At 65.3% G+C, this 112,786-nt stretch carries 108 protein-coding genes; 43 read left to right on the top strand and 65 right to left on the bottom strand.

Annotated elements, in window-relative coordinates; genetic code table 11:
* Window positions 1-347: 347 nt before the first annotated feature.
* From FHY19_RS21795 to FHY19_RS21780, 4 genes are all read right to left on the bottom strand, one after another.
* Window positions 348-2,441 (bottom strand): S9 family peptidase, encoded by a 2,094-nt coding sequence (locus FHY19_RS21795; protein ID WP_259168544.1) that lies wholly within the window; start codon window positions 2,439-2,441, stop codon window positions 348-350.
* 102 nt (window positions 2,442-2,543) lie between these two features.
* Entirely contained in the window at window positions 2,544-4,571 is a 2,028-nt protein-coding gene (locus tag FHY19_RS21790) for an acetyl/propionyl/methylcrotonyl-CoA carboxylase subunit alpha (RefSeq protein ID WP_259168543.1), read from the bottom strand.
* 203 nt (window positions 4,572-4,774) lie between these two features.
* Entirely contained in the window at window positions 4,775-6,385 is a 1,611-nt protein-coding gene (locus FHY19_RS21785; protein ID WP_259168542.1) for a carboxyl transferase domain-containing protein, read from the bottom strand.
* 10 nt (window positions 6,386-6,395) lie between these two features.
* On the bottom strand, window positions 6,396-7,559 hold the full coding sequence (locus FHY19_RS21780; protein WP_259168541.1) for an isovaleryl-CoA dehydrogenase: 1,164 nt from the start codon (window positions 7,557-7,559) through the stop codon (window positions 6,396-6,398).
* 129 nt (window positions 7,560-7,688) lie between these two features.
* On the opposite strand from FHY19_RS21780, the gene FHY19_RS21775 reads away from it, so the two are divergent.
* The 3 genes from FHY19_RS21775 to FHY19_RS21765 all read left to right on the top strand — a co-directional run bounded on the left by FHY19_RS21775 (window position 7,689) and on the right by FHY19_RS21765 (window position 9,292).
* Window positions 7,689-8,306 (top strand): TetR/AcrR family transcriptional regulator, encoded by a 618-nt coding sequence (locus FHY19_RS21775; RefSeq protein WP_259168540.1) that lies wholly within the window; start codon window positions 7,689-7,691, stop codon window positions 8,304-8,306.
* Window positions 8,307-8,393: 87 nt separating this feature from the next.
* On the top strand, window positions 8,394-8,768 hold the full coding sequence (locus FHY19_RS21770; protein WP_104611827.1) for a DNA-binding protein: 375 nt from the start codon (window positions 8,394-8,396) through the stop codon (window positions 8,766-8,768).
* Entirely contained in the window at window positions 8,765-9,292 is a 528-nt protein-coding gene (locus FHY19_RS21765) for an RES family NAD+ phosphorylase (RefSeq protein ID WP_259168539.1), read from the top strand. Before FHY19_RS21770 ends, FHY19_RS21765 begins: the two co-directional genes overlap by 4 nt.
* A gap of 199 nt (window positions 9,293-9,491) precedes the next feature.
* Here the strand turns inward: FHY19_RS21765 and FHY19_RS21760 are convergent, their stop codons facing one another.
* Genes FHY19_RS21760 through FHY19_RS21745 form a run of 4 tightly spaced genes read right to left on the bottom strand, consistent with a single transcriptional unit; the run spans window position 9,492 to window position 12,426 of the window.
* On the bottom strand, window positions 9,492-9,827 hold the full coding sequence (locus tag FHY19_RS21760; RefSeq protein WP_259168538.1) for a DUF3325 domain-containing protein: 336 nt from the start codon (window positions 9,825-9,827) through the stop codon (window positions 9,492-9,494).
* A complete protein-coding gene (locus tag FHY19_RS21755) occupies window positions 9,824-11,443 on the bottom strand; it encodes a PepSY-associated TM helix domain-containing protein (protein ID WP_259168537.1) in 1,620 nt (539 codons plus the stop codon). Before FHY19_RS21755 ends, FHY19_RS21760 begins: the two co-directional genes overlap by 4 nt.
* A complete protein-coding gene (locus FHY19_RS21750) occupies window positions 11,440-11,751 on the bottom strand; it encodes a DUF3649 domain-containing protein (protein ID WP_259168536.1) in 312 nt (103 codons plus the stop codon). The genes FHY19_RS21755 and FHY19_RS21750 overlap by 4 nt, the downstream gene beginning before the upstream one ends.
* Before the next feature lie 30 nt (window positions 11,752-11,781).
* On the bottom strand, window positions 11,782-12,426 hold the full coding sequence (locus FHY19_RS21745; protein ID WP_259168535.1) for a DUF4198 domain-containing protein: 645 nt from the start codon (window positions 12,424-12,426) through the stop codon (window positions 11,782-11,784).
* A gap of 281 nt (window positions 12,427-12,707) precedes the next feature.
* Here FHY19_RS21745 and FHY19_RS21740 point away from each other — a divergent pair, with 281 nt between their 5' ends.
* The 3 genes from FHY19_RS21740 (at window position 12,708) to FHY19_RS21730 (ending at window position 15,899) form a co-directional block, all read left to right on the top strand.
* Complete coding sequence (locus FHY19_RS21740; protein ID WP_039412147.1) at window positions 12,708-13,226, top strand: c-type cytochrome; 519 nt, start codon at window positions 12,708-12,710, stop codon at window positions 13,224-13,226.
* A gap of 281 nt (window positions 13,227-13,507) precedes the next feature.
* Window positions 13,508-15,226, top strand: a complete 1,719-nt coding sequence (locus FHY19_RS21735; protein WP_259168534.1) for an ExeM/NucH family extracellular endonuclease — start codon at window positions 13,508-13,510, stop codon at window positions 15,224-15,226.
* Between the two features lie 142 nt (window positions 15,227-15,368).
* Entirely contained in the window at window positions 15,369-15,899 is a 531-nt protein-coding gene (locus FHY19_RS21730; protein ID WP_259168533.1) for a hypothetical protein, read from the top strand.
* A gap of 54 nt (window positions 15,900-15,953) precedes the next feature.
* Here the strand turns inward: FHY19_RS21730 and FHY19_RS21725 are convergent, their stop codons facing one another.
* Window positions 15,954-16,340: a MerC family mercury resistance protein gene (locus tag FHY19_RS21725; RefSeq protein ID WP_259168532.1), complete on the bottom strand. Its 387-nt coding sequence runs from the start codon at window positions 16,338-16,340 to the stop codon at window positions 15,954-15,956.
* A gap of 60 nt (window positions 16,341-16,400) precedes the next feature.
* Between FHY19_RS21725 and FHY19_RS21720 the strand changes: the two genes are divergently transcribed.
* Window positions 16,401-17,726, top strand: coding sequence for a GTP-binding protein (locus tag FHY19_RS21720; RefSeq protein WP_259168531.1), 1,326 nt, complete (start codon window positions 16,401-16,403; stop codon window positions 17,724-17,726).
* Window positions 17,727-17,797: 71 nt separating this feature from the next.
* Here the strand turns inward: FHY19_RS21720 and FHY19_RS21715 are convergent, their stop codons facing one another.
* The gene (locus tag FHY19_RS21715) at window positions 17,798-18,679 is read right to left on the bottom strand and encodes an EamA/RhaT family transporter (RefSeq protein ID WP_259168530.1); all 882 of its coding nucleotides are present in this window, start codon (window positions 18,677-18,679) and stop codon (window positions 17,798-17,800) included.
* A 66-nt stretch (window positions 18,680-18,745) separates the two neighbouring features.
* Between FHY19_RS21715 and FHY19_RS21710 the strand changes: the two genes are divergently transcribed.
* The 8 genes from FHY19_RS21710 (at window position 18,746) to FHY19_RS21675 (ending at window position 25,829) form a co-directional block, all read left to right on the top strand.
* The gene (locus FHY19_RS21710) at window positions 18,746-19,408 is read left to right on the top strand and encodes an alpha/beta hydrolase (RefSeq protein ID WP_259168529.1); all 663 of its coding nucleotides are present in this window, start codon (window positions 18,746-18,748) and stop codon (window positions 19,406-19,408) included.
* A 78-nt stretch (window positions 19,409-19,486) separates the two neighbouring features.
* The gene (gene zapE, locus FHY19_RS21705) at window positions 19,487-20,581 is read left to right on the top strand and encodes a cell division protein ZapE (protein WP_259159447.1); all 1,095 of its coding nucleotides are present in this window, start codon (window positions 19,487-19,489) and stop codon (window positions 20,579-20,581) included.
* Complete coding sequence (locus FHY19_RS21700; RefSeq protein ID WP_259168528.1) at window positions 20,578-21,258, top strand: hypothetical protein; 681 nt, start codon at window positions 20,578-20,580, stop codon at window positions 21,256-21,258. Before zapE ends, FHY19_RS21700 begins: the two co-directional genes overlap by 4 nt.
* A gap of 379 nt (window positions 21,259-21,637) precedes the next feature.
* Window positions 21,638-22,099, top strand: coding sequence for a MarR family transcriptional regulator (locus tag FHY19_RS21695; RefSeq protein ID WP_259168527.1), 462 nt, complete (start codon window positions 21,638-21,640; stop codon window positions 22,097-22,099).
* A 99-nt stretch (window positions 22,100-22,198) separates the two neighbouring features.
* Window positions 22,199-22,627, top strand: a complete 429-nt coding sequence (locus tag FHY19_RS21690; protein WP_005989061.1) for an organic hydroperoxide resistance protein — start codon at window positions 22,199-22,201, stop codon at window positions 22,625-22,627.
* Window positions 22,628-22,644: 17 nt separating this feature from the next.
* Window positions 22,645-23,676 carry an alpha/beta hydrolase gene (locus tag FHY19_RS21685; protein WP_259168526.1) on the top strand — a complete coding sequence of 344 codons (1,032 nt, stop codon included), beginning with the start codon at window positions 22,645-22,647 and terminating at the stop codon, window positions 23,674-23,676.
* A gap of 525 nt (window positions 23,677-24,201) precedes the next feature.
* A complete protein-coding gene (locus FHY19_RS21680; protein ID WP_259168525.1) occupies window positions 24,202-24,903 on the top strand; it encodes an alpha/beta hydrolase in 702 nt (233 codons plus the stop codon).
* A 509-nt stretch (window positions 24,904-25,412) separates the two neighbouring features.
* The gene (locus FHY19_RS21675) at window positions 25,413-25,829 is read left to right on the top strand and encodes a hypothetical protein (protein ID WP_259168524.1); all 417 of its coding nucleotides are present in this window, start codon (window positions 25,413-25,415) and stop codon (window positions 25,827-25,829) included.
* Between the two features lie 379 nt (window positions 25,830-26,208).
* Here the strand turns inward: FHY19_RS21675 and FHY19_RS21670 are convergent, their stop codons facing one another.
* The 4 genes from FHY19_RS21670 to FHY19_RS21655 all read right to left on the bottom strand — a co-directional run bounded on the left by FHY19_RS21670 (window position 26,209) and on the right by FHY19_RS21655 (window position 29,757).
* Window positions 26,209-26,511: a hypothetical protein gene (locus FHY19_RS21670; RefSeq protein WP_259168523.1), complete on the bottom strand. Its 303-nt coding sequence runs from the start codon at window positions 26,509-26,511 to the stop codon at window positions 26,209-26,211.
* Between the two features lie 279 nt (window positions 26,512-26,790).
* A complete protein-coding gene (gene dkgB / locus FHY19_RS21665) occupies window positions 26,791-27,594 on the bottom strand; it encodes a 2,5-didehydrogluconate reductase DkgB (protein WP_259168522.1) in 804 nt (267 codons plus the stop codon).
* A 69-nt stretch (window positions 27,595-27,663) separates the two neighbouring features.
* A complete protein-coding gene (locus FHY19_RS21660) occupies window positions 27,664-28,692 on the bottom strand; it encodes an NADP-dependent oxidoreductase (RefSeq protein WP_259168521.1) in 1,029 nt (342 codons plus the stop codon).
* A gap of 96 nt (window positions 28,693-28,788) precedes the next feature.
* Window positions 28,789-29,757: an aldo/keto reductase gene (locus tag FHY19_RS21655; RefSeq protein WP_259168563.1), complete on the bottom strand. Its 969-nt coding sequence runs from the start codon at window positions 29,755-29,757 to the stop codon at window positions 28,789-28,791.
* 233 nt (window positions 29,758-29,990) lie between these two features.
* On the opposite strand from FHY19_RS21655, the gene FHY19_RS21650 reads away from it, so the two are divergent.
* Together FHY19_RS21650 and FHY19_RS21645 are read left to right on the top strand one after the other, a co-directional pair.
* Window positions 29,991-30,845, top strand: coding sequence for a methyltransferase (locus FHY19_RS21650; protein WP_259159692.1), 855 nt, complete (start codon window positions 29,991-29,993; stop codon window positions 30,843-30,845).
* 319 nt (window positions 30,846-31,164) lie between these two features.
* The gene (locus tag FHY19_RS21645; RefSeq protein ID WP_259168520.1) at window positions 31,165-31,740 is read left to right on the top strand and encodes a pseudouridine synthase; all 576 of its coding nucleotides are present in this window, start codon (window positions 31,165-31,167) and stop codon (window positions 31,738-31,740) included.
* 385 nt (window positions 31,741-32,125) lie between these two features.
* On the opposite strand, the gene FHY19_RS21640 is transcribed toward FHY19_RS21645, so the two are convergent.
* Together FHY19_RS21640 and hrpB are read right to left on the bottom strand one after the other, a co-directional pair.
* A complete protein-coding gene (locus tag FHY19_RS21640; protein ID WP_259159431.1) occupies window positions 32,126-32,557 on the bottom strand; it encodes a hypothetical protein in 432 nt (143 codons plus the stop codon).
* 537 nt (window positions 32,558-33,094) lie between these two features.
* Entirely contained in the window at window positions 33,095-35,596 is a 2,502-nt protein-coding gene (gene hrpB / locus FHY19_RS21635) for an ATP-dependent helicase HrpB (RefSeq protein ID WP_259168519.1), read from the bottom strand.
* Between the two features lie 306 nt (window positions 35,597-35,902).
* On the opposite strand from hrpB, the gene FHY19_RS21630 reads away from it, so the two are divergent.
* Window positions 35,903-38,020 (top strand): methyl-accepting chemotaxis protein, encoded by a 2,118-nt coding sequence (locus FHY19_RS21630; protein WP_276580931.1) that lies wholly within the window; start codon window positions 35,903-35,905, stop codon window positions 38,018-38,020.
* Window positions 38,021-38,678: 658 nt separating this feature from the next.
* Here the strand turns inward: FHY19_RS21630 and FHY19_RS21625 are convergent.
* The 8 genes from FHY19_RS21625 to FHY19_RS21590 form a co-directional block, all read right to left on the bottom strand.
* Window positions 38,679-39,152 carry a DUF1456 family protein gene (locus tag FHY19_RS21625; protein WP_259159427.1) on the bottom strand — a complete coding sequence of 158 codons (474 nt, stop codon included), beginning with the start codon at window positions 39,150-39,152 and terminating at the stop codon, window positions 38,679-38,681.
* 227 nt (window positions 39,153-39,379) lie between these two features.
* Complete coding sequence (gene uraH, locus FHY19_RS21620; RefSeq protein ID WP_259159426.1) at window positions 39,380-39,712, bottom strand: hydroxyisourate hydrolase; 333 nt, start codon at window positions 39,710-39,712, stop codon at window positions 39,380-39,382.
* Window positions 39,709-41,130, bottom strand: a complete 1,422-nt coding sequence (gene hpyO / locus FHY19_RS21615; protein WP_259168518.1) for an FAD-dependent urate hydroxylase HpyO — start codon at window positions 41,128-41,130, stop codon at window positions 39,709-39,711. The genes uraH and hpyO overlap by 4 nt, the downstream gene beginning before the upstream one ends.
* On the bottom strand, window positions 41,127-41,618 hold the full coding sequence (uraD, locus tag FHY19_RS21610; RefSeq protein WP_259168516.1) for a 2-oxo-4-hydroxy-4-carboxy-5-ureidoimidazoline decarboxylase: 492 nt from the start codon (window positions 41,616-41,618) through the stop codon (window positions 41,127-41,129). Before uraD ends, hpyO begins: the two co-directional genes overlap by 4 nt.
* Window positions 41,615-42,010 (bottom strand): oxalurate catabolism protein HpxZ, encoded by a 396-nt coding sequence (gene hpxZ, locus FHY19_RS21605; RefSeq protein ID WP_259168515.1) that lies wholly within the window; start codon window positions 42,008-42,010, stop codon window positions 41,615-41,617. Before hpxZ ends, uraD begins: the two co-directional genes overlap by 4 nt.
* Window positions 42,007-42,897: an allantoinase PuuE gene (gene puuE, locus FHY19_RS21600; RefSeq protein WP_259168514.1), complete on the bottom strand. Its 891-nt coding sequence runs from the start codon at window positions 42,895-42,897 to the stop codon at window positions 42,007-42,009. The genes hpxZ and puuE overlap by 4 nt, the downstream gene beginning before the upstream one ends.
* The gene (locus FHY19_RS21595) at window positions 42,894-44,150 is read right to left on the bottom strand and encodes an alanine--glyoxylate aminotransferase family protein (RefSeq protein ID WP_259168513.1); all 1,257 of its coding nucleotides are present in this window, start codon (window positions 44,148-44,150) and stop codon (window positions 42,894-42,896) included. Before FHY19_RS21595 ends, puuE begins: the two co-directional genes overlap by 4 nt.
* Complete coding sequence (locus tag FHY19_RS21590; RefSeq protein ID WP_276580930.1) at window positions 44,140-45,411, bottom strand: allantoate amidohydrolase; 1,272 nt, start codon at window positions 45,409-45,411, stop codon at window positions 44,140-44,142. Before FHY19_RS21590 ends, FHY19_RS21595 begins: the two co-directional genes overlap by 11 nt.
* Window positions 45,412-45,982: 571 nt before the next feature.
* Here FHY19_RS21590 and FHY19_RS21585 point away from each other — a divergent pair.
* Together FHY19_RS21585 and FHY19_RS21580 are read left to right on the top strand one after the other, a co-directional pair.
* On the top strand, window positions 45,983-46,876 hold the full coding sequence (locus FHY19_RS21585) for a LysR family transcriptional regulator (RefSeq protein ID WP_259168511.1): 894 nt from the start codon (window positions 45,983-45,985) through the stop codon (window positions 46,874-46,876).
* Between the two features lie 525 nt (window positions 46,877-47,401).
* Window positions 47,402-48,601, top strand: coding sequence for an MFS transporter (locus tag FHY19_RS21580; RefSeq protein ID WP_259168510.1), 1,200 nt, complete (start codon window positions 47,402-47,404; stop codon window positions 48,599-48,601).
* 150 nt (window positions 48,602-48,751) lie between these two features.
* On the opposite strand, the gene FHY19_RS21575 is transcribed toward FHY19_RS21580, so the two are convergent.
* Complete coding sequence (locus tag FHY19_RS21575; protein ID WP_259168509.1) at window positions 48,752-49,264, bottom strand: nuclear transport factor 2 family protein; 513 nt, start codon at window positions 49,262-49,264, stop codon at window positions 48,752-48,754.
* Window positions 49,265-49,338: 74 nt separating this feature from the next.
* A complete protein-coding gene (locus FHY19_RS21570; protein ID WP_259168508.1) occupies window positions 49,339-50,229 on the bottom strand; it encodes a LysR family transcriptional regulator in 891 nt (296 codons plus the stop codon).
* A 365-nt stretch (window positions 50,230-50,594) separates the two neighbouring features.
* On the opposite strand from FHY19_RS21570, the gene FHY19_RS21565 reads away from it, so the two are divergent.
* Window positions 50,595-51,482, top strand: a complete 888-nt coding sequence (locus FHY19_RS21565) for an alpha/beta hydrolase (protein ID WP_326521166.1) — start codon at window positions 50,595-50,597, stop codon at window positions 51,480-51,482.
* Window positions 51,483-51,595: 113 nt separating this feature from the next.
* On the top strand, window positions 51,596-54,100 hold the full coding sequence (locus FHY19_RS21560; RefSeq protein WP_259168506.1) for a prolyl oligopeptidase family serine peptidase: 2,505 nt from the start codon (window positions 51,596-51,598) through the stop codon (window positions 54,098-54,100).
* A 149-nt stretch (window positions 54,101-54,249) separates the two neighbouring features.
* Here FHY19_RS21560 and FHY19_RS21555 read toward each other — a convergent pair whose 3' ends face one another.
* The 10 genes from FHY19_RS21555 to FHY19_RS21510 form a co-directional block, all read right to left on the bottom strand.
* Window positions 54,250-54,453, bottom strand: coding sequence for a hypothetical protein (locus FHY19_RS21555; protein WP_259168505.1), 204 nt, complete (start codon window positions 54,451-54,453; stop codon window positions 54,250-54,252).
* A gap of 9 nt (window positions 54,454-54,462) precedes the next feature.
* Window positions 54,463-55,842, bottom strand: coding sequence for a hypothetical protein (locus FHY19_RS21550; RefSeq protein ID WP_259168504.1), 1,380 nt, complete (start codon window positions 55,840-55,842; stop codon window positions 54,463-54,465).
* Between the two features lie 400 nt (window positions 55,843-56,242).
* Window positions 56,243-56,701 (bottom strand): gas vesicle accessory protein GvpU, encoded by a 459-nt coding sequence (gene gvpU, locus FHY19_RS21545; protein WP_259159405.1) that lies wholly within the window; start codon window positions 56,699-56,701, stop codon window positions 56,243-56,245.
* Between the two features lie 342 nt (window positions 56,702-57,043).
* Window positions 57,044-57,337 carry a hypothetical protein gene (locus tag FHY19_RS21540; protein ID WP_259168502.1) on the bottom strand — a complete coding sequence of 98 codons (294 nt, stop codon included), beginning with the start codon at window positions 57,335-57,337 and terminating at the stop codon, window positions 57,044-57,046.
* 95 nt (window positions 57,338-57,432) lie between these two features.
* Window positions 57,433-59,013 carry a gamma-glutamyltransferase gene (locus tag FHY19_RS21535; RefSeq protein ID WP_259168500.1) on the bottom strand — a complete coding sequence of 527 codons (1,581 nt, stop codon included), beginning with the start codon at window positions 59,011-59,013 and terminating at the stop codon, window positions 57,433-57,435.
* On the bottom strand, window positions 59,013-60,473 hold the full coding sequence (locus tag FHY19_RS21530; RefSeq protein WP_259168498.1) for an AtzE family amidohydrolase: 1,461 nt from the start codon (window positions 60,471-60,473) through the stop codon (window positions 59,013-59,015). Before FHY19_RS21530 ends, FHY19_RS21535 begins: the two co-directional genes overlap by 1 nt.
* A gap of 348 nt (window positions 60,474-60,821) precedes the next feature.
* On the bottom strand, window positions 60,822-62,366 hold the full coding sequence (locus FHY19_RS21525; RefSeq protein WP_259168496.1) for an adenosine deaminase: 1,545 nt from the start codon (window positions 62,364-62,366) through the stop codon (window positions 60,822-60,824).
* A 117-nt stretch (window positions 62,367-62,483) separates the two neighbouring features.
* Window positions 62,484-63,800, bottom strand: coding sequence for an NCS2 family permease (locus FHY19_RS21520; protein WP_259168494.1), 1,317 nt, complete (start codon window positions 63,798-63,800; stop codon window positions 62,484-62,486).
* Window positions 63,801-64,197: 397 nt separating this feature from the next.
* Window positions 64,198-65,157: a PDR/VanB family oxidoreductase gene (locus tag FHY19_RS21515; RefSeq protein ID WP_259168493.1), complete on the bottom strand. Its 960-nt coding sequence runs from the start codon at window positions 65,155-65,157 to the stop codon at window positions 64,198-64,200.
* A gap of 17 nt (window positions 65,158-65,174) precedes the next feature.
* Window positions 65,175-66,227, bottom strand: a complete 1,053-nt coding sequence (locus tag FHY19_RS21510) for an aromatic ring-hydroxylating dioxygenase subunit alpha (RefSeq protein WP_259168491.1) — start codon at window positions 66,225-66,227, stop codon at window positions 65,175-65,177.
* Between the two features lie 126 nt (window positions 66,228-66,353).
* On the opposite strand from FHY19_RS21510, the gene FHY19_RS21505 reads away from it, so the two are divergent.
* On the top strand, window positions 66,354-67,271 hold the full coding sequence (locus tag FHY19_RS21505) for a LysR family transcriptional regulator (protein WP_046962928.1): 918 nt from the start codon (window positions 66,354-66,356) through the stop codon (window positions 67,269-67,271).
* Between the two features lie 272 nt (window positions 67,272-67,543).
* A complete protein-coding gene (locus FHY19_RS21500; protein WP_259168489.1) occupies window positions 67,544-68,350 on the top strand; it encodes a TatD family hydrolase in 807 nt (268 codons plus the stop codon).
* 260 nt (window positions 68,351-68,610) lie between these two features.
* Here the strand turns inward: FHY19_RS21500 and FHY19_RS21495 are convergent, their stop codons facing one another.
* Window positions 68,611-69,279 carry a hypothetical protein gene (locus FHY19_RS21495; RefSeq protein ID WP_259168486.1) on the bottom strand — a complete coding sequence of 223 codons (669 nt, stop codon included), beginning with the start codon at window positions 69,277-69,279 and terminating at the stop codon, window positions 68,611-68,613.
* 604 nt (window positions 69,280-69,883) lie between these two features.
* The gene (locus FHY19_RS21490; protein WP_259168485.1) at window positions 69,884-70,792 is read right to left on the bottom strand and encodes a LysR family transcriptional regulator; all 909 of its coding nucleotides are present in this window, start codon (window positions 70,790-70,792) and stop codon (window positions 69,884-69,886) included.
* 97 nt (window positions 70,793-70,889) lie between these two features.
* Between FHY19_RS21490 and FHY19_RS21485 the strand changes: the two genes are divergently transcribed.
* Both FHY19_RS21485 and FHY19_RS21480 read left to right on the top strand, forming a co-directional pair.
* Window positions 70,890-72,164 carry an MFS transporter gene (locus FHY19_RS21485; RefSeq protein ID WP_259168483.1) on the top strand — a complete coding sequence of 425 codons (1,275 nt, stop codon included), beginning with the start codon at window positions 70,890-70,892 and terminating at the stop codon, window positions 72,162-72,164.
* 1 nt (window position 72,165) lies between these two features.
* The gene (locus FHY19_RS21480) at window positions 72,166-72,546 is read left to right on the top strand and encodes a VOC family protein (protein WP_259159685.1); all 381 of its coding nucleotides are present in this window, start codon (window positions 72,166-72,168) and stop codon (window positions 72,544-72,546) included.
* A 64-nt stretch (window positions 72,547-72,610) separates the two neighbouring features.
* On the opposite strand, the gene FHY19_RS21475 is transcribed toward FHY19_RS21480, so the two are convergent.
* On the bottom strand, window positions 72,611-73,039 hold the full coding sequence (locus FHY19_RS21475) for a MerR family transcriptional regulator (RefSeq protein ID WP_259168481.1): 429 nt from the start codon (window positions 73,037-73,039) through the stop codon (window positions 72,611-72,613).
* Between the two features lie 89 nt (window positions 73,040-73,128).
* On the opposite strand from FHY19_RS21475, the gene FHY19_RS21470 reads away from it, so the two are divergent.
* From FHY19_RS21470 to purU, 6 genes are all read left to right on the top strand, one after another.
* Window positions 73,129-74,055: an alpha/beta hydrolase gene (locus FHY19_RS21470; protein ID WP_259168478.1), complete on the top strand. Its 927-nt coding sequence runs from the start codon at window positions 73,129-73,131 to the stop codon at window positions 74,053-74,055.
* Window positions 74,056-74,326: 271 nt separating this feature from the next.
* Entirely contained in the window at window positions 74,327-75,208 is an 882-nt protein-coding gene (locus FHY19_RS21465) for an NAD-dependent protein deacetylase (RefSeq protein WP_259168476.1), read from the top strand.
* A gap of 48 nt (window positions 75,209-75,256) precedes the next feature.
* Window positions 75,257-76,387, top strand: coding sequence for an NADH:flavin oxidoreductase/NADH oxidase (locus FHY19_RS21460; protein WP_259168475.1), 1,131 nt, complete (start codon window positions 75,257-75,259; stop codon window positions 76,385-76,387).
* 39 nt (window positions 76,388-76,426) lie between these two features.
* Window positions 76,427-77,302: an NAD(P)-dependent oxidoreductase gene (locus FHY19_RS21455; protein ID WP_259159381.1), complete on the top strand. Its 876-nt coding sequence runs from the start codon at window positions 76,427-76,429 to the stop codon at window positions 77,300-77,302.
* A 206-nt stretch (window positions 77,303-77,508) separates the two neighbouring features.
* A complete protein-coding gene (locus FHY19_RS21450) occupies window positions 77,509-77,901 on the top strand; it encodes an XVIPCD domain-containing protein (protein WP_259168473.1) in 393 nt (130 codons plus the stop codon).
* A 217-nt stretch (window positions 77,902-78,118) separates the two neighbouring features.
* Window positions 78,119-78,970: a formyltetrahydrofolate deformylase gene (gene purU, locus FHY19_RS21445; RefSeq protein ID WP_259159377.1), complete on the top strand. Its 852-nt coding sequence runs from the start codon at window positions 78,119-78,121 to the stop codon at window positions 78,968-78,970.
* A 308-nt stretch (window positions 78,971-79,278) separates the two neighbouring features.
* Here the strand turns inward: purU and FHY19_RS21440 are convergent, their stop codons facing one another.
* On the bottom strand, window positions 79,279-80,178 hold the full coding sequence (locus FHY19_RS21440; RefSeq protein WP_259168471.1) for an AraC family transcriptional regulator: 900 nt from the start codon (window positions 80,176-80,178) through the stop codon (window positions 79,279-79,281).
* Between the two features lie 95 nt (window positions 80,179-80,273).
* Here FHY19_RS21440 and FHY19_RS21435 point away from each other — a divergent pair, with 95 nt between their 5' ends.
* Entirely contained in the window at window positions 80,274-81,032 is a 759-nt protein-coding gene (locus tag FHY19_RS21435; RefSeq protein WP_259168560.1) for an SDR family oxidoreductase, read from the top strand.
* A 215-nt stretch (window positions 81,033-81,247) separates the two neighbouring features.
* Here the strand turns inward: FHY19_RS21435 and FHY19_RS21430 are convergent, their stop codons facing one another.
* From FHY19_RS21430 to FHY19_RS21420, 3 genes are all read right to left on the bottom strand, one after another.
* Window positions 81,248-83,200: a choice-of-anchor X domain-containing protein gene (locus FHY19_RS21430; protein WP_259168469.1), complete on the bottom strand. Its 1,953-nt coding sequence runs from the start codon at window positions 83,198-83,200 to the stop codon at window positions 81,248-81,250.
* A 276-nt stretch (window positions 83,201-83,476) separates the two neighbouring features.
* A complete protein-coding gene (locus FHY19_RS21425) occupies window positions 83,477-84,352 on the bottom strand; it encodes a methylenetetrahydrofolate reductase (protein ID WP_259168467.1) in 876 nt (291 codons plus the stop codon).
* Window positions 84,353-84,451: 99 nt separating this feature from the next.
* Window positions 84,452-85,366: a LysR family transcriptional regulator gene (locus FHY19_RS21420; RefSeq protein WP_259159372.1), complete on the bottom strand. Its 915-nt coding sequence runs from the start codon at window positions 85,364-85,366 to the stop codon at window positions 84,452-84,454.
* A gap of 97 nt (window positions 85,367-85,463) precedes the next feature.
* Here FHY19_RS21420 and msuE point away from each other — a divergent pair, with 97 nt between their 5' ends.
* The 3 genes from msuE to FHY19_RS21405 all read left to right on the top strand — a co-directional run bounded on the left by msuE (window position 85,464) and on the right by FHY19_RS21405 (window position 88,267).
* Window positions 85,464-86,060 (top strand): FMN reductase, encoded by a 597-nt coding sequence (gene msuE / locus FHY19_RS21415; RefSeq protein ID WP_259168464.1) that lies wholly within the window; start codon window positions 85,464-85,466, stop codon window positions 86,058-86,060.
* A gap of 163 nt (window positions 86,061-86,223) precedes the next feature.
* Window positions 86,224-87,207, top strand: coding sequence for a DUF1852 domain-containing protein (locus tag FHY19_RS21410; protein WP_259168559.1), 984 nt, complete (start codon window positions 86,224-86,226; stop codon window positions 87,205-87,207).
* Between the two features lie 28 nt (window positions 87,208-87,235).
* A complete protein-coding gene (locus tag FHY19_RS21405; RefSeq protein ID WP_259168463.1) occupies window positions 87,236-88,267 on the top strand; it encodes a methionine synthase in 1,032 nt (343 codons plus the stop codon).
* 232 nt (window positions 88,268-88,499) lie between these two features.
* Here FHY19_RS21405 and FHY19_RS21400 read toward each other — a convergent pair whose 3' ends face one another.
* A complete protein-coding gene (locus tag FHY19_RS21400; RefSeq protein WP_259168461.1) occupies window positions 88,500-88,922 on the bottom strand; it encodes a hypothetical protein in 423 nt (140 codons plus the stop codon).
* A gap of 36 nt (window positions 88,923-88,958) precedes the next feature.
* On the opposite strand from FHY19_RS21400, the gene FHY19_RS21395 reads away from it, so the two are divergent.
* Window positions 88,959-89,696 carry an SDR family oxidoreductase gene (locus FHY19_RS21395; protein ID WP_259168460.1) on the top strand — a complete coding sequence of 246 codons (738 nt, stop codon included), beginning with the start codon at window positions 88,959-88,961 and terminating at the stop codon, window positions 89,694-89,696.
* 105 nt (window positions 89,697-89,801) lie between these two features.
* Here FHY19_RS21395 and FHY19_RS21390 read toward each other — a convergent pair whose 3' ends face one another.
* Entirely contained in the window at window positions 89,802-90,500 is a 699-nt protein-coding gene (locus FHY19_RS21390) for a YafY family protein (RefSeq protein WP_259168458.1), read from the bottom strand.
* A 1-nt stretch (window position 90,501) separates the two neighbouring features.
* Window positions 90,502-91,791: an NAD(P)-dependent alcohol dehydrogenase gene (locus FHY19_RS21385; protein WP_259159360.1), complete on the bottom strand. Its 1,290-nt coding sequence runs from the start codon at window positions 91,789-91,791 to the stop codon at window positions 90,502-90,504.
* A gap of 246 nt (window positions 91,792-92,037) precedes the next feature.
* On the opposite strand from FHY19_RS21385, the gene FHY19_RS21380 reads away from it, so the two are divergent.
* The 3 genes from FHY19_RS21380 to FHY19_RS21370 all read left to right on the top strand — a co-directional run bounded on the left by FHY19_RS21380 (window position 92,038) and on the right by FHY19_RS21370 (window position 94,706).
* On the top strand, window positions 92,038-92,631 hold the full coding sequence (locus FHY19_RS21380) for a TetR/AcrR family transcriptional regulator (protein WP_259159359.1): 594 nt from the start codon (window positions 92,038-92,040) through the stop codon (window positions 92,629-92,631).
* 157 nt (window positions 92,632-92,788) lie between these two features.
* On the top strand, window positions 92,789-93,649 hold the full coding sequence (locus FHY19_RS21375; protein WP_259168456.1) for an oxidoreductase: 861 nt from the start codon (window positions 92,789-92,791) through the stop codon (window positions 93,647-93,649).
* A 58-nt stretch (window positions 93,650-93,707) separates the two neighbouring features.
* Entirely contained in the window at window positions 93,708-94,706 is a 999-nt protein-coding gene (locus FHY19_RS21370) for an NADP-dependent oxidoreductase (protein WP_259168454.1), read from the top strand.
* Window positions 94,707-95,028: 322 nt separating this feature from the next.
* Here FHY19_RS21370 and FHY19_RS21365 read toward each other — a convergent pair whose 3' ends face one another.
* The 5 genes from FHY19_RS21365 to FHY19_RS21345 all read right to left on the bottom strand — a co-directional run bounded on the left by FHY19_RS21365 (window position 95,029) and on the right by FHY19_RS21345 (window position 100,199).
* Complete coding sequence (locus tag FHY19_RS21365; RefSeq protein WP_259168452.1) at window positions 95,029-95,436, bottom strand: DUF4259 domain-containing protein; 408 nt, start codon at window positions 95,434-95,436, stop codon at window positions 95,029-95,031.
* Window positions 95,437-95,510: 74 nt separating this feature from the next.
* Complete coding sequence (locus FHY19_RS21360) at window positions 95,511-96,143, bottom strand: dihydrofolate reductase family protein (RefSeq protein WP_259159350.1); 633 nt, start codon at window positions 96,141-96,143, stop codon at window positions 95,511-95,513.
* Between the two features lie 198 nt (window positions 96,144-96,341).
* Window positions 96,342-96,737 (bottom strand): DUF1801 domain-containing protein, encoded by a 396-nt coding sequence (locus tag FHY19_RS21355; RefSeq protein ID WP_259168450.1) that lies wholly within the window; start codon window positions 96,735-96,737, stop codon window positions 96,342-96,344.
* 605 nt (window positions 96,738-97,342) lie between these two features.
* On the bottom strand, window positions 97,343-98,794 hold the full coding sequence (locus tag FHY19_RS21350) for an OprO/OprP family phosphate-selective porin (RefSeq protein WP_259168448.1): 1,452 nt from the start codon (window positions 98,792-98,794) through the stop codon (window positions 97,343-97,345).
* A gap of 517 nt (window positions 98,795-99,311) precedes the next feature.
* Window positions 99,312-100,199, bottom strand: coding sequence for an SDR family oxidoreductase (locus FHY19_RS21345; protein WP_259168445.1), 888 nt, complete (start codon window positions 100,197-100,199; stop codon window positions 99,312-99,314).
* Between the two features lie 135 nt (window positions 100,200-100,334).
* On the opposite strand from FHY19_RS21345, the gene FHY19_RS21340 reads away from it, so the two are divergent.
* The 3 genes from FHY19_RS21340 to FHY19_RS21330 all read left to right on the top strand — a co-directional run bounded on the left by FHY19_RS21340 (window position 100,335) and on the right by FHY19_RS21330 (window position 103,815).
* A complete protein-coding gene (locus tag FHY19_RS21340; protein ID WP_259159341.1) occupies window positions 100,335-100,772 on the top strand; it encodes a helix-turn-helix domain-containing protein in 438 nt (145 codons plus the stop codon).
* Between the two features lie 449 nt (window positions 100,773-101,221).
* The gene (locus tag FHY19_RS21335) at window positions 101,222-101,719 is read left to right on the top strand and encodes a hypothetical protein (RefSeq protein WP_259159339.1); all 498 of its coding nucleotides are present in this window, start codon (window positions 101,222-101,224) and stop codon (window positions 101,717-101,719) included.
* Complete coding sequence (locus FHY19_RS21330) at window positions 101,716-103,815, top strand: methyl-accepting chemotaxis protein (protein WP_259168444.1); 2,100 nt, start codon at window positions 101,716-101,718, stop codon at window positions 103,813-103,815. The genes FHY19_RS21335 and FHY19_RS21330 overlap by 4 nt, the downstream gene beginning before the upstream one ends.
* Window positions 103,816-104,025: 210 nt before the next feature.
* Here the strand turns inward: FHY19_RS21330 and FHY19_RS21325 are convergent, their stop codons facing one another.
* The 14 genes from FHY19_RS21325 to FHY19_RS21260 all read right to left on the bottom strand — a co-directional run.
* Entirely contained in the window at window positions 104,026-104,403 is a 378-nt protein-coding gene (locus FHY19_RS21325) for a DUF5329 domain-containing protein (RefSeq protein ID WP_259159336.1), read from the bottom strand.
* Between the two features lie 169 nt (window positions 104,404-104,572).
* Entirely contained in the window at window positions 104,573-104,755 is a 183-nt protein-coding gene (locus FHY19_RS21320; RefSeq protein WP_259168442.1) for a hypothetical protein, read from the bottom strand.
* Between the two features lie 298 nt (window positions 104,756-105,053).
* Window positions 105,054-105,863 (bottom strand): hypothetical protein, encoded by an 810-nt coding sequence (locus FHY19_RS21315; RefSeq protein ID WP_259168440.1) that lies wholly within the window; start codon window positions 105,861-105,863, stop codon window positions 105,054-105,056.
* Between the two features lie 124 nt (window positions 105,864-105,987).
* Complete coding sequence (locus FHY19_RS21310; protein WP_259168438.1) at window positions 105,988-106,527, bottom strand: RDD family protein; 540 nt, start codon at window positions 106,525-106,527, stop codon at window positions 105,988-105,990.
* Window positions 106,528-106,534: 7 nt separating this feature from the next.
* Complete coding sequence (locus FHY19_RS21305; protein ID WP_259168435.1) at window positions 106,535-106,900, bottom strand: hypothetical protein; 366 nt, start codon at window positions 106,898-106,900, stop codon at window positions 106,535-106,537.
* A 90-nt stretch (window positions 106,901-106,990) separates the two neighbouring features.
* Window positions 106,991-107,206, bottom strand: a complete 216-nt coding sequence (locus FHY19_RS21300) for a DUF4287 domain-containing protein (protein WP_259168434.1) — start codon at window positions 107,204-107,206, stop codon at window positions 106,991-106,993.
* A 130-nt stretch (window positions 107,207-107,336) separates the two neighbouring features.
* A complete protein-coding gene (locus FHY19_RS21295; protein ID WP_259168433.1) occupies window positions 107,337-107,660 on the bottom strand; it encodes a hypothetical protein in 324 nt (107 codons plus the stop codon).
* A 460-nt stretch (window positions 107,661-108,120) separates the two neighbouring features.
* Window positions 108,121-108,408 carry a hypothetical protein gene (locus tag FHY19_RS21290; protein WP_259168431.1) on the bottom strand — a complete coding sequence of 96 codons (288 nt, stop codon included), beginning with the start codon at window positions 108,406-108,408 and terminating at the stop codon, window positions 108,121-108,123.
* A 253-nt stretch (window positions 108,409-108,661) separates the two neighbouring features.
* Window positions 108,662-109,102: a hypothetical protein gene (locus FHY19_RS21285; RefSeq protein WP_259168429.1), complete on the bottom strand. Its 441-nt coding sequence runs from the start codon at window positions 109,100-109,102 to the stop codon at window positions 108,662-108,664.
* Window positions 109,103-109,171: 69 nt separating this feature from the next.
* On the bottom strand, window positions 109,172-109,501 hold the full coding sequence (locus tag FHY19_RS21280) for a hypothetical protein (protein ID WP_259168426.1): 330 nt from the start codon (window positions 109,499-109,501) through the stop codon (window positions 109,172-109,174).
* Between the two features lie 602 nt (window positions 109,502-110,103).
* Window positions 110,104-110,460, bottom strand: coding sequence for a hypothetical protein (locus tag FHY19_RS21275; RefSeq protein WP_259168423.1), 357 nt, complete (start codon window positions 110,458-110,460; stop codon window positions 110,104-110,106).
* Window positions 110,461-110,867: 407 nt separating this feature from the next.
* Window positions 110,868-111,164 carry a hypothetical protein gene (locus FHY19_RS21270; RefSeq protein WP_259168421.1) on the bottom strand — a complete coding sequence of 99 codons (297 nt, stop codon included), beginning with the start codon at window positions 111,162-111,164 and terminating at the stop codon, window positions 110,868-110,870.
* Window positions 111,165-111,984: 820 nt separating this feature from the next.
* Window positions 111,985-112,524, bottom strand: a complete 540-nt coding sequence (locus FHY19_RS21265; protein WP_259168419.1) for a transglycosylase domain-containing protein — start codon at window positions 112,522-112,524, stop codon at window positions 111,985-111,987.
* 56 nt (window positions 112,525-112,580) lie between these two features.
* Window positions 112,581-112,786, bottom strand: a 206-nt coding sequence (locus FHY19_RS21260) for a hypothetical protein (RefSeq protein WP_259168417.1), incomplete at its 5' end; no start/stop codon positions are given.

The following is a 112,786-nucleotide window of genomic DNA, read 5'->3' as shown; positions in this document are numbered from 1 at the left end:
GGGGGGCGTCCATTTTTGGTCTACCTATGCGCCTGGATCAGGGTCATTCCTTCAAGTGCCATCTAACGCATCGCTTGCCGCGAGAGTTGATCTTCTGATTTGGGCATGCAGCATCAATCATCCATTCTCCCAGGCAAATTTTCAATCGCTGTCTCTCAGCTGGGCGAGGCAGCGGCGAGTACGAACTTCGTACGCTGCTCGGCGTGGTAACTGCTGTGTCGACCGATAAGGCGGGTGCAATCGTGTTGTGCTGGCACTTAGTTGTCACAATAGAAAAGCCGACGAAGTTTTCGCCGGCTTTTCTGATTGGGGTGTGATGAGCAGCTTAGCTCTTATAGTGAAGGAGCCTACTTCCGAATCGCCTGCGTATGCGTCTTCAATGCATCGCTCAGGCCGGTGACCTTGTCCGCGCCTTCCGGGACGGTGATGCTGGAGCCTTCGAAGTCGGCGCCGATCGGTTGCGCGCGGCCGCCCAGGCATTGGCTCAGGAAGCCTTCGGTCACTGCGTTGAAGGCCTTGCTGTTTTCCGGGCGCCTGAAGCCGTGGCCTTCGTCGGGGAACAGCACGTAGGTGACCGGGATGTTCTTGGCTTTCATCGCGTTGACGATCTGGTCGCTTTCGGCCTGTTTGACGCGTGGGTCGTTGGCGCCCTGGCCGATCAGCAGCGGCTTGCTGATCTTGTCGACGTGGGTGAGCGGGGAGCGTTCGGTCAGCCATTGCTTGCCGGCGACGGTGGCCGGGTCGCCCATGCGCTTGGTCAGCTGCTTGTAGAAGCTGGCCCAGTACGGTGGCACGGTGCCGAGCAAGGTGTTGAGATTGGCCGGGCCGACGATGTCCACGCCGCACTTGAAGCTGTCCGGGGTGAAGGTCATGCCTACCAACGTGGCGTAGCCGCCGTAGCTGCCGCCCATGATGGCGACCTGGTCGGGTTTGGTCACGCCCTGCTTGACCGCCCACTGCACCGCATCGAGCAGGTCGTCGTGCATCTTGCCGGCCCACTCGCCGTTACCGGCGTTGGTGAAGGCCTTGCCGAAGCCGGTGGAGCCGCGGAAATTCACCGACAGCACCGCATAGCCACGATTGGCCAGCCATTGCTCGTAAGGGCCATAGCCATAGCTGTCGCGCGCCCACGGGCCGCCATGCACGAACAGCACCAACGGTACCGGCTTGTCTGCCTTGCCGTCGTGGTTGGCATCGGCCTCGGCGGGCAGGGTGAGGTAGCTGACCAGGGTGAGGCCATCGCGCGCGGTCAGCGCCTGCGGCCACATCGGCACCAGCGGCTTGCCCTCGAGTGCAGGGCGGGCGGAAAACAGCTTGCTCAGCTTGCCGCCGTCGGCGCGGTCGTAGCGATAATACGTCGTCGGCGTTTCCGCAGCCGAGTAAGCGACGATCCAGGTGCGGTCATCGAGCGTGCGTGCGGCCACCGCGGCATCGCCGGCACCGAGCGACTTGAGTTTCTGCAGGTCGGCAGCGATCCCGGTATCCAGCGCCTTCCATTCTTCGCGCAGATAATCGGTGGACACTGCCTGTACGGCTCCGGTCTTGCGGTCGCTCAAGGTATCGCCGACGTCGGCCTTCGGGTTTTCGAACAGCAGTGTGCGTGCGTTGCTGGCGGTGTCGATGGCATACAACGCTGAGGTATCGCGGTTGCGCGAATCGCGCATGTACAGCGTCTTGCCGTCGTCGGTCAGTCCCTCGGGCGAGGTGTTGGTGACATCCTCGAACGGAATGCGATCCACGCTCTTCCATGCCTTTCCATCGGGCACCAGCAATTCCCTGCCGGCATCGTCGGTGGCGCGGGTCGCATAGCGCAGCCGGAAGTCGCCATCGAGCAGGTAGCTGTCCAGGCTGTCGGTGTTCTTCTGCACCAGGGTGCGTTTACCCGTGGCCAGGTCGACGCGATACAGATCGTGCCACTTCGCATCGCGGTCGTTCATGCCGACCATGATCGATTCCGGATGGTGCGCGCTGATCGCGGCCACCTCGGCATTGGTCTTCTGGAAGGGGGTGAGATCCTTGCTGCTGCCATCGCTCAGGTTGACCGAGAACAGATGGAAATCCTCGTCGCCGCCATTGTCGCGCAGGTATAACAAGGTGTCGGTGTGATAGGTCCAGAAATAGTTGCGGATGCCGCGCGCGATGTCCTTGGTGATCGCATGCGCCTGGTCCGGTGCATCCACCGGCGCGACCCAGACGTTGAGCACGCCATCCAGCGGGGCCACCCAGCTGAGGTACTTGCCATCCGGGCTGATGCTGACGTTGGCGCGCTCCGGATTGCCGAACAGCGCATCGCGGGTGATCAGCTCAGGCGCGGTGACCGGTGCGGGCGCGGCCGTGGGCATCTGCGCGGCGGTTGCCGCAGTGCTGGCGGGTGGAGCGGTCTTGTCGCTGCAGGCGGACAACGCCAGCAGCATGCTGGAAACGAGAAGCAGGCGTTGCATGAAAGCCTCCGGTGGGAATCGCGGCCAATCCAGCCGATCCGGCCACGCTACGTGCAGTACCGAGGGGTGCGGACGTGCCGTTGGTCACCCTGCCGGGTGGGGCTACGCTTTCGCGGACACGAATTCCACCAACAAGGCGCCATCGGCGACCAGATCGCCTTCGGCCACCAGATAGGCCTGCACCGTGCCGTCGCTGGGGGCGTGCAAGGTGTGCTCCATCTTCATCGCTTCCATGACCACCAGCGCCTGCCCGCGCGTCACCGACTCGCCGACCGGCGCGGTCAGCGCCACGATGCGGCCGGGCATCGGGGCAGTCAGGCTGCCGCCGGCATGCGCCGGTTGATCGGCCTCCACCAGGGCATCGTGATGACGGAAGAGCGCACTGTGCCTGCCATCGCGCAAGGTCACCGCAGCGCCGTCGTGCAGCGCCTGTACGCGCCATTGCCGGCCGTCCAGCTCCACGCGCAACCCGTCGTCCTGCACGTGATACCGCAGCAGGTGGGTGGCATCGGCGTACCTCACCTCCCAGCCATCGGCGAGCGGACGCAACGCAAGCGCGCGGCGTTCACCGGCGGACTCCAGCGTCACGCTGCGCGCTGCATGCAGGCCGATGCGCCATCCGTCGCGGTTCTGCCACGGCGAGTACGGATCGGCCGGATCGTTGCGGGCAAGTGGCGCCTGTTCGGCAAGCAGCACCGCGGCCAGGCACCACCATGCAGGTTGCGGTACGGTTGCCTGCGGAAACAGCGCCGCCTGCTCGCGTTCGATCAGCGCGGTATCCAGATCGGCAGTCGCAAACGCATGAGTGCCGACCAGCCGCGCAAGGAAGGCGCTATTGGTGGTCACGCCCACTGCATGCACCTGCGCAAGCGCCTCGCGCATGCGTGCCAGTGCCGCCGGGCGGTCGATGTCCCAGACGATGAGCTTGGCGATCATCGGGTCGTAGTAAGGGCTGATGGTGTCGCCTTGCTCCACACCTGCGTCGATCCGCACATGCGCGCTGGTGGCCGGCAGCTGCAGCTGGCGCAGGGTGCCGGTAGAAGGCAGAAAACCGCGGTCGGCATCTTCGGCATACAGGCGTGCTTCCAGCGCATGGCCGTGGATGCGCAGCGCCTCCTGGCGTTGCGGCAACGGCCCGCCTGCGGCCACGCGCAGTTGCCATTCGACCAGATCGGTGCCGGTGATCAACTCGGTGACCGGGTGCTCCACCTGCAGCCGGGTGTTCATTTCCATGAAATAAAAATCGCCATCCGGCCCGGCGATGAACTCCACCGTGCCGGCGCCGACGTACCCCACCGCGCGCGCTGCATCCACGGCCGCCTTGCCCATCGCCGCACGACGTTGTTCGGTCATGCCCGGTGCGGGCGCTTCTTCCAGCACCTTCTGGTGCCGGCGCTGTACCGAGCAGTCGCGTTCGAACAGATACACCGCCTCGCCATGCGTATCGCCAAATACCTGGATCTCGATATGTCGCGGACGCTCGACGTATTTCTCCACCAGCACATGCGCATTGCCGAACGCCGATTGCGCCTCGCGCTGGCAACTGGCCAGTGCCTCCTCGAACGCGGCGCCGGCATCGACCCGGCGCATGCCCTTGCCGCCGCCACCGGCGCTGGCCTTGATCAGGACCGGGTAGCCGATGGCATCGGCTTGCGCACGCAGAAACGCGGGCGCCTGTTCGGGCCCGTGATAACCCGGCGTCAACGGCACGCCCGCACGTTCCATCACCGCCTTGGCCGCGCTCTTGTCGCCCATCGCGCGAATCGCGCTTGCCGGCGGGCCGATAAACACAACGCCGGCCTGCGCGCAGGCCTCGGCAAACGCGGCATTTTCAGACAGGAATCCGTAACCCGGATGAATCGCCTCGGCGCCACTGACGCGTGCCGCATCGAGAATCGCATCGCCGCGCAGGTAGCTCTGCTGCGCCGGTGCCGGGCCGAGATGGATCGCTTCGTCGGCCAGGCGCACATGCCGCGCATCGCGGTCTGCGTCCGAATACACCGCCACCGTGGCGATGCCGAGCCTGCGGCAGGTTGCAATGATGCGGCACGCGATCTCGCCGCGATTGGCGATCAGGATCTTGGCGAAGGGCCGCTGCGGTGATGTGGCGATCGAGTCGTGCTGTGTCATCGGGTCGGTCTCTGCACATCGCCGGCGTGGCCGGCACTCGTGCGATTAAGGTCGTGCGATTGAATGCGCGGATGTGGTGCGGACTACAAGCGGCAAGAGCGACGCAGACGCTGGAGACCGGCCGGATGCCGTCATCGGGTCCCACACGCTGCACGCGCGGTGATGGAGCGACCGCTGCACACAGCGCCAGGGCGCGTTGCCTCTCACATGCGAAACACGCCAAAACGCGTTGGCTCGATCGGCGCATTCAACGCCGCCGACAAGCCCAGGCCCAGCACGCGACGGGTATCGGCCGGGTCGATGATGCCATCGTCCCATAGCCGTGCGCTGGCGTAGTAAGGATGGCCTTGCTGTTCGAACTGCGCGCGGATCGGCGTCTTGAAGGCGTCTTCGTCGTCGCCGGACCATGTGCCGCCCTTGGCTTCGATGCCGTCGCGGCGCACCGTGGCCAACACGCTGGCCGCCTGCTCGCCGCCCATCACGCCGATGCGCGCGTTGGGCCACATCCACAGGAAATTGGGCGAATACGCGCGGCCGCACATGCCGTAGTTACCGGCACCGAACGAGCCGCCGATCACTACCGTGAACTTGGGCACCTTGGCGCAGGCCACCGCCATCACCAGCTTGGCGCCATCCTTGGCGATGCCGCCATGTTCGTACTTGCGCCCCACCATGAAGCCGGTGATGTTCTGCAGGAATACCAGCGGAATCCCGCGCTGCGTGCACAGCTCGATGAAGTGCGCGCCCTTGAGCGCCGACTCGGAGAACAGGATGCCGTTGTTGGCGATGATGCCCACCGGGTAGCCGTGCAGGTGCGCAAAGCCGGTGACCAGGGTGCTGCCATAGCGCGGCTTGAATTCGTCGAACTGCGAGTCGTCGACGATGCGCGCGATGACTTCGCGCACATCGAACGGCTTGCGCGTATCGGCGGGGATCACGCCATACAACTCGTCGGCGGCATGGCGCGGCGGCAACGGTGCCTGCATCGCCAGCGATGCAGGCGGCTTGCGCCAGTTGAGCTGCGCGATGATGGCGCGCACGCGGGCCAGCGCCTGCAGGTCATTGTCGGCGAAGTGATCGGCCACCCCGGAGATGCGCGTATGCACATCGGCACCGCCGAGTTCTTCGGCACTGACCTCTTCGCCGGTGGCCGCCTTGACCAGTGGTGGGCCACCGAGAAAGATCGTGCCTTGCTCGCGCACGATCACCGTTTCATCGCTCATCGCCGGCACGTAGGCACCGCCGGCGGTGCAAGAGCCCATCACGCAGGCGATCTGCGGGATGCCGTTGGCCGAGAGGTTGGCCTGGTTGTAGAAGATGCGCCCGAAGTGATCGCGATCAGGAAACACTTCATCTTGCAGCGGCAGGAATGCGCCGCCGGAATCGACCAGATAGATGCACGGCAAGCGGTTCTGCTGGGCGATTTCCTGCGCGCGCAGATGCTTCTTCACCGTCATCGGGTAATAGGTGCCGCCCTTGACGGTGGCATCGTTGGCCACGATCACGCATTCCACGCCAGACACGCGGCCGATGCCGGCCACCACGCCCGCGCACGGCACCTGATCGTCATACAGGCCGTGCGCCGCCAATGGCGCGATTTCCAGCAGCGCACTGCCCGCGTCCAGTAGCGCATCGATACGTGCGCGCACCAGTAGCTTGCCGCGTGCGACATGCTTTTGCCGTGCGGCCTCGCTGCCGCCGAGCGCGGTTTGCGCCAGGGTGCGACGCAAGTCATCGACCACCGCGCGCATCGCTGCGGCATTGGCCTGAAAGCTGTCGCTGCTGACCTGCAGCTGGCTGGTGATCACGCTCATGATGGCTCCGTCAGGCAGTGCGTTCGAACAGCTCGCGGCCGATCAACATACGGCGGATCTCCGAGGTGCCCGCACCGATCTCGTACAGCTTCGCATCGCGCCACAAGCGCCCGGTGGGATAGTCGTTGATGTAGCCGTTGCCGCCCAGCACCTGGATCGCCTGGCCGGTGAGCCAGGTCGCCTTTTCGGCCGCGTACAAGATCGCCCCGGCTGCATCCTGGCGCGTGGTGCGCCCCGCATCGCAGGCGCGCGCCACCGCATACACATACGCGCGGCAGGCATTGAGCCCCACGTACATGTCGGCCAGCTTGGCCTGCATCAACTGGAAGGTGCCGATCGGCTCGCCGAACTGCTTGCGCTCATGCACATACGGCAGCACCACATCCATCGCGGCGGCCATCAGCCCAAGCGGCCCACCGGCCAGCACCACGCGTTCGAAATCCAGCCCGGACATCAGCACGCGCACACCGCCGTTGAGCGTGCCCAGCACGTTTTCGGCCGGCACTTCGCAATCGGTGAACACCAGCTCGCAGGTGTTGGAGCCGCGCATGCCCAGCTTGTCGAGCTTCTGCGCGGTCGAAAACCCGGGCATGCCCTTTTCGACGATGAACGCGGTGATGCCGCGTGCGCCCGCATCCGGGTCGGTCTTGGCGTACACCACCAGCACGTCGGCATCGGGGCCATTGGTGATCCACATCTTGCTGCCGTTGAGCACGAAGCGGTCTCCGCGCGCGTCGGCGCGCAGCTTCATCGACACCACGTCCGAGCCGGAACCGGCTTCGCTCATCGCCAATGCGCCGACATGCTCGCCGCTGCAGAGTTTGGGCAGGTAGCGTTGCTTCTGTTCTTGACTGGCGTTCTTGCGCAGCTGGTTGAGGCACAGGTTGGAATGCGCCCCGTAGGACAGCCCGATGGCGCCGCCGGCGCGCGAGATTTCTTCCATCGCCACCACATGCGCCAGGTAGCCCATGCCGCTGCCGCCGTAGTCTTCTTCCACGGTCAGCCCGAGCAGGCCCTGTTCGCCGAACAGGCGCCACAGTTGCGACGGGAACACATTATCGTGATCGGCCGCAGCGGCGAGCGGGGCGATATGGTGACCGGCGAACGCGGCGACGCTCTCGCGCAGCAGATCGATCTCTTCACCAAGCTCGAAGTTCAAGGACGGCACATGCATGCAGCAACTCCACAAGGATCGGGACGTGCCGGGTGGGAGCGGGCGGGCCGCGCGGCGTATGTGGGGCAGCCTAGCGGTCTGCGACAAAAAAGTGAACTAAAATTCAACTATTGAACCAAGAATCACACCATGGCTTATCGACGCTCCGCCCTGATGGAAGAACGCCTGGCCTGCAACCGCGAACGCATCCTGCACGCGGCCCGTGCCCTGATCGCCGAAGGCGGCTATCGCAACGCCCCGATCACCGCGGTCGCGGCCGCCGCCGGCGTCTCGACCGGGCAGATTTATAGGCATTTCCCCTCCAAAGCCGAACTTTTCGTCGAAGTTCTCGACGCGGCGGTGCAGCGCGAGATGACCATCCTGCGCGCCATCACCACCACCGAGGCCAGCGCGGCCGAGCGCCTGCGCAGCGCGATTGCCACCTTCGTGCGGCGGGCGCTGGCCGGCCCGGCGCTGGCCTACGCCTTCATCGCCGAGCCGGTGGAAAGCGAGGTGGATGCCGAACGTATCCGCGGCCGTCGCCTGTTTGGCGAAGTGTTCCGGCAGCTGCTGGCCGAAGGCGTGGCAGCCGGGGAGTTCCCCGAGCAGCCGCTGGACGCGGCCGCGGCCTGCATCGTCGGCGCCTTTACCGAAGCCCTGGTCGGGCCGATTGCGCCAAGCCGGGGCGACCCGCAGCAGGGCGAGCACCTGGTGGAGGCGATCTGCGGCTTCTGCCTGCGCGCCGTCGGCGCACCTGCCCCGGCCTGACACTGCACTGACCACGTGTCTGGCTGTGCTGGATCAAGGTGAATTACTGTGCATATACTGTGCGCACTCCTTGTCAAGGCACATGTCATGGTCGCCGTCCTCAATCCCCTGTCCCTGACCGAGCGGCTGCGCGCGCCCGATCGCACCATCCTCTCGCCGTCGGCGATGGCAGGTCTGCTGGAGTTGTCGCAGCAGGAGCTGGCCGAGCTGGCCGGCGTGCATCGCAACAGCCTGCGCGTGCATCCGGAGAGTCCGCGCGTGCAGGATCTGCTGCGCAACCTGTCGCGCCTGTTGGTGGCGATGGCGCAGATTCAACCGGACGAGCAACAGCTGGTGTTCCATCTCAAAAACACGCCGATCCCCGCGTTCGAATTCGCCACGCTGCTGGAAGTGGTCAAACAAGGCCGCACCGACGACGCGCTGACGTATCTGCGGACCGTCGCCGCCGGGGCCGCGGGTTGAGGCTGAGCGCCCCGGCGCATTGCACGTTGTATCGCGCCTTCACGCCGCGCTGGGCCGCCGAACCGCTGAGCGGCGCAGGTGCCGCGCGATCCGGCGGGCGCTTCAATCGCTTCGGTCGGCCGGCGCTGTATCTGGCCATGGAACTGGACACGGCCGCCGCCGAATATGCGCAGGCGGCGCCGTTCCTGCCGCCGTTTACGCTGGTCAGCTATGCCGCCGAGTTGCCGGCACTGGCCGACCTGCGCCTGCTCGACTCGGATTGGGACGCGCTATGGGCCGACTGGACCGACGACTGGCGCAAGGCCCTGGTCAACAAGGTCGAACCGGTCAGCTGGGTGCTCGGCGATATGCTGCGCGAGGCGCTGATTCCCGGGGTGATCTTCCCGAGCATCGCGGCGCCCAAGGGCGTCAACGTGGTGCTGTTCCTGGACATGCTGCAGCCCGACCAGGTGCTACGCGTGCTTGACGATGGCCGTCTGCCGCGCGATGGCCGCAGCTGGGGCGACCCGTCGACAGTGGTGTAGTGGCAACGTGCGGCGGACAACTGCAGATCCTGCACCGGATGCACCGGACATCGTTGCCGCTGCGCTGCGAACACGCCGCTTGCCAATGTCCTGACGACTGCCTGGCCCGCAGGCATGTCCCATCATGCTGCTGACGCCAATGGCATCGTCAAGCGCTGCACACCAGCGCACTGCCGCCGCGACCACATCGCAAGCTGATTCAACCGGCCAGCAGCTGCGCCATGCCGGCCGCCACCGGTGCGAGGAGCGCCGCCGGCAGGATCGCCGCGCGTCGATACGGCAGCAGCCATAGCGATAGCGGTGCCGCCGCAGCGGTCAATGTCCCCAGCCACAGCACCGGCCCGATGCCCCAGCCCTGCGTCCATACCGCCAGGCCAAACGTGCACAGCAACAGCACCCAGCCGATACTGCGCAGCTGTCGCGTACGGGCAGCGCCCAGGCTGCGGCCGCGCACCTCGTGCTGGTGTTTTTCCATCGCCAGGCATAGCGCGGCAAACCCGGAAAAATTCAGCGCCAGCAACAGCAACACGCTCATGCGCCTTCCTGCACGGCAACGTTGGTTTGCGCCGCTGTCGCAGGCATGGTGGCGCGTGCACGGCGCGCTGCCGCCGATTGCGGCGCCTTCCACCGCTGCAGGCGCCAGCCGGCGATGCCAAGACACACGCCCAGACCCAGGCAGACCAGATCGATGCCGGCCAACGCCCATTGCCCGGCCGGCAGCGTCACGCCCAGATGCACGTCGGTGGTCGCTGTGTTCAGTAGCGGCACCAGTGCGAACAATGCCGCGCCCAGATACAGCTGCCAGCTCCACATCGCGCGACGCGGCCAGACGAACGCGGCCAGCAACGCAGCGCCCCAGGCGGCGAAGAACAGGTTTGCTTCCATCGCCGCACGCGATTCCAGCGCCACCGGCAACAGCCGGTTGGCCCAGAAGAAACTGGCAAAGGCGATCGGCAAGCCGGCCACCGTGCCGATGTTGAGCGCATCGACCAGGCGCAATCCAAACCCGATGCGGCCGGCCTTCAGATGCTTGGGCCGTTCTTTCACCGCCCACATCACCACGCCACTGGCCACCATCAGGCAGCCCAGCAACCCGGAACCGAAAAACAGCGCGCGTAACCAGGGGCCGGCGAAGTGCGCGATATGCAGGCCGACCATCACGCCGCGCGTTTCGCTCGCACCGCCGGGCGCGCTGCTGCGTTGCAGACGCGCACCGCTGACCGCGTCGTACAGGATGGACGGCGCGCTGGTGGACAGGTTGGCCGCCAGCTGGCTCACCCCGACCGCGGCATGCGCATCGTTGGGCAGCGACACCGCCACATTGCCGATGTCGGCCCCGCGCAGGTCGCGGCGCGCACGCTCCACAAACTGCTCCAGCGGCAGCATGCGCGCCGGCGTACCGGCTGCCTGCCGCGTGTCGGCCACGCGGTTGGCCGACTCGTCGTAGAAGCGCATCTCCTCGTCGGCATAACGCGCCTTGATGCCCCATGGCAGGTACATGAACATCAAGGTCACGATGCCGGTGTAGGTGATCATCGCGTGGTACGGCAACGCGGTCACCGCGCTGACATTATGGAAATCCAGCCACGAGCGCAGGCCCTTGCCCGGGCGGAACGTAAAGAAGTCCTTGAAGATCTTCTTGTGCGTGATCACGCCGCTGATGATCGCCACCAGCATGAACATCGCGCAGAAACCCACGATATAGCGCGCCCACAGCACCGGCACATAATGCAGATCGAAATGCAGCCGGTAGAAGAACTCGCCGCCCAGCGTGTCGCGCGCAGCGATCTCCTTGCCGGTGGCCGGGTCGATGATGGCATTGCCGTACATCTGGCGGCGACTGGCCGGTTTGCCATCGGCTGGCGCAGGGTTCTGCCAGTACATGCTCACCACCGGATTGCGCGTGTCCGGCAAGGTGATGTTCCAGCTCAGCGCGTCGGCCGCATGCGTCTGCAGATAGCGTTCGGCACTGCGCAGTGCTGTTTCCTTGCTTACCGTGGTGGTCGGTAGCTCTGGGCGCATCCAACGGCTGATTTCGTCGCGGTAATAACTGGCCGTGCCGCCCATGAAGATCAGCAGCAACACCCAGCCGACCAGCAGCCCGGTCCAGGTATGCAACCAGGCCATCGATTGGCGAAATCCCTGCTTCATGCCATACCCCGTTGCAGCAAGGCGGCCAACGCAAACATCAGCGCCGCCGGCACGGCGATGCCTGCCCAGGCACGCCAGACGCTGGCGGTGGCAAATGCCCACAGCGGCGCGCATGCGCACACCACGATGCCGATCAGCATGCTGGTCAACACCGCTTCGCTACGCGGCAACGGCAATGCCATTGCGAGCAAGAGATTGGTCGCGCTGGCCAGCGCATAGCCGCCGAAGATCGCCGCCAGCGTGCGCGCAAGCACGCCCAGCCACGGGCGCCGGAACCAGGGAAGCGACAGGGGTGGTGCGCTGGACATCAGGCGGGCGTGGATGCGCGAGAGCGATGCTTATTCGGCGACGAAGGTCAGCGTGCTGATGTGATGCACCATCGACACCTGCTTGCCGGCAATCTCACGCTTCACCGGCTCCTTGTTGTTGACCACCAGGATGTGGCGACCGGCGCGCAGTGCCGGCAGGGTCACCTGGCCCTTGGCGTCGGAGGTCAGCGTCTTCTGCCACTTCTGCGGGTCGATCACGGTGACCTCGGCCTTGGGCAGCGGCTTGTTGCGGTAGAGCACGGTCAGCGTGCTGCCATTGGCGCTGGTGGGTACCAGTTCCAGATCGAGCTTGGCTGCCGGCGTGCTGCGTCCGGCACGGGCGTAGTAGCTCACCGTCTCGAACCCGCCGGCTTCGCCCTTCCACGGCTCGAACACGCTGTCATCGCTCAGCCACGCATCGCCGGTACCGGACAGCGGCGCGGTGAGGAAGTCGTTGCCGCGCGTCAGGGCGCCAGCCTTGCCGGCGGCGCCGAACACGGTCGGCTTGACCACGCGCTTGATCTCGTCCTGGCCATGGTCGAGCGTTTCCTGCGCGGGCTCGCCGAAGAAGATGCGCACCGGCCCGCTGCCATCGCGTTCGATCCAGATTTCGTGGGCTTGGGCGGACAGACTGATGCTGGCCAAGGCCAGGCAGGACAGCAGGAAGGACTTCATCGCGGCGACTCCTCGTAGACGGGACCGGGCGAGGCGGGGTGCGCGTCACCGTGGATTGATGGGAATGATACGCAATTCCCTTCGGCGAGACCAACGTGCCATGCGGCATTGCGGCAATTCGTCGGCGGGCGCGAGCGTGGCTGCATACAGGAGCGACTGCCCGTCAGGGCGCAGCGCACATCGCGGCAAAAACTGTCATGCACGCTGGTCAGACTGGCATGAACTGTGCTCTATACTCCGGCGCTAGCAGAGGTCTTCGACCAACAGCCAGGGGTGAGCGCGTGCGGAATTACGACCTCGAGTTCCTGAAAAAATTCTCGATGGTGATCGGTTTACTGGTGGTGATCACCCTGGGCTTGATTGCCCTGGCAGCCTATTTGCAACGTGCCATTCCCGATGAGGTCTCGCCGACTGCCGCCAAGCGCGTGCAGCAACGCATCGCACCGGCCGGGGCGGTCTATGCCGGTACCACCGGTGCCGCCGCACAGGCGGCGGCCCAGGCAGCAGCGCTGGCCAAGGCGTCCTCGCAGTCCGCCTACGGTGGTACCACCGACGGCAAGACCATCTTCGACAATCTGTGCACCGCCTGCCACACCACCGGCGTGGGCAAGGCGCCGACGCTGGACCATTCGCACTGGGATGCACGCATCGCCCAGGGCAAGGACACCTTGTACAAGCACGCGATCGAGGGCTACACCGGCCCGGACGGCGGCATCATGCCGCCCAAGGGCGGCAATCCGGCGCTGACCGAAGAACAGGTGCGTGCCACCGTCGACTGGATGCTGGGCAATCTGAAATAAGCCGCTGCGGTGTCGGGCCTGGCGAAGGATCGGCCCGTGCCCGCTGCGATGCGGGCCTCCGTCGAGGTTGCCTGTGGTGTCGGTTCGGCCTCGCTGCACGGGCTGCCCGCGAAGCGCCGCGCGACAACCGCGCTCACCGGCGGCGATTGGCTGGCACCGATCTGTCGACGGATGATCTGGCGGCGCATCGCTGCGTTTTGTTAGCCTGCTTCTGCGCCCCTGCCATCACGCGCCGCCTTCCGGGCGGCGTTTGCGTTTGATCCATCTTCTGGAGTGTTTCGATGTCGCGTTGCCCGCTGCTTGTGCTCGGTGTGATCGGTTTGCTGGCGCCGCTGCTGTGTGGCGCTGCCGATAGCGCGCCGCAGCGTCTGTCGATTGCCGATGTACAGGGCGAGGACAGCCGCAGCCCCTACGACGGTCGCGTGGTCGAGCTCGAAGGCATCGTCACTGCCGATACGCGAACCGGGCTGGCCGGCCTGTTCGTGCAGCAGCCCGGCTTCGAGCCGCGGCGCTCGCATGGGCTGTTCGTCACCGGCGCCGGCAACGCCGAGCTGGCGGTGGGCGATCGCGTCCGCATCGTCGGCACGGTGCGCGAGGTGTCGGCAGGCGGCGAAGCGAGCATGACCACGCTGGATGCCAGCAGCATCGAGCGGCTCGCCGGCGGCCAGCCGGTACCGGTGCGCATGCTCAGCGGGCCGCCAGCCAACTGGGAAGCGCTGGAAGGCGAGCACGTGCGCATCGCTGCGCTGACGCTCAACGGCAGCGACCGCCTGGACACCTATGGCGAGCTGGTCGCCGCCTTCGGCGGGCGGCTGTGGCAGCCGAGCGAAGTGGCCGCCGCCGGCACGCCGGCCTTTGCCCAGGTCGAAGCGGAAAATGCACGCCGCCGCGTGCTGCTGGACGATGCGCGCAACGGACGCAGCCCCAAGACGGTGTCGTATCTGCAGCCCGATGCGGCGCTGCGCAGCGGCAGCCTGCTCAAGTCGGTGGATGGCATCGTCGACCAACGCTATGACGGCCAATACCGCATCCAGGTGCTGAACCCGTTGACGCTGCCGGCCATGCCGACTGCGGTGGCGCCGCAGGTGGGCGGCGATCTGCGCATCGCCTCGTTCAATCTGGAGAACTTCTTCAACGGCAATGGGCGTGGCGGCGGTTTCCCGACCAAGCGCGGTGCGCGAACGCATGAGCAATTTCAGGCGCAGCTGGCCAAGCTGGTTGCCACCATCATGCCGTTGCAGGCCGACGTGGCCGCGCTGATGGAACTGGAAAACGACGGCAACGGTGCCGATGCAGCCGTCGCGCAGCTGGTTGCCGCGCTCAACGCCGCAGGCAAGGACAAGGACTGGCAGTTCGTCGATACCGGCAGCGGCCCGGGCGAGGACGCGATCCGGGTCGGCATGATCTATCGCAGCACGCAGGTCACCCCGGTGGGCAAGCCGGCCACGCTGACCGGCGGGCCGTTCGACAACCACAGCCGCGTGCCGTTGGCGCAAGCCTTCCGCAGTAGCCGCGGCGCGACCTTCGTGGTGGTCGCCAACCACTTCAAGTCCAAAGGTTGCGGTACCGCCAGCGGCGCCGATGCCGACCAGCGCGACGGTCAGGCCTGCTGGAATGCCACGCGCACCGAATCGGCCAAGCGCCTGCACCAATGGCTGCAGACCGACCCGACCGGCGCGCAGACCAAGCTGGCCGTGTTGCTGGGCGACTTCAACGCCTACGCCATGGAAACGCCGATGCGCAGCCTGCGTGCCAGCGGCTGGCAGGACGCCTTCGCAGTGGCCGGCGTGAAGCAGCCTTACAGCTACGTCTACGACGGCATGAGCGGGCGCCTGGACCATGCCTTGCTCAGCCCGGCGATGGCCAAGCAACTGCGTGGCGCCGTGGAATGGCACGTCAATGCCGATGCGATGGACGACGCCGGCTATGCCAAGCGCAACCTCCCCGGCCCGTGGCGCAGTTCCGACCACGACCCGGTCCTGCTGGGCTTTTCGTTGTAGCGCGGATTTGCCACCAGATGCCAAGAGCTGTGCCCGGGCGCAGTCCGCTGCCTCAATGGCGATTGAGGGGAGGCGTGCCTTTGACGTTCAATGCATTTCATCTGACACGCATGACACGCGTCACGGCAAAGGGAAATCGTCCATGCGGGGACCACCAAAACATTACACGTTAATACTGCTCGGCTCACTGGCGACAGGGTGCGGTCAGTCGAACCACGGTCATGACGACGCGCAGCGATCCCCGGCCAGCGGCGGGACGCCCCTAGCATCGGAGCAGACGCGGACAAACGCGGACTACGCCACGGAGGTCAACTGCCCGCCACAGCGATATGCCGACGTCAGCACATTGGGCGAGAAGCAACTCGATCCTCTGTATGCGATTGCGACATTTGCTCTGGATGGAAAGCTGACCAGAGAAGAGTTCGACTCCAACCCTCGCTACGCAGAGATTGCTCTTTCTGGCGCGGAGTTCCTTGCCACAACGGATGTCGCCATCAGAGGAATTGTGGATGTCACGGGCACACCACCACTTTCCATGGCTAACGCGGCCAAGCTCGCTTCGAAACTTGCCAGCATAAAAGTGAAAGGCCGGTATGCGAGAACGGGCGCAATGGGAACCCTGCAGGCCAAGATCAAGACATGCTTGCTGATGATCAAAAATGACTTGCCTTAGGCCTCACAGGTCACTTAAGCCGCCCCAACTCTGCAGGCTGGCGTAATTCAGGCGCTAGCTCGGGCAATGCCTGGCTTTGCGACGCAGTCGCAGATTGAGCAGGTGCGCGCTGGCCAGTAGCAGGCTGCCGGTGACCGTGATGGGGGTTTCCAGGGTGCCGCCTGCAATGCCGCTTGCGCCCAGTGCCAGGCCGGCCAGTCCCACGCCCGCCAGGGTCCACACCGACGCCGGCAGCGCGTGGCGCCGATGCGTGCTCCACAGCGCGTAGCTGCTCAGCGGGACTGCCGCGGCGGCGAACACCACGTGCACCCACTCGGCACGCGTCCATGCGCCCAGCAGCGGAAGCGCGGCGGCCAGCAGGGGCAGTGCCAGGCAATGCAGCAGGCACAGGCCGGACAAGGCGATGGCCGAGGTATCGAAGAAAGAAGCGGTTGCACGCATGGCCCAGTCCCGTCGAATAAGTGTTATATAGTAACACTTCATCCCCTCGAGGCTGCCTGGATGTCCCTGTCCCCCGTCCGCGATCCGCGTCTTCCCGTCACCGTGCTGTCCGGTTTCCTGGGTGCCGGCAAGACCACCTTGCTCAACCGCATCCTGCACAACCGCGAGGGCCTGCGCGTGGCGGTGATCGTCAACGACATGAGCGAGATCAATATCGATGCGCAGCTGGTACGCGACGGCGGTGCGGCATTGCGGCGGACCGAAGAAACGCTGGTGGAGTTCAGCAACGGCTGCATCTGCTGCACGCTGCGCGACGACCTGCTGCAGGAAGTACGGCGGCTGGCCGAACAGAAGCGCTACGACTATCTGCTGATCGAATCGACCGGCATCGCCGAACCGATGCCGGTCGCTGCGACCTTTGCGGTGCGCGATGCGGACGGCTTCAGCCTGTCCGATATCGCCCGCCTGGACACCATGGTGACGGTGGTGGACGGCAGCCGCTTTCTGGAGGATTTCGGCTCGGCTGCCACGCTGGCCGAGCTGGGGCAACAAGCTGGTCCGGACGACACGCGCGGCGTGGTGCAACTGCTGGGCGAGCAGGTGGAGTTCGCCGATGTGCTGGTGATCAGCAAGTGCGACCGTATCGATGCATCGCAGTTGCAGCGTCTGCGCGCGGTGTTGCGTGCACTCAATCGCGACGCGGCGATCGTGGATGCGGCGCACGGCGATGTGCCGTTGCATCAGCTGCTCGATACCCGGCGCTTCGATTTCACCCGCGCGCAGCTGGCGCCGGGCTGGATGCAGGAGCTGCGCGGGCAGCACACACCGGAGACCGAGGAATACGGCATCAGCAGTTTCGTGTATCGCGCACGTCGGCCGTTCCACCCGCAGCGATTCGCGCGCATGGTGCACAGCGGGTTGCCGCAGGTGATCCGCAGCAAGGGCTTCTTCTGGCTGGCCAGCCGCATGGATTGGGTGGGCGAATTGTCCAGCGTCGGCGGCGCAACCCAGACCAATGCCGCCGGCTTCTGGTTCGCCGCGCGCCACCGTGTGGATGCGCAGGTGATCGGACAGCCGGCGCACACCGGCATGACCCCGTTGCCCTACACCGATATCGGCTGGCAGCGGCAGCAGATGCAGTGCTGGACCGCGCCGCTGCCGCAACTGCATGAAGTGGGCGATCCCGCCGAATACGCGGCCATGCAGCGGCTCTGGCACCCGCTCTGGGGCGACCGCCGTCAGGAACTGGCGGTGATCGGTGTGGAGATGGATGCACCGCGCACGCGCGCGGCGCTGGATGCCTGCCTGCTCAGCGATCAGGAACTGCGTCAGGGCCCGGCGCACTGGCAGCTGCTGGACGACCCGTTCCCGCAGTGGGAGCGTTGAGGTCTGCGCGCGCTGTCATGCCGATGTCGGTGGCGCAGGCATGACGGCCGCAAAACGAGGCAACTGGGCCCTCAGCGCGAGCCCTGGGCAATCAGCGCAATCGCCAGCACCGCCAATCCCAGACCCACGCGCGTCCAGCGCGTGGTGCGCTCGCCAAACAATGCGATGCCGGCCAGCGCGCCCAATGCCACCACACCGATGTTCATCGTCGCAAAGACCGTGGCGGGGCTGTGCGGCAGATGTTGGTGGGCGCGCACGTAAAACAGGATGTTGCCGAAATTGAGCACGCCCAGCAGCAGCCCGGCAGCCATGCTGCGCGGATGCAGCCGATGGCCGCGCCGCATCCGCACCAGCTGCACGCACAGCAGTAGCCCGAACGCGATTGCAAAGCACAGCGTCAGCGCAGTGAGCGAGGTGGTGCCCGAAAGCGCAATCGTCTTGAGCAGGATGTCGATCAGCGCAAAGCCCACCCACACGCCCAACAGCCAGGGCCAAGCACGGGTCTGCGTGCCGATGGTAGATGCAGGCTCGACCGTCGACGGCGCATGCGCGCGCTGCACGATGCCGACCATCGCCAGCAATCCCACGCCCAGCCCTGCCAGCTTCCAGGGGCCGGCGTCTTCGCCGAAGACGGTAAACGCTGCCGCCAGCGACAACAGCAGCGACAGCCGTTGCGCCACGTCGGTGCGCACGATGCCGGCCACGCGCACCGAGCGCGCCAGCACCAGGAAAATGCTCGGCAACGCAATCGCCAGGCCCACCAGTGCCAGCCACGGCGTGGTCGCTGCGCCCAGGGTGGAAAGCGCAGGGTTCAGCAGTGCCACGGACAGCACGCAGGCGGCGGCGTAATTCCAGGTAATGGCCTGAAACACGTCGATATCCCGGCGCGGTGCCAGCTTCAACAACACCGACACCAGAACACTGCAGACAACGGCAAACAGCAGAAAATGCATGGGCAACGCAACGAAGTGTGCAGGCAGGGCGATGAACGCGGCCGGCGGGGCGGCTATTATGAGGGCATGTCCAATCCCCCATTCCCTACCGAATCGGCAACGTTGACGCTGGACGGGCCGGTCGGTCCGCTCGATGTCGCGGTCGATCTGCCCGAGCCGGACGTTGTCGCGCAACCGGTCACCGCCATTTTCTGCCACCCGCTCTCCACCGAGGGCGGCAGCATGCACAACAAGGTCGTCACCATGGCTGCGCGCGCGCTGCGCGAGCTGGGCATCACCGTGGTGCGCTTCAATTTCCGCAGCGTGGGTACCTCTGCCGGCAGCTTCGATCACGGCGATGGCGAGCAGGACGATCTGCGCGCGGTTGCCGACTGGGTGCGTGCACAACGGCCCGGCGACACGCTCTGGCTGGGCGGTTTCAGTTTCGGCGCGTACGTATCATTGCGTGCTGCCGGCGCGCTCGCCCCACAGGTGCTGATCTCGATCGCACCGCCGGCCGGGCGCTGGGATTTCAGCGACGTGCAACCGCCGGCGCAGTGGCTGGTGATCCAGGGCGATGCCGACGAAATCGTCGACCCGCAAGCGGTCTACGACTGGCTGGAGACCCTGGAGCAGCAGCCCGAGCTGGTGCGCATGCCCGATACCAGCCATTTCTTCCACCGCAAACTGATCGACCTGCGCGGTGCGATCCAGCATGGTGTCCGGCGCTGGTTGCCGGCCGCTGTCTGACTGCGGCATGGGCCACGCGTATCGCCTGGCGATACGCCGTTGAGCGGGCAAGGCAGCAGCCGGCCCGCGGAGAACACGATGAGTGAGATGACCCCGTCGCAGCGCTACGCCGCCGGCGTACAACGCGGCGACTGGCGCGCCGACCCCGCCCAAAAGGCGGCCCTGGCGGAACTGGACCGTATCCACGAGGCCTTGGTGGACAGCGCGCAGGACGGCTGGCTGGACCGGCTGTCGGCGTTCTGGAAAAAGCCCGAGCCGGTGCGCGGCCTGTACTTCTGGGGTGGGGTGGGGCGCGGCAAGACCTTCCTGGTCGACCTGTTCTACGACGGTCTGCCGATCAAGCAGAAATACCGCACGCACTTCCACCGTTTCATGCGCGGGGTGCACGAGCAATTGCGCGAGCATGCCGGGCAAAGCGATCCGCTGGCCAAGATCGCGCAGCAGTGGCGCGAGAATCTGCGCGTGCTGGTGCTGGACGAATTCTTCGTCACCGACATCGGCGATGCGATGCTGCTGGCGCGCCTGCTGGAGCGCCTGTTCGCCGAAGGCGTGACCCTGGTGACCACCTCCAATACCGCGCCGGAAAACCTCTACGCCAACGGTCTGCAGCGCGACAGCTTCATGCCGGCGATCGGCCTGCTGCAGAAGTTCTGCGTGGAACTCTATGCCGAAGGCACCGAGGACTACCGCATGCGCGCACTCACGCGCTCGCCGGTGTATCGCGCGCCGCTGGATGCGCAAGCCGATGACTGGCTGCTGCAGCGCTGGAGCGAATTGAGCGGCAATGCCGAGGCACGCGGCGGCAATATCGAAATCGAGGCGCGCAAGATCGCGGTGCGCGCACGTGGCAAGAGCATTGCCTGGTTCGATTTCGCCGCGCTGTGCGAAGGCCCGCGCGGCCCGGCGGACTACATCGAGATCGCACGCGAGTTCACCACCGTGCTGCTGGGTGGCATTCCGCATTTCGATCGCATGAACGAAGATGCCGCGCGGCGCTTCGTCAACCTGATCGACGAGCTCTACGACCGCCATGTCAACCTGGTCTGCACCGCGCAGGACGCACCGCCGGCGCTGTACAGCGGGCAGCGCCTGGCCGGTGCTTTCGAGCGCACCGCTTCGCGTTTGATCGAAATGCAAAGCGCCGAGTATCTTGCGACGGCGCATCGGGCGTGAGCGCACGCGCGCGCCCTGCGCCGGGGCGCTACAAGATCAACGTCACCGACCAAGATGGCGGTTTTGGCCAGTTTGGCGGTGGCGCATGGTTGAACGATAGGGCGTTGTGGCCCTGCGACCCGTCGACCGACCAACCGATGCTGCCGATCGTCATGCTGACCGACCTGTTCCTGCCCAGCCCCTGGCTGCCCGAGGGCATGGCGGTCACGGTGTTCGCGGCGATCGAATGGCAAGGCGACCGCTACAGCCGGGCCGCGTTGCGCAAGTTCACCATCCATCAGCAGGGCGAACTGGACACCATCGCGTCGGTCCATAGCAAGGTGCTGTTGCACCGTCGTGCCGCGCAGGAACTGGCCTGTGACGCGGGGATGCTGCCGCGGTACTACGTGGGGCTGCAGTCGTTCGATGATCACGATCACGCCGAAGAGCTGGGCGACGCCGACAATGGGGCGGGGATGAGCAAGCAGCTGGGTCGGCCGTGCTGGCTGCAGGACGCGATTGCCGAGCACCCGCGTCACTATTTCCTTGCCCAGTTCGTCGAGTCGCAGTTGCGGCGTACCGATGCAGCCTATGACGGCCTCTTTGCCGACGGCATGGGCTACCTGTTCGCAGAGCATCGCGCCAACGTCCTGCGCGAGGGCGATACCGCAGGCTATTTCTTTATCCAGTTCACCTGAGTCCAGGCGCGGATCGCCGGTCCGAGCCATGGGTGCTCGGCCGCCGCGGCGACGCGCGTCATGCGCAGGGCTCGCCCGAGAGGCCATGGCAGCAGATGCGCAGCGGACACCGGCTACCTGGTGCTGCCAACAAGCCACACTGCACCGCCGCGGCGCGGACCGATGCCTGAGATCGGCACGTCATGGCCCCCCATCTTCGGTGCGCAATCCACTCCCACCTGCCGACTGCCGCGCGTCGGCAGCGGATGGGTCAGTGGGGTATTGCAGATGCGGTGGCCCCGTGTCGGTTGTCGTGCTGCGACAGGGGCCTGACGGTCAACCGCATCTGTTTTTGAAAAATCGCTTGCAATTAAATAGCGTGCTATATAAAGTGCAGCCCATGGACACCGCCACCACCACAGCCGACCGCACCACCGCCTTGCTGCAGCTGGACAACCAGCTGTGCTTTGCGCTGTATTCGGCCAATCTGGCGATGCACAAGCTCTACCGCGGGCTGCTGAAGGATCTGGACCTGACCTATCCGCAGTACCTGGTGATGCTGGTGCTGTGGGAAACCGACAGCCGCAGCGTGTCGGAGATCGGCGAGCGGCTGTATCTGGATTCGGCCACGCTGACGCCGCTGCTCAAGCGGTTGCAGAGCGCTGGACTGGTCACCCGCACGCGGGCCGTCAGCGACGAGCGCCAGGTCATCATTGCGCTGACCGATGCCGGGCGCGCGCTGCGCAACAAGGCCGGTCGCGTGCCGGAGCAGGTGTTTTGCGCCTCGGCCTGCTCGTTGGACGAACTGCGTCAACTCAAGCAGGAGCTGGAGAAGCTACGCTCCAGTTTGGGTGCGGGATAAAGCCTGTTCCTGCATCCAATCGCTTCGACATCAAATAGCGCGCGATTTAATCGACAACAATTTATTCACTGCGCACTGCGCTCACTCAGGAGAACCACCATGGCCTCACCCGAAAAGATCCTCTATACCGCCCACGCCACTGCCACCGGCGGCCGCGAAGGCCGTGCCGTGTCCTCGGACAACGCACTGGACGCCAAGCTGTCCACCCCGCGCGAGCTTGGCGGCGCTGGCGGCGACGGCACCAACCCGGAGCAGTTGTTCGCTGCCGGTTATGCGGCCTGCTTCATCGGTGCGATGAAGGCCGTGGCTGCGCAGGACAAGCTCAAGCTGCCGGGCGAAGTCAGCATCGACAGCAGCGTCGGCATCGGCCAGATTCCGGGCGGCTTCGGCATCGCGGTCGAACTGCGCGTCGCCGTGCCGGGCATGGACAAGGCCGACCTGCAGGCGCTGGTCGACAAGGCCCACCAGGTCTGCCCGTACTCCAATGCCACCCGCGGCAACATCGACGTCACCCTGACGTTGGCCTGATCCCAGCCGGACGCCCCATGAAACCCTACGCATCGTTGCTGCTGGTTGGCACGTTGGCGTCGGCAATCGGCGGCGCGCTTGCCGCGCCGACCGATTTCAGCGCACCGGCCGCCTCGCCCAAGGTCCAGGCCTTCCTGGACGCGCTCAACTCCGCTGGCGGCACGCCGATGGAGCAGCTCACCCCGCAACAGGCCCGCAAGATCCTGGTGGACGCGCAGGCCGGCGCCACGCTGCCGGCCGCCGAGCTCACCCGCAAGACCATCACCGTCGACGGCAAGCCGCTCGGTCTGGTGGTGGTCAAGCCGCCGGGTAGCGCCGGCAAGACCTTGCCGGTGTTCATGTTCTTCCACGGCGGCGGCTGGGTATTGGGAGATTTTCCCACCCATGAGCGGCTGATCCGCGATCTGGCGCGGGCCTCTGGCGCGGCGGCGGTGTACGTGGACTACAGCCCATCGCCGGAAGCGCGTTATCCGGTGGCCATCCACCAGGCCTATGCGGCCACCAAGTGGGTCGCCGAGCACGGTGCCGAACTTGGCGTGGACGGCACGCGTCTGGCGGTGGCCGGCAACAGCGTGGGTGGCAACATGGCGACCTCGGTGGCCTTGCAGGCCAAGGCGGCCGGCACGCCGGCGATCCGCTACCAGGTGCTGCTGTGGCCGGTGACCGATGCCGCGTTCGATAACAGCTCTTACCAGCAGTACCAGCAGGGCTATTTCCTCAGCCGCAACATGATGCGTTGGTTCTGGGATAGCTATACCACCGACCCGACGCAGCGCCGCGAGATCTATGCCTCGCCGTTGCAGGCCAGCGTTGAGCAGCTAAAGGGCCTGCCCCCCACCTTGATCCAGACCGCCGAGCTGGATGTGTTGCGCGACGAAGGCGAAGCCTACGGCCGCAAGCTGGACCAGGCCGGTGTGGCTGTCACGGTCACCCGCTACAACGGCTTGATCCACGATTACGGCTTGCTCAATGCGCTCAGCGACGTGCCGGCCGTCCGTACCGCCATCGGCCAGGCGGGCGATGCGTTGCAGCAGCATCTGGCCAGGTAACCGGGGCCGCTGACCGGTTGTTCGTCAGCACCTGTTGACGACGCGCTCGTCAGCGCACAGTCCGAGCGGTGCATCCCCTTCAAGAGAGCTTGCGCAGTCATAGTGCGGTGAACGGGACCGATGTGCGCGCGGACAGACACTCTCTTGCGATGGTTGAGTGCCACAGCACAGACGCCCGGTGCAGCCACATCGGGCGTCCGTGTGCGCGTTCCTTTGTGCTTCCTGCGCGTGTGCTTCCTGCACTCCGCGCAACGCGCTGCATGTCTTGATCGCGCGCGACCTGACGTCTGCATGCTTGTAGGGCGTTTGAAGCTCTCTCGCCGTGGGTTGGGTTGCCTTCAACCGCAACGCGGTCTACCGAACTTCCTGCGCGGACACTCCAGCCGAGGGCACGTGGATCACCCGTCCCTGCACAGACTGCGCATTGCGGTTTGAGCGCGCAGCTGGCGCCCGGCACACTATGGCGATGACGATTTCCACGACCTCCCGCATCGCCGCGTTCGAATCGAGCGGCAAGGGGCATGCATGAGCGCCGATCGCCCGACGCTGTTGCTGCTTCCCGGCCTGCTCAACGATGCCGAGCTCTGGCATGCGCAGCGTGCCGCGCTGGCCGGAATCGCCGAGTGCGTGGTCGGCGATCTCACCCGGGCCGACAGCATGCGCGCGCTGGCACTGCAACTGCTTGACCGGTTGCCGCCGCGATTTGCGTTAGCCGGTTTCTCGCTGGGTGGTTACGTGGCGCAGGAGATCCTGCGCATCGCACCGGAGCGGGTGGAGCGGTTGGCCCTGCTGGATACTTCCGCGCGTGCCGATGCGCCAGAGCGGGTGGCGCAACGACGTGCGCAGGAAGCCAGCGTGCGTGCCGGCAGCACGTTCCACGGGTTCGGCGAACGCCTGATGCGGCACTACGTGCATCCCTCGCGCTGGCAGGATGAGGCCTTGCTGGAGCGTGTGCGCGGCATGACCCAGCGCCTGGGCGTGGAGGTGTTCTTGCGCCAGAACCGGCTGCAACGCCAGGACGGGCGCGCGGTGTTGCGCGCCTACGGCGGGCCGGTGCTGGTGCTGTGCGGCGAGGACGATGCAATCACGCCACCGGCCTTGCATGAAGAAATGGCGGTGCTTGCGCCACACGCGCAGCTGGTGCGTTTGCCGATGTGCGGGCATCTCTCGCCGCTGGAACAGCCGCAGGCAGTGTCCGATGCGTTACGCAACTGGCTGCTGCGCTAGACAGCAACGCGTTAAACGCGGTCGATCATCACGCGATGTCCCGCCAGCGCGTGGCTCGTACGACGAGTACATGGCGCATCAGGCGAGGGTCCTGGACTGACACATCCAGCACGCAGGCGCGGAGCTCAATGCGCCACCGTCGCAACCACGCTGGCAGACACCGGCGCATCGTCCTTGTGCGTGGGCATAGGTGCTGGCCTCGCACTGCCGCGACGAAAAGTGCGGCCTGGCGGTTCCGGCCCGCGCAGCGCAGGTCGCCAAGGCAAGCAGCGGCACGAACGGCAAGGCGCATGGGGGTGACCACTGGCTAGGACTGCAGCATCACGCAGCGGTGCCCGGGTTACAGGGGCAGGAAGTCGGGGTGCCGCCCGTGCTGTCCGACCAGCGGTCGTGGCAAAGCGTGAACCGGGTCGAGCATCGGTGCGATGACGCTATCCAAACGACTGGCTCACTTGATTCTCACGGCGTATGGTGTGAATTATGTTGCATAGCAGCATCGGAGCTCAGCAATGCTCGACACACGTATCGAAAAGGTTGACCTGGCGCTGACCGAGATTGCCCAGGACCCCTCGGAAAAGGTGGCGCTGTGGCAGTGGGCGTGCCGCGAGATGCTGCATGAGACCCTGATCGGCATGCATCAGCTGTCGCACCTGGCCGGCATTGCCCGCCACGTCGCCAACGACTGGCGCGCACCGGTGGACGTGATCGCACCGGCCAAGCCCTACCTGGCCGCCTCCGCCCTGGCAGATCGCCGCCTGCCGCAGGTGCTGGACGGGTTAGGCAGCACGCAGGACGACGACGACCGCGCCAACCTGTGGCGGTTGCGCTATGCGAGCCTGATCGCATCGACGCTGCAAGGCATGCAGGCGCTGGCCGAAAAGCACCGTATCGACCGGCAGGCGATGGCGATGGGTCAGTTGAACTGACTGCTGTCCAGGTTGCCGCGCGATGCTGCGCGGCCGGCCTCTACTGGATTGATGGGCCGCGTCGCAGGGCGCTTGCAATACCGCGTCCGGGTCAGCGCATGCTGCGTGTCGTTGGTGTGGCCAGCAGCCTTAACGCCTCGACATGTCTTGGAAATTTGTAGCGCCAGTACGCCCTTGAAACATCGGCCCTTGGTTAGTGGCGCCCGAGCACCTGTGATGCAGTGAGCGAAGGACATCCGCTGCCATCGAGCAACGCGATGGCGTGCACTTGGTCGTGACCAAACGGCGCTCCGCACGGCACCCAGCAAGCGTTTCCCGATAGGGATACGTCGCCCTCCGGCCTGCATCGTTCTCGCGTTGTCCAGACGCGCAGGTGCCCTCAGTGCCGCATGCCCGCGTCGCGCAAATGCTGCCAGGCGTGTCGCACGATCCAGCGTGCCTGGTCCCATGGCACCGACAGCATCGGTTGGTCCTGGTAGTACGCATCCTGCAACACACGGTACAACTGCGCTTCGGTTGCGCGCGGATACGCAAGATAGATGCCGTAACCCAACATCAGCACGCGGGCGTAATCGGCAAACGCGTAGCCGCCCAGATGCCCTTCGGCATGGGCGTCGCGCCAGTAGGCGAGCTCTGCGTCGACATTGACGCTGCTGCGGGTCAGAACGGCTGCACTAAGCATGGGTAGGACTCCGTGACCGGGCTACCCCCCTGTGCGGGCACCGTAGCAGCGCCGCTGGCCGCTCACCAGCACGCGACGACGAGCGGTCGTCGCGTGCTGGTGGAATGCAGCGCTAGAGGTGGCTAGAACCTGATGGCAGTCGCGGTGCGGGTTTGGATGGCGCATTCGGAAACGAAGCGGACGCATGGTCCCAGCCGCACCGAGTAACGGCTGCGCCCGCCTGACGGCGAGTGCGGTCGTCCGGTTAGCCGCTCCCAGCCTGCATGCGTCGGTGCGCCATCAGTCCCAATCGGGTGCGATGGCGTGCGGGTTGGCCAGCCGCTGCCCGCGGTCGAGCGTGGCGATCTCGCCCATGTCCTGCTCGCTCAGACGCAGCTCCTGCGCCTTCAGATTGCTTTCCAGATTGGCCCGCTTGGTCGATGAGGGAATCACCGAATATCCCTGCTGCAACGCCCAGGCCAGCGTCACCTGCGCCGGGGTGGCGTTGTGGCGTGCGGCAATGGCCACGATCACCGGGTCCTTCAGCACCTCGCCCACGGCCAGTGTCATGTAGGAGGTGACATGGATGCCCTGCTCGCGCAGGAAGCCGATCAGCGGGCGGTTCTGCAGATACGGGTGCACTTCGATCTGGTTGGTGGCAATCGCGTCGGCCCCCAGGATCTCGATGGCCTGCTTGATCAGGGCAATGGTGAAGTTGGACACGCCAATCGCACGCGTCAGGCCCTGCTGCTTGGCCTCCGCCAAGGCTTCCAGGTACTCGCGCATCGGCACCTGATCCTTCGGCGAGGGCCAATGGATCAGGGTGAGGTCGACATGGTCGGTGCCCAGCTTGCGCAGGCTTTCCTGCAGGCTGGGCTGCAGCGTGTCGCGGCTGAACCGGTCGACCCAGATCTTGGTGGTCAGGTACAACTGGTCGCGCGGCACGCCCGAGGCGCTGATCGCGTGGCCAACGTGGGCTTCGTTGTCGTAGATCTGTGCGGTATCGATCGCGCGATATCCCAACGCCAGCGCGTTGCTCACCGAGTCGATGACGACCTGGTCCTTGAGACGGAAAGTGCCGAGGCCGAATGCGGGGACAGTCATTGTGTTCCTTTTGGGAATGGGGAATGGGGAATGGGGAATCGTAAGAGCCGGTGGAGCGCTGCGAATTGGTCAGTCGAGTGCGACCACGGCCTTGCCGAAGTTTTCGCCGCGCAACAGGCTGATCAGCCCCTGCGGTGCGGCATCGAGCCCGTGCAGCACATGCTCGCGATACTGGATGCGGTCCTCGCGCAGCCACTGGCCCATTTCGCGCAGAAACGCCGGCATCAAGCGGATGAAATCGTGCTGGATGAAGCCGCGCACGGTCAGCCGCTTGCGCAATACCTGGCCCATGAAGTCCGGCAGGCGATCGGGCCCGGGCAGTGCCTGGCCACGGCTGTTGTAGGTCGCGATCACGCCGCAGACCGGAATGCGCGCAAAGTCGTTGAGTTGCGGCAGCACCGCATCGAATACCTTGCCGCCGACATTTTCGAAATAGATATCGATGCCGTCGGGTGTGGCGGCGCGCAACTGCGCGGCAAAGTCGTCAGCGCGATGATCCAGTGCCACATCCACCTTCAACGATTCGCGCAGGTAGCGCACCTTTTCTTCGCCACCGGCGATGGCCACCACGCGCAAGCCTTGCAGACGCGCCAACTGCGCCACCGTCGCGCCGACCGGCCCGCTGGCCGCTGCCACCACCAGCGTTTCGCCGGGCTGCGGCTTGCCGATCTCATGCAGGCCGGCATAGGCGGTAAAGCCGGGCATGCCGTAGACCCCGAGCGCAGTGCTCAGCGGCAGGCTGTCGTCCTTGGGCAATTTGCGTAGTGGCGTCGTCGGGGTGATCAGGCTGTAGGTCTGCCAGCCGCCGTGCAGCACCAGCAGGTCGCCGGGCTGATAGTCGGCATGATGCGACTGCACCACTTCGCCGATGGTGCCGCCTTCCATCACCGCATCGATCGCCACGGGCGCCGCATACGACGGGCCGTCGTCCATGCGACCGCGCATGTACGGGTCCAGCGAAAGGAAACGGTTGCGCACCAGAATCTGCTCGTGTCCGGTGGGCGGCAAGGGGGCTTCTTCGATACGGAAGTTGTCCGCGTTGGGTTCGCCATGCGGGCGCGATGCCAGCACGATGCGGCGGTTGGTGATCGATGTCATGCGGAAGATCCTCGCAGGGAGCCGCGCGTGCGCGGCCGAGGGAACACAGCTACCGCAGTGGCTGCGCGAATGAGTGGATGAATCGCTGCTGCGGCGTTACGCTGCGGCCGGCTCCGGCGCGCTCGCACCATCGAGTTGCGCAATCTGCGCGGCGCTCAGCGACAGCTGCGCGGCAGCCAGCACGTCGTGCAGCTGGGTCACGCTGGTGGCGCTGACGATCGGCGCGGTGAGGCTGGGGCGTGCGATCAACCAGGCCAGCGCGATCTGCGCCGGCGTGGCGTTGTGGGTCGCGGCCAGATCGTCCAATGCCTGCAAGATGCGCAGCCCACGCGGGTTGACGTACTGCTTGACCACCGAGGCGCCGCGCGCGCTGCTCTTGCCGGCATCGTCGGCGCTGCGGTACTTGCCGGTCAGAAAGCCGCTGGCCAGCGAGTAGTAACTGATCACGCCCAGGCCGCGTTCGCGTACCAGCGGTTCCAGTTCGGCCTCAAAGCCGGTGCGGTCGTAGAGGTTGTATTCGGGTTGCAGGCTTTCGTAGCGCGGCAGCGCGTACTGCTCGGAAATATCCAGCGCATCGCGCAGGCGTGCAGCGCTGTAATTGGAGGCGCCGATCGCGCGCACCTTGCCTTGTTCGATCAGGCGGCCGAACGCAGCCAGCGTGGCTTCCAGCGGAATGGACTCGTCGTCTTCGTGCGCCTGGTACAGATCGATGACATCGGTCTGCAGACGGGACAGCGAATCTTCCACCGCCGCTGCGATGTTCTCCGGCGACAGGCCGGGATGCTCGCTCCACTTGGCGACCTTGGTGGCGATCAGCACCTTGTCGCGCTTGCCGCTGCGGGCAAGCCAACGTCCGATGATGGTTTCCGACTCGCCGCCGCGATTGCCCGGCACCCAACCCGAATACGCATCGGCGGTGTCGATCAGATTGAAGCCGGCATCGACGAACGCATCCAGCAAGGCGAAGGAGGTCGCCTCGTCGGCGCTCCAGCCGAAGACATTGCCGCCGAAGACGATCGGTTGAACCTGCAGGCCGGAGCGGCCCAGTGCGCGGGGGTGAGTCATCATGGAAGCTCCTGATTCGAACTGCCGACAGGATAGTCATGCGCACCGATCATGCGTGTGACATCGATGTGGATTCAGCGTTCCGTCGATCGTGTCCATCGGCTCACAGGATATGAACATCTGGATGCTGCACGGCGATGCGAACCAGGGCTGAGCGCCGCGATTCGGGCACATGGCAGGCCCCGGGCCGCATGCTAGGCTCGCGCTACTTTTACCCGGAAGAGGGCGCTGCGATGATCCGCAACAAGCTGGCCTGTGCGTGTGTGATGAGTGTCATGGTGGCGATGAGTGCGCCGCTGGCGATGGCGATGAAGCCGGCCGACAGCGCAAGCCTGCCGGCGCCCGATGCGGCGCTGCAGGCGGCCATCAACGGCACCTGGCGCGACCGCGTGTACGTGCAGCGCGACCAGTACCGCCACCCCGGCCAGACGCTGGCGTTCTTCGGCATCAAGCCGACCCAGACCGTCATCGAAATCACGCCCGGCGGCGGCTGGTATTCGGAAATCCTGGCGCCGTATCTGCGCCAGAAGGGCAAGTACGTGGCAGCGGTGGTCGACCCGGTATCGGCACCCGAAGGCCGTAGCCGCGATTACGCCCAGCGTGCGCGCGACGAGCTGGAAAAGAAATTGCAGGCCAAGCCCGAGATTTATGGCAAGCCGTCGTTCGTGTCCTATGTGCCCAAGTCGCCGTCGTTCGGCGTGGACAACTCGGCCGACCTGGTGCTGACCTTCCGTAACGTGCACAACTGGCGCATGGCCGGCAATGCCGAGGCGATGTTTGCCGGCTTCTACAAGGTGCTCAAGCCCGGCGGCGTGCTGGGCGTGGTCGAACACCGCGCCAAGACCGACGTGCCGGCCGACGACAAGAGCGGCTATGTCGGCCAGGCGCAGGTGATCGCGATGGCCGAAGCGGCCGGCTTCAAGCTGGCCGGCAAGAGCGAGCTCAACGCCAACCCGCGCGACACCAAGGACTACCCGGGCGGGGTGTGGACGTTGCCGCCGAGCAACAGCCATGACGCGGCCGACGATGCCAAGTACAAGGCCATCGGCGAGAGCGACCGCATGACGTTGAAGTTCGTCAAGCAGTAAGCGTGTGCTTGCATGCCGGCGCAGCTGCGGCCGGCATGCAGCGGTTGTGCGTGTATGCCTTTCAAGCACCGCGCAGTTGGGATGCATGTCAGGCGGCGCAAGCATGCAACGCAGGGTTTACGCGCGCTTCAACACCAGTGCGCGAAGCGTGGCAGACGTTGCCGCTGAGCATGCTGTGATCTGCATACCCGAGCGGCCCGTTGTTCTCGTGCGATGCCGCAGGCCCGTCATTGCATGGCGGGCTGCAGGCATCCTGGCTACGCTGCACAGCCACGCGCGGCGGTCGCCGCGCAGCGCTCCCCCTGTCACAGGTCCGTCCATGTTGGTGCTGTTGAACAAACCCTATGGCGTGCTGTCGCAATTCAGCGACCGCTCGCAGCCGCCCAAGCGCACGTTGGCCGAGTTCGGCCTGCCGCCGGACGTGTACGCGGCGGGACGCCTGGATCACGACAGCGAAGGGTTGTTGTTGCTCACCGACGATGGTGCATTGGCGCATCGGCTCACCGACCCGCGGCACAAGCAGCCCAAGACGTACTGGGTGCAGGTGGAAGGCGAGCCGCAGGAGACACAGCTGCAGGCGCTGCGCGATGGCGTGCTGCTCAACGATGGCCCGACCCGGCCGGCAACGGTGCGCACGCTCGACCCTGCGCCCGCGCTGTGGCCGCGCAATCCTCCGGTGCGTGTGCGCAAGACCGTGCCCGATGCCTGGCTGGAACTGCAGATCAGCGAAGGCCGCAATCGTCAGGTGCGCCGGATGACGGCGTCGGTCGGTCTGCCGACCTTGCGTCTGGTGCGGGTGGCGATCGGCGACTGGAGCGTGGATGGGCTTGCGCCCGGCCAGTGGCGTGCGGATGACACGCCGCGCCCACGACCGGGACGCGGTATGCGTAGATAGCGCTGCGTTATGGCGATCAGGTCGATGGCGCAATGATGCAAGCGTCGGCGATGCGATCGAACTGCGGCGGTTGCATGCATCTTTGAAAGGGCCGCTGGCAAAACGCAGCGAGCGGATTTCGGCTGGGTATGGATGGCGCACCCGGAGCCGGTTTGTATTGTTGAGCCCTGCGTGCCGAGCATCGGCCGTGCCTGCCTAGTGGTCGGCGCAAGGGTTCTATTGGCTGCGCGACAGCGGCGTAGCGATCTGGCAACGCAGTGTGTTGCCGTGCGGCTCAATGCCATGCAGCAATGTGCGCTGCCTGCCCACAAACAACAACGCCACGGCGGAAGGCCGTGGCGTCGTGGCTTGCACTGCGATCCGCCTGTTTGGCGGAGCCGTGGTCTTATTCGACGCCGTCGCTCGGGGTCACTGCAGCGCGCCGCTGGTAGGCAGCACGACGTGCATTGGCATTGCTGGCGTGTTCGCGATCCAGACGGTGCACATTGCCGCCGAGCACCTGCTGATCGCGCTGGCGCTTGCGGTACACCGCATAGCCGATCAGGCCCAGGCCGGCGACAGCCGCCGCCACGGTGATGGCCGGGTTGCGCTTGACCAGCTTGCTGGCCGCCTTGCCGCCGCTGCGCACGGCACCCAGTGCCACGCCGGTCTTCAGCCACTCGCTGGCGCCCGGACCGAAATGACGCAGGCTGCTGCCGGCGCTACGTGCCTGGTCGCCCGCACTGGACGCGGCATGACGCAGTTGGTCACCGGCAGTGCCGGCCAGTTCCAGGGCACGCTCCAGGGCGCGTTCGGTGATCACAGTCAGCTTGCTCATTGGAGGCGTTTCCTTTCTGAGTACGTGGACCGCAGTGTGTAGGCTGATGCGTATAGACGGTGTTAGCGGTGGCAGGGCTCGTTTGGGTTGCGGTTAAGGAGTGCTGCGCTGCGCTTTATGCGCGGGAGTCCGGGCACGGTAAAACAGATGGGGAGCGGTAAAACAGATTCGATGCGCGTGTAAGTCTCCCTTCTCCCGCCGGGAGAAGGGGCCCGAAGGGCGGATGAGGGTACGAGCGAAGCGCGCCGCAGCAGCCGTTGAATCCCTGTCGTGCTTCACCGCCGCCGCGGGCCGGGAGTCGTCAGGTGCCACGAGGTTTTGCCCGATGGGTTGCCGTCGCAGTCCAGGGGTCGTCGGGCCGCGCCGCAGCAGCCGGTGAATCCCTGTCGTGCTTCACCGCCACCGCGGGCTGGGAGTGGTCAGGTGCCACGAGGTTTTGCCCGATGGGTTGCCATCGCAGTCCAGGGGTCGTCGGGCCGCGCCGCAGCAGCCGTTGAATCCCTGTAATGCTCCACCGCCGCCGCGGGCCGGGAGTCGTCAGGTGCCACGAGGTTTTGCCCGATGGGTTGCCATCGCAGTCCAGGGGTCGTCGGGCCACGGATGCCGTGGATACCGCCCCTTCATCTCTTTTTTGACGTCAGGGTAGGTATTGACCCAGAAACTCTTCAGATCCTGCGTGACCTGCAGCGGGCGGCCGCCGGGCGAGAGCAGGTGCAGGGTCATCGGAATGCGGCCGTCGGCGATACGCGGGGTTTCGGCCAGACCGAACAGTTCCTGCAACTTGACCGCCAGGACCGGCGGCAGCGGTTGCTGGGCGTGGTCGAGTGCGTAGCTGATCTGCCGCTCCATGCCCGACGGCACGTTGATGCGGGTGGGGGCATGGCGGTCGATGGCCTGGCGGCGCTCCCACGGCAGCGCGCCCTTGAGCGCTTCGCCCAGGCTGGATTCGTCCAGCGCGTCGAGCCGGGTCTTGCCGGCGAAGGCCGGACGCAGCCAGGCATCCAAGGAGGCGAGCAGCGCGGCATCGGAGAGATCGGGTAGCTCCAGCTCCGGCATCCACACCCGCAGCGACAGCACACGGGCGCGCCATTGCTGCAAGGTCTCGGTCCAGGGCAGGGCGTCCAGGCCGAGTTGGCGCACTGCCTCGGTCAGTGCGCCGGCCGCCTGCGCGGGGTCGACGCGGCCGGCGGGGCGGCTGTCGAGCACGATGCGGTCGAAGCTGGATTGCCGGCGCGCGACCAGGGCGCGCTTGTCGGCGTCCCACTGCACCACGTCCTGCTGCACGAAGCGCTCTGGCAGGCTGCGGCGCAGATAGGCCTCGTCCACCGGAGCTGCCCGCAACAGCAACGCATCCTTGGCTTCGTAGCGCAGCTCGCTGGCGACCAGCCAGGGTTCGCCGCGCAGGTCGCTGTGGTCGAACAGACGCGCGCTGCGGCCATTGGCGAGCAGGTAGCGCAACGGGTCGGCCGGGTGGCGTGCGGCGATGCGGTCGGGGAAGGCATGCGCGAGCAGGTCACCCAGCGCGTGCGCCTCCACGCTCGTGGGCGGGGCGCAGTCGCAGCGCAGCCGGCGTCGCCATTGTTTGGCGGCGCTATCGATGGCAGCCAGGCCGCCGCGGTTGGCGTCGGGCGCGCTGCGGCCCTGGCGGAATGCGGCCAGGGCACGCCAGCGCGCGGCCAGGCCATCGCCGCCCTGGCGCAGCGGATCGCGCGCCTCCAGCAGTGCGGCCAGATCGCAGGCCAGGGCCAGGCGCGTTGCCTCGCCGGCCTGCGCAAGCATCGCCGCCAGACGCGGATGCGTGCCCAGCGCTAGCATGCGGCGGCCCAGCGCGGTGATGCCGCCGCTGTCGCTGAGCGCGCCCAGCCGTTGCAGTAATTCGCGTGCGGCCGCCAGCGCGCCGGTGGGCGGGTCGTCGACAAAGCGCAGCGCATCGCTGCCCCAGGCCGCCAGCTCCAGCGCCAGGCCAGCCAGTTCCACCTGGGTGATCTCCGCGCGCCGTTGCGGTTCCAGCCGCTGCGATTGCGGCCATAGCCGGTATGCCCAGCCGCTGGCTACGCGGCCGGCGCGGCCAGCACGCTGGTCGGCCGACGCCTGCGCGATGGTGGCCACATCCAACCGCGAAAAGCCGCTGTTGGGATCGTAGTGCGGTTCGCGCGCCTGGCCGCTGTCGATCACCACGCGCACGCCGGGCAAGGTCACCGACGATTCGGCCACGTTGGTGGCCAGCACCACGCGGCGGCGGCCCTGCGCATCCGGCTGCAGCACCTGGCTCTGCGCGTCCACCGACAACTCGCCGTGCAAGGGCAGCACCTGGATGGTCGGGTCCAGGACATCGAGCAAGGCGGCTTGCACCCGCGCGATCTCGCGCTGGCCGGGCAGGAACACCAGCACATCGCCGGGATGGGTGAGCAGGGCATGCTCCACCGCACGCCGCGCCTGCGGTTCCAGCGCTTCGTCGCGGCGCGCGGGGAAATGCGCGATCTCCACCGGAAAACTGCGCCCTGCGCTGCTCAGGCGCGGTGCGTCGAGAAAGCCGGCCAGTCGCTCGCCATCCAGGGTGGCCGACATCGCCACGATGCGCAGGTCATCGCGCACCTGCGCCTGCACGTCCAGCGCCAATGCCAGGCCCAGATCGCCGGCCAGATGGCGTTCGTGAAACTCGTCGAACAGCAGCGCGCCCACGCGTTCCAGCATCGGGTCGTCCTGGATCATGCGGGTCAGGATGCCTTCGGTGACCACTTCGATCCGGGTGCGCGCCGAGGTCTTGTTCTCGAAGCGGATGCGGTAGCCCACCGTCTCGCCGACCGGCTCGCCCAACTGGCGCGCCATGAACAGCGCAGCGCTGCGCGCGGCCACCCGGCGCGGTTCCAGCATCACGATGCTGCGACCGGCCAGCCAGGGCGCATCCAGCAGTGCCAGCGGCACCTGGGTGGTCTTGCCGGCGCCGGGCGGGGCTTCGAGCACCAGCCGCGGATGGGCGGCGAGGCTGTCGCGGATCTGCGGTAACAGTGGGGCGATGGGGAAGACAGGCTCAGTCATGCGCGGCAAGGATACGGGCCCGCTCGCGCTGGTGCGATGGTCGGGGAGGGAGGTGAAGCCTGTCGGGGAATGGCGCCGGGTCCGTTGGCGACGCACCAGCCGGGATTGCCGGCGGTGCTTGCTGGTCGGGACGCGCTGCCAACCGAGAGCTACGCGTGCCCGGGGGTGTGCGTCACCCGGCGGATCCGGTAGCGTCCGCTCGGCCGCCGCGCAGAGGGTCGGACGAGGGCAAATGCAGGAGGCTTGCATGCTTCAGAGTGCATGGCTGGCGTCGATAACCCGGATGAACCCGTCACCGGATTGATCATGTCCACCCCATCCCCGCGTTTTGTCAGTCTGCAAAGCAAGCTGCTGGGCGCCCTTGCGCTTGGTCTGTCGATCATCCTGTTATGTGCACTTGGCGGTCTGGGCTCTGCCTGGCTGAGCCTGTCCGGCAAGGTGCCGGTGGAAGTGGCGCAGGCCTCGGCCAGCGAAGAACTCACCCGCGATTTCCGCCTGCAGGTGCAGGAATGGAAGAACGTGCTGATCCGTGGCCGCGACCCCGCACTGCTCGACAAGCATCTGACCGCCTTCCGCGACAAAGGCAAGAGCGTGCAGGCCAGTGTCAGGACGTTGGCGGGTGCGCTGGCCGATCCGCAGGCGCGTGCGTTGGCGCAGGACTTCGCCAAGGCGCATCTGGAACTGCAGACCAGCTACGAAGCGGCGTTGGGCAAGTTCGCCGCGTCCGGCTACGACACCCAGGTGGGCGACCAGCTGGTCAAGGGCAAGGACCGCGCACCCAGCCACACGCTGGAGGCACTGGTCGCGCGCAGCAAGGCGTTGGCCGATGCCGCCGTCCTTGCAAGTTCGCAATCGGCGCAGCGCATGCTGGTGTATTCGGCACTGGCCACCATTGCTGCCGCGCTCTGTCTGGTGGCGGTGTTGGGGTGGTGGATCCGGCGCTCGATCGTGCGCCCCATCGAAAACGTTGCGCGTGCGGCACGCCTGGTGGCGGCCGGCGATCTGTCCGCGCACGCTGCGGTCAGCAATCGCGACGAGATCGGCCTGCTCGGCCAGGCGATGGGGCAGGTGGTCAATACGCTCACCGATGTCTCCAGCGCGCAGGCGGACATGGCGCAGCGCCACGAAGCCGGGCAGATGAGCTACCGCATGGATGCGCAGACCTTTCCGGGTGCTTACGGCCGCATGGTCGATGACACCAACGGATTGATCGGCGCGCAGGTGGGCCTGATCGGCACGATGTTGCAGGTCATGCAGCATTACGCGGTGGGCGACATGTCGGTGGACATGCCGCGCCTGCCGGGCGAAAAGGCCCAGATCACCGATGCGATGGACACCACCAAGCGCAACCTGGCCGCCATCAACGGCGAGATCCGTGGTTTGGTGGATGCCGCCGCTGCCGGCGACTTCGCCACCCGCGGCAATGCCGATGCCTATAAATTCGAATTCCGCGGCATGGTCGAGGGCCTCAATGGCCTGATGCAGAACGTGGACCAGAATCTGGCCGAGTTGTCGCAGCTGCTCAAGGCCATTGCCGATGGCGATCTGACCGCGCGCATGCACGGCAACCAGCAGGGCGTGTTTGCGCGCATGCGCGACGATGCCAACGCCACCGTGCAGCGCCTGACCGATATCGTTGGCGATATCACCCTGGCCGCGCAGACCATTCGCACCGCCTCGGCAGAAATCGCCGCCGGCAACAGCGATCTGGCGCAACGCACCGAACAACAAGCTGCCAATCTGGAAGAAACCGCCGCCTCGATGGAAGAGCTCACCTCCACCGTGCGGCAGAACGCCGACACCGCGCAGCAGGCCAGCCGTGGTGCACAGGCCGCTGCCGACATCGCCGGGCGTGGTGGCGAGGTGGTCGCCAGCGTGGTCGATACCATGGGCGAGATCGAAGTGTCGTCGAAGAAGATCGCCGAGATCATCAGCGTCATCGACGGCATTGCGTTCCAGACCAATATCCTTGCGTTGAATGCGGCAGTAGAAGCGGCGCGCGCCGGCGAACAGGGCCGCGGCTTTGCGGTGGTGGCCTCCGAGGTGCGCGCGCTGGCGCAGCGCTCGGCCGGGGCGGCCAAGGAGGTCAAGCAGTTGATCGATGCGTCGGTGGAGAGCGTGGCGCGCGGGAGCGCACGCGTGGATCAGGCCGGGCGCACGATGCAGGACATCGTGCAATCGGTGCAGCAGGTCACCACGTTGATCGCCGAGATTTCCGCCGCTTCGCGCGAGCAGTCGTCGGGCATCGAGCAGGTGGCGCGTACCGTCAACGACATGGACGAGACCACCCAGCGCAATGCCGCGCTGGTGGAAGAAGCCTCGGCGGCCGCACGTGCGATGGAAGAGCAGGCGGTGGAACTGAGCGAGGCGGTGTCGGTGTTCCGCCTGGATGCACGCCGGCCGCGGTTGGCGGCTGCGGCGTGAGACAGGACCACGAGTAAAGATGCACGCCATGCGTTTAGATGCAGCCAAAAGCTAGGTCAAACGTCTAGTTGGTCGCTGGTTGGTCGAGGGCGCGGTGCCCTCACCGCTCGCGGGATACGCCGCAAGTACGTCCGTGTAGGCTCGGTGGCGGCATCCATGCCGCCACACGGTCCCGCAATCGGCGAGGGCACCGCGCCAGAGAGTTAGTCGGTCGCCGGGTAAAAAGCTGAGCGTCTCGCAAGTTGCGTGGGCTTGCCGGTGCGGGTCGCAGAACGACACGATAGCTAGCCAACCAGAAGAACGTCCTGCATTGCTTGCACTATGCACACCGACCATCTCGACTGGTCCTTGCCCGCCCACCGTCGCGGGACCTTACGCGACATGGATGCCGCGTAAGAGCCTACAGGGACGTACTTGCGGCGTGTCCCGCGATGGTGGGCGGGCAAGGGCCCTGTAGCCAAACCGCAGATCAGCCGCTCTGCAACTGATCTATCCGTGTTGTCCAACTGGTTGCGATGACAGCGGGATAACAGACAGGAGCAGGGCCGGCTGTTCCGCACTACTCCGCCGTTGTTGAAGGACTTCAAATTGCGCACGCCAGGCGATGCTCGTGACACGCGGCAGACGACCGGATCAGACCAATCTCACCACCCAGACATCAACCCGCTTCGCGCACCCGGGCAGTCAGCCCTTTGAGGAAGGCGCGCAGCAACTGGTCCCCGCAGGGGCGGAAGTTCTTGTGGCCGGGCTGGCGGAACAGCGCCGACAGCTCCGGCTTGGACAGCGGGAAACCGGCGCCAGCGAAGATGGCATGCATGTCCACGTCCTTCAGTTCGAAGGCCACGCGCAGTTTCTTCAGGACCAGGTTGTTACCGACGCGCGCTTCCAGCGGGCGTGCCGGCTGGCTGTCGTCGCGGCCGCGGAAGCGCAGTACCAGGCCGTCGAGAAAGCGCGCCAGCATCGCATCGGTGCAGGGCTCGAAACCGGGCTCGTCTTCCTTCTTCAGCCAGGCCTGTACCTGCGGCTTGTCGAGCGCGAACTCCGGGTCGGCCAGGTGGGTGATCTCCACTACCTTGTCGTCGCTGAGGTCGAGCATGTAGCGGATGCTGCGCAGTACATCGTTGTGGATCATGACAATTCCGGGGCCCCGGCGCGGTGCCGGAAAGCGGCCATTCTACGGGCGCGAGCAGAAGTCGGGCGTGTGCTGACACCGGCCGCGCCTCCGATGGCGACCGTATGTACGACAGCGCTGGCTGCAGCGGCCACGCTGGAGGCTGCGCGGCGGACAGCGCGGGCTGGGCTAGCGCCCCGCTGCAGGATTGTTTGCGGTCGGGCCGCCTGGCCCCGGCATGCCTGGGCTCAGCTGCCGCGGTAGGTGGAATACCCATAGGGCGAGAGCAGCAGCGGCACGTGGTAGTGGCCGTCGTCGGCGATGCCGAAGGCGATGGGTACCTGTTCCAGGAACGGCGGGTCGGCCAGCGCGGTACCGATGGCGCGCCAGTAGCCGGCGACATCGAATTCCAGCCGGTAGCGGCCCGGCGACAGGACCAGGGCCGCCAGCGCCGGGCAGCGCCCGTCGTGGTTGGTGACCGCTTCCAGGCGTAGCGTGTCGCCGGCGAACAGGCGCAGCGGCACGCCGCCCGCCGGGCGGCCCAGCGCGGTGTCCAGCACGTGGGTGGACAGCGTGCTCATGCCACCGCCAGGGTCGGTTGCGGCCACTGGCCAACGAATTCGGGTTGGTCGTAGGCCAGATAGCTATCGACGATGGCCTGGCGGTCGTCCAGAAACAGTTGGTCCGCTACCGCGCGCGCCAGCCGTGGCAACGCCACCTTGAGCCCGGACAGCGCCGCCGCCGAGGGGCCGTGGTTGATCAACGCGGAATAGTTGAAGGCGAACACGCCGTGCAGCAGTGCGGCGTCGTCGGGCGTGCGCGGCAGCAGCTCGAAGCCCGGCCCCAGGTAGGGATGCGCATCCAGCACCGCATTGGCCTGTCCCGGTGGTGGCTGGTAGCGGTCGGCCCAGCAGGCGATGCGCCCGGACAGTGCGGCCAGTTCCGGGCGCAGCTGCGGGTCGGTGACCAGGCCGGTGGCGATGGCAAGGAAATCGAAGCGGTGTTCGCCGTGCGGGGTGCGTACCACCACCGCGCCATCGCGCTCGGCCACCTCCAGCCACGGCGCGCCCAGATGCAGCGCAAAGCCGGCATGGGCGCAGGCGCGCTGGAAGGTGTCGTTGGTGGGCGGTTGGTTGTGTGCGAAGAAGCTGGCCATCATCCGGTACTTGTCTGCATCGGGCAGGGTCAGGAACCGCGGAATGATGCCGGCCTGCTCCATGTGGCGGAACGGGTTGATACGCGGCAACTCGCTGCGACGCACGAACACCTCGGCACTGGCGACACCTTGGTCCAGCGCGAAACAGGCGTTGTCGAACGCTGAAGCGCCGCCGCCCAGGATGCCCACACGCTTGCCGGCCAATGCGGCAAAGTCGATGTGGCTGGAGGTGTGTGCGTAGCGGTGGGTGGGCAGGGCACGGCCGATCCACTCCGGCACCACCCACTGGCCACCGCCCTGGATGCCGGTGGCCAGGATCAGCTTGCGCGTCAGCAGCGGCGCGCCCATCGTCAGATGCAAACGGTGGATGCCGGGCGCGATGTCGGGTTCGACGCGCGCCAGTTGCGTGGCGTTGCGTACCGGCAGCCGCAGCGCCGCGCGGTACCAGCGCAGATAGTCCATCCAGCTGCCGCGCGGAATCTTGTCCAGCGCATCCCAGGCGGCGCTGCCGTGTTGCGCCTCCCACCAGGCGCGGAAGGTCAGCGAGGGCACGCCCAGGTCGATCGAGGTGATCTGCTTGGGCGTGCGCAGCGTCTGCATGCGTGCGTACGTCACCCACGGGCCTTCCTGCCCGGCGGGGTTTTCGTCGATGACCAGGACGTTGTGCACGCGCTCGCGTTGCAGCGCGAATGCCGCGCCCAGGCCGCTCTGGCCGGCGCCGACGATCACCACGTCGTACACGTGCCCTGCCGGATGCACGCGCGGTTGCACCCAGGCCTCGCCGCCATGGGCCAGATGCTGCAGGTCGCGGGCGAGCTCGCGTTCGAGTTGGGCCAGGCTCATGGCAGTGCCTCCAGGCGCAGGTGGACGATCTTGCCGATCTCGGCGAGAGCGGTGGCGATCTCGGCATCGCGCGCGGCATCCAGGCGGCGCTCCAGCGCGGCCAGGATGCCGGCCTTGTCGTGCAGCCGTACGCAGATCACGAACGGAAAACCGAAGCGCTGGCGATAGTCCCGGTTGAGCGCATGGAAACGCTTGAATTCGTCCTCGCTCAACCGGTCCAGACCTGCCGATGCCTGCTCGGCTGCCGATGCGGCGGTGAGCGTGCGGTCGATCGCCGCCTTGCCGGCCAGCTCCGGATGTGCGCGGATCAACGCAAGCTGGTCTTCCTGCGATGCGTCGAACACCACCTGCATCAGCCCGCGGTACACATCGGCGAACGGGCGCCGCCTCGCAGCGCGTTCGACCACCCACGGCGAATGCTCGAACAGCTCGCGGTAGCGCGCCATGAAGGCAGCATCGTCCAGCACGCTGTCGTCGATCACTCTCATGCATGCGTCCCTTGCAGCGAGACATGCGCGGCCACCACTTTCCAGCCGTCGGCAAAACGCACCCAGCTCTGGCTCTGGCGGCCGCGCGCGCTGCTGCCGTCGCGAACGAATTCTGCGTGCGTGGTGGCGAAGTCGTGGCCGAAGCCATGCACTTCCACATGTGCGAGCTGGCGCTGTGGCGAGCCGCCGCGGCCGATGCGAAACGCGCGGATCGCATCGATGCCGTACAGCACCTCGCCCACGCCGTAGCGCACCGTGCTGGGTGCGGGGTGGAACAGCGCATCCATCGCGGCGATGTCGTCGTCCATCAGGGCCTGTTCGTAGGCATGGAAGGCGGCGGTCACTTGCGCGATCACCTCGGGCAGGTCGATGTCGGCGGTGTCGATGCTCATGCCGGATGCACCTGCAGCCAATGCCGCGCAATGTCGATACGGCGCGCAATCCAGGCATCGCCGCTGGCCAGCACGTGATCGACAAAACGCGCCAGGGCTGCGGCGCGCGCCGGCTTGCCGACGATGCGCCCGTGCAGGCCGATCGACAGCATGCGCCCACCTTCGCTGCGCAGCTGCTCGAAGCTGTCGCGCAGATAGCGAAAGAACGGCTCGCCATCGGCAAAGCCGTTATAGGCGACGAATTTCATGTCGTTGGCATCCAGCGTGTAAGGCACGATCAACTGCGTGCGGCCGTGGCGGGCGTCGTAATACGGCACATCGTCGGCATAGCTGTCGGCGTCGTAGACAAAGCCGCCTTCTTCGGCGATCAGCCGTGCGGTGTTGGGGCTGGTGCGGCCCTGGTACCAGCCCAGTGGGCGGCTGCCGGTAACGCGTGTGTGCAAGGCGATGGCCTGCGCGATATGCGCGCGCTCGGTGGCCTCGTCGATGTGTTGATAGTCGATCCAGCGCAGCCCGTGGCTGGCGATTTCCCAGTCGGCGGCCTGCATCGCGGCCACTGCTTCTGGATTGGCGGCAAGCGCGTTCGCAACGCCGAACACGGTCACCGGCACCGCGCGTGCGGCGAACAGCCGATGCAGCCGCCAGAACCCGGCGCGGCTGCCGTACTCGTACAGGCTTTCCATGGCGATGGCGCGTGCGCCGGGCTGCGCTTGCGCGCCGACCATTTCCGACAGAAACGCCTCCGAGCCGGCATCGCCGTTGAGTACGCAGTTTTCCGCGCCTTCTTCGTAATTGATGACGAACTGCACCGCGATGCGCGCACCACCGGGCCACTGCGCAGGCGGCGGTGTGGCGCCGTAGCCGACCAGATCGCGCATCGCGCTCATGCAGCCGGCTCCGCATGCCAGGTGGCCAGGGCGGCTTCCACCGCCAGGCCTGGTGTGCAGGTGTAGCCCTCGGCGCGCAGCACCGCTTCCAGCGCGGCCAGGGTGATCAGTACCTTGTGCTTCATCGCGTTGTAGCCCATCGCGCCGATACGCCAGATCCTGCCTTGCAGCGGGCCGAAAGCGGTGCCGATCTCGATCTCGAAATCCTCGCGCATGCGCCGACGCACGGCGTCGTTGTCGATTCCTGCCGGGATCACCACGCCGGTGACATTGGTCATGCGATGCGCTGCGTCGCCAAACACCTCCAGGCCCATCGCGGTGACGCCGGCGCTCACCGCACGGCCGGCGGCGGCGTGGCGCGCGAAGCGTGCGTGCAGGCCTTCCTGCAGCGCCACGCGTGCGCATTCGCGGGCGCCGTATAGCATGGTGGTGGCCTCGGTGTGGTGGTTGAGGCGCTTGTCCGACCAGTAATCCATGATCATCGCCAGGTCGAAATAATTCGAGGCGATGCGCGGCCCGCGGCCATTGACGATGTCATCGCGCACGATGCCGCGTTCGACATGGCGGCGCGCGAAGATCGCCTCGGCTGCCGCGTTGGAGACGGTGATCGGTGCAGAGCCGGACGGCCCGCCCAGGCATTTCTGCAGGCCGCCGGTCACCACGTCCACGTCCCAGCGATCGCTGGCGATCTCCATGCCGCCGATGGTGGCGGTGGCATCCACGTAACTCAGCGCGCCTGCCCTGCGGCACAGCGCGCCCAGGCCGTCGAGCGGCTGCGCCATGGTGGTGGAGGTGTCGCCGTGCACGGTGGCCACCAGCTTGGGCGCCACCCGTTCGATCGCCTCGGCAATGGCTGCCAGCGGTACCACCTGCCCCCATGGCGCATCCACGCTGTGCACGTCGGCGCCGAGGCGCTGCAGGATTTCGGTGAGCAACAGGCCGAAGCGGCCGAAGTTGATCACCAGCACGCGGTCGCCCGGTTGCACCAGCGACACCAGCGCCGCTTCGATGCCGGCACGCGCAGTGCCGTCGACCAGAAACGTCCAGCGATTCTCGGTGCCGAACAAGGGCCGGTAGAGCGCCATCACCTCGTTCATGTAGGTGGTCATTTCCGGGTCGAACTGTCCCAGCAGATCGGCCGCCATCGCGCGCAGCACGCGCGGATGCGCATTGACCGGGCCAGGCCCCATCAACAGGCGCTGTGGAGGATCGAGTTCGGCGAAGGTGTGCAGGTGACGCAGATCAGGTGACAAGGGGGTCTCCCAGGTGTTCGATGAAGTGGCGCATGACTGCCAGGGCGACCTCGGCATCGCCCGGGTCGACGTGTTCGTCCGGATGATGGCTGATGCCGCCGGCGCAGCGCACGAACAGCATCGCGGTCGGGCAGAGCGCGGCCATGGTCATCGCATCGTGACCGGCGCCGGAGACCAGCCGCCGGGGCGCGATGCCCTGCGCAGCGACAGCGTGTTCGAGCCGGGTCATCAGCGCCGCCGCGCACGGGCTGGCGGCGAGGGCCTGCAGCGGGTCGATGGCGATGGCGATGCCACGTGCCGCACCGATGCGCGCCAGTGCGTGTTCGATGGCACGCACGGCGGCGTCGCGGGTGGCGTCATCGCCGGCACGCACATCCAGCGTGCAGTCCACGCGGCCGGGCACCACGTTGACGGCGCCGGGTGCGAGCTGCAGCTTGCCGACGGTGGCGACCAGATCGTCGCTGCCGTCGCGTGCGATGCGCTCGATCGCCAGCAACGCTTCGGCCGCTGCACTCAGGGCATCGCGACGCAGCGCCATCGTGGTGGTGCCGGCATGTCCGGCGCGGCCGTCGAAGCGCAGCGCAAACCGGCGTTGCGCGGCGATCGCGGTGACGATGCCCACCGGCAGGCCTGCTGCCTCAAGCACCGGGCCTTGTTCGATATGGGTCTCCAGATACGCCAGCACGCTGCCCGGGGCGCGCGCGGCGCGCTGGATCTGCGCGATGTCCAGATCCCAGTCTGCCAGCGCGCTGGCGACGTCGATGCCGGCGGCGTCGCTCACCGCCAACGTGGTCGGGTCGAGCGTGCCGGCCACCGCGCGGCTGCAGAACATGGAGGCGGGAAAGCGCGACCCTTCTTCGTCGCCGAAGGCGATGACTTCGATGGCGAATGGCAAGCGCCGCGCTTGCGCCTGCAGTGCGGCCACGCATTCGATACCGAGCAGGATGCCGAGCGGGCCGTCGTAGCGGCCGGCATCGCGCACGCTGTCCAGATGGCTGCCGATCAGCAGCGCCGGTGCGTCGGCATGGGTGCCGTCGTAGCGGCCGATCAGGTTTGCCGCCGCGTCCAGACGCACCTGCATGCCGGCCTGGCGCATCCACTCGCTGACCTGCGCGATGGCGGCGCGGTGCGCCGGGCTGAGCCAGGCGCGGAACAGTCCGCCCGGGGTGTCGCTATAGGGCGCCACGCCCAATGCATCGCAGCGCGCCACCGCGCGTGCGCCGGCACCGTCGGACGAGGCGCTGCGTTGCATGCTCAGCATAGGGCGCCAAGCGGGTGCGCCGATCCATCGGCACTGTACGGACCGCGATGCGATAGCGACTGATGCATGGAGCCTCCGCAGGCGGTGGAAAAAGGGCGAGGCATCGCCGGGCGATGGAGCGCCCGAACGAGGTCGTGGGTCAGGCGCGGCGAGCGGGCGAGGCCTTCAATCGACTATACGAACCGCCCCCGTCACCCCAAAGCGGTTTTTTTAGGGTCGCGCGTTGCAAAAAACGCGACAGGCAGCGTGTACTGCACGGTGTCCTTCCTCACGCCGGGAGCAGGTGCCTGCGAGGCAGACGCGGATGTGTCGCAGAGAAATGTCAGTGCGTGCAATGACAAACGCGTGGCAACACGCCTTCGGAAGTGACGCACCGCCTGGTTCGCCGAGCCCCTCACCCGACCACCGCTGCGGCCCAGCCCGCCCGTACAGGCGGCGAGGGCGCACCACTGCACGCGCGCCAGCGGCGCGCAGGCCACAGCTTGGCGCCCCGCCGGGGAGGGGCAATCACCGCGCTCCCCGACTACAAGCGCCTGCTACAGTCGGCGCATTCCATGAAAGAGATTCACCAATGGCCCGCGACAATTTCAAGGACCTGCTGGCGCTGATCGCCATCGTTCGCGAAGGCAGCTTTACCCGGGCAGCGGCCAAGCTGGGTGTTTCGCAATCGGCGCTGAGCCATACCATCCGCGGGCTGGAAGCCACCCTCGGCTTGCGCCTGCTGACGCGTACCACCCGTAGCGTGGCACCGACCGAAGCGGGCGAGCGACTGATCCAGACCGTGGCGCCGCGTTTTACGGAAATCGAAGAGGCGTTGTCTGCGCTGAGCGAAATGCGCGATACCCCGGCAGGCACGGTGCGCATCACCGCCACCGACTATGCCGCGCGCGAGATCCTGTGGCCCAAGCTATCCAACCTGTTGCAGCAGTACCCGGACATCCACGTCGAAATGGTCGTCGACAACGGGCTGACCGACATCGTCGCCGACCGCTACGACCTGGGCGTGCGTCTGGGCGATCAGGTCGAAAAGGACATGATCGCCGCGCGCATCGCGCCGGACATGCGCATGGCCATCGTCGCAGCGCCGTCGTATCTGGCACGCCGGCCTTTGCCGAAAACGCCGCAGGATCTCACCGCGCATCGCTGCATCAACCTGCGCATGAAAACGGCCGGTGGGTTGTACGCCTGGGAACTGGAGAAGGACGGCCGCGAAGTCATCGTGCGCGTGCAGGGCCAGCTGACCTTCAACGGTGTCTATGAAGCGGTGGATGCGGCTGTGGACGGTTTCGGTATCGCCTTCGTGCAGGAGGATCTTGTACGCCCGCATCTCAAGGCCGGGCGTCTGCGCTGGATCATGAAGGACTGGTCGCCGACCTGGCCGGGCCTGCATGCCTTCTATCCCAGCCGCCGGCATTCATCGCCAGCCTTCAACCTGGTGCTGGATGCATTGCGCTACAAGGCCTGATGCGCGAGCGTGGTGGCTGGGCATGCGCGGCAGTTGTGCGAAGCGTTGCATGGATCAGCACGGCGTCGCCGGCGTGCGTCCAATGATGGTGTTGCGGGCCAGAGCGTCGCGCCCAGGATGGAGGGCGCGGGCCAATAGCTTCCACAAGGGCATGTCTGCCCGCATGCTGCACGACTACATGCATTCGGTCTTCCGATCCGTACTCGGATGGAGGCACCATCGAACTGCAGCGCCCCGCGCGTCCGGTCACGATCAGCCTCCTGCCACGCTCATGAGTGCGTTTCATAAACCCGTGCGGCGCAGGCGTCTTACTCGCTGCATGCGGACCACGTAACCTGCGCTACCTGCACAGACGCGCCCTTGCGTGCCGCGATCGCGCGCTGTGTCGCGTTGCTCATGCGGCCGAAGCAAGCGCGGGCCGCTGCAGTCCGTCGCCTCCCATGGCGCTCCCGTCCCGAACAGCACTCGTCTCTGCGCGCCCTCGCGATGCGCCGTGCGTGCTGCCTCCCACGTAAGGCTTCATCCATGCCAGCCAATACCTTGATTGCCGACACAGCCCAGCCCGACACCGTTGTCGCCACGCGCCAGACCTGGAGTGCGGTTGGCTCGATGTCGTTATGCGTTGCGTTGCTGATCGCATCGGAATTCATGCCGGTGAGCCTGCTCACGCCGATCGCAGCGGACCTTCACGCAAGCGCCGGCATGGCCGGGCAGGCGATCTCCATCTCCGGTCTGTTTGCGGTCATTGCCAGCCTGCTGATCGCGCCGCTGTCGTCGCGATTGAACCGCCGACATGTCTTGCTGGGCCTGAGCGCGGTGATGTTGCTGTCGTTGTTGCTGATTGCCAGCGCGCACAGCTTTGGCCTGTTGATGGCCGCGCGTGCCCTGCTCGGCATCACCATCGGTGGCTTCTGGGCGCTATCCACCGCCACAGTGATGCGCATCATGCCCGAGCATGCGGTGCCCAAGGCATTGGGCATCGTGTATATCGGCAATGCCGTGGCAACCGCCTTCGCTGCACCGTTGGGCAGTTATCTCGGTGCGGTGATCGGGTGGCGTGGTGTGTTCTGGGGAATGGCGCCGTTGGTGGTGCTGGCCATCGCGTGGCAATGGCGCAGCCTGCCGTCGATGCCGGCGCAAGGCGCCAGCTCGCTGGGCGACATCGCCGGCTTGTTGAAGCGTCGTTACGTTGCTCGCGCAATGCTCGCGGTGATGCTCGGCTTTGCTGGCGCATTCTCCGCGTTCACCTACTTCCGCCCGTTCCTGGAAACCGTTGCGCAGGTCGATGTGTCGCAGTTGTCATTGCTGTTGCTTGGTCTGGGCCTTGCCGGTTTCGCTGGCACCTACGCGGCAACCGTGCTGGTCGCGAAGCGTCTGTTCAAGCTGCTCACGGTGTTGCCGGCCGCACTGGGCATCGTCACGCTTGGCATGCTGCTGGGCGGCCATCTGCTGTGGGCCGTTGCGATGGCCATGATCGCCTGGGGCGCGCTCAACGCCGCCATTCCGGTGGCGTGGTCCACCTGGCTGAGCCGCTGCATCAAGGATGCGCCCGACAGCGGCGGCGGCCTGATGGTGGCCGCGATCCAGTTGTCCATCATGCTCGGTGGCGCGCTGGGCGGCGCGCTGTTGGATCACCTGTCGATCGGCGCCACATTCGTCGGCGCAAGCATATTGCTGCTGGCATCGTCGTTGGTTGCAGGGCGGGGCGATCACTTGCAGCCGTGAGTGATGGCGATTGTACGATGCCGCGCGCATCGCACCGCGTCAGCGCGTACCACGCGACGATGCCGGAGTCGGCGCCGGCTCTTTCATATTGGCTTGCCGGCTGGCAGAGCCCGACATCTCACGTAGCAATGCAAGCCGGCAACAACAGCATCAAGGCGTGTTCCGACTCGGCCTGATCGGCGTGTACTGCACCGAAAGCAGCGTCCAGCCCGATGGCGCATGCCGGGCAACTGCCCCAAGGACGAGCGTCATGCTGCGCTCGCCCATGCGGTAGCTGATCTGGGTCGTCATGACGGCCACGTCTGCCTGTGTGTGCAGCGCGATCTCGCCCAGCGTCACTGGCGGTGCCGCAACCTTCTTGTCCGGTGCATAGAACGACAGCACAGCTGCGCGCGTGTCCACCTGGCCCAGCGGACTGATCTCCACGAACTGCGGGCCCAGTACTGCATCCAGGCGTTTCAGGTCGAACGTGTTTTCAGCATTCACGTACTGGCGCAGGGCCTCCTGCGCGGTGGATGGTGTCGCCGCTGTGCCATTGCCGATGCCGGCACCCAGCAGAAACATCAGGCCAGTCGCGCTTAGCCAGCGAGAGGTGATCATGTGCATCCTTTCGCGTATCGAGGATGCCGAGCATCCCACACGGGGCAGGATATGCGCATGCATCGAAAGTCATGAGAACGCACCATCAACCCGGCGCCCAGCTCTCGATGGTGCAGCTGCTCGATCACAGCGTAAGCTCAGACGCCAACGTCAAAACCCAGGTCCTTCCGCAGGGCATCCACGCAGTCGTCGACAAACGTGCGTACCTTGGATGAGCCGCGACGGCCTTCCGCGTAGACCACATGCACCGGTTCCGGTGCGATCTCGAAGGCCTCGAGGATGCAGGCCAGTGTGCCGCTACGCAGGTGTTGGCGGATCTGGTAAGCCGGCACTTGCGTCAGTCCCCAGCCCTGCACTGCGGCGGTGATGGCGGCGCCGGAGGAAGTCACGCTGAGGCGTGAGCCAACCTCGACCAGCGACTCGCGCCCATCGATGCGAAACGGCCACCTGGGTGCGCGCTCGGACGATGCGGTGGAGATGGTGGTGTGCTGCACCAGATCGTCCGGATGCTGCGCAATGCCCTGTTCTGCCAGATAGCCGGGCGACGCGCAGACCATGCGACGCACGCTGCCCACCGGGATCGCGGTCAGCGACGAATCGGGGAGTGCGCCGATGCGCACCGCGACGTCGATGCCCTCCTCCAGCAGCGGTAGCACGCGGTCGACCAGAATGGCGCGTGCGGTAACCGAGGGGTAGCGACTGAGAAAGCGCGTCAACACGGGCATGACATGCAACGCGCCGAACATCTGCGGAGCCGTCACGGTCAGCGATCCGCTGGGGAGTGCATGCAATCCGGCCGCTGTGTTCTCGACATCCTCCAGATCGGCAAGCAGCCGTCGGCAGTCGATGGCGTACTGGAGGCCGGCCTCGGTAAGCCGCATGTTGCGGGTGGTACGCACCACCAGCAGCACGCCGAGGCGCTTTTCCAGCTGCGCGATGGTGCGCGTCACCGTGGCGGTGGAAATGCCCAGGCGACGCGCGACGCCGGCAAAGCTCGCTTGCTCTGCCAGTGCTGCAAACAGCGTCATTTCCTGGATGCGATCCACCGGTGTCTCACGCTTGGCGATCGCTACAGAATAGCAGTGCGCCGTGGCGGGGCGTCGATGCGCGGTGCAGGCAAGGCTGCAGCATTGCGTCAGCCGCAACGATCAATTGATGGGCATGGCGGTTCTGCTGCTGGCGGACGATGCCTAGCATGTCGGCTACTCCCTCCGGTCCCAGATTTGCCATGACGCACTCCGATTCGTCCATGCAGCGCAACGCCGATCTTCCGATTGCATTCGGCCGCCGCCAGATGCTTGTCTCCAGTATCGGAACGGCATTCGCGCTGGGCGCCTGTGCGGTGCGTGCAGGCGAACGCTCCGGCAACACGCAGACCAACCAAGGAACCGCCATGTCCCATGACCAGAGCATCGGCATCAGCTACCAGACCCAACGCGTTGGCGATGTCGAAGTGTTCTATCGCCAGGCCGGGCGCGCGGATGCGCCTGTCCTGCTGTTGCTGCACGGCTTTCCCAGCGCCAGCCACATGTTCCGCGATCTGATGCCGCTGCTGGCACGTCACTACCGGTTGATTGCGCCGGACCTGCCAGGCTTCGGCAATACCAAGGCGCCGCCACGCGGGCAGTTCGCATACACCTTCGAACAGCTCTACAAGGTGATCGAAGGCTTTACCGAAGCACTGGGACTGAGTCGCTACGCGCTGTATCTGTTCGATTACGGCGCGCCTGTCGGGTTTCGTCTGGCTGCGGCAAACCCGCACAAGGTGAGTGCCATCATCAGCCAGAACGGCAATGCCTATCTGGAAGGCTTCAGCGATCAATGGGGCCCGTGGCAGACGTATTGGCGCGAGCCGACGGTGGCCAATCGCCAGGCATGCCGTGCCTCGCTGTCGCCGCAAACTATCCGCGACTGGCAATACGGCACCGGTGCCGATCCGCGCAAGCTCTCGCCCGATGGCTACACGCTGGATATCGCATACATGGCGCGACCGGGTGCCGAAGACATCCAGCTCGATCTGATCCTGGACTACCGCAGCAATGTGGCCGCCTATCCGGCATTCCATGCGTATTTCCGCAAGCATCAGCCGCCGTTGCTGGCGGTGTGGGGCAGGCACGATCCGGCCTTCATCCCGGCGGGCGCGCAGGCGTATCGCACGGACCTGCCGATGGCCGAGGTGCAGTTGCTGGATGCCGGCCATTTTGCACTGGAAACGCATGCGCCTGAGATCGCGCAGCATATCGAGGATTTCCTGCGGCGTACGCTTGCCGCATCGGCGTAACCGGTGCGTTTGCGCATGGACTGCGGGCGCGGCGACGGGGCTGCGTCCGCGTGCGGGTGCAGGCTGCATGCGCGTGCTAGTTTGCTGCGATCACTCCCCCAGAGATTGCCAAGATGCTCAGCGCGTACCGATGGAGCGGGCTACTGATGCTTGCCAGCCTGTTGCCTGTGGCTGTCCTTGCCGGCACACCCGATGGGGGTTACCGACAGCCGCCGGAGCCGCTATTGAGCGTATTGCGGGCGCCGCTCAATCCATCGCCGCGGCTGGATCCCACCGGCAAGACCCTGTTGCTGGTACAGCGCATGCAGTACCCGCCGATCGCACGCGTGGCCGAGCCGTACCTGAAGCTGGCCGGCGTGCGTGTGGAGCCGCGCACGCATAGCCGCCACGACATGTCCAATGGCTACGGCATTCGCTCCTGCCTGCAGGGCTTCAGCCTGGTGGATGTCGCCAGCGGCAGGCAGACCGCGGTGAGCTTGCCGGCCGGCGCCTGTCCGGCATCGCCGGTGTGGTCGCCGGACGGGCGTCGCTTCGCCTTCAACAACACTGCGGCCGACCGCGTCGAGCTCTGGGTGGGCGAGGTGGCCACCGGCAACGTGCGCAAGGTCGAGGGTGTGCAACTCAACCCGGTGCTGGGCGGTGAGATCCAGTGGCTTGGCGGCAGCGACACGCTGCTGTTGAAGACGGTGCCGCAAGACCTGGGCGCGGCGCCACGCAAGGCCGCAGTGCCGCCCGGCCCGGAGGTCAAGGAAACCATTCAGGGCAAGGGCGAAAGCAGCACCTACGAGGCGCGCGACACGCTCTCCAGCCCTGAAGACGAGGCCTTGTTCACCTACTACGCCACCTCCCAGCTGCTCGCGGTGGATGCGGCCACCGGCAGTCAGCGCAAGCTCGGTACGCCAGCGGTGTACAGCAATGTGGATGGCGCGCCCGATGGCCGCCATGTGCTGGTGGAACGGCTGAAGCAGCCGTATTCCTACGTCACCACCTATGCGCGGTTTGCCCATGATGTGGCAGTGCTGGATCTGGCCAACGGCAGCGAGCGCGTGCTGGCCGATCTGCCGGTTGCCGACCGGGTGCCGGTGCAAGGCGTGCCTGTCGGTCCACGTGCCTATTCCTGGCGTGCCAACCAGCCGGCCACCCTGGTGTGGGCCGAGGCGCTGGATGGCGGCGACTGGAAAACCAGCGTGCCCGCGCGCGACAGGTTGATGTCGCTGGCGGCACCGTTCACCGCCAAGCCGCGTGAACTCACGCGCGTGCAGCAGCGTTATGCCGGCCTGTCGTGGTTTGCCGCAGGCGGCCAGGCGCTGCTGGACGAGTACGATGAAAACCGCCACTGGCGTCGCACCAGCTTGTTGGATGCCGACCGCCCCGGCGCTGCCGGACGGGTGTTGTTCGATCTGTCCACCGACGACCTGTACGCCGACCCCGGCGTGCCGGAGCTACGTGTGCTGGCCAACGGCCAGTCCGTGTTGCGCGAAGAACAGGGCGCGGTGTTCCTGAGCGGGCAGGGCGCCTCCCCGGCGGGCGACCGGCCGTTTCTGGATCGCTATGCGCTGGCCAGTGGCAAGACCCAGCGGCTGTTCCGCAGCGATGCCAACGTGGACGAGCTGTTCTTCGGGTTTGCCGGCGACGACGTGGCGCGGCTGCTGACCTGGCACCAGTCGCTGACCGACCCGCCCAATGTGTATCTGCGCACGCTGGGCCAAGCGCTGCCGACAGCGGCGACGGGTGAGGCGGTGCTTGCCTCCACTGCCACGCCGGTGACCCATTTTCCGGATCCGACCCCGCTGGTGCGTCAGATCAAAAAACGCCTGGTGACCTACAAGCGCAAGGACGGGGTGGAGCTGTCATTCACCCTGTACACACCGCCCGGCTACACCGAAGGCACGCGCGTGCCGGCGATCCTGTACGCCTATCCGCTGGACTATGCCGATCCCTCCAAGGCCGGACAGGTCAGTGGCGCCAGCGAGCGTGACTTCACCCGCCTGAGCTACTACCAACTGTTGTTGCTGGCCGGTTACGCGATCATCGACGATGCCGCCTTCCCCATCGTCGGCGACCCGAAGACCGCTTACGACACCTACCTGCAGCAACTGGTGGACGACGCCACCGCTGCGGTGGACAAGGCGGTGGAATTGGGCGTGGTCGATCGCCAGCGGATCGGCGTCACCGGGCATAGCCATGGCGCGCTGATGACGGCCAACCTGCTCGCACAGACCGACCTGTTCCGCGCCGGCGCTGCCACCAGCGGCAGCTACAACAAGACGCTGACGCCGTTCGGATTCCAGAACGAGCGCCGTTCGTTCTGGGCCGCGCCGGAGGTCTATGCGCAGGCTTCGGCGTTCTTCAACGCCGACAAGATCAACGAGCCGTTGCTGATCGTGCACGGCATGGACGACGCCAATCCCGGCACCGAAACCACACAGGCTCCGCGGCTGTTCCAGGCGATCCGCGGCAACGGTGGCACCGCGCGGCTGGTACTTTTGCCGTTCGAACCGCATTGGTATACCGCGCGCGAATCCACCGAGGATGTGGTTGCCGAGATGCTGGACTGGTTCGACCGTTACGTGAAAAACGCCCCGCCGCGCGACACCACCAGCAAGCCAAAGCAGTGAGTGGCACGCCAGTGCAGCGTGTTATTCAAAGCTGGCGTGGCAGCAGTGCGGGCTTGAGGCGTTCTTTGCAGGCGGATGCGGTCTGGTAAAGCACGCTCCGGCTGCGCTTGGTCAGTGGCTGCATGGGCAGCCACGTCGCCGTGCACGCATCACGCAAACATGCCACGCACCACATCGGCATTGCTCTGCCCATCGGGATTGCCGACCGTGCTGTCGGAGGCAAGGTTCCAGCAACTCAGGTGCGCCAGTGCGTTGACCAGCGTGTAGGACAGATGCAGTTGGGTGACCGTGCCATAGAGCGGGAAATCGTCCACGCTTTGCAGATCCAGGTCGGCCTGCGTTTCATCCGGCAATTGCTTCCATCATGCCCGCACCAGATCGTTGTACACCCATAGCACCTCGACCGACTGCTGCGCAGGCACATTGAACCAGTCATTCGCCAGCACGCTCAGGGTCTGTCGCACCAGCAGCGAACCACCGGATTTCTTGGCCGCCAACAGCCCCTGTTTCAGTGCATCGAATGCGGCGGTGTCGAACACCTGGTTGTGCCGGAACATGCCATTGGCGTCCACGCACAATTGCTCGTCGGCGTATGCAGGGTAGCTACGGGTTTTGTCGCAGAACGGCTGCAGCCCGAACAGCGGCGGCAGGTCGTCGGCCACCACCGTCTCGCCCGATTCCGGATCGATGTTGACCCCTTGATCGGAGTTGACGAACACCAGCAGACGCGGAACGCCGCGCGCCAGCAGCGGCATGATGCCCAGGTTTTCCAGGTTGCCGCCGTCGGCGAAGCGGTAACTCAGCGTCGATTGGCTCTCACGACCATCGACCGGCCAGTACGGATACCGCGGCACCAGGCCATTGATCTCGGGAAACTTCTCTTCGAAGTCCTGCGCCGGCGCCATGCTGCTGCAGCCGGCGATATCGGCGAGGCTGAAGGCGCGTGGCGGCACGCTGGTGGTGACCTCGCCCGCACCGTTGTCGGCGATGTAATCGCTGCCCATCGCAAACGATTCGATCAAGCCTCCCCCGATGACGCCGAGTTGCTGCGGCTGGTTGAAGACGCTGCGCACGCCTAGAAACCAGTTGGCCTCGAACGGAACCAGATCCGAGCTCACGCTATCGTTGAGGAAGACCGAGGTATTGAAGATCGGCAACGGCCGCCCGTCGCGCACGGTGTAGAAGTCGTCGCTGGTCAGCTGCGGATTGCGCACCAGCGGGCCTTCCGCCAGATACTTCGCCGTGCCACTGAAATAACGCGGGTCGACGCCGGTGACATCCGGATTCCACAAGCCGAAATCCTTCAGCACCAGCTTGCCAATCACCGCCTGCCACATGTCCGAGGGCGCGTAGCGTTTGCTCAGCCGATACTTTGCCAGTTCATCGACGATCGGCAGCGTGCCAAGCCGATACGGCACCTGGCCTAGATTGCTGTCCCCCATCTGGCCCAGCACTTCCAGCGTGAGCGTTGACGGATCCAGCACTACCGGCCCCAGAAAGTCGTCGTCGCTGATCGACTCCGGCAGATAGCTGAACAGGACATTGGCCCACGTCCCGCCGGACACCGAGGAGATCGCGGCCACCTTGTCCAGCAGTCCCAGATAGCGCAACCCGCGCAGTTGGCCCAGCGCACACGACAGCGCACGACTGCCGCCGCCGGAGAGACAGATACCGACCGCAGTCGACGGCGTCTGGCCTGGAGGGGTGCCCAGTGGATCGATTACCACGCTGAATGTCGCCATGTATTCTCCCCGTGTGGTGCTTCACCGTTTCATATGCGTCGTCGCAAGCCTGGGGGCTTCGCATCCACGCGCTGCGCGATGCGCGCGCACAGCGGCGTGCCGAGCTGGATCCAGCAAGAGAGAGTCGAACACGAAAAGGCGTAAAGAACCCTGGCTTCAGTCATAGTCCGGCGCGTGGTTCGCACTGGCTCACTGATTTAACCGGGCGCAACAATTGGATGCCACCGGCATACCGGCAGGTGGCAACGCGGCAGCCATGCGGCGATCGCTGATTTGAAACGATGGCGGCAACGCAGGCAGCTTGGGCCGTTGCGTGGCGCTGGAGCATGCGTGGCGATCTGTACAACGGTGCGATGTGAGGTGGCGAGCACCTCACACCAGCGCGGGGAGCGTGCCGGGCTTAATCTGCCGACAGCGATCCCAGCGTAAAGCCGGACACGGCATTCACCTTGCCGCGCCAGAGCACACCACGGTTGCTGGGCAGCGGCTGTCCACCGGGTGAGAAGCAACGTGATTCGATCAGGTGAATGAACTGCGGCGGCTTGCTGCTTTGCTGCGCATCGTCCTCGGTGTCGTAGATGCTGGCGTGGCTGGCAAACGCGCGACGGATATCCTCTTTTTCCTCCGCATCGCCGGGATAGGCAGCAGAGAATTCCTGTGCAAATGCCTCGAAGTACTGCTTCCCGCTGACAAGCTGGCCGGACACGATGATGCCTTCGACAAACAGCGTGATGCCGAACTGCACGTTCGAGGTATTGACGGTGGCGACCAGCTTCTGCAGATACCAATCCACGCTCTGGCCGTCGAACGCCAGTTTGACGTCTTCCAGGCTCGGTTGATTGTCGTCTTGCTCTGTCATGTGGCTCTCCTTGGTGAAAGGTCTAACGCGTATGTCGAAATAAGCGTGACGACGTGCCTGCGCATCGCCCCGCATGCCCAAGAAAGCAAGTGCGTCCTGTCCAGTGAGTGACGCGGTTGGGTCCGCTATCGTCGCCTTGGAGAGCATGCCCAGAGTCTATGACATGTTTCCCTTGTTGGCCCGCCCTGGCTGGAGTCTTGATCCTCGGCGCTAGCGTGTGCTGCGGCACCACTGCATCATCCCGCGCACCACTGCTGGCGCCACAGGCCGGGCAAAAGATCTTGCATGTCGACCCTCACGTCCAAGTTGAGTCGACCCCGCAGAGCGAAAGATCGAGCGAACTTACTCGTCACGAGGCTTGCGGATTGGGTGGCTGCAATGGATGCAACGAGTGGCAAACGGATGGGCGAATGCGATCCAGAATGTATCGATATGAGCAACATGCTTGTGGCAGTTGCGACAACGATAGAAGGTAGAGGCATAGCCGAGGATAAAAGAAAGCATTACAACAAAAATCCCATGATCCCTGCCTGATATAAGCAGGGCAGCCCCAAGCGTCAGTGTGAGAAAGAAGGTGATGCGAAGCACCGCAAAGAAATGCCATGCAGCGCTAAGAATCTTCAAAGACTGTTTCATCGTAAATTTGGTTCAGGTTGAGCGCTTCCTTGGCCAACTAGGTATGACGCTATCATGAAGTTGCTTCGGGAAAAGCTGTTAAATGTGTGAAGCCATCACCACCCAGCCACCGCCCCATCCGATCGCGGATCGCTTGCCCCGCTGATCACGCCGTCGACCTCGTGGACCAATGCGCCAGCATGTCCCATCACCGAGGTATATGCAGGACAAAGCTCCACTGCATGTCCGGCATCGCGCAGTGCCTGCACCACAGCCGGGTCGAAGCGGTCTTCCAGCTTCAACGTGGTGCTGTCTTCGCCCCAGGTGCGGCCGAGTAGCCAGCGCGGTGCGGTGATGGCCTGCTGCAGCGGCATGCCGTAACGGGCGTAACGCGAGAACAGCGCTGCCTGGGTCTGCGGTTGCCCTTCGCCGCCCATGGTGCCGTAGGCCATGACGCGGCCGTCGTCGAAGGTGGCCAAGGCGGGGTTGAGGGTGTGGAACGGTTTGCGTCCCGGGGCCAGGGCGTTCCAGCCGTCGGGGGCGAGACGGAAGCTGCAACCGCGGTTCTGCCAGGTGATGCCGGTGCGTGGCAGGACCAGGCCGGAGCCGAATTCGAAGTAGGTGGACTGGATGCAGCTGACCGCGCGGCCATGCGCGTCGATGGCGCCGAACCAGACGGTGTCGCCGGCCTGCGATGGCTGCGGCCAGGGCAACGCGGTGGTCATGTCGATGCGAGCGGCCAGCGCATCGAGCGCGGCGCTGTCGTCCAGCAGCGCCTGTGCATCGAGCGACATCCAGGCCGGGTCGCCGATGTGCGCATCGCGGATCAGGAAGGCCTGTTTGGTGGCTTCGATCAATCCGTGCAGATGCGTGTAGCTGTCGGGCTGGCCGGCATGCAGGCGATCGAACAAGGCCAGGATCAGCAGCGAGGCCAGGCCTTGCGTAGGCGGTGCATGGTTGTACAAGCGCGCCCCCGTAACGGCCACCGATAGCGGAACGCTGGCCTCGGCGGTATGCGTTGCCAGGTCGTCGGCGTGCAGCGGGCTGCCGAGCGCCTGCAGATCGGCGGCGATGTCGGCCGCCAGCGCGCCGCGATAGAAACCGTCCAGCCCATCGCTTGCCAGCCGCTGCAGGGTGCGCGCGAGCTGCGGCTGCTGCAGCACCGCGCCTTCGTGCAGGGGCGCGCCACGCGGCTCGAAGATGCGCGCATACGCACCGGGCAGGCAGCGCAGTGCATCGCCCTTGCTGGCGGCAACCTGCGCACCGCCCAGGGTGACGGGGACACCTGTGTCGGCGTGATGGATGGCCTCTTGCAGCAACTGCGGCAAGGGAAGTGCGCCACCGCCGTGCTGCAGCGCCAGCGCCCAGCCGGAGACGGTGCCGGCCACGGTGTTGGCTGCGCCAGGGCCGCGCCAGGGGATCTGCGTGTGACCGCGATAGAAGTCCAGCGTGGCCGCCTGCGCGGCGCGGCCGCAGGCATCGATGGCGTGCACGCGGCCATCGGGCTCGTGGATCAGCCAGAAGCCATCGCCGCCGATGCCGGTCATGTGCGGATACACCACGGCCAGGCAGGCGGCGGTGGCGACAGCCGCTTCGATGGCGTTGCCGCCGGCACGCAGGATGTCACGACCGGCCTGCGCGGCCAGATGGTGCGGGGCGACGACCATGCCGCGGCGCGCGCGCAGGGTATGCAGCATCAAGGTGTCTCCGGTGGCGCGTTGAAGGCGAGCAGGCCGTCGCGCTCGAGTTGCGCGGCGAGTGCGAACAGGCGGTCTTCGCGGCCGGGTGCGGCGATCAACTGCACGCCCAGCGGCAGACGCCCCGGACGCGGCAACGGTGCGGCCAGCACCGGGCAGCCGGCCAGGCCGAGCGGTTGGGTGAAGATGCCGAGATTGGCGCGCGCAGACACGGGCAGGCCATCGATCACGATGGTGTCCTGATCGATCCGTGGCGCAATGCAGGGCACGGCGGGGGCGATCAGCACGTCCACGTCGTCCCATAGCTGTTGCATGGCTGCGCGAAACCACTGTGCCAAGCGCTGTGCATCGGCCACCGCGCTGGCCGGCAGCTGCAGGCCGGCGAACAGGCGGTCGCGCGTGGCCGGGTCGAATTGATCGCCGTGCGTGGCCAGCGCTGTGCGATGGCGATGGCCGCCTTCGGCCGCAGTGAGCACGAAGGCCGCGGCGCGGGCGCGTTCTGCTTCCGGCAATTGGATGTGCGTGGTGCTGTTGCAGGCGGTCAGCAAGGCGCCGATGCCGGCATCCAGCTCGGGATCGAGATTGCGCTGAAACCAGCCGCCGAGTCGGGCGATACGCAGGTTGGCGACGTTGCAATGACGCAGCGCATGGCCATGCATGACCTCGTAGACGCGGCGCAGATCGGCCACGGAGGTGGCGAACGGGCCGACCACATCCAGCGCATCGACGAACGGAAAGACCCCCTCCAGCGGCAACGCACCGTGGGTTGGGCGCAGGCCGTACACGCCGCACAACGCGGCCGGCACGCGGATGGAACCGTTGGTGTCCGAGCCCAGCGCAAACGGCACCAGCCCGGCCGCGACCGCCGCTGCCGAGCCACCCGACGAGCCGCCGGCCAGATGCCGGTGATCGTGCGGGTTGGCGGTGGTGCCGTAATGCGCGTTGACGGTGGCAAAGCCGTAGGCGAATTCGTCCATGTTGGCGGTGCCCACCAGCACCGCACCGGCATCGCACAGGCGCTGCACCACCGCTGCATCGCGGACGGCAGGGGCGCACTGCGCGCGGATCACCGCACCGGCGGTGGTGACCTGGCCGGCGACATCGAACAGGTCCTTGACCACGAACGGCACCCCGGCCAACCCACCGCCATCGCTGCCACCGGCCAGTGCGGCCTGCACCCGCGCCGCATCGGCAGCGGTGCGTGCGGGTAGCAGGCGGGTGATCGCGCACAACCGGTCGTTGGCCTGGTTGATGCGCGTCAGCGTCTGGGTGGCATGACGTGCGGCCAGCGTGGGCTGGCTGCGGGTGGTGCTGACGATCGCTGCGATCTGGCCGCGCGGGGTGGCTGCGTCCGGCGATGCGGGACGTGGAGCGACGAAATTGGTGAGTAATTGTGCGTGGCCGCGTAGGACCTCGCTATTGCGATCGATGCCGGCCTGCCACTGCGCTGGGAGTTGCATGGGTCACCTTGGGTTGCTGGGAAAGCGGCGGGTGTGCGGTGCTGGACCGCGGCAGCCTGCGGCTGTGGGGCCAGGCGACGCTGCGGACGCACGATCAAAGCACGCTGCGGCGGGAAAGTGCGGCGGTTTTGTCTCAGCGCGTCCGGTTCGGGCCTGCCGACCCATCCGATGGGGGAAGCATTGGGCGCAAGCGTGCCCGATAGGTGGGGAATGTCCGGAGTCCTGGCGGCATGTCGGTGAGACACTGCGCTGTGGTCGTGGGAAGCACTGCAGTACGGCGACGATGGGGCGGGCGTCGCATCACAGCAGCGTGCCTGGGTCGTGCGTTTGATGGGGATGGTGTCGGCCTCAGTTGCGTTGCGCCAGCAGCGTGCGCTCGTACTGCGCAAGATCGGTTTCCAGCTGCCATTGCAGACGTGCCTTTTCGCTGGCCTTGCGGAATTGGCTGCAGGCCGCGTCGTCGGTGTCGTGCTGCAGCGCTGCCGCACAGTCCGGCACGGCGGCGCCCTCGGCGGTCCACAGGCTGGCGCCGGGCAGGAAGCTGTAGGTCAGGCCATTGCGTGCCAGCTGCTTGAGGGTCGAGTAGTCGATGGCTTGCTCCTGCATCGCGCGCTGATACTCGTACGTCATGTCCGCACGCGAGACGCCGGCATCATCGGTGGAAAGCACCACCGGCACACCGGCGCGCAGATACATCGCCAGCGGATGCGCGGCGCCCTTGACGCCCAGAATCACATCGTTGCTGGTGAGGTTGACCTCCACCGCGACCTGTTTGCCGTGCATCTGTTGCAGCAGCCCATTGGCATCGTCTTCATAGGGCAGGTCCACCCCATGTCCGATGCGCCGCGCCCCGGCGTCCACGGCCTGGCGGATATGCGAGCGCAGCTGCGCCGGCGGCACCAGCCCCAGCGTCAGCTCGCCGGCATGCAGGGACAGCGGCACCCCCGGATAGTGCGTGGCGAAGAAGCGGAACATCGCCATGTGCCGGGTGTAATCGGCCAATGCCACCGGGTTGTCCTCGGGCGCGACGATGTTCACCGCCACTGCGCGGCTGCCGCCGGCAGCGATCAGCGCATGCGCCAGCGCCATCTGCCCGAACACCATCGGTTGCGGCAGGACGCGCAGCACATACGGCACGTAGCGGTAGCTCACCCGGCAGCCGGGGCGCGCATCGGCCTGGTCGCAGCGCAGGACGCGGCGCACCTGCGTGTCGGTGGCAGCCAGCTCGCGTTGCGCGGCCTGCACCAGCGGCGGCAGGGCGTCCTGCAGGGCGCGCAGGTTGGCGGCATCGTCATCGCCATTCCACGGCAGCGACTGCATGCGCTGTGCGGCCTGCGCCATCTGCGGCGGGTTGGCGATGATCTCCACATACGGCACGCGGTCGCGTGCGGCCTGATCGAGCACTGCGGCCACGGTGTCTGCCACACGCGCACGCACTACCGCGTCGAACTTGCCGAAGGTGCTGAAGAACTGGTCATGCCCGGTGGGTTGGCTCGTACTGGGCAGGAACTTGCGCATCGACAACGCATCGACCACCCGGCCGTACAAGTCTGCATTACGCGCAGCCAGGCCGCGGGCGGGCTCCTGGCCCTTGCCGCACGGCGCGGCGCGCAGGCTCAGGTCGTCCAGCTGCACGCAGGCGCCGTCTTCGCTGGCCCAGTGCAGATAGTTCTCGGCATACACCGAACCGGAGAGGTGGTTGTGCAGGTCGCCGCCCTTGGGCATGGCCTGCAGCCATGCGCGCAATTGCGCAGGTTGCGCGGCCGCGTCCCGAAACAGCTGCGCCACCTGCTGCTCGCGTTGTTGCGCAGGCGCCTGCACCGGGCGTGCGAGCGTCATGCCGGGCAACAGGGTGCACAAGCCGAGGATCAGACAGCGATAACGATGTGGCATGCGGTGAGCTCTGAGAGTGAGACGGCGGCGTTGCGCCGCCGCCGGTTGCGATGCAGCTTGCCGCGCGGCGCGTTGGGTGGCCAGTGGGAGGAGCAGAAAACTCCCGCGGCGCCTCGCTCACTCCAGCGCATAGCGCAGCACGAACAGGCCGGCAATCGCCCAGGTGGCCGGATGCACGGCACGCCAGCGGCCGCTGCCCAGCTTCAGTGCCGCATAGGTGATGAAGCCGAAGGCCAGGCCGGTAGCGATGGAGTAGGTGAGCGGCATGGCCAGCATGCAGATCGCGGCCGGTAACGCGTCGCCGACGTCGTCCCACTGGATCTGCGTGCACTCGCGCAGCATCACCGATGCCAGGTAGATCAGCGCCGGAGCGGTGGCATACGCCGGCACCATCGCCGCTACTGGCGAGAACAGCAGCGCCAGCAGAAACAGCGCTGCCACCACCAGTGCGGTGAGCCCGGTACGCCCACCCACCTGTACACCGGCAGCGCTCTCCACGTACGCGGTGGTGCTGGAGGTGCCGAGCAGCGAGCCGGCCAGGATGGCGGTGCTGTCGGCGAGCAGGGCGCGGTCGAACTGGCGACGGTGCGTGTGTGTGTGCAATAGGCCGGCGCGCTGGGCCACGCCCATCAAGGTGCCGGTGGCATCGAACATTTCCACCAGCACGAACACCAGCACCACGTGCAGCACGGCGGTCAATGCGCCACCGCTGCCATGGCCTTGCAAGGCGCCGGCAATGTCCAGCTGCAGCAGCGTCGGCGCCAGGCTTGGCGGCAGCGACAGCACGCCCTGGTAGTGCACCAGACCCAGCGCCAGTGCCGCGACGGTGACCGCCAGGATGCCAAGCAACATCGCTCCGCGCACGCGGCGCACCTCCAGCACGCCGATCAGCAGCAGCCCCGCCAGCGCAAGCAAGGGCTCGGGCCGATGCAGGTCGCCCAGGGTCACCAGCGTCTGCGGATGCGCCACCACCAGGCCGGCCTTCTGCAAGCCGATCAACGCCAGGAACAGGCCGATGCCCGCCGCAATCGCGCTGCGCAACGGGGCCGGGATGCCGTCCACCAGCCAGCGCCGCGCGCCGGTGACGCTGAGCAGCAGGAACACGCAGCCGGATACGAACACCAGCCCCAGCGTCTGCTGCCAGCTGTAGCCAAGCGTGCCCACCACGGAGAACGCGAAAAATGCATTCAAGCCCATGCCCGGCGCCATGCCGATGGGGTAGTTGGCCAGTACGCCCATCAGCAGCGAGCCGAGCGCGGCAGCCAGGCAGGTCGCCACGAACACCGCGCCGTGCTCCATGCCGGTGGTGGCCAGAATGTCGGGGTTGACGAAGACGATGTAGGCCATCGTCAGGAAGGTGGTGGCGCCGGCCAGGACCTCCGTGCGCACGCTGCTGCCATTGGCAGCCAGCGCAAATCCGGGCCAGCGCCTCATCGGACGCTCCGGCAACGGTGGGGGAGGGCGATCACACACACGACCATCGGCAGACATCTCATTGGCACAGGGGGGGGCCGCGCGGTCGCTGCGCAGACGCGCGGGCCGAACATCTTGCACTGCGCAACGGCAATTGCCACGGACCTTGGGCACGGAATGCGCGGCCAGCGCAATGCCTGTGTGCAGCGCAGTGGCATGATCGCCAGCGCCTGGCGCGGCTGCGCCCGCGTTGCCTTGTGCATGCAGCAACCGCATCGTGCAAGACGATGCGCGGCCCGCGCCCATCCAACAGGCCACTGCAACGTTGGCGGCTGCTTCGCGCTGCAGCGTGACCGGCATCAGCCACCTGCGCGCCCGCTGTCGTCCTGTCTGCGCAGGCGCAACACACGCACAGCGCTCAAAGATCCAGCACCAGGCGTGACGAACGGCTGCGCGAGCAGCACAGCGTGATCTGGGTGTTGGCGGCGTGCTCGCTGTCGCTGAGCACGCTGTCGCGATGATCCGGGGTCCCGGCAAGCACGCCGGTCAGGCAGGCGCCGCACATGCCTTGCTCGCACGATAGCGGTACCTCGATACCGGCAGCGAGCAAGGCGCTGGCGATGCTGCAATCGGCCGGCACCTGCACCACGCGACCACTGGCAGCCAGCTCCACCTCGAAGGCGCTGTCGGCGTCGTGCGCAAGGCCGGCATTGGCGGCAGCGAAGTGTTCGCGGTGCAGCTGCGCGTCAGCCCATCCATGCGTCCTGGCCAGCTGCGTGAAGTGGTCCATGAACGCGGCCGGCCCGCACAGATACAGTTGGTCGTGCGCGCCTGCCTGGACAAGCGCGTCGGGCACATGCACGCGCGGGCTTTGCCCGCCATCGCTCAAATGCACATGCACCTGCCCGTGGGCGAAGCCTTGTTGCAGCCGCTGCACGAAGGCCACGTCGGCATGCCGGCGCGCGTAGTAGTGCAGCACGAATGGCTCGCCGCGCACCTCCAGCGCCTCGGCCATCGACAGCAGCGGGGTGATGCCGATGCCGGCGGCGAGCAGCACATGCCGCTCGCCCGGATGCAGCGGGAACAGATTGCGCGGGCTGGAAATCTGCAGGCGATCGCCGGCGCTGAGTTGCTCGCACAGGTGTCGCGAGCCGCCGCGCGAGGCATCGGCCAATTTGACGCACAGCAGATAGTGATCGCGCACATGCGGCGCGCTGGCGATCGAATACTGGCGGATCAAGCCATCGGGCAGGTGCAGGTCCACATGCGCGCCGGCCTCGAACGCGGGCAACTCGCTGTCGATCGGCTCCAGCCGGATCGCACGCTGGCGGTGGCCTTGCTCGGCCACTGCGGCCACACGCACTTCATGCAGGCTCATGGCGCGCTCCTTGGCGGTCAACGCAGAAAGAAGTCGCTATAGCCCTGGCTGCGCAGGCCACGGCGGTAGGCGATCGAACTGCGATCGGCCGGGATGTGCACCTCCAGCAGCGGGTCCAGCGGCAGGTATTCGGGGCGCTGCGCCTCGACCATGGCGCGGTCTTCCTCGAACACGCGCAGGTTGAAGGCGTGCACGTCCTCCACCGGCAGATGGGTGTCGAAATTGCGCGCGATCGGCACCAGCAAGCGGGTCTTGTGCTTGGACACCGGGCTGGCCGCGTTCATGATCACCAAGCGCTTGCCAGGCACCGGGAAGTGGATGGTGAGCGTTGCGGTGAACGGCAGGTGCACCTCGAAGTGGCGCAGCCACTGGAAGCCGGGGTCCACGTCCGGCAGCGGCATGTCCACCGAATAGTTCGCCACGCTGCTGAGGTAATCGGCGTTGAAGCCGGTCGGCGTCTCGGTGGTGGTGTAGGCCGGAACCTCGCGCTTGTCCGGCTGGGCAAAGGTGGCGGTGTGCACGAAGGCGAAATGCGCCACGTCGATGAAGCCTTCCAGCTGGCGCGCGGCGCTGCCGCCGATGTCGAAGGCCGGGCAGACGATCTGCTGAAAGCCTTCTTCGTCCCAGCCGGGCATTGGTGGAATCTGCACCTCGGCTTCGCTCACGCCGGCCGGCTTGGCCAGGCATACCCAGATCAAGCCGTAGCGCTCGGCCACCGCATAGGTGTGCAGGCGCATCTTGGCCGGGATGTTCTGATTGGGACTGGCCGGGATGTGATTGCAGCGCCCGCCCGCGCCGAAACGCAGCCCGTGGTAGGCGCAGACCACGCCGCCGCCATCGGCGGTGCCCATGCTCAGCGGCACGCCGCGGTGCGGGCAGACATCGCGCGCGGCCACCAGCTCGCTGCCCAGCCGGTACAGCACCAGCGGCTCGTCCAGCAGGGTGGCCTTGAACGGCGCCTCGCTCACCTCGCTGCTCAGTGCCACCGCGTGCCAATGCTGGGCCAGGCGTTGCCAGTCGGCGGCTTCGAAGGTGCAGTGCAGCGGCAGGGCGGGGACGGCGACATCCATGGGGCGGTCTCTGGCGTGAGGCGGGAGCGGTGCCGGATTGACTCTAGGAAGCCGGGGGTGTGTTATCAAACATCGATTTTCAGCCAAGCCATTGCAAAAAATGCAACGCCAACCGGGCTCTGCCACATGCTGACCTTTTCCCGCTTCACCCGTTATTTCATCGAAGTGGCCCGCTGCGGCAGCATCCGCAAGGCCTCGGAGGTGCTGCATGTGTCGGCCTCGGCGATCGACCGGCAGATCCTCAAGGCCGAGGAAGAGCTGGGCGCGCAGCTGTTCGAGCGCCTGCCCGGCCGGCTGCGGCTGACCGCCGCCGGCGAGCTGTTGCTGGTGGATGTGCGCGGCTGGGAGAAGGCCTACGCGCGCACCCTGGAGCGTTTCGACGAGCTCAAGGGGCTGCGCCGCGGGCACGTGGAGATCGCCATGATCGACGCGCTCAGCGAGGGCGTGGTGCCGGCGGCGGTGGCCGCGCTGGTGCAGGAGTACCCCGGCATCACCTTCAACCTGTCCACCGCGCGCAACCAGCGGGTGATGGAAATGGTGACCTCGGCCGACGTGGACATCGGCCTGCTGCTGGACCCGGTGAGCAGTGTGGACCTGGAGGTGCGCGCATTTGCGGATATCCCGCTGGGGATTGCCATGCCGGTGGGCCACCCGTTGAGCACGCGCACCGAGCTGCAGCTGAGCGAGACGCTGGAGCACCGGTTGCTGCTGCCGGCCGCGCCGTTGATCGTGGGCGAGCACGCCAAGGTGCTGTACCAGCGCCAGCATATCGACGTGAAGCGGCTGACCCATTGCAACGACGTGCGCACCTTGCGCGGGCTGGTGCGCGCCGGTGCGGGCGTGGGGCTGATGTCGTGGCTGGACGCCGCGCCCGACGTGGCCGACGGTCGACTGGCGTTCGTGCCGTTCCGTCAGCACCTGACCAAACCGATGACGCTGGCCTTGTGCGTGGCCCCGCAGCGTCAGCTCTCGCGCTCGGCGCAGCTGGCGATCCAGGCGCTGGCGGCGAAGATCGATGCGATGGCGGTGCCGGTGGTGGGCTGAGCGTGCTGCGCAAGCGGCCCTCACCCCTGCCCCTCTCCCGCAGGCGGGAGAGGGGAAAGGCACGGCGTTCGCGCAGGCTGATGGCATGCAGGTGTCGCGGACCGCATGCAGATCCCGCCATGCAGATCCCGTCATGGAGAACCTGTCGTGGCGATCCAGATCCCGTTGTGGATGTCCCTTCTCCCGCCTGCGGGAGAAGGTGCCCGCAGGGCGGATGAGGGCAACGTCCACCCAGTACAATCGCATCTGCTCTTTCAGGCGACACCCGCACCATGCAGTTGATCGATATCGGCGCCAACCTCACCCATGATTCCTTCGATCGCGACCGCGATGCCGTGCTGCAACGCGCACGCGAGGCGGGTGTGGCGCAGTTGGTGATCACCGGCGCCAGCCGCGAGCATTCGCCGGTGGCCCTGCAACTGGCGCAACAACATCCCGGATTCCTGTATGCCACCGCCGGCGTACACCCGCATCACGCCGTGGAATTCACCGCCGAGTGCGAGGCCGAAATGCGCACCTTGCAGGCGCATCCGCAGGTGGTGGCGGTGGGCGAATGCGGGCTGGATTACTTCCGCGATTTCGCGCCGCGCCCGGCACAGCACAAGGCCTTCGAGCGCCAGCTGCAACTGGCTGCCGACAATGGCAAGCCGCTGTTCCTGCATCAGCGGGATGCGCACGAAGACTTCCTGTCCATCATGCGCAGCTTCGAGGGCAAGCTGGGGGCGGCCGTGGTGCATTGCTTCACCGGCACGCGCGAAGAGCTGTTCGCCTATCTGGACCGCGATTACTACATCGGCATCACCGGCTGGCTGTGCGACGAACGCCGCGGCGCGCATCTGCGCGAGCTGGTACGCAATATCCCCGCCAACCGTTTGATGATCGAAACCGACGCGCCCTACCTGTTGCCGCGCACGCTCAAGCCCATGCCCAAGGATCGCCGCAACGAGCCGATGTTTCTGTCGCATATCGTCGAAGAACTGGCGCGCGACCGCGGCGAAGACGTCGCGGTGACCGCCGCCAACAGCACCGCTGCGGCACGTGCGTTTTTCCGTTTGCCGGCCGCTCAACCGGACAGCTGAAGACACACTCGGGCCTCGGCTGCCGCATTGGCGAACTGGCGCAACGCGGAAGGGAGCGGGCTGGCGATCGATACCATCGCGTGCTGTTGCGTGCATGCACTGCGCTGCCGCATCGGTGGCGCAGTGCATGGCGCGATGGCAGCAAGCGGACCTGCGGCGCTCGTCCACCAGCCCGGCAGCGGGCAGGGCATGCATGGCGGAAGTGGCACCGATCCGGCTCGATAGCGCGTTGAAATACGACGCCCGCGCGTTGCCGTCGCTTACGCAGCCAGCAGTTCCCAGCCCTGCGCATCGCGTAGCCGCAGGCCCGGTTGCGGTGCATCGACACAGACCCGCAAGCCGTCGGCCCACGGCAGTTGACGCTGTTGCGGGAACCAGCGCCGGCGCTGGTCCACCACGATCAACAGGCCATGATCGTCGCCCAGCGCGGCAAAGCCCTCCACGGCCGGCGCAAACGGCTGTACGCCAAAATGATGGGCCACGCTGCTGGTCACTGCATCGACATCATTGCTGGGCAAGCCGATTTCGCTCAGGCACAGCAATTCTTCGCCGTGGAACTCGCCCTTGCCGGTCGCCACATCGTGCAGCGCAGCGCGCGCGATCAGCTCCAGCACCGCACCATCCGGGCCGGCGAAATACACCGACTGCGATTGCCACACCCCGTCCAGGGCGAAGCGCTGGCGGCCCTGCGGGTCGGCGAGCAGCGTGGCGCGTGCGCCGATCCATCGCGCTGCGGCCTCGAAGCGTGAGGGCGCGACATTGAAGGCCAGATGCACACTGCCGACCGGATGTTGCGCCTGCACGCAGTCCAGCGTGGTCCAGCCGATGTGGACGGTGTCGCCGTGCAGCGGCAGCTGCAGCACATCGCGATAAAAACGCCGGGTCAGTGCCGGATCCAGGCAGGGCAGCAGGAGATGACGAAGATGCATGGCACTCGGATCGATGGAAGAGGCCCGCATTGAACAACCTCAATCGTAGTTGAGGTCAAGCGCTGCCACTGGAAGTCGGCGCAGATGCTGCTGCGTCGTGTCAGGCTGGGCGGGCTGCGCGTCGTCGGTCGTGGCGATGAGTTCTCGCAGAGCGACATCTTGCGGTGGCGTGTGCACCTGCAATTACGGCGATGGCCTTGGATCGATCGATCTCGCCTGCCATCCTGATCGGGGCGTGGCTTTTCGCACGTGCAGCGTGCACTGATGCGTTCAGGCAAGAGCGTGACATGACACGGTGCACCGGTAACGTTGTCCTTCGATCAGGGGCCGACCAGGCGCGGCAAACAGAACTGCTGCGCTCACTGCCGGGCGAGCACGGCCGCTGCTCGGGGCGGCGTGGATCACTCGGACAACCGTGCTGCCTGTGCGCCATCCACACCCAGCTCACGAGTGCTCGCCACGGTTGCGCAGCCGCTTGTCGGTGCGTACCCATGCTCCCCGCAATGTGAGATGCAGTCAGAACCGGCGCATCCAGCACGCCACCACCGCGCAACGGTCATTGCCCAACCGCCGGGATCACGCATGCCAGCTCCACCAGTGGCGATCACTGGCTTACCTCATCGGCAGTGATCAGTTCCGCCAGCGCCCATAGATGTCGCACCAGCGGAGCGCTGTCCAGCGCGCCCGGCGCAACCGCCAGGGCCAGACGGGCCAGCGGCATGCGCCCTTCGATATCCAGGTAGCGCACCCCGGGACGCTGCAGTTGTGCGGTGGAGGCGGGCACCACCGACACGCCCAGTTCGGCGGCGACCAGGTTGATAATCGACGACATCTGCGGCGCCTCCTGGGTGATGCGCAAGGTCACGCCCGACTCGCGGCAGGCGGCGAGGATTTCGTCGTACAGGCTGGAGCCGAAGCTGCGCGGAAACAGGATGAACGGCTCGCCCGCCAGCGCCGCCAGCGGCGCGCTGTTGTGGGCCGCCAGCGGATGCGCCGCCGGCACCGCGATCTTCATCGGCTCATCGGCAAAGCGCAGCAGCTGCAGGTCCGGTGGCGTGCTCAAGCCGTAGCGGACGAATGCCGCATCCAGGCGGCCATCGGCCAGGCCCACCAGCAGGCTGGCGGTGTTGGTTTCTTCCAGCAGCAGTTCCACCTGCGGCCATTGCCGGCGGAAATCGCGGATCAGGCGCGGCACCACCGGACTGAAGGCGGCCGAGGCGGTGAAGCCCATGCGCAAGCGGCCGGATTCGCCGCGCGCCACACGCCGGGCGGTTTCGGCGGCGCGCTCCACATCGGCCAGCACCCGGCGCACTTCGCCGAGAAAGGCCTCGCCGGCTGGCGTCAGCTCCGCACCGCTATGGGTGCGGCGGAACAGCGGCGTGCCCAGCTCGCGCTCCAGCGTCTGGATCTGCTGGCTCAGCGGCGGCTGGCCGATACCCACCCGGGCAGCGGCACGGGTGAAATTGCCTTCCTCGGCAACCGCCAGGAAATAGCGCAGGTGACGCAACTCCATGGTATCTGTTCTGCATATGGAAACTGCCAGCATCATATATTGGACAGGGGGTGGTCGCAGGCGAATACTTCCCGTCCCCGGTCTCATCCAGATACCCGTGCCTGCTTCCGACTCTCGCTCCAGCGCCCCGCCGGCCACTGCCGCCGTTCCCGAGATCGCTGCGCCCGCCACCGGCCGCATCCGGCTGGCCTTGTTCCTGGCCGGCTTTGCCACCTTCTCGCTGCTGTACAGCGTGCAGCCGGTGTTGCCCGAGTTCGCGCGGGTCTTCGGCGTGGATGCGGCGGTCGCCTCGTTGCCGCTATCGCTGGCCACCGGCGGGCTGGCAGTGGCGATCTTCTGCGCCGGTGCGGTCTCGGAAAACCTGGGGCGGCGCGGCTTGATGTTCGCCTCCATCGCGCTGGCTGCGGTGCTCAACCTGGTCTCGGCGTTCCTGCCGCACTGGGGCGCGCTGGTGGTGGTGCGTACCCTGTCCGGTATCGCGTTGGGCGGCGTGCCCGCGGTGGCGATGGTGTACCTGGGCGAAGAACTGCCGGCCAACAAACTTGGCGCGGCCACCGGCCTGTACGTGGCCGGCAATGCATTCGGCGGCATGACCGGGCGCATCATGATGAGCGTGCTGACCGACCACACCGATTGGCGCACCGCACTGGCGCTCTTGAGCGGATTCGACCTGCTGTGTGCCTTCGCATTCGTGTGGCTGCTGCCGCCGTCGCGCCATTTCGTGCGCCGGCATGGGGTCAACCTGCGGTTCCATCTGCGTGCCTGGGCGGGGCATCTGCGCGATCGCAACCTGCCGTGGTTGTTTGCGTTGCCGTTTCTGTTGATGGGCGTGTTCGTCAGCCTCTACAACTACGCCGGGTTTCGCTTGGGCGGGCCGGAATTTGGCCTGAGCCAGAGCCAGATCGGCATGATCTTCAGCGCCTATGTGTTCGGCATCGTCAGCTCATCGGTGGCTGGGGCCGCGTCGGATCGCTTCGGCCGTGGGCCGGTGGTCAGTGCCGGCATCGTGCTGTGCGTGCTCGGCGTGGCATTGACGCTGGCGCATGCGCTGGCGCTGGTGGTGGGCGGCATCGTGTTGCTGACGATCGGCTTTTTCATCGCGCATTCGGCGGCCAGCGCCTGGGTGAGCCGGCTCGGCGGCGCGCACCGCAGTCATGCCGCCTCGCTGTATCTGCTGGCCTATTACGCCGGCTCCAGCGTGATCGGTGCGCTCGGCGGCTGGTTCTGGCAACACGGCGGTTGGGCCGGGCTGGTCGGCATGTGCCTGACCCTGCTGGTGCTGGCGTTTGCCGCCGCGCATGTGTTGCGCCAGCGCGCCGACGACGCACGCCCGTATGGCCGGTTTGCGCCGCATCCTGCGCGTGGCGAATGACATGCAGATCGAGCGGCTCGACCATCTGGTGCTCACCGTTGCCGACGTGCAAGCCACCTGCGATTTTTATGCGCGCGTGCTCGGCATGCAGGTGGTGAGTTTTGGTGAAGGGCGACGTGCGCTGGCCTTCGGGCAACAGAAGATCAACCTGCACGCCGCCGGGCGCGAGTTCGAACCCAAGGCGCGGTTGCCGACGCCCGGATCGGCAGACCTGTGCCTGATCACCACAACCCCACTGCAGCAGGCGCAGGACCACATCGCCGCTGCCGGTGTCGCCATCGAGCAGGGGCCGATCCAGCGTACCGGCGCAACCGGCGCGTTGTTGTCGGTCTATTTCCGCGATCCGGACGGCAACCTGATCGAGGTCAGCAACCTGCTGTAGCGGCCGATTGCTGTGCCGTGTGTGCGCTGTGCGAGGTGGCAGGTGGCGCGATGCAAGCAACCTTCTAGCGTGCCCGCTTGCTGCGCGCCGTCTGCGCTGCAGAAGGCGGCGCGGCGATCGCATCGGCCGCACCCTGTGCCAGGGTTTCCAGCAGGCGCCCACGCCGCCGTTCCAGATCGGCCAGCTGGCGCTCGATCTGCTGCAGACGCGCGCGATACGCAGGTGCGGTTTCCGGACACATCTGCGCGCCTTCCACCAGGCGCATGCAATCGGGAAACCGGAGAATGTCGTCCAGGCTGAAGCCAGTGGCGATCAGCCGCTGGATCTGCCGCACCTGTGCAACGCAGGCAGCGGGAAACACCCGGTAGCCATTGGCGCTGCGCGCGGACGTCAGCAGGCCGCGCGTGTCGTAGTGACGGATCGAACGCACGCTGGCGCCGGTCTGCAGAGCCAGTGCGCCAATGCGCAGCGGGGGTTCGGGAGGCGTTGCCATGCGCCAAGCATACGTTGCAAGCACTGCTTGACCCTCACATTGGTGTCAGGCTGGAGGATGGACGCTCTCATTGCCTGGAGCTCACTTCGATGCCTGTTCGCTTCTTCCCGGTCATCGGCATGCTGCCGCTGCGCTACGCGCTGGCTTGCCTGTTGCTGTTTTCTTCAACGCTGGCCGCGGCGGTCACCCCTGCTTCGCGCAGTTACGCCGTAACCGCGCCCGATGGCGTCACCCTGGCCGTGCAGGAGCACGGCGCCAGCGATGCTCCGGCGATCGTGTTCGTGCACGGCCTGCTCGGTAGCCGCATCAATTGGGACGCGCAGCTGGCCGATGCGCGCCTGCAAGGCTATCGATTGATCACCTACGACCTGCGTGGGCACGGCTTGTCCGGCAAGCCGACTGCAGCGTCGGCCTATCGGGACGGCATGCGCTGGGCCGACGATCTTGACGCCGTGCTGAAAGCGGCAAAGACGCCAGACGCGGTGCTGGTCGGTTGGTCGCTGGGCGCAGCCGTCGTCACGAACTACCTCGCACGTTACGGCGATGAAGGGCTTGGCGGGGTGGTGTATGTCGACGGCGTGATCGAATTCCGCGCGGAACAGCTGGGCTCGCATCCGGCGATCTATCGCGATCTGGTCTCCGACGACTTGCGCACGCATCTGCAGGCGGTGCACGACTTCCTGCGGCTGTGCTTCGCCACCCAACCGTCTGCGCCGGTCTTCGAGACATTGCTGGCCAACGCATCGCTGGCCTCCTGGGACATGCAGCGTGCCGTGCAAGGCATGTCGATCGATCTCGCCGGCCTGCAGCGCACGCGCCTGCCGGTGTTGCTGGTGTATGGCGCGCGCGATGCGCTGGTGACTGCCGAGCCGACGCTGGCGCGTGCACGGCAATTGCAGCCGCGTGCGCAGACGCGTCTCTACCCGGATGCAGGCCACGCGCCATTCCTGGAGGACAGCGTGCGTTTCAATCGGGACCTGGTGCAGTTTGTCGATCAGGCACAGGTTGCACGCTGAGCGACAGTGACCGCGTCCCTGGCCTGCAGCAACAGGACGGCTGAACCAACTGCGTGGACGCGGCCCGATGCTGTATCGTCTTCATGGATGCATCCAGTCCGGCGCGTGGTGCGTACAACGGTTTGATCCGCACGCTGCGGCCACCCTGCGTCATGCGACAGTTCGACGCACTTCGCGCAAGTCGCACGGTGACGGCCGTCGACGCCGCGCCGCAGCGGGCGAACCGCTTGCCGTTGGCGCAACGTGATCCCATCGCTTCCGGAATGGCCAGATGACCGCTGTCCCTACCCAAGACCACCGCGCGCTGCAGGACTTCATCGAGCGCCACCAGCGCCTGTTCGTGCTCTCCGGCGCCGGTTGCAGCACCGACTCGGGCATTCCCGATTACCGCGATCTGCAAGGCGGCTGGAAGCGTCCGCAACCGGTGACGTTCCAGGCGTTCATGGGCGAGCTGTCCACGCGCCAGCGCTATTGGGCGCGCAGCCTGGTCGGCTGGCCGCGTTTCGGGCTGGCGCAGCCCAATGCCACCCACCACGCACTGGCCGCGCTTGAAGCGCGCGGCCAGCTGGAACTGCTGCTGACCCAAAACGTCGATCGCCTGCATCAGGCGGCCGGCAGTCAGGCGGTGATCGACCTGCACGGCCGGCTCGATGTGGTGCGTTGCATGGGCTGCGAGCAGCGCATGCCGCGGACCGAGTTTCAGCTGCTGCTGGAGCGAGACAACCCCGGCTGGGTCGCGCTGGACGCGGCGCAGGCGCCCGACGGCGATGCGGATTTGGACGACGTCGCCTTCGAGACCTTCGTGGTGCCGCCGTGCCCGGCATGTGGCGGCGTGCTCAAGCCGGACGTGGTGTTCTTCGGCGAGAACGTGCCGCGCGAGCGTGTGGAGCGTGCCTTCGCGCACTTGCAGGCCGCCGATGCGGTGCTGGTGGTGGGTTCGTCGTTGATGGTGTATTCGGGCTTTCGCTTCGTGCAGACTGCCGCGCGCAACGGCCTGCCGATCGCCGCGCTCAATTTCGGGCGTACCCGCGCCGACGACTTGCTCAGCCTGAAGGTGGAGCAGTCGTGCGCGCAGGCGCTGGCCTTCCTGCGGCGGCCGCCTGACCCGCTGCAGAGTGTGCCGGGCAGGTACGACAGTGCGCGCTCTGCATGACGCAGTGATCCATCGCAGCGGTTGTGCGGCGGCGCGCGGCGCAGTGCAATGGGCACCCCCACCTCGCGCCTGGATGTTGCCTTGAGCCAGTTGTTCACCCCCATCGCCTTCGGCCCGCTCGCGCTCGCCAACCGCATCGTGATCGCGCCGATGTGTCAGTACTCCGCACAGGACGGCCGCGCCAGCGATTGGCATCGCATCCATCTGGGCACGCTGTCGCAATCGGGCGCGGGCCTGTTGATCCTGGAGGCCGCTGCGGTGCTGCCGGAAGGGCGCATCAGCTACGCCGATCTGGGCTTGTACGACGACGCCACCGAGCGGGCGCTGGATGAGGTGCTGCAGTCGGTGCGGCGCTGGTCGCCGATGCCGGTGGGCATCCAGCTCGCGCATGCTGGCCGCAAGGCGTCGACCGATGTGCCGTGGAAGGGCGGGCAGGCCATCGCCCCCGATCACGCGCATGGCTGGCAGACCGTGTCTGCCTCGGCGCAGCCGTTCCAGCCGGGCAAGCCCGTACCGCAGGCGCTGGATGAGGCTGGGATCGATGCGGTGGTTGCCGCGTTCGTCACTGCGGCAACGCGCGCCGAACGTCTGGGTCTGGATCTGATCGAGCTGCATGCCGCACACGGGTATCTGATGCATCAGTTCCTGTCGCCGCTGAGCAATCAGCGCAACGATGCCTATGGCGGTTCGCTGGAAAACCGCATGCGCTTGACGTTGCGCATCTTCGATGAGGTGCGTGCGGCGGTGTCCGGGCGCATCGCGGTCGGCGTGCGCATCTCGGCCACCGACTGGGTGGAGGGCGGCTGGGATCTGGAGCAGAGCATCGCCTTGTCAAAGGCGCTGGATGCGCGCGGCGCGCATTACATCCATGTCTCCAGCGGCGGACTGGATCCGCGCCAGCAGATTCCGGTGCAGGCCGGCTATCAGATCCCGTTTGCGCAGGCGATTCGTGCGCAGGTCGCCACGCCGGTGATCGGCGTGGGCCTGATCACCGAGCCGGCGCAGGCCGAGGCGATCCTGCAGGACGGCCAGGCCGACGCAATCGCGCTGGCACGCGGCATCCTGTACGACCCGCGCTGGCCGTGGCATGCCGCCGCCGCGCTGGGTGCATCGGTCACGCCGGCCCCGCAGTATCTGCGTTGCGAGCCGCGCGATGCACGCGGCGTGTTCGCCAGCTGACGCACGCCACCGACGTCATACCGAAGAGGACGCACACGCATGCCGATAGGATTTCTGGGACTGGGCACGATGGGCCTGCCGATGGCGCACAACCTGCTGCGCGGCGGCTTCGAGATAAGTGTCTGGAACCGTTCGCCAGAACGCGCGCGCAGCCTGCGCGATGCCGGGGCGACGGTAGTGGATGCGCCGGTGGGCGCGGCGTGCGGCCCGCTGTTGTTCTCGATGCTGGCCGACGATGCCGCGGTCCGTCAGACCGTGCTGGACGGCGGCGTGCTGGACGCATTGCCGGCCGGCAGCGTGCACGTCAACATGGCCACCATCTCGGTGGCGCTGGCGCACGAGTTGACCGCACTGCATGCCGAGCGCGGCATCGCCTACGTCGCCGCGCCGGTGCTTGGCCGCGTCGACGTGGCCGAGGCCGGCAAGCTCAACATCCTGGCTGCTGGCGATGCTGCGGCGCTGGCGCGGGTGCAGCCGATGTTGGATGTGCTGGGGCAAAAGACCTGGCACATCGGCGATGCCCCGGAGCAGGCCAACGCGGTGAAACTGGCGGCCAATTTCTGCCTGGCCAGCGCCATCGGCGCCATGGCCGAGGCCAGCGCACTGGCGCGCGGGCATGGCGTGGACGCCACCCAGTTCCTGGGGATGCTCACCACCACCTTGTTCGCCGCACCTGCGTACCAGGGCTACGGCAAGCTCATCATGCAGCGCCAGTACACACCGGCCGGCTTCACCGCCACGCTGGGGCGCAAGGATGTGGACCTGGCCATCCAGGCCGGCGCCGACAAGCAGGTGCCGATGCCGTTGGGCGAACTGTTGCGCGCCAGCCTGGACCAGGCCATCGCGCACGGCGACGGCAACGCCGACTGGGCCGTGCTGGCAGAGGTGTCGGCGCGGCGGGCGGGGCAGGCCTGATCGCGATGCAAGAGTGCGGGTGTGTCGCGCGCCTTCCTCGAAAGCGACCTGCGATGCCTCTTGCTCACCCGAACATGCAGCGGACCTTCTAAAATGCCGGCTCGTTATAGCCGCCGCTCCAGGGAGGATGCGATGCGACACCTGCATATCACGCTCGGTTCGACCGAGCGCGCACCACGCGCACCGACCTGCGCCGGTGGCGCACGATGACCGCCGAACCGGTTGTCGACCAGGGCCCGGTGGGTCCGGACCATCCCGAGCATCCGGATCACTATCTGTTTGCGCAGATCCGCGAAGCGGTGGGCGTGCTCGACGCCGAGTTGGACAAACCCACCGACCAGGCCAGCGTACGCATGGCCGCGCGCTTGCTGCCGCTGGCCAAGCAGCACGGCTTTGATCAGGTGGATTACGTAGTGCTCAGCCGCCACCTCGGCGAAGTAGGCGAGAACGTATTTCTGGTACGTGGCGAACTCTCCGACCCCGCACATCTGCGTGCGCACATCACCACCCAGGAAGCGATGGAGACCTCGGTGGAGACCTCAATGGCGCAACTGGACGAGATCAATCGCCGGCTGATGCTGCGCCTGCCGCCGCGTTGATCCTTATCGGCAGTGGCATGCGTATCGCCTTTGGCCACGCACGCCACCAGCGCAACGCCCGCCATGCGCTGATCGGCTGATCCGCAGCACGGCGGGTAACGTGCCGTCGCGCTTCTCTGCGGTGCGGCGGCCGTGTCAGTTGCGCGGCGTCGCAATGTAACGGTTACCGACGCAAGCACTGTGCCCGCGCTGCCATGCATTGGCTATCATTGCGCCGATGCGCTCCGACTACATTCTCACGCTGTCCTGCCCCGACCGCACCGGTATCGTGTACCGCGTCACCGGCCTGCTGTTCGATCTTGATTGCAACATCCTCGATGCCCAGCAATTCGGCGACGACGAAAGCGGCCGCTTCTTCCTGCGCGTGCATTTCGAAAAACCGCCGTCAACCGATATCGCCAGCCTGGAACAGCAGTTTTCGGTGTTGGCAGGCGCGTTCCGGATGGAATGGCAGTTGCACGACGCGCGTCGCCGCGCGCGGCTGCTGGTGCTGGTGAGCAAGCAGGGCCACTGTCTCAACGACCTGCTGTTTCGCACCCATAGCCGGCAACTGCCGGTGGATATCGTCGCAGTGGTCTCCAACCACGCCGATTTCGCACCGCTGGCCGCGTCCTATGGCATCGACTTCCATCATCTGCCGGTGAGCGCAGACACGCGCGCCGAACAGGAAGCGCAGCTGCTCGCCTTGGTCGAGGACCTGCACATCGATCTGGTGGTGCTGGCGCGCTATATGCAGATTCTCTCGCCGGGCCTGTGCCGCGCGCTGGCCGGGCGCGCGATCAATATCCATCACAGTTTCCTGCCCAGCTTCAAGGGTGCGCAGCCGTACCACCAGGCGCACGCGCGCGGCGTCAAGATCATCGGCGCCACCGCACATTACGTCACCGAAGACCTGGACGAAGGCCCGATCATCGAACAGGACGTCGCCCGCGTGGACCACGCCATGACCCCGCGCGATCTGGTGCGCCTGGGCAGCGACACCGAGTCGCTGGTGCTGGCGCGCGCGGTACGCCGCCATGTCGAACATCGCATCGTGCTCAACGGCCATCGTACGGTGGTGTTTCGCTAGGGAGCGTTGCAAGGTCGTTGGATCCGTGTGACATATCCAGTTTGCTGACACATCGACCTACTTGGTGGCTCAGGCGTCCAGTAACGGCAGGCGCAGTTCAATTGGGCAGTCAAGGCGAATGACGTCGAAAGTGAAACTGATAAAGCCCGGCCCTTGCTAAAGCGGGGCTTCTTGCAGGAGTTCGCCCAGGCGCAGAAGTCGTCACGCATCGATGCGCCAGCGTGAGCGCATGTGCTTGCAGCTGCGGCTGTGTCTCAATGCAGCTGCGGGCGCTCGGCCTGAAGCCGCTGGATGCCTTTACAACCCGTTTACCGAACTGCAGTGCGCGCGTACTGTGATGGTGGGCTGCCAGTGTGGCGAGTAAATGCAACGCTGAAACTGCTGGCCGAGCCGTAGCCTACCCGTTGCGCTGCCTGCGCGACGCCAAGCCCTTGCTCCGACAGAAGCGTCTTGGCCAGCGCCATGCGCCATGCCAGCAGATATTCCATCGGCGCCACGCCCATCGCACCATGGAAACGCGTAAAAAACGATGACCTCGATAGTGCCGCTTCTTTGGCCAATGCGTCGATTGTCCACGCATGCGCCGGAGCACCGTGCATCGCGCGCACTGCCGCGGCCAGGCGCGCATCGGAGAGCGCGCGTACCAGGCCTGGTGTCGTATCGCCGGCTGTCAGTGAGCGTAATGCTTCGATCAACAGGACTTCCAGCAGGCGTGCAAGCACCAGCTCGCGTGCAGGTCGGTGTGCGCGTGCTTCTTCGCCAACCAGATGCACCAGCGTGGTGAGTCGCGGCTCGCCGCGCACATGCACCAGGTGTGGCAGCAGCGATACCAGGAGCGCGGCATCGGGCGAGCCGAATCTGCAGTGCCCAATCACGATGCGAAGATTTGCAGGTCCGTCCATGACGCCGATGCGGAACGTGCCATCGCCCATGTCGGTAGGTATCGTGTGCGCTTGCCCGGCCGAGGCCTGCAGGCTAGAGAGCGTGACGGCGAGCATGGCGGGCGCCAGCACAAAATCGCCGGCTTGGAGAACGTACGCCTGCCCATCCTCAAGCGCCAACCGGCACGCCCCTTCGATGACCGCGCAATAAAACGGGCCTGGGGCATCGGAGCGGTGCGCCGACCACGCACCAGCGCCAACGACAAGTTTGGATAACTCTGCGGTTGGCCTGAGCAGCAAGACAACTTCGGCAAGCGGGTCGAGCATTGGACTCTCGCAAATGAAATTTGCACTTTAGAATATCGAAAGTACGGGTCTGGCGGCTTACGGTACACCCCTCGTCATATCACCTAGGGTGCTTCATGCAAACCGTACTCATCACTGGTTGCTCGTCCGGCTTTGGTCTGGCAACCGCCCGCTACTTCCTGGAGCGCGACTGGAGCGTGGTCGCCACCATGCGCGGCCTGCGCGAGGGTCTGCTTCCTGAGTCTTCCCATCTGAAGGTGTTGCAGCTCGATGTCACTGATGCGGTCAGCATTCAAACCGCGATCCACGCTGCTGGTGCCATCGACGTTCTCGTCAACAACGCAGGCTTCGGTGGGCCCGCTCCGCTGGAGCTGGCAAGCCTGCAGTCGGTACGCGAGCTGTTCGAAACCAACACGTTCGGCACGCTTGCGGTGACGCAAGCAGTATTGCCGCAGATGCGTGCGCGCCGCGCCGGGGTCATTGTCAACGTGTCATCGAGCGCAACGCTCAAACCCCTCCCACTGATCGGTGCCTACCGCGCTGCCAAGGCCGCGGTCAATGCGCTGAGCGAATCGTTGGCCGCCGAGCTGGAGGACTTCGGCATCCGCGTACGCGTCGTCTCGCCGGGCTCATGTGGGGAGACGGATTTCCGTGCCACCGCACGCACCGGTGTCCGCGGCATCGATGACGCCGTCTATGGAACCTTTATGCAGCAAACCTTGGCGCGAATGGGCGCATCGGCCGGCCCCGGGACGCAGTTAATCGATGTCGCGCAAGCCATCTGGCGCGCCGCCACCGACCCGGCTGCGCCGATGTTCATCCCCGCAGGCGCAGATGCGGAACTGTGGGCTGCCGAAGCGGCCTTGAGTGGCTAATAAACCGCTTGGAGTGGTTAACAGCCCTCTCGAACGCCGTACCGAAATCAAAAGGTGAGAGGTAGACACACCACGTATCGATCGCCGGGCAGGCCTGGGTTTCCGCGCGACGCAGCTACGGGTGAGAAACACGCGTTATCGTCAAGTCGTGTCGTAGTGCGGCGTGCCGGTAAGATGGCCGGCGTAGAGCCGGCCATTTCACCTTAAGCAGGACATCACCGCGCCGCGTTGGCGTTCATCACCGCGTTGCGGTTTGCGTCCAGGTACTGCGCCGGGTCGCGCATGCCGGTGGTGTGGCATTGGCCGGTGGTGTGGCCGCGATTCACGCCGCCCGGCAGCTGCGCATTGACCTGCTCCACGGTGCCGTCTTCCGGGTCGTTCAAGACCAGGTCCGAGGCCGCGTTGCAATAGTCGTTGGTGTACCAGTTGGTCTTGGCGAACGAGGTGGTGTAGTAGTTGACCTTGGCGCGTGCGTCGGCGGGAATGCCGGCCAGCCAGGCCTTGGCGCCGTCGTAGGTCAGGTCGGTGTTGGTGCCGCAGCCCACCCCGAACCACGAGCCCACCGCAGCAAGCACGCCCGACAGATTGGTGCCCTGGTACGGCGTACCCACCGACTGCATCACGCGCCCGCCGCTGGCGTTATCCAGGCCGCTCCAGTAGTACGCATACAGATGCAGTGCGGCCATGCCGCCCTGGCTGTGCGCCACCGTGGAGAACGACGACCACTGGCTGGCGAACTGTGCGATGCGTTGCGCAAACTGATCGTTGCTGCGGTTTTGCTTGGCATCCAGGAATGTCGAGGCATTGGTGAACTGCGCCTGCGGCCATACGCCGTTGGAGCAATAGCCGTGCACCAGCACCAGTTGCGAGCCCGTTGCCTGCGGCTGTGCCATCGCGGTGGCCAGCGTCGACGGGCGCGGCCCCATGCGCATGCTTTCATCGATCGCCGCGCTGGACCGCGCAATGCTGGCACGTCGCAACGTGGGCACCTGCAGGGGCAGCGTGCCGGCCTGCACCAGTGGAATATAGTGATCCGGATCTTCAATACGCAGTCCGCGCAGTGTGAACGGCGCACGCGCACCGGCACGCGCGATCCAGCGTTCGTCCAGGCTCAGCGGCAACTGCCCCTGCTGCGGCGTCAGCATGCCGCCGATCCACGCCACCGGCACGTCCTTGCCCTTGGCATCGGTACCCCACACCTGCCCGAACACCCGATAGTGCGACGGTGCATTGCCGCGCGCGGCCACCGGCAGTGCCACCGTCAGCCGCGTACCATCGCCAGCACGTGCGTTCAGCGCGTTGCCGAGCAATCGCAGCGAGGTATCCAGCACCGGCAACACGTGTTCGCTGGTGCGGACAAATGCCTGCCCGGCCTGGTCGTGGCCGCGCACGATCACCTGCGCGATCCAGGTCCCCTCACGCGTTGGCTGGAAATTGCCCCCATACACCCCGTCGCCGGCGGCGCCATCGTTATGCGCACCATCGTCGGCCATCGGTAGAACGCGCACGCCGCCTTGCGGATCGATCACGCGCAGGCTGGCTTCATCGATCTGGCCGGCCTGGCCCGCAAGCAAGGTGGCTCCATGCGCGTCGTTGCCGCTGAGCATGGCGTTGAGCGTGAGCGACTTGCCCACCAACTGCTGGCGATCGCGCGGATACGAGGCCAGCTGCGTGCGCGCATCGCCTTCCATCAGCACATAGCCACGCTGCGCCACTGGTGATGCCGAGTGCAGCGTCAGCGACCAATTGCCGTTCTGGGCAGTGTCCACGGCATAGCGCATGCCGCTGGTGCCGCTCTCGGCCGTGCCTAGCAGCGTGCGCTGTGCCTGCAGTTGCAGTGCAACGGCAGCGGCGCGCGCGCCGGCAACGCGTGGCGCGCTGATCGCCGCATCCCACGCCTGTTCGCCCGCCAGCACCATGAAGCGCAGGTGGCCGTTCTCCACCGGCAGCGTGCCTTGCCACCGCGCTGCAGTCCCTGCGGGCGTCAGTTCCACCGGCAGCAGCGCACTCTTGGACAGGATCGCCGACTCGGCCGGATCGGGCGCGCGCATCTGCGCGAACTCCTCCGGTGGGCCAGCCAGTTGTTTGGGCTGCAGCTCGGCTGCTGCGAGCGGCGTGGTCACGAGCGACAGGGTGCACAGCAATGACAACAGCGACGGCTTCGGCATGGCGACATCTCTCCTTGAACGTTGCAGAAGCGATGCCGTTGCGCAGTGCAACGACACCGGATGCAGCGCCCCCTCGCCGCGATTCGCCGATGGTTATACCTCGCGCTTGTGACAGGTCTGCTGTGCGCTGCAGCACCTCACGCGCAGCGAACAAAAACGCCAGAAGTAAATACTACGGACTGTGATCCAGGTCGTGCACATGGCGAGGCACTCGACGCATCGCTTGATAAAGCCTGAGGGTTGCGATCGATGTGCAGCGCTCAATTCGGCGCGGTGTCAGCCCGCGCTGACCCGCGCGGTGCTGGAGCGGTAGTGCTCCACCCAAGCGATAGTCTGCGCGATGCCGCCGAAGGGATAGAAGTGCAGGCTGACGTCTCCATGCGTTTCAGTCAGGCCTGTAGCCAGGCGATCCACAAAGCGATCCGGCCCGGCGGTCCCCAGCAACTTGCCGAGCGAGATGCCGTACTTGGACAGCATCGATGCACAGGCGCCGACACCGCAGCGTGCGGCATAGCGTGCAAGCACCGCCACGCCCGCGGGACCGGGAACGCCCACACGCACGCGATGTTCGATGCCACGCGCGCGCAGCGCCTGCAACCACGCCAGCACGAGGTCGGCGTCGAAGGCGAACTGGGTGACGATCAGCGGCGCCATGCCGCGCTCGGCGACGCTGCGACACTTGCGTTCCAGCACATCCCATTGGTCGGTCGCAGGCATGTCCGGATGTCCGTCCGGATGCCCCGCCACGGCGATGGTCCGGATGCCGCAACGCTCGAAGATCCCGGTAGCGATCAGCGACAAGCTGTCCGCAAACGGCCCTCTCGGAGCGGGTGGATCGCCCGCAATCACCAGGCAACGCTCGACGCCGGCCTCATCGACGGCGCGCCTGACGAAGGTGTGGAGCTCCTCGCGCGAGGCGATGCGGCGCGCGGACAGGTGCGGCATCGGCTGAAAGCCGAGTGTGTGCACCATCCGTGCAGCGGCCAGTCGCGCGTCGTCGTCCTGGTTGGGCAGGTAGGGGATGGCAATGGTCGAGCCGCGCATGATCTGAAGCGCCGCTGCGGTCAGCCCGGCAATGCCGGTTGCGCCGACCTCCAGGGAATAGGCGTCGGTGATGGTGCTGGCCAGGCGGGGCGTATCCGGAGACATCAAAGGCTCTTGCCGTTCTGAGGTGATGATTGGGTGGCTGAGGTACGTCCACTCCGATCGAGCTGGAAAAGCGCCAGCGCGCGCGCGTTGTGGTGATGTCCGTCAGTGGGCTTCGGGTGTCATGGCGGTGCCATTGGCAGGCTGGCGCGCCAGTTCGATGAAGGCACGCAGGTAGTCGACCGCGATATCCGCTTCGCGTGCGCCCAGGAAGATCTGCTTGGGGATGCCGCGCGCGCCCAGCCGCACCGGCACCACCTCCATCCTGGAAGCGTATTCCTCCACCAGCCAGCGCGGCATGGCGGCCACGCCGCGGCCGCTGGCCACCATCTGCATCATGATGTCGGTGGTTTCGATGGCCTTGTGGCGCCTGGGCGTGACACCGGCCGGCAACAGGAACTGGCTGTAGATGTCCAGGCGCTCAAGGTCCACCGGATAGCTGATGAGCACTTCGCGCGTCAGCTGCTGGGGCCTGACGTAGGCAGCCGACGCCAGCGCATGGCTCTTGGCCACCACCAGCACCTGCTCGTAGTCGAACACCGGTTCGAACCGCAGCCCTGGCTTGTACAGCGGGTCGGGCGTGACCAGCAGATCGATCTCGTAACCGAACAGCGCGCCGATGCCGCCGAACTGGAACTTCTGCTTCACGTCCACATCCACGTCCGGCCAGGTGGCCAGATAGGGCGCCACCAGCTTGAGCAGCCACTGGTAGCAGGGGTGGCACTCCATGCCGATACGCAGCGCGCCGCGTTCGCCCTGTGCGAACTGCCCCAGGCGCTCTTCGGCCAGGTCCAGTTGCGGCAGCACCCGGTTGGCCACCGCCAGCAGGTACTGGCCGGCCTGGGTCAGGCGCAGGCTGCGCCCCTCGCGCAGCCAGACGTCGGTGCCCAGCTGCTGCTCCAGCTTCTTCATGCTGTGGCTCAGCGCCGACTGGGTCAGGTTCAGTACGCCGGCGGCGGCGGTCAGCGAGCCTTGCTGCTCGACCTGCTGGACGATGGTGAGATGGATGCGCTCAAGCATTCAGATGATCCGAATTCATGGATTGTTGAAATAACACCATTTTACTTCATCGAATGCGAGCCCTAGCATCAGGACTCGTCGTTCTAGGCCGCCCCGCATGACTGTCAACGTGCCACACCCGCTCCGCGTCGTCGCCGTCTCCGGCGGGCTGCAACGTCCCTCCAAGGCCGTCGCCCTGGCCGAGCACCTGCTGGCCTTGATCGCCGAGGTAGTGCCGTGCGAGCAACAGCTGGTCGAACTCGGAGCGTTGGCACCGCAGTTTGCTGGTGCGGTGTGGCGCTCGCAGCTGCCGGCAACGGTAGAGCAGGCACTGTCGGCGGTGGAGCAGGCCGACGTTGTGGTGGTGACCACGCCGGTCTATCGCGGCTCCTTCACCGGGTTGTTCAAGCATTTCTTCGACTTCATCCATCAGGATGCCTTGATCGACACGCCCATTCTGTTGGCGGCAACCGGCGGCAGCGAGCGTCATGCGCTGGTGATCGATCACCAGCTGCGGCCACTTTTCAGTTTCTTCCAGGCGCGTACGTTGCCGCTGGGCGTCTACGCCACCGACCGCGACTTCCTGGACTACCGCGTGCACAACGAGGCCCTGGCCGAGCGCGCCAGGCTGGCAGTGCAGCGGGCACTGCCGCTGATCGCATTGACGCGGCCGGCAGGCACCAGCGCCGCGGAAAAAAACGTGGCCGCAGCCTGAGGGCCAATCGGCCCAAGGCCGGCGGGCCGCAACGCCCTTGCCGGCCACCGGATCAGCGGGCGATCGCCTGCCGATCCGGATTTCCGGGCTCCCTCCAGCAGGCATCGCCGCCTGTGCAGGCAAGCCCGCCCGTCTCATCTCGGAAACAAGGCGTCAGCTCGCAATGACTCAAGAATTCACCTTCGGCATCAAGAGCCTCCGCTTCGACGAGGACTATCGTCCCGCGGGCAATACGCGCAACACCACGAACTTCGCCAACCTCGCCAGGGGTGAGCGTCGCCAGGAAAACTTGCGCAACACGCTTGCGATGATCAACAACCGCTTCAACGACCTGGCGCATTGGGATAACCCCAGGCGCGACCGCTACGCTGTGGAACTGGACATCATCTCGGTGCAGATGACGGTTGCCGGGAGCGAACGGGGCGATGAGTTTCCGTTGATCGAGATCCTCAAGACCAACATCCTCGACAGAACGACCGGCGCGCGCATCGATGGCATCGCAGGAAACAACTTTTCCTCCTACGTCCGCGACTACGATTTCAGCGTGCTGCTGCCCGCCCACAACCAGGACAGGTCCGCATTCGGCATCCCCGACGATTTCGGCAGCCTGCATGGACAGTTGTTCAGGCATTTCGTGAACTCGGACGCCTATAGCGCGCGGTTCGCCAAACCGCCGGTCATCTGCATCAGCGTCTCCAGCAGCAGGGTCTATCACCGAACGGGCAACCGGCACCCCGTGCTCGGCATCGAGTACCGGCAGGACGAATTTTCCCTGACCGATCGCTACTTCGAGAAGATGGGCCTGCAGGTGCGCTATTTCATGCCTCCCAACAGCGTCGCCCCGTTGGCTTTTTACTTCTTCGGCGACCTGCTCAACGACTACACCAATCTCGAGCTGATCGGCACCATCAGCACCATGGAGACGTTCCAGAAGATTTACCGCCCGGAGATCTACAACGCCAATTCCGCGGCGGGGGCTATCTACCAGCCGAGCCTGAAGCATCAGGATTACTCCTCTACCCAGATCGTCTACGACCGGGAAGAGCGCAGCCAGCTCGCGGTGACGCAGGGCAAATTCACCGAGGAGCACTTCATCAGGCCCTACGGAAACATCCTCAAGCAATGGGCTTCCAGCCACGCTTCCTAATCAACACGAACGCAAGACATCACTCATCATGAAAAAGCTGCTCCCCACCTCCACCGCCGGCAGCCTGCCCAAGCCGTCCTGGCTCGCGCAGCCGGAAAAACTCTGGTCGCCCTGGAAGCTGCAGGACGAGGAACTGAGCGAAGGCAAGCAGGACGCATTGCGCCTGTCGCTGCAGGAACAGCAGCACGCCGGCATCGATATCGTCAGCGACGGCGAGCAGACCCGCCAGCATTTCGTCACCACCTTCATCGAACACCTCAGCGGCGTCGATTTCGAAAAGCGCGAGACCGTCAGGATCCGCAATCGCTATGACGCCAGCGTCCCCACCGTCGTTGGCGCGGTGAGCCGCCCCAGGCCGGTGTTCGTGGACGATGCCAGGTTCCTGCGCCAGCAGACCGCGCAGCCGATCAAATGGGCGCTGCCTGGCCCCATGACGATGATCGACACCCTGTTCGACGCGCACTACAAAAGCCGCGAAAAGCTGGCATGGGAATTTGCGAAGATCCTCAATGAGGAAGCGAAGGAGCTGGAAGCGGCCGGCGTGGATATCATCCAGTTCGACGAGCCGGCCTTCAATGTCTTCTTCGACGAGGTCAACGACTGGGGGGTTGCCACCCTCGAACGCGCGGTGGAAGGGCTCAAGTGCGAGACCGCCGTCCATATCTGCTATGGCTACGGCATCAAGGCCAATACCGACTGGAAGCAGACCCTGGGCTCGGAATGGCGTCAGTACGAAGAGTCGTTCCCCAAGCTGCAGGCGTCCAGCATCGACATCATCTCGCTGGAGTGCCACAACTCGCACGTGCCGATCGATCTGATCGAACTGGTGCGCGGCAAGAAGGTGATGGTCGGGGCCATCGACGTGGCAAGCACCACGATCGAAACAGCGGAGGAAGTAGCCGATACGCTGCGCAAGGCGCTTCGCTTTGTCGATGCCGACAAGCTCTACCCGTCCACCAACTGCGGGATGGCGCCGCTTGCCCGGGACGTCGCAAGGGGCAAGCTCAAGGCCCTCAGTGCGGGCGCGGACATCATCCGGGCAGAACTGTCGGCGCGGTAACGCGCCGTTGCTGGCGTCGATCGGCGGCCGGAGGAGTGGGGCGACGCGCGCTCCCTCCTGCCGCAGCAATCGGTGACCGACACCGGTGCTGCAACAACATCGAGCCCCCGCAGGCGGAGACTCGATGTCTTCCAGCGGGTTGCAGGACTCGGTGAGTGATCTGCAACAGCAACCGCAGCAGGTCGCCGTAGACCACCGAAGACGGCGCTGCCGAGACGTCGCTAAGCGTCGTCTACGAATACGCGACTCCGGCTTTCTCAGCCGTCCATCGGTGCCCTGGGACAGCGGTTTCCACTGCATCCAGGCACAGACGCGGGGCATCGGTGGCGAACCACCTGGTCATCTCCTGCGCGTGCACGCCGCTGCCGTCGGCCTGATGGCAGCGTGCCGTGGCGCCATCGCCGGCCAGCGGATCGCGCTCGGTGAGCGCAGCCGACACAGTGACGATGCTGAACCCCCGTTCGTCACTGCGCCATGCCCGATTGCCCGCGTTGCATGGCTTGGCTACAGTTGCGCGGTCGAAAGAGTGCAGGCCGGATGGTAGCCCGGTCATCCATCCGATCAGGGTGGCCAGCTCTCCCGCGAGGGTATCCGCGACACCGAGACCGGCCTTGCCGGAACGAGGTGTGCCCGCTGATCTCTCACGACCCATCATCGGCGCGCCTCCACTGACCCTGGAAGGATATTGCGCATGAATTTCACCTCCAACACCCTCTTGATCACCGGCGGTGCCACCGGCATCGGCTTTGCGCTTGCACGCGCGCTGGTGGAGCAGGGCAACACCGTCATCATCTGTGGTCGCAGCGCCGCTGCGTTACGCCAGGCCAAGGACACGCTGCCAGCGCTGATCACCCAGGTCTGCGATATCGCCGACACGGCAAGTCGTCGGGCACTGGTGGACTGGTTGCGGGCACACCATCCGCACTGCAACGTGCTGATCAACAACGCCGGCGTGCAGCGGCATCGCGATTTCACCGGCACCGATGCTGTGGCCGATCTCGACCAGGAAATCGCCATCAACCTTACCGCGCCGATCCATCTGATTGCCGAGCTGCTGCCGTTGCTGCGGCAGCAACAGCACGCGGCCATCATCAACATCACCTCGGGGCTGGCGTTCTCGCCGATGGCCGATGTACCGGTCTACTGTGCCAGCAAGGCGGCGCTGCACTCCTTCACCCTGAGTCTGCGTCACCAGTTGAAGGACAGCACCGTCCGCGTGATCGAGATCGCGCCGCCCATCGTCGATACCGGTCTGGGTGGCGGTACGCGCAGTGCGGGCACCGCCACGCGCAACATGATGCCCGCCGAGCAGTTCGCCCAGGAGGCGATCGCCCAGCTTGAAGCCGGTCAGGACGAGGTGCTGATCGGGATCTCGGCCGACACCCGTCGCTTGGGTGAAGCCTTGTTCGAGCGAATGAATCACCGCTAGTTTGTTGGGCAACGTCGCTGGTGGTGGTTGCGTCGTGCAGAACGCCATCAGCGACGTCTTGGCTGCGATAGCGGTCGGCGGCGGGGGGCGCTGACGTTCGAGCGCTCAGCAATCGCCCTGCTTGCAGGGATGGCTTTCGCTGGCCCGCCATCGTTTCACCAACTGGCGGCGATTGTGCTGATACTGCTCCTGCAGATACTCGATCCTGTCGATGGCCTCTGTGCGGAAGATGCGGAAATCGCCGCATGCTTCGCACCATGCGGCGATCTTCCACCGTGCGTCGACCAGGCCCAGCATGATCGGCCAAACCGTGCGCTCCGACACCACACCGGTCTTGCTCGTATAGCCGATGCGCAGTTTGCGTTGTGCATGCAGCGCCTTGCGGATCTTGCCAAGGTCGACGATGGATTCTGGCCGGGGTGCCCGGCTGATATACAGCGCACTGTCGTCCAGCGCCAGGCGCATCTCCTGCGAGATCACTCCGTCGAGTTTTGCCAGCGCATTGTGCACCGCGTGGCTCATCGCCGCGTCGCTCTGGCGGCTGACCCACTGCGCGCCGGTGACCAGCGCGCGGAGTTCTTCCTCGGTAAAGGCGAGGGGTGGGAGCACAAAGCCCGGTCGCAGGATGTATCCCACGCCTGCCTCTCCCTCGACATCGGCACCCATTGCCTGCAAGGTCGCGATATCGCGCCGGATCGTGCGCAGCGACACGCCAAGCTCTTGCGCAAGCGTGCTTCCGGACACGGTTCCCCGATGTCGCCGCAAGACTTGCAATAGATCCAACAGGCGTTGGCTACGCGACATGTCAGTCCATTCTGACCAGGCCCTTGCCCGGGCGCTTCTGGCCGGATTCAAGCGCGTTCATCAAGTCGATGGCCCCTTCCAGCGGAACGATCTCCCCGATCGGCAAACCGAAGGTTCCGGCATTCGCCGCGTTGGCGAGGTGGGCCAGGATGGCGGCGGAGGGCTTGCAGAACACCAGTTTGAAACGGCGGTCCACTACCGCGCGGACGAACTTTCCCAGGTCCGGTTCCAGATCCAGCAAGCTGCCGCGCTTGTCGCGCAGCAGCGCCAATCCCGTGGCTGCCTTCATGACGGCGGAAGTGTCGAAGATGACGTCGAAGCGCTCACGGATGTCCTCCGGTCGGGTCACCCTGTAATCGTAGACCTGTTTCAGGCCCAGCGATCCGGCCCGCTCCATCGATCCGGCGCTACAACTCCCGGATACCGTCGCTCCCAGCAGCTGCGCCAACTGCACAGCCGCTTCGCCCACTGCGCCGGCACAGCCGTTGACGAACACATGCTGGCCTTTCTTCAGCGCAGCCTTGTCGACCAGACCATTCCACGCGGTGACCCCGGGCGTGCCCAGGCACGCGGCGCTTTCGTAGGAGACGCTGTCGGGTTTGCTGACCAGATTCTCTTCGGTGGTGATCACCGCCTCGGCCAGTGCACCGCACTCCTTGAAACGCGCCAGGCCGAACACCGCATCGCCTGGCTTGAAGCGGGCGACGCCTTCGCCCACTGCGAGCACCACGCCAGAGAAATCCATGCCCATCGCACGCGGAAACTGCCGCCCGGTCACGATCTTCATGACGCCGTTGCGCATCTTCCAGTCGACCGGATTGATCGCGGCGTACTTCACCTTCACCGCGACCTGGCCCTTTGCAGGCGCAGCAAGCGCGACGTCGGCCAGCTGCATGACGTCCTGGCCGCCATATCGGTTGTATTGAAGACGCTTCATCGGCGCGGTGCTCCGATGGCAGAGGTGCGTGCGGATGTGACCTGGCAGGCGGGATCCACGCCTGGTCGGCCGACCGGGTTGCCGGAATGGGCGGCAGGCCCGGTGCGGCGACCAACGCCAGGCCAGCCAGCGCTGCAGGCCGCAGACGTGGCCGCATGCGATGGCACCAGGGTCGGCGCATGCGCATCGGGCGCTGGCGTGATCGCAGTGGCGTTGCTGCGGAAGCGAGTGATGATGGTCACCAGGACATTCCTCGGGTTGGGCGCCCAGTGTAGGAATCGGTGGTGACAGATTCTGGCACCATGCTTTCCTGCAGCGGCGATGCGCAACTGCGACAGCAGGCGGCGGCACCATGGGACCAACTGCATGTCCCGGCGGCCGCCATGCGCAAGCCCGGCCTCGCCATGCGGTTGGCCGGCAAACCCGCGCCCGGCCAGACCATCGTTTCAGGGAAGCGTACGACTGCCAGTGCCTTGTGTGTGCCGCCCCGGCGCCGCTGGCTCCTGAAAGCCGGCGATGGCCTGAGCCCGCCTCCTACCGTTCGTCGGACAGCAGCTGGCGCAGCGTCCATCGCGGCCGATCTTATGTATGATGACCATCATGAAAAAGACCTCGCCACGTTCCCGGGCAGCGTCAGGCCGCAAGGCCGACAGCCATGCACGCATCGTCGAAGTCGCTGCGCGCGCGATCCGGCGCACCGGCTACGACGGCACCGGCGTGGCCGACATCATGAAAGAGGCCGGGCTGACCCACGGTGGCTTCTATGCGCACTTTGCATCGCGCGAGGCGCTGCTGGCCGAGGCTGCCGACCATGCCGGGGCGCAGACGGTGGCCACCTCCGCGCAGATCGCTGCCGCCGCGCCGCCGGAGCAGGCGGCGCAGGCGCTGATGCGGGCGTATCTCTCCGATGGGCACGTCGGCAACGTCGAATCCGGCTGTCCGATCGCCGCGCTGGGGTCGGAAATGCACCGGCAGGCACCGGCAGTGCGCCAGGCGGCAACCCGCCGCATCAAGGAGATGATCGATCTGGCCGCCCGCCAGTCGCCGGACTGGGGAACGCCGCAGGCGCATGCGCGGGCACTGGTGACGGTTTGCGCCATGGCCGGCACCTTGATGCTGGCGCGTGCCGTCGACGACCCCGCTTTGTCGGCCGCGATGCGCAAGGCGGCACTCGAACACTTCGACGCAGCCTGAGCAGCGCGCCCGGGTTTGTCGTTGGTCAAAAATATGATGTTCATAATATTTTAGACGTGCAGACAGCAGTCCGCCGCAGCCGCGGCTTCCACCTCCACCCGTGCGACGGCAGCGCCTCAATGGCTTGCTTCTGCACATCACCTGAGACCAGCCACCTATGAACCGCAAGATCGCGCTCGTGACCGGAGCCTCCTCCGGCATCGGAGAAGCCACCGCCGCCCACCTGGCCCAGGCCGGCTATACCGTCTATGGCACCAGCCGCCGCGGCGGCCCCTCCACGACGCCCGGGGTGCAGATGCTGGAGCTGGATGTCACCAGCGACGCGTCGGTGGCCGCCGCCATCGACATCCTGCTGCGCAAAGAAGGCCGCCTGGACCTGTTGGTCAACAATGCCGGCTTCAGCGTCGCGCCCGCCGCCGCGGAAGAAAGCTCCATCGCGCAGGCGCAGTCGGTGTTCGACACCAATTTCTTCGGCACCGTGCGCATGACCAATGCGGTGATCGGCCAGATGCGCAAGCAGGGCGGTGGACGCATCCTCAACATCGGGTCGGTGCTGGGGCTGGTGCCGATTCCGTACACGGCGCTGTATGTCGCCAGCAAGCATGCGATCGAGGGCTACAGCGAATCGCTCGATCACGAACTGCGCGATTGGGGTATCCGGGTCTCGGTGATCGAGCCGGCGTATACCAGCACGCCGTTCGATGCCAATTCGCTGCAGCCGGATGCGCCGCTGGAGATCTACCGTGCCATGCGTACGCATCTGGCCGCGCACGTCGCTGAGGTGATGCGCAAGGCCGATGCGCCGAGCGTGGTGGCCGAGGTTGTGGTGAAGGCAGCACAGGATCCGCAACCGAAGGCGCGCTACACCGCCGGCAAGGTGGCCAGGCAGCTGAGCCTGCTACGTCGCCTGTTGCCCAACCGCATGCTCGGCAAGGCGCTGCGCAAGGAACTCAAGCTGGATCAGGTCGCGTCGCCGGCCCGCGCCAGCGGCCCGTCCGCTGCCGGAGCGCGCGCATGATGCGCAAGATCCATCGCACCGATGCCAAGATGGGCGCACGCGCCTGTGGGGGACATGCATGAAAGCCGTCATCGTCGATCAGTACAAAAAACATGGCACGGTGCGGATCGGCGACATGCCGATGCCGCAGCTGCGCCCCAACGAGGTGTTGATCAAGGTCAGCGCAGCAAGCCTCAACCCGCTGGACGCCAAGGTGCGCGACGGCGAATTCAAGATGCTGCTGCCATTCAAGACGCCGTTCGTGCTGGGTAACGATGTGGCCGGCGTGGTGACGCAGGTCGGCACCGCGGTGCGCGACATCGCGGTCGGCGATGCGGTGTTCGCCAAGATCGAACCCGGCCGCATCGGTACCCTGGCCGAGTACGTGGCGATCGATGCGGCAGTGGTGGCACCCAAGCCGGCCAGCCTGAGCATGGAGCAGGCCGCATCGTTTCCGCTGGTCGGCCTGACCGCCTGGCAGGCACTGGTGGAAACCGCTGCGCTCAAGCCGGGGCAGAAGGTGCTGATCCATGCCGGCTCCGGCGGCGTGGGCACCATCGCGATCCAGCTGGCCAAGCATCTGGGAGCGTACGTGGCCGCCACCACCAGCACTGCCAATGTGGAGTTGGTCAAGTCGTTGGGTGCCGATCTGGTGATCGACTACACGCAGCAGGATTTCCAGGCGCTGGTGCGCGATTACGATGTGGTGCTGCATAGCCTGGATACGCCGACGCTGCTCAAGTCGCTGCAGCTGCTCAAGCCCGGCGGCAGCCTGATTTCGCTGTCCGGTCCGCCGACCCCCGCATTCGCGCAGCAGCTCGGCCTGGCGTTTCCGCTCCGGCTGGTGATGCGCCTGCTCAGCCGCAAGGTGCGTGCGCAGGCCAGACAGCGCCAGGTGTCCTACACGTTCCTGTTCATGCGCGGCGATGGTCCGCAGCTGCGGACGTTGGCAGCGCTGCTCGACAGCGGTGCATTGCGCCCGGTGATCGACACGGTGTATCCGTTCGCGCGCGCGCAAGAAGCGCTGGCGCATGTAGACACCGGCCGCGTCAAAGGCAAGGTCGTGGTGACGTTGTAGCAGCAGCGATTACACACCGCTGCAGCATCGGTGATAGCGATGCTGCCGTGGGTTGAAGCGACAACGGGGAGGGCAGGGTGCCCACCCCGTCTGTGTCTGTGCTATCTGCGGGGCTGGCTACCCAGATCTGTATCGATCCCGCAACGGGACGCAACCCGGCAGGGCGAAGGTAGCGCGGATGCATGGGGCTGCGTCCAAGCAATTGCTCGACCGACTTGCCGCGACGAAACCTCGCTGGAATATCCAGCACGGGAAGATGTCGCATGCGGCTTCGCAGATCAATGAAGCCACGCTGCTAGGCGGCCTCGGATCGCATGAATCGTCAGGCCTGCAGCCGGGATCGCAAACCACGCACGTCCGCTTGCCAGTCGTCGAAGTCATCGGTGTCCTCCCACAGCTCGCGCAACTCCGAGGTTGGACCAAGAATGCGATCAATCGCCTGCGCAGCGTCGCTGGCCAACCGGGCGTCAGCGAGCGGCTTCACTCTGTCGATCCATTCCACGACATCCGGCTCATCCAGCGCCTCGGCGGTAGGACGTCCCAAGGCTGCAGCGATCACCTCGATGGCCGCCAACGCAGTGGTTGCATCCGTTGCATCCACCTCGCCCTCGGTTGCAAGGACTGCTGCAACTGCCTCGCGAACGAGCGACAAGTCGCCAGCCTCGGTGAGGTCGCAGACCCAATCTGCAGCAGTGTCGTTGTCAAAAGAACCGATGCCCCAGCACCCCATGAACGTTCTCCGGATCGAATTGGTGGCAACAGACGCGTGTTGGCGTCCCGCCTGATGGATGAGAATGCCTCAGCTCACTGCCGCACATAGCGTAGGTGTGTAGCCGCAGGCCCGTCAAAGACCTTGTCGATACGAAATTGTGTCCCGGGCTCGCCAAGGTTTTCGAACAGGCGTCGTCCGCTGCCGAACAGGACCGGTGCCAACGCAATCTCCAGCTCGTCGACAACGCCCAGGGCCAGATACTGCTGGATCACAGCCGCGCCACCGGCAATCCGAACATCACGGCTGCCTGCCGATTCGCGAGCCAGTTCCAGCGCACGTTCCGGCCCGTCGTTGATGAAGTGGAAGATCGTTCCGCCGGGGCGCACCCAGGGCGCGCGCTTCTCGTGGGTCAGTACGTAGACCGGTGTGTGAAACGGGGCCTCCTCTGGCCAGGCAACCTCGCCCTGGTCGAACATTCGCTTGCCCATGATGTTGGCGCCGATGCGTGCGAAGGTGCTGCGGACCATGTCATTGACCGGGCCGGTCGTACCGCCCGATGCAAGCTTGAGGACGTTCTCGCGAAAGTACTGCGATGTGATCAGCCAACCCATCATCGCGCCCCATTTGGCTCCCCAGTTCTTGTGCTGGGGGTCGTCCATGGTCATTCCCTCCGGCGCCATGTAGCCATCAAGGCTAAGGCCGATACTGACGAATACCTTGCTCATGATTTCACCTCTCATATGCCTGTGTATTGCCGACCGTGGGACGTCAGCCTGCGCGCGAGGCGATGCCGGCAATGCGTGCTCAGCCCCGCGGTTGGTCGGGATGAACTGCGAACCTCGCACCCTGGCCAGGCGATCGTTGGCGCGTGTTGGCGCGCGGCCGTGCCGCACCGATTCGCACGCGTCCGCCCATGCGGCTGGTCAGGCGCGATTTGCATGCCGCTTGCGATCGGCGATCGCCAACTGCAGTAGCTCGATGACAGGCGCACTGTTGATCGTCGAGACATCTCGAACCTTGACATGGCGTAGTGTCTTGCCGGTCCCTTGCATGATGCCGTGCGGATCCGCAAGCGAGGTGCCATGGTAAAAACCCAGGTTGACATGGGCGTCGTGGACCGAGATGTAGGCGTAGTGCTCGGTCATCTTCCTGGGGCCAATGCCGAAGCTGATGATTTTGAGTTTTGGCCATGCAAGCTCGACAACGTCGCTGTGCAGCGAAACGATCTTGCTGCGCAACGCCGCGCAAACCAGGCGCGGCTGCGGTTTTGCAATGGACAAGATGTCGTCGAGCGTTGCGAGTGTCGTGTTGGTCGCCATGATGCTGCCGTGGAGTCCGAGGCCCGAGCAAGGCCGCACCGCGAAGCGTATCGGCCTGACTGAAGAATCAAATGGCTGTGCGATAGGCCGTTGGCACAGGATCGTTGCCGACCGCCACGAGCAGCGATGCATGCGAGCATGCCACACGCACCGGTGACGCGGTTCTGACCAGGGATCGTGGACGCGCGGCGGCGCCCAGACAATGGACACAGAAGCGCAGGGCGAGGGCGAGGCTGGAACGTCGTGAGGGATGAGAGACGGTCGCGGCGGCTTTGACGAGCGGTGCGGCAGAGCCGGGTGGGAAAGCGCCGGAGTGGTGCCGAGGCGGCACGCCGACACACGCTGCCAGGCATCGCCGGCTGCGGCATCGGGGCAGACGCCGGTCACCGTGTGCGCTCGTGCAGCGTTGTCTTGCTTGCAGCGGCAAGCGGCGGCGATCTACGCAATCTGCATGCAGCACGTGACTCCACCGCATCGACACCACAATGCGCAGCGCCGCAACGCAAACGCCCCGCAGAGAGCGGGGCGTTGGCAGTACCGCACGGCAGCGTTGCAGCATGCCCAACGCTGACCTGGAGCGCGCGGCGCAGGCCGCGTGAGCTGCCTCAGTAGTTGACCTGCAACTGCAACCGCAGCAGATCGCCTTCCACCACCGGATACGGCGCAGTGGTGACATCGGTGCGCTTCATCTTCGAATACGCAAACACCAACTCCAGCGCATCCATCGGCTGCCATTCGACACCGGCTTCCACTTCGTCCAGGCGCATGCGCGGCGCATTGGTATCGAACTTGGAGCCGCCGCGGTAGGTCTGCCATTTCAGGTACGGCAGCAGGGTGCCGTAATTGAAGTCGTGCTTGAACATCGCCTGCACATAACCGCCGCTCAGCGAGCGGGTACGGATACGGCGCTGCGCCACATCCAGCTCCGGGCCGCGGCCCACCGTCCACTCGGCCTGCAGGCCGAACGGCTGCGGGTAGTAAATGACGTGCGCGGCCACGCGCTGGTCGGTATAGCCATTGGGGTCGGTGATGGCCGGGGTGAAACTGCGGCCACCAATGTTCACCGCCGCAGCGGTCGGCACGAAGCGCCCGCTGTACGCATCGGCGCCCACTTCCAGGTACTGGCCATTGGCGAACTTGAACGGATAGGTGGCATGCACCACCGCATGCATGCCGTCGTTACGCTCGGCGCGGTTGGCGCCCTGACCGTTGTACACGCCCGCGCCCAACACACCGTAATCGCCCGAGCCCTTCAACCCGGATTTGACCAGGTCCTGGAAGCGGGCCTTGGCCACGGTGGGGCTGTAATAGAACACCGCACCGATATCGCGTTCGTCGCGCAGGCCGGAGTTGAGCGCGTCGGCACGATCCAGGGTGAGACGGTTCTGGCTGGACTGCAGGTTTTCCCAGCCGTAAGGCATCTTCGACTGCCCCACGCGCACGCGGTACTCTCGCTTCTTGTCGAAGAAGATATCGGCGTACGCATCGCGCAGCTGCGCGAAGTTGGAGGTGGTGGAACCGGTAGGCGTGCTCGCAAAGTCCGGCTGGAAGTACAGCGACACGTGCTCGTTGAGATCGCCGCTCAGCACCAGGCGCGCGCGGCGGATGCCCAGGCTCTGGTCGTTGCCGATAAAGCGGTCGCCCGGCGCACGCAAGTCCTGGGCATCGCCGCCAATCCCCTGGTTGTAGCGGATCTGGGTGTAGCCACGCAGGCTCAGCTTGTCGTACCACTTCTTGCCGGCATCGGCGGCCTTGGCCGGTGCCGCGGCAGGCGCCGGTGCAGGGGCGGCCTGCGCGATGCCGGTATCGGCAGGCACGGTTGCGCCAGGTGCCGGTGGCAGGGCCTGTGCCGGCGCGGCAGGCATCGCCGAGGCCGGCAGCTTGCCGTTTTCGTCCACCTGCACAAAGGTGCCCAGCTTGTCGCGCCCGGGCGCCGGCTCGGCGAAGATCTGCTTGGTCTTGCGGTCGACATACAACTCCAGCTCGGCAGCCAGCGTGCTGCCGCTGGCGGTCGCGCTGAGGGCGCACAGGACGGTGGCGAGATTGCGTTTTTTCATGGACACGGCTCGGCAAGGGAAACTGGGCGGCGGTGGCGTGGCTCTTCAGGGCGCCCTCGCAGGGGGCGCGTGCGGCCAGGCGCCGGGCACCGTCATGGCGCTCCGCACTGCTGCCGTAGCAGCGATGGGGTGCAGTTATATTTAGGTTTGATGTCAGTTTGGTGACATCCGAACCGGCAACCGACCGGCGACTGTGTCAACCGCGTGTCCGACAGATGTCAGTCTGGCGACGCCCGCCATGTCGAGAGGAGGCGCCGACCTGCTACGGCGGGACCCCAGGCTAGCTGTCGGCCTTGATGCCGGCGTGGCACGACCGCCCAGCCGACAGCGGGCGACAACCGCAAAGCGACGCCATATCCGGCCGGCACGCCCGCGGCGCACACCCAGTCCCACCGAGTGCGTCATCCGCATCGCGCGGGCACTGGCCAAAAAAAAACGCCACACCCGCGGGCATGGCGTTGCATGTCTTCGCCGCCGGCCGTTCAACGCATCGCTGCGTCTAGCGGCCGGCCCTGGCTCACCCAGCCGGCTGTGCTGCCAGTGCTGCCGCCACGGCGTCACGCAATGGCGTGGTAGGGCGGCCGATCAAGCGGCTCAGCGTGTGGCTGTCGTCGAACAGGCTGCCGCCGCGCGAGGACGCCGAGCACTGCGCCAGCACCTGCGCAAACCCGGCAGGCACGCCCACCTGCACCAGCGCTGCGGCATAGTCGGCTTCGGGCAGGTCATGGTAAGCAACCGGCTTGCCGGCCTGCCGGGAGAGCTCTGCTGCGTACTCGGCCATCGTGAAGGCGGTATCGCCGGCCAGCTCATAGACCTGCCCGGCCTGCGGTGCATCCGAGGCCAGCACCGCGGCTGCGGCCGCCGCGTAGTCGGCACGTGTGGCAGCGCTGATCTTGCCCTCGCCGGAGCTGCCCATCGCCCCGCCGTGCGCCACTTCGGCCGCGATCGAGCCGGTGTAGTTCTCGGTATACCAGCCATTGCGCAGCAGCACATGCGGTACGCCGCTCTCGCGCAGCAAAGCCTCGGTGACCACATGCTCTGCGGCCAGCGACAGCGTGCTCGTATCGGCATGCAGGATGCTGGTGTAGGCCAGCAGCTCCACGCCGGCACGCTTGGCCGCGTCGATCACATTGCGATGCTGCTCCACGCGCGCGCCCACCGCGTTGGACGACACCAGCAACACCCGGCCGACGCCCGCAAACGCCAGGTCCAGGCTGTGCGGGTCGGCGTAGTCGGCCTGACGCACCGTGATGTCGCGTTTTGCGAACTCGGCAAGTGACGCAGTATCACGGGCCGTTGCTACGATGCGGCTGGCAGGCACATGGTTCAGCAGTGCGTCGACGACCAGCGCGCCCAGCTGCCCGCTAGCGCCGGTGACAAGAATCAGGGGGGAGGCATGTGCCATGTCGTGCTCCAATAGGTTTAGAGAAGAGGTTTGGTCTAGTATCTAGACCTTGTGGTCAGCGAGCCTATTGTCAGGACCGCCCGGTCCTTCGCAAGGAGGCAGTTTTACTCCCCCTGGTTACTGTGAGATACCCCAGTGAATGCGATTGCCTTGTTCCCACCGCCGCCCTCCCTGGAAGGCCCCTTCGATGCCACCAAGTGCCCGGTGCGCGATGTGCTCGATCAGATCGGCGACAAGTGGACCTTGCTGATCCTGTTGACGCTGATCCCCGGCCCATCCCGCTTCAGTGCCATCCAGCGCGCCGTGCCGGACATCTCCAAGCGGATGCTGACCCAGACCCTGCGCAACCTCGAGCGCAACGGCATGATCACCCGCAAGGTCTACGCCACCAAGCCGCCCAGCGTGGAATACGCATTGTCCAAGCTCGGCGTCGCCCTGCTCGGCCCGGTCTCGCAACTGCTCAACTGGGCCGGCGAAAACCATGCCGGCATCCGTGCCGCCCGCGAACGCTTCGATCGTGCCCAGCAGCCGCATGTCGCGCTGGATGCCGAAGAGGCCATGGCACAGGCGTAAGGGCGACAGTTGCCGCTGCGCTGACGGCCGTACGACGTTTGCGGCGTGGCTGCCGGCTGCCGCAGACTGTCTGGTGGACGGATGCGCCCCGCGCTGCCAGCGCTCAGCTCCGGTGGCGTATGGCAGGGCGAGGGCAGCCGCCTGGTGGCATCTGCGGGAGCAACGGCGCATCAGGGATGACCGGCGCGCAGAGCGACGGCGCTTCCCGCATACAGCAGCGTTTCAAATGGATGCAGGCACCTGCGATTGTGTGAACGCGTGCTCACAAAATCCCGCGTCAGCTAAACGCCCGATCGCCTCTAGATTGGTGCGCCGGACGGCAAACCCTTGCAGCGCAATGGCCACGCATCCGGCTATCGCAACCATCGCAAACTTCAATCGCAAGCTGGCTCAAGCGCAAACTGCCGCGTCCGATAAGGGCTCACCTTATCTCGCCGAGCCCATCTTCCATGCCCATCTTCGGCAGCCTGTCCTCCGCGTCGCGACGCACCCTGGGCGCTGCCCTGCTCGCGCTGTGGTGCGGTTGGATTGCCGTGGCCTGGACAACCCCGCGCGCGCAGGCCGGTGATCTGGGCGGTGCCTGGGCGCAGGTCCAGGCCAGCCTGCCAGTCTCGCAGCCGTCGCCGATGTTGATCGGCGTGGTGGGCGCCTGCGCCTGTACCGATCTCGCATCGGATCGCGCCTGGGTGGTGCTCAGCGACGCGGTGCGCGCCCGCGGCGGCCAGGTGCGGCTGCTCGACCGCCCGGCACTGCATGGCAGCGGCTACGCGGTGTGGCTGCTCGGTGCCGATGGTCAACCGCGCTATGCCGGCCCCGCGGACGGTGGTGCGGTCTGCGGGACTGCCGGCGCGGCGGCATGGTCGCGCTGGTTGCCCGATGTATTGAGCCGCGCGGCAAGTGCTGCGGTGGCGTCCCCTTGTCCGTGTGCCGTGGAGTCGTTGTCATGATGGAACTGTCCGCATCGGCGCCGCCGACCTCCAACTACGCCACGCGTCTGGCCATCAAGGCCGACCGGTTGTTCCTGTGGCTGGCGGTGCTGCAGAGCGCAGGCTCGCTGGCATTGGCCTGGAGCCAGGGCCAATGGACCACCTTTCTGGCGGTCACGCTGCCCAGCCTGATGCTGATGGCCTGGCAAGTGCATGCAAACCCCGGCACGCGCCTGACGCGCATCACCAACGCGCTGGTGCTGATGGCCCTGGTTGCTGCCACCATCCAGCAGGCGCATGGCCTGGTGGAAATGCACTTCGGCGTGTTCGTGATCCTGGCGTTGTTGCTGTATTACCGCGACTGGTTACCGGTGGTGGTGGCTGCCGGCGCCATCGCCGTACACCATCTTGCGTTCTATTGGCTGCAAGCGCGCGGGATGCCGGTGCAGGCCTTCACTGCCGGCAGCGGCTTCGGCATCGTGCTGTTGCATGCCGGCTACGTGATCGTGGAAACCGCCTTCGTCTGCGTGATGTCCATTCAACTGCGGCGCCAGGTCGATGCGTTGGATCACGAGGCCGACGCATTGGCGGAACTGGCCGACACGTTGGCGACCGGTGCGACCTTGCCGCCGGCCATCATGCAGCAGACCTTCCGCAGCGGATCGCTGGCGCAAGCGCTGGTGCGCATGAGCGTGCAGGTGGAAGAGCGCATCGCCCAGCAACAACGTCTCTTGCTGGAAAACCGCCGCATCCGTCTGGCACTTGATGCCTCGGCGATGGCCGTGGCCATCGTCGACGGGCAGGGCACCGCCATCTATCGCAACCAATCGTTCCAGCACCTGAGCACGCACGTCGACACCGATGTGCTGGAGACCGCGCTGGCCGATGCGGTGCAGTTGGGGCATGCCACCGGCACCAGCAGGACGCGCGCACTGGCCGCACTGCAGCTGCAGGAAAACATCACGCCTGTGCACGATCACGACGGCAGCTCGCTGGGCGTGGTGGTGGAGTGGCAGGACCGTACTCAGGATCTGGTGCTGGAAGAGCAGCTGGCGACGGTCATCGCACAGGCAACGCGCGGCGAATTGGGGGCGCGCCTGCACGGGCATGCCAATGGCGGCACGCTCGGCCAGCTGGCCGAAGGCGTCAACCGCTTTCTTGCCATCACCGACGATAGCCTGCAAGACATGCGCCAGATGCTGGCTGCGATGTCGCGCGGCGATCTGTCGCAACGCATCGATCGTCAGTGCGAAGGCGTGTTCGAGCAGATGAAGCGCGATGCCAACGCCACCGCCGATGAGCTGGCGCGCATCATTGCGCAGATCCGCAGCTCTAGTACCGCCATCAACCAGGCCGCAGGCCACATCCTCACCCGCAACGATGCACTGGAGCAGCAGGTACAGCGCCAGTCGGCAACCCTGGGCCGCACCGCGGCCCAGATGCAGACGGTGCTCGCCACCATGCAGCAACATACCGCGCAGGCAGCGGATGCGGACAAGCTCACCGCCGCTGCATCGGAGGCTGCGCGCAGCGGCGGCGACACCATGCAGCAGGCGATGGGCACCATGCAGCAGATGGAGCACGCATCGCGCCGCATCCAGGACATCATCTCGGTGATCGACGGTCTTGCGTTCCAGACCAATATCCTGGCCTTGAACGCCGCCGTGGAAGCCGCACGCGCCGGCGACGAAGGCCGTGGTTTTGCCGTGGTGGCCAGCGAAGTGCGCGCGCTGGCGCTACGCTCGTCCACCGCCGCCAGCCAGATCAAGACGCTGATCGGCGAGTCGGTCACGCACATGCAGGCAGGCGTGCAGCAAGTGCGCCATGCTGGCGACGGCATGCAGCACATCGTGGCCACCATCGGACAGGTCAGCAGCACGCTCAGCAAGATCGCCGTCGCCTCGCAACAGGAGGCCAGCAGCATCGCGCATGTGCATCACACCCTCACCGAGGTGGACACCGACATGCGCGACGGCCTCACTCGGATGCAGGGCGCCAGCGCTGCCGCACGCGCGATGAGCGACCACGCCGCGCAGCTGGAAGATGCGGTGAGTACGTTTGTGGCCGATGAACGCGATGCCGGCGCTGACGCAGTGCAGCGGCTGCGTGTGGCCTGATCAAGGTTGGCACCTCTTCGGCGCGTGACCGCGCCACGGGCGATCTTGCCGGATCGTGGGAGCTGACGTGGGGTATTCACAGCCGATTGTGCAGCCACTGCCTTGGGTTGGCTGGGTGACAGAAACGGTCCAGTGGCAATGGTCGGTGCTGCATCAGGCTGTGACGCAAGGCGGATGCGACCGCGCAGACATGGTGCCGACGTTTGCCGATTACTTGCGCAGCTCCCGGAGCTTGCCAGTAAACCAGGACTGGCTCGATACCGGCGCAGCGGTGCCGCAACGAACCTGATACGGCTTGCCCGACATGCTGCTCTTGGTGGCGGCAAGCTCGATGAACGACTCGGTGGAGGTCACCAGCCCCTTCTTCTGCAGGTAGTCGTACTTGCGTTGCAAGTGTTCGCTGGCTTTGGGCGCCGCGTACCAGGACCCATTGCGGGAGAATTCGCAGTTGGATTGCGCAAGGACCTTGAAAAGCTGGCCGACCTCACGCGTTGTGGCCGGCGAAACCCCTTGGGCAGATGCAGAGGCAGACGCACCGAGCATGAGGACAGCGAGCATGGGTAGGGCAAGAAAAGCGTTAGCGTTCATCGACCGGATGGTAGCGCATGACATCCGCTTTCCCGAAGTCTCCGGATCGATCGCTGCGCACGCGTACTCCGTGAGGTACTTCACCGCGGCATCAGGCGGTGTCAACGTCGGCCGCGGCGACAAACCACAGTCGGCCGCACGGCACGGCACGTATCACGCCATGCAGGCGTCAGATGGCACCACGCCGTCGCGCCAAGACAATGCCGAGCACGACGCCAAATGAGAGACCGATGGCGATGCCTTGAGGCAGGTTGCCCATCGCTGCGCCAAGAGCCGATCCCACGCCAGCACCGAGGGCAATGCTGGTACCGACCAACCTGGAATAGAGCTTGGTATTTGCTGGCTTCAACATGAGCATTCCTTCGTTGATGGTTGAACCGATCCATCTGGCGATAGCGCGTCACTGCGCAGGCGGTCGCTGACGCGCACCACGGTTTTGATTGTAATGTCTTGGGCTTGCGTTGCAACACCAGGCCTGCGTGTCGTGTCAGCGGTAGCGTGACACCACCACAGCAAAAAGGCCGATGTTTCAGCGGGCGAGGCATCGCTGGACGCCTGCTCAAGCGGGCTCAGCACCGTTAGGAAAGCGTTCCTCAGCGACCAAGGCCAGACCAGCGGCAACGTAACAATGGAGTCATCAGGAAGGGGGCTTAGACATCCGCCGGAGCGTACCGCAACAGCATCGCACCGTCGAAGTAGTTCCCGTAGTACTCGCTCGGCCGCAGCCCGGGGTTCGCTTCAAAATCGATGTAAGCCCTGGAACAATGCGGGCAGCGAAAGGGATTGATGTAGGCGTAGCGGGACCCATCCGGTGCCAACGGCAGTGCATCTTCCAGCGCAGCAAGCGCTTCGGTATCAGGCTCGGACAGCGCTACAGGACTGCCGGGCAGATGGCTATCGACCGTGATGGTGTAACTGCCGGACGCCGAGTAGAAGTATCCCGCGTTGCTGAAACCCGCGTGATAGGAGCGAATCAGGAACGAACGCTTGCAGTAGTCGCACTCGCAGGAAAGCACCACGTTGCCACCGGTGACCAATCCGCTGAAGTGCAGACCTCTTGCAAAAAGCCCCTTGCCTGCAAGTGCGGAACTGCTGACGCTGGCGCCCGGGAGAAAGAACGGCTGAAACCTGATCCCGGATGCCCGGCCGTTGGCAAACGCGTCTGGATCGAGCTGCTCGCTCTGCGAAACGACGCAGTCCGCCTGGCACCCGAGGTTGGGGTGTACGCGAACCGAGAAGTGGAACCACCCGGTCGCAGCACCAAGTTCATGCCGATGCACCTCTCCCGCCGAGTCGGCAAACTCCAGGACGCTATCGGCCTTCAACCAAGCAGAAGGCTTGATCTCGCACGGGACATCGCCCTGGGTAACGCGACACAACTCCTGTCCATTTGCTCGAACGATCAGTAACGGAGCGGCTTTCTTCTTGAAGATGGAGAACATGCTTTCCTTGACGGCCATGCTGGCACGACAGATTGGAGCGCTGGGCGCGAGCGTGGCAGAGCAGGAACGCCTGCAGTGTCAAACCCTTCAGCCGACGTTGTGCCGGAGAGCGGCGGCGGTGTGAGAGGCCAATGTGCAAGACCTACCCGTGTGGTGATGCCGTTGCTTTTTTGATCAAAACGGTACCGGCGATATGGTCGTGCCAGCCCTGCTTCTTCGGGTCCAAGCCAACCCAAAGATATCCGATGAAAAGGCCGATCATGCTGAGGAAGTACGCCAGGTAGCGCAGCACCGCCTTACCCACAGTGATTCTTTGCCCGGTACCGGCATCAACGATGACCGCTCCAATCGCCATCTTCCCTGGGGTCTGGCCTGTTGCGACCCATAACCAGATGCACAGGACCGCCGGGAGAATCCAGCTGATCGCCAGATCTGCCGGCCCGTGGATGAACTTGTCGCTCATCCAGTACGACCGTCCATAGACGAGTGTGAGCAGCGGAAAGGTGATCAAGCACACGATGACGGTATCGATGAGCGATGCGCCCAGACGAGGCCAGAATCCAACGTAGTCCATACCCGAACGCTCCATACTCTTCCTTGTTTCAACGTTGATGTCTGCACCAAGCATGGGATCGGCTTCGCCAACGCTTGGCCCAGGCAGGTGCGCGCCAACGTACATCATCGCGCGATCAGAATACAAATTCCGAGAAGGAGAAAGCTGCGATGGCCATTGCCTGCAACAGCATCCCTGGAAGGATCCCTTTTCCGATGGATCCCGATCGTAAGGACTGAAGGTTCTGCACAAATAAGGTTGCACCGCCAAAGATGACTCCGCAGGAGATCGCGGTTCTTGCAGCGGATGGGCCTGACCCACTGCTTAGAAAGAGGATGACGCCAACCGTGATCAATAACGCGCCGAGTCGATGCTCAACGATGTAGCCAGAACTTGCTTGGCGCACTGCCCACTTCTTCAACAAGACATCCGGTTTTGCGATCCAGGTAATCCCGATAAGCGTCGACAGAATCGATGAAATCAATGCAGTGATCTCAAACACGTGTGCGAAGTTCCGATTGTGCAAACAATGTCGTTGCGTCTCAAGCTTGGGGTGAGCGGCTAGCGGAAAGGGTCTGGCTTGAATGAATGCTCAGGTTGCCGTCTGCGCCCGGTGATATGCCACCAGAGCGTTGGCATGACCATGACCGATCTGGTGCTCCTGCTTGAGATGCGCCACCTGTTCCATGTGCTTCATGTGGTGCACAGCGTCCAGCACCTTGAACCAGTGCGCCACCGGCTTGCCGTAGGTCTTCTCGATTGAAGGGAAGTAGGACGCCGGACCCTTGGTCTTCTCATCACTTGTCATGTTGCAAGTCTCCACTGATGAACATAGGTTACCTAACCTACCAACTGAGCCGGCCCGCGAAGCGACCCTGGCTTGGACGAATTGCTGAGCCTCGCCGGCGAGCGCCATCGACTGAGTCAGCAGCCAGCCATCAAAGCCGTAGTTCGATTCCACTTGAATGGGTTGTCAGGCCTTTACCCACATCGCCACTCCAGCAGTTTTCGGCCGCGAGGTCAGCACGGCTCCTTGTATCAGTGAGTCCCGGTTGTCGGTCAGCCATCTGCACAAGGTGTTTGGCGACTAAGCAGGTATCGACGCCCTGCCACAGCAGGGGGCAGACGTAATCGAAGTAGCCGTCGTACTCATCGCGAGCTTGAGGAGTACCTGCCACCCCAACGGGATCCCGGATGTAGTGCAGCACCTCACTAACAGCCTGACGCAACGCTTCGTGTTCTCGTCCAGGTTGATCGGTCATGGCCGCCTGAAGCATGAATTAAGCCAAGCAGTGGAGCTGCTTGGCTTGAATGAAGTGTTAGACCACATGCTGGTATCTCGCAGCTGCAGTCCCAATGATTGCCGCCAGCACAAGCATGACAATCCATCCGGATCTTTGATGAAATGGCACCGGATTGCAGCCAATCTGCGCTTCTGCGGCCGAAGTGTTAACTATCCAGCCGTGGGAGCAAACCGGACAAATGAGCTGGTACTGCTTCGAGATAACCCATCCGAAGAGATGGTAGAAGTGTCCGTATGTGTACTTGAGACGTAACCCAAAATTCTGACTCTGCTCGCACCTTTGGCAGTGCTCATGCTCTACCAGGTCGAAGGTCAGCACTCGCTCGCCCCATCCCCAAAGAATCATTTGTCTCTCTCGAATTTTTCCTGATGTCTACAATGGAATTAAGTCAAGCCGCGAAGCGCGTTCGACTGAACAGCTAACCGGGCTCCGCCAACCACCAGAGCGCGAACCCCAGAACGACAGCAACTGCCCAGAACAGTATGCCGATCACAGCGGCGGTGTCCGCAGTCAGTTGGCGCGGATGCCCGGCACCCTGAGCTCGTAGCCGCTTCTTACCGCGCTTGGGAGGTGAGAGCGGCTCAACCTCGTAGTAACCGAAGGAAAGTGCAGGAATAAGGAGCCACCCGGTAGCGTAGCCGAAAGTGTAAAAAATGAGCTCGAACAAAAATCGAACAAACATCTCCGCCGCAAATTCAAGAGGCATACGTTTGGCTAATACCTGAGTCAAGCTACGCCGCGAAGCGGCGTTGCCTGAGCAAATAATTGTGCGACCGTGCAGCAAGCCGTTGATGCATGGCCTTTGATCGACTGCGCGACCATCGTTAAAGCAAGCATGCCACAAGCGAAGTCATCTAGCATGCCGATGGACGCTGACTGTATCGCCACCGAAGCAACGAACAGTACCGGTTGTGGGCAAGGCCCTGCATGCGAAGTGGCAACCAACAAATCTCAGCTGCCTATTCGTGGCCAGCGAGCTGATACGTTTCAGGAAAGCGCTGCCTGAATTTCGGTAGCTCGGTGTACTCAATCAGGCCAATGGCTTGCTGTCGCGACCGCGCTGTCTGACCCCTAAGTGTCTGGGAAAATGCCTTGTCTCCCCAGTGCTCCAACAGGGATCGCAAGGAGCAGGCGTGAGCCTCAGCTCCTGCGCCCATGATGGTTGAGCGATCCAGGTAACCAAGAAAGCTGGCCAGTCCCCGTTTTGTCTGGAAAGCAGCCGTGATCCCTTGGCGGTAGTCATAGTGGTCAAACGTCTTGGCTTGCGGACACAAGTCTGCGCAAGCGTCCGCCTTTTCAGCGATGATCTCCTGAGTCCATGCACGGCAGGAGCTGCTAGATGAAGCAGCTTGAGCGACGGCGGGTGATAACGCCAGAACAATGGCGATGATGCCTTTCATGATAGCTAGCACCTGAACTGAGCGAACCTGGGAGGCGCGTTTGACTTGAATGAATTGTCGCTAGTTCAACTAAACAAGATGGATCTTGTCTTCTGATAGTTTGTAGAAGCCCCATGGAAGAGCCAAGTAGCGCGTCCGAAAGTAGCTGACGTGCAGGTCCCGTGGAACAGCATAAGATGTCACCACCAGAAACGGAAAACGGACCTCCGAGTACACTGATACCTCGCCGATTGGAATAGGCCCATGGAGATCGAAGCCGGAAATCCTATGCGTGAAAACATAGGCACGCATTTGCTGCTCGATATGCGGCTGAGCGGCCTTGGCCGAAATGTATCCGCTAATGATCACCAATAGGAGTATTACGAAAACCATCAAGCTGTTTTTCTCAAAACGCGACATCCTGTCTCCTGAGTGCTAGCGCCCGAATAAAGTCGCGGCACGAAGCGGCTTCGAATCGAATGAATTGTTACAGCCCGGCAAGCCAGTGCTACAACTCTGGGAACACTATCAGGAACGCGCCTTGCCAATCGTCCCCCGGCCCGTACCCGTTGGAGTCAAGCTGAACGACGGGGTTGCCGAGTGCGACTAAGCGGTGCCGGCTTGAATGCATTGTTTGGCGCAACTCGGCGAACCAATCCTACGTTTCGCCTCTACTAAGCATCGCACCCTAGCGACACGACCAAGATGCGATGGGCAAACGTCTTGGCGTCCTCCGTCCTCCTCGGTGTCCAGTTCAATAACCTCGTACATATCGTTGGATAGCAACTCCTTCCACGACAGATCCTGGTCCGCGAGCGCACGGGCGAGCTCTTCCTTGAGGTCGCGAAAAGCAGGCGAAGAGCGGATGCTCCGTGCGTACAGGCCGCATGAGACAGCTAAGCAGAGGCCATCCTTAGCGTTGAAAATCGTGCGCAGAGCAATTTCGATAAAGGGGTAGCCCATTTCGCGCCTAACGTCTGAATTAAGCCGAATTGCGAAGCAACTTCGGCCTGAATGAATTGTTAGGCGCTACCAGGCAACGGCTCCGCCGAGCCGATGCACTTGGTGACGCCGCCCAAATCTATGAGAACGCTACCTGAGAAGTGACTGTCGAGCTTTAGCTCGATGTGAGGAAGATCGGCTTGCAACACAATTAGGTCTATGCCGCTTGGTGATGCCATAACTTGAAAACGATGCTCCCCAGCTACTTTCAGCTCAGAGACTACGATGCCCATGTGGCTTTCGATACATGCGCTGTTGGAGGGCGAAAGCATAAAGACACAACTACCACCCGCTCCTAAGTCATCCGGCGCGAGAAGTAACACTCCGACCCGTTCGCTATGCTCAGACAAGAGTAGGATCACCTTGGGGATATCCATGATTTCTCCTGTAGCGCCTAACGTTTGAATTAAACCGAGTTGCGACGCAAAGTCGGTTTGAATGAGTTGTTAGGCAGTGAGTGGCCACAAAGGTTGGATGGTGCAACCATGCTCCCCAGCACCGCCGCCTGGAACGAGTGTGCCACAGTGTGCGGTTGGATCTTGTCCAGCGACGCTGTGGTATGGAGTGCCACCGAAGCCCAGTGCAACGAGCGCAGCGCGGCAACAGCGTAAGAGTGCGAAGTACGGGTAACTTACCGCAACCCGCAACGGTGATGACTGCCGCCCAGAGCCGACGGCATGCCCACCTGCGAACTTACCAACGCGGCAGCCACCAACGCACTTGCTACACCACCGCCTAATGCTGGAGTTAAGCGGCGCCGGTGGCATCCGCCATGAATGAGCTCTTAGGCGTCTATCACTGACTTGTCCACAGAAAAAGATCTCTCTACAGAAGCAGCTTCAGTAGGCGATAGTAAACGCCACTCTGAGGCATCAATACCATAGGTTTTTTGTGCTTGGCTCATGGCTTGACCTATTGGTTCGTGATATAGATGATCGCCATCGCTTTTAAGCATTTCGGAGTCTTTGTACCGAATCTCAAGGATGTACGTCTGTTGCTTGTTATCGATTAGTTGAAAAAGTACTAGCCCGCTGAGATGAGGGAAGTTCTTTGATGTGACCGGTGCGAAGTAGTGTTCCATGATACCTAACGCCTGAACTAAGCGGCCTGCGCGGCCGGGTTGTTGGATCGAGCGAGTAGCTTACTGCGCACAGGTCCGATTGAGCGTATAGCTAGGTTTCGGGCCGACATACCAGATGAGGGCGAGGGCAGAATTGCTTATGCACTGTGGCCAGACTTGGACACCAAGAGCTGATCAGCGACGAAGCCGGCGCCACATGCGTCGCAGAACAACCCATCGATGAACTGGGACAGCGGCTCGGCACGTAGCTCTTCCGGTACAACTTCGTCTACCGCCAGTTGATCAGGGCGCCTATAGCCTGCTGGTTCCTCGCCGCGAAACTTCTTGCTCGGGCTCTCTTTCCCAATGAGAAGGGTCTTGGGTCGAACATCCTCTAAGCGACCACACTTGGGGCAAGGCTCGAGGTTGCGATGAAGGTCCATGAGAAGCCTAACGCTTGAATTAAGCCGAGCTGCGAAGCAAATTCGGCTTGAGTGAATTGTTAGGCAGTGAATGGCTGCAACGGTTGGATGGTGCAACCCTGCTACCCAGTACTGCCGCTTGAGCCGAGTGTGCCACAGTTTGCGGGATGGAGCCTGCCAGCGATGCCCCGGCGCGTGATGCCACCGAAGTCAAATGCAATGAGCATTGCGCGGCAGAGACGGACAAGGGCGAAGCACCCAACTTACCGCAACCCGCGATGGTGGTGACTGCCGCCCGGAGCCGAGTGCATGCACGCCTGCGAGCTCACGGAAGAGCCAACCACCAAAGCAATTGCTCCACCACTGCCTAACGCCTGAATTAAGCCCAGTTGCGAAGCAACTTCGGCTTGAATGAACTGTTAGGGTGCATGTCGAGATGCATTCAGCAGCACTCGGGCGCGCTCAGCCAGCTTGACACGATCCCCGAGATAGATTGAAGGAGCGCGGGTGATAGCAATCGTTGTCGCCGCCTGCATCGGTGAGAGCTGGCTAAGCGGCTTGCCGAACTCACGGCGGGCAAAGTTACTCAGCCCGCGGTCCGTGCCGTTGTAAGAAAGCACAGAGTAAAGACCGTACATCTGCGACTTGTCGAGGTGCATAGGCAGCAGCACTTGCCAAAGGACGTTGCGCACCTGCCACTGACCTTGGGTCAGGCCCGAGTAGACACGGGAAGTGACCAGCCGGGTCGCGTGCGGCGTAGGCGACCCGGCATTTGCATCAATCAGCTCGCGGATGATCTGGGGTGGGGAGCGGTCTTCGGGGTTGGCTTGGGCGAGCACAGTTTGAATCCGAGCCAGATGCGGCCGGACAGCCATCGTGTCGTAGGCAAACAGTGCAACGACTGGAACTCCAACCAAAAGCGCCGTTGCTTTGGCGACGTTGCCGATGATCTTGCTCATGCACCCAACACCTGAGTTAAGCCGACCCGCGAAGCGGGTTCGGCTTGAATGACTTGTTAGGCCGCGGACTGGCGCGTAGCCAGCCAGCCAAGTACTGAGCTCACAAGCCCGCCCCAAACCACTCCGATTGGAAACTGCACGCCGATGAGGTCTGCAGCGCCAGCACCGATGCCCGAGCCCGCTAGAGAAAACCATGCTAATTTGCGCTTGCCCGCTAGACAAGCGGTCTCCGCTACACGCTTTTTGCGAATCTGCTCCTTAG

It is taken from the genome of Xanthomonas sp. 4461, from assembly GCF_024806475.1.
GTDB classification, from domain to species: domain Bacteria; phylum Pseudomonadota; class Gammaproteobacteria; order Xanthomonadales; family Xanthomonadaceae; genus Xanthomonas; species Xanthomonas arboricola_F.
Note: the sequence above shows the minus strand (reverse complement) of the source record. Positions and strands in the feature narration are given on the sequence as shown.

Coding starts and splice junctions, on each gene's coding strand:
- FHY19_RS21795 (WP_259168544.1), bottom strand. CDS start 2,441: ATGCAACGCCTGCTTCTCGTTTCCAGCATGCTGCTGGCGTTGTCCGCC.
- FHY19_RS21790 (WP_259168543.1), bottom strand. CDS start 4,571: ATGACACAGCACGACTCGATCGCCACATCACCGCAGCGGCCCTTCGCC.
- FHY19_RS21785 (WP_259168542.1), bottom strand. CDS start 6,385: ATGAGCGTGATCACCAGCCAGCTGCAGGTCAGCAGCGACAGCTTTCAG.
- FHY19_RS21780 (WP_259168541.1), bottom strand. CDS start 7,559: ATGCATGTGCCGTCCTTGAACTTCGAGCTTGGTGAAGAGATCGATCTG.
- FHY19_RS21775 (WP_259168540.1), top strand. CDS start 7,689: ATGGCTTATCGACGCTCCGCCCTGATGGAAGAACGCCTGGCCTGCAAC.
- FHY19_RS21770 (WP_104611827.1), top strand. CDS start 8,394: ATGGTCGCCGTCCTCAATCCCCTGTCCCTGACCGAGCGGCTGCGCGCG.
- FHY19_RS21760 (WP_259168538.1), bottom strand. CDS start 9,827: ATGAGCGTGTTGCTGTTGCTGGCGCTGAATTTTTCCGGGTTTGCCGCG.
- FHY19_RS21755 (WP_259168537.1), bottom strand. CDS start 11,443: ATGAAGCAGGGATTTCGCCAATCGATGGCCTGGTTGCATACCTGGACC.
- FHY19_RS21750 (WP_259168536.1), bottom strand. CDS start 11,751: ATGTCCAGCGCACCACCCCTGTCGCTTCCCTGGTTCCGGCGCCCGTGG.
- FHY19_RS21745 (WP_259168535.1), bottom strand. CDS start 12,426: ATGAAGTCCTTCCTGCTGTCCTGCCTGGCCTTGGCCAGCATCAGTCTG.
- FHY19_RS21735 (WP_259168534.1), top strand. CDS start 13,508: ATGTCGCGTTGCCCGCTGCTTGTGCTCGGTGTGATCGGTTTGCTGGCG.
- FHY19_RS21730 (WP_259168533.1), top strand. CDS start 15,369: ATGCGGGGACCACCAAAACATTACACGTTAATACTGCTCGGCTCACTG.
- FHY19_RS21725 (WP_259168532.1), bottom strand. CDS start 16,340: ATGCGTGCAACCGCTTCTTTCTTCGATACCTCGGCCATCGCCTTGTCC.
- FHY19_RS21720 (WP_259168531.1), top strand. CDS start 16,401: ATGTCCCTGTCCCCCGTCCGCGATCCGCGTCTTCCCGTCACCGTGCTG.
- FHY19_RS21715 (WP_259168530.1), bottom strand. CDS start 18,679: ATGCATTTTCTGCTGTTTGCCGTTGTCTGCAGTGTTCTGGTGTCGGTG.
- FHY19_RS21710 (WP_259168529.1), top strand. CDS start 18,746: ATGTCCAATCCCCCATTCCCTACCGAATCGGCAACGTTGACGCTGGAC.
- zapE (WP_259159447.1), top strand. CDS start 19,487: ATGAGTGAGATGACCCCGTCGCAGCGCTACGCCGCCGGCGTACAACGC.
- FHY19_RS21695 (WP_259168527.1), top strand. CDS start 21,638: ATGGACACCGCCACCACCACAGCCGACCGCACCACCGCCTTGCTGCAG.
- FHY19_RS21690 (WP_005989061.1), top strand. CDS start 22,199: ATGGCCTCACCCGAAAAGATCCTCTATACCGCCCACGCCACTGCCACC.
- FHY19_RS21685 (WP_259168526.1), top strand. CDS start 22,645: ATGAAACCCTACGCATCGTTGCTGCTGGTTGGCACGTTGGCGTCGGCA.
- FHY19_RS21680 (WP_259168525.1), top strand. CDS start 24,202: ATGAGCGCCGATCGCCCGACGCTGTTGCTGCTTCCCGGCCTGCTCAAC.
- FHY19_RS21675 (WP_259168524.1), top strand. CDS start 25,413: ATGCTCGACACACGTATCGAAAAGGTTGACCTGGCGCTGACCGAGATT.
- FHY19_RS21670 (WP_259168523.1), bottom strand. CDS start 26,511: ATGCTTAGTGCAGCCGTTCTGACCCGCAGCAGCGTCAATGTCGACGCA.
- dkgB (WP_259168522.1), bottom strand. CDS start 27,594: ATGACTGTCCCCGCATTCGGCCTCGGCACTTTCCGTCTCAAGGACCAG.
- FHY19_RS21660 (WP_259168521.1), bottom strand. CDS start 28,692: ATGACATCGATCACCAACCGCCGCATCGTGCTGGCATCGCGCCCGCAT.
- FHY19_RS21655 (WP_259168563.1), bottom strand. CDS start 29,757: ATGACTCACCCCCGCGCACTGGGCCGCTCCGGCCTGCAGGTTCAACCG.
- FHY19_RS21650 (WP_259159692.1), top strand. CDS start 29,991: ATGATCCGCAACAAGCTGGCCTGTGCGTGTGTGATGAGTGTCATGGTG.
- FHY19_RS21645 (WP_259168520.1), top strand. CDS start 31,165: ATGTTGGTGCTGTTGAACAAACCCTATGGCGTGCTGTCGCAATTCAGC.
- FHY19_RS21640 (WP_259159431.1), bottom strand. CDS start 32,557: ATGAGCAAGCTGACTGTGATCACCGAACGCGCCCTGGAGCGTGCCCTG.
- hrpB (WP_259168519.1), bottom strand. CDS start 35,596: ATGACTGAGCCTGTCTTCCCCATCGCCCCACTGTTACCGCAGATCCGC.
- FHY19_RS21630 (WP_276580931.1), top strand. CDS start 35,903: ATGTCCACCCCATCCCCGCGTTTTGTCAGTCTGCAAAGCAAGCTGCTG.
- FHY19_RS21625 (WP_259159427.1), bottom strand. CDS start 39,152: ATGATCCACAACGATGTACTGCGCAGCATCCGCTACATGCTCGACCTC.
- uraH (WP_259159426.1), bottom strand. CDS start 39,712: ATGAGCACGCTGTCCACCCACGTGCTGGACACCGCGCTGGGCCGCCCG.
- hpyO (WP_259168518.1), bottom strand. CDS start 41,130: ATGAGCCTGGCCCAACTCGAACGCGAGCTCGCCCGCGACCTGCAGCAT.
- uraD (WP_259168516.1), bottom strand. CDS start 41,618: ATGAGAGTGATCGACGACAGCGTGCTGGACGATGCTGCCTTCATGGCG.
- hpxZ (WP_259168515.1), bottom strand. CDS start 42,010: ATGAGCATCGACACCGCCGACATCGACCTGCCCGAGGTGATCGCGCAA.
- puuE (WP_259168514.1), bottom strand. CDS start 42,897: ATGAGCGCGATGCGCGATCTGGTCGGCTACGGCGCCACACCGCCGCCT.
- FHY19_RS21590 (WP_276580930.1), bottom strand. CDS start 45,411: ATGCTGAGCATGCAACGCAGCGCCTCGTCCGACGGTGCCGGCGCACGC.
- FHY19_RS21585 (WP_259168511.1), top strand. CDS start 45,983: ATGGCCCGCGACAATTTCAAGGACCTGCTGGCGCTGATCGCCATCGTT.
- FHY19_RS21580 (WP_259168510.1), top strand. CDS start 47,402: ATGCCAGCCAATACCTTGATTGCCGACACAGCCCAGCCCGACACCGTT.
- FHY19_RS21575 (WP_259168509.1), bottom strand. CDS start 49,264: ATGCATGCGCATATCCTGCCCCGTGTGGGATGCTCGGCATCCTCGATA.
- FHY19_RS21570 (WP_259168508.1), bottom strand. CDS start 50,229: ATGACGCTGTTTGCAGCACTGGCAGAGCAAGCGAGCTTTGCCGGCGTC.
- FHY19_RS21565 (WP_326521166.1), top strand. CDS start 50,595: ATGTCCCATGACCAGAGCATCGGCATCAGCTACCAGACCCAACGCGTT.
- FHY19_RS21560 (WP_259168506.1), top strand. CDS start 51,596: ATGCTCAGCGCGTACCGATGGAGCGGGCTACTGATGCTTGCCAGCCTG.
- FHY19_RS21550 (WP_259168504.1), bottom strand. CDS start 55,842: ATGGCGACATTCAGCGTGGTAATCGATCCACTGGGCACCCCTCCAGGC.
- gvpU (WP_259159405.1), bottom strand. CDS start 56,701: ATGACAGAGCAAGACGACAATCAACCGAGCCTGGAAGACGTCAAACTG.
- FHY19_RS21540 (WP_259168502.1), bottom strand. CDS start 57,337: ATGAAACAGTCTTTGAAGATTCTTAGCGCTGCATGGCATTTCTTTGCG.
- FHY19_RS21535 (WP_259168500.1), bottom strand. CDS start 59,013: ATGCTGCATACCCTGCGCGCGCGCCGCGGCATGGTCGTCGCCCCGCAC.
- FHY19_RS21530 (WP_259168498.1), bottom strand. CDS start 60,473: ATGCAACTCCCAGCGCAGTGGCAGGCCGGCATCGATCGCAATAGCGAG.
- FHY19_RS21525 (WP_259168496.1), bottom strand. CDS start 62,366: ATGCCACATCGTTATCGCTGTCTGATCCTCGGCTTGTGCACCCTGTTG.
- FHY19_RS21520 (WP_259168494.1), bottom strand. CDS start 63,800: ATGAGGCGCTGGCCCGGATTTGCGCTGGCTGCCAATGGCAGCAGCGTG.
- FHY19_RS21515 (WP_259168493.1), bottom strand. CDS start 65,157: ATGAGCCTGCATGAAGTGCGTGTGGCCGCAGTGGCCGAGCAAGGCCAC.
- FHY19_RS21510 (WP_259168491.1), bottom strand. CDS start 66,227: ATGGATGTCGCCGTCCCCGCCCTGCCGCTGCACTGCACCTTCGAAGCC.
- FHY19_RS21505 (WP_046962928.1), top strand. CDS start 66,354: ATGCTGACCTTTTCCCGCTTCACCCGTTATTTCATCGAAGTGGCCCGC.
- FHY19_RS21500 (WP_259168489.1), top strand. CDS start 67,544: ATGCAGTTGATCGATATCGGCGCCAACCTCACCCATGATTCCTTCGAT.
- FHY19_RS21495 (WP_259168486.1), bottom strand. CDS start 69,279: ATGCATCTTCGTCATCTCCTGCTGCCCTGCCTGGATCCGGCACTGACC.
- FHY19_RS21490 (WP_259168485.1), bottom strand. CDS start 70,792: ATGGAGTTGCGTCACCTGCGCTATTTCCTGGCGGTTGCCGAGGAAGGC.
- FHY19_RS21480 (WP_259159685.1), top strand. CDS start 72,166: ATGCAGATCGAGCGGCTCGACCATCTGGTGCTCACCGTTGCCGACGTG.
- FHY19_RS21475 (WP_259168481.1), bottom strand. CDS start 73,039: ATGGCAACGCCTCCCGAACCCCCGCTGCGCATTGGCGCACTGGCTCTG.
- FHY19_RS21470 (WP_259168478.1), top strand. CDS start 73,129: ATGCCTGTTCGCTTCTTCCCGGTCATCGGCATGCTGCCGCTGCGCTAC.
- FHY19_RS21465 (WP_259168476.1), top strand. CDS start 74,327: ATGACCGCTGTCCCTACCCAAGACCACCGCGCGCTGCAGGACTTCATC.
- FHY19_RS21460 (WP_259168475.1), top strand. CDS start 75,257: ATGGGCACCCCCACCTCGCGCCTGGATGTTGCCTTGAGCCAGTTGTTC.
- FHY19_RS21455 (WP_259159381.1), top strand. CDS start 76,427: ATGCCGATAGGATTTCTGGGACTGGGCACGATGGGCCTGCCGATGGCG.
- FHY19_RS21450 (WP_259168473.1), top strand. CDS start 77,509: ATGACCGCCGAACCGGTTGTCGACCAGGGCCCGGTGGGTCCGGACCAT.
- purU (WP_259159377.1), top strand. CDS start 78,119: ATGCGCTCCGACTACATTCTCACGCTGTCCTGCCCCGACCGCACCGGT.
- FHY19_RS21440 (WP_259168471.1), bottom strand. CDS start 80,178: ATGCTCGACCCGCTTGCCGAAGTTGTCTTGCTGCTCAGGCCAACCGCA.
- FHY19_RS21435 (WP_259168560.1), top strand. CDS start 80,274: ATGCAAACCGTACTCATCACTGGTTGCTCGTCCGGCTTTGGTCTGGCA.
- FHY19_RS21430 (WP_259168469.1), bottom strand. CDS start 83,200: ATGCCGAAGCCGTCGCTGTTGTCATTGCTGTGCACCCTGTCGCTCGTG.
- FHY19_RS21420 (WP_259159372.1), bottom strand. CDS start 85,366: ATGCTTGAGCGCATCCATCTCACCATCGTCCAGCAGGTCGAGCAGCAA.
- msuE (WP_259168464.1), top strand. CDS start 85,464: ATGACTGTCAACGTGCCACACCCGCTCCGCGTCGTCGCCGTCTCCGGC.
- FHY19_RS21410 (WP_259168559.1), top strand. CDS start 86,224: ATGACTCAAGAATTCACCTTCGGCATCAAGAGCCTCCGCTTCGACGAG.
- FHY19_RS21405 (WP_259168463.1), top strand. CDS start 87,236: ATGAAAAAGCTGCTCCCCACCTCCACCGCCGGCAGCCTGCCCAAGCCG.
- FHY19_RS21400 (WP_259168461.1), bottom strand. CDS start 88,922: ATGATGGGTCGTGAGAGATCAGCGGGCACACCTCGTTCCGGCAAGGCC.
- FHY19_RS21395 (WP_259168460.1), top strand. CDS start 88,959: ATGAATTTCACCTCCAACACCCTCTTGATCACCGGCGGTGCCACCGGC.
- FHY19_RS21390 (WP_259168458.1), bottom strand. CDS start 90,500: ATGTCGCGTAGCCAACGCCTGTTGGATCTATTGCAAGTCTTGCGGCGA.
- FHY19_RS21385 (WP_259159360.1), bottom strand. CDS start 91,791: ATGGTGCCGCCGCCTGCTGTCGCAGTTGCGCATCGCCGCTGCAGGAAA.
- FHY19_RS21380 (WP_259159359.1), top strand. CDS start 92,038: ATGAAAAAGACCTCGCCACGTTCCCGGGCAGCGTCAGGCCGCAAGGCC.
- FHY19_RS21375 (WP_259168456.1), top strand. CDS start 92,789: ATGAACCGCAAGATCGCGCTCGTGACCGGAGCCTCCTCCGGCATCGGA.
- FHY19_RS21370 (WP_259168454.1), top strand. CDS start 93,708: ATGAAAGCCGTCATCGTCGATCAGTACAAAAAACATGGCACGGTGCGG.
- FHY19_RS21365 (WP_259168452.1), bottom strand. CDS start 95,436: ATGGGGTGCTGGGGCATCGGTTCTTTTGACAACGACACTGCTGCAGAT.
- FHY19_RS21360 (WP_259159350.1), bottom strand. CDS start 96,143: ATGAGCAAGGTATTCGTCAGTATCGGCCTTAGCCTTGATGGCTACATG.
- FHY19_RS21355 (WP_259168450.1), bottom strand. CDS start 96,737: ATGGCGACCAACACGACACTCGCAACGCTCGACGACATCTTGTCCATT.
- FHY19_RS21350 (WP_259168448.1), bottom strand. CDS start 98,794: ATGAAAAAACGCAATCTCGCCACCGTCCTGTGCGCCCTCAGCGCGACC.
- FHY19_RS21345 (WP_259168445.1), bottom strand. CDS start 100,199: ATGGCACATGCCTCCCCCCTGATTCTTGTCACCGGCGCTAGCGGGCAG.
- FHY19_RS21335 (WP_259159339.1), top strand. CDS start 101,222: ATGCCCATCTTCGGCAGCCTGTCCTCCGCGTCGCGACGCACCCTGGGC.
- FHY19_RS21330 (WP_259168444.1), top strand. CDS start 101,716: ATGATGGAACTGTCCGCATCGGCGCCGCCGACCTCCAACTACGCCACG.
- FHY19_RS21325 (WP_259159336.1), bottom strand. CDS start 104,403: ATGAACGCTAACGCTTTTCTTGCCCTACCCATGCTCGCTGTCCTCATG.
- FHY19_RS21320 (WP_259168442.1), bottom strand. CDS start 104,755: ATGTTGAAGCCAGCAAATACCAAGCTCTATTCCAGGTTGGTCGGTACC.
- FHY19_RS21315 (WP_259168440.1), bottom strand. CDS start 105,863: ATGGCCGTCAAGGAAAGCATGTTCTCCATCTTCAAGAAGAAAGCCGCT.
- FHY19_RS21310 (WP_259168438.1), bottom strand. CDS start 106,527: ATGATGTACGTTGGCGCGCACCTGCCTGGGCCAAGCGTTGGCGAAGCC.
- FHY19_RS21300 (WP_259168434.1), bottom strand. CDS start 107,206: ATGACAAGTGATGAGAAGACCAAGGGTCCGGCGTCCTACTTCCCTTCA.
- FHY19_RS21295 (WP_259168433.1), bottom strand. CDS start 107,660: ATGACCGATCAACCTGGACGAGAACACGAAGCGTTGCGTCAGGCTGTT.
- FHY19_RS21290 (WP_259168431.1), bottom strand. CDS start 108,408: ATGCCTCTTGAATTTGCGGCGGAGATGTTTGTTCGATTTTTGTTCGAG.
- FHY19_RS21285 (WP_259168429.1), bottom strand. CDS start 109,102: ATGAAAGGCATCATCGCCATTGTTCTGGCGTTATCACCCGCCGTCGCT.
- FHY19_RS21280 (WP_259168426.1), bottom strand. CDS start 109,501: ATGTCGCGTTTTGAGAAAAACAGCTTGATGGTTTTCGTAATACTCCTA.
- FHY19_RS21275 (WP_259168423.1), bottom strand. CDS start 110,460: ATGGATATCCCCAAGGTGATCCTACTCTTGTCTGAGCATAGCGAACGG.
- FHY19_RS21270 (WP_259168421.1), bottom strand. CDS start 111,164: ATGGAACACTACTTCGCACCGGTCACATCAAAGAACTTCCCTCATCTC.
- FHY19_RS21265 (WP_259168419.1), bottom strand. CDS start 112,524: ATGAGCAAGATCATCGGCAACGTCGCCAAAGCAACGGCGCTTTTGGTT.